Genomic DNA, 111,445 nt, shown 5'->3' with positions numbered 1-111,445 from the left:
GATGGACGCGCTGGACATCCCGCCGATCCCGGAGTTCGTCGAAATGATCGCCGACACCGGTGCGGGGCTCTACGCGTGCCAGGCGTCGGTGGACCTGTTCGGGATGGCGAAGTCCGATTTCATCGACCAGGTGAACGGCATCATCACCGTCGGCGAGTTCTACGACCTCGCGGCGGGCGGTCAGATCATCTTCACCTGAAGGTCACCACTGCGGGAAGGGACGACCCGTGCACCAGCTGCCTCGGGCGGCCGCCGCGGTCACGGTGGCGGTCGCGCTGTCCTTGGGCGTGTCGGCCGGTCCGGTGTTCGCCGGGGAAGGGCCCACGCCGAGTTCGCCGGCGCCTTCGGAGTCCGCCGTGGCGGCCACGTCGGTGCCCGCGTCCGCGCCGGACGAGCCCGACCTGCGGCTCACGGTGGTGCTCGATCGGACCTCCTACGGTGCCGGCGATCCGGTCGTCGCCAGGGCGACGGTGGCGAACGCGGGAAGCGCCACCGCGAACGGCGTGCGGCTGGCCGACACCGGCACCCTGTCGGCGCACTCCTGGGACGGCTTCCCCGGCCGGGAGTTTTCCCTCACGCCGGGACAGACGGCCGAGGGCACGGCTTTCGCCTGGATCGAGGACCTCGGTGCGGGCGTGGTGCGGTTGACCGTCGAAGTCACCTCCGCCGAACCCGACGCGAACCCCGCCGACAACTCCGTCACGGTGACGGCCCCGATCACGGTGGTGCGAGGAGGCTTCACGGGCACCGCCTACGGCGACGTCAACCGCAACCACCAGCCGGACCCGGGTGAGGCACTCGCCGGCCTGCGCGTCCACGCCTGGGGCTCGCCGCCGGGCTGGTCCGCCGACGCGGTGACCGACAGCGAGGGCCGCTTCGCCTTCCACGACCTGCTCGCCGGTTCCTGGTCGGTCTCCGCGTCCTCGTCCGACTGGACCTTCGACGTCGTTCCCGTCACGGTGGACGGCATCGGCGAACCCGACGTGGTGGTGCGGGGCGCGTACGACATCACCGGGTGGCTGACCGGCTCCGCGCGGTTTTCCGCGCCCACGTACGCCGCGGGCGACACCGCCCGGATGACCGTCACGGTGGTCAACCGCGGCCGGGGCCCGGTGCCGGGCCTGACCGCGAACTGCTGGGCGAGCAACGGCGCGCCGGTCGACCGGGGCGAGCTCGACCCGGCCGGCCCCGGAGCGACGATCCCGGCCGCGTCCTCGCGGGACTTCGAGGTTTCGGTCCCGGTCGACGCGGAAGCGCTGACCGCCGGGTACCTGGACGGCCACTGCTGGATCGGGCCGCCCGACTGGTACGCCATGGTGCAGGTGGTGGCGACGGCCAGGGTGCCCGGCGCTCGCGCGTCGAAGGTGGTCGGCGACCTCGTCTCGCCCGACTTCCAGTGCGGGTGCACCGTGCGGTTCAAGGCGGTCCCGGGAGTCAAGGTGTACCTGCGCGACCAGGTCAGCGCGGCGATCGTGGCACGCGCGGTGGCCGACGCGAACGGGCTCTTCGCGTTCTCCGACCTCCCCGCCGACCGCTACGACCTCGGCTTGGTGGGCCCGTGGCGGGGCTACTACGGCGATCCGCCGATCTTCCTGGTCCGCGGCGGGGACGACGGGACCGGCCGGCCGCAGCTCGTCGTGGTGCGGCCCGGACCCGACCAGCTCGACCCGGACCCGGCGCCCGTGGTGAACCGCCCTCCCGGCGACGCGGCTCAGCCGGTCTCGCCCGCGGGCACGGTGCGTCCCGCGACCGGCGACCTCGCCGCGACCGGTGTGGGTGTCGGCTGGCTCGCCCTGGGTGGGTCGGTGACCTTCACCGCCGGCCTGGCCATGGTGTTCGGCAGCCGCCGTCGCCGGACGTGAGGGTCGGTGGGAAACAGCTGAACGGAATCGACGTGACGAGCACCTGCGAGCGATCGGCGGCCAGGAAGCACTGGCCGCCGTGGTCGGCGACTTCCACGAACGCGTTCCCGCCGACAAGGGCAGGCAGGTCGGGTTCGTCGCCGCCACGCTCGGAGGCCCCGGCGCGCACCGCCGCCGGCGTGCCGGGAGAGACCGCGGAGAGCATCATCGGCGCCGTCGCCCCGTTGTCCGCGGACATCGTCTCCCCGGACTGATGGGAACGGGTGCCCGCCGGGCCGCACCACCGGCAGGCACCCGAGGCCGCCGGCCTCGCGCACGGCGCCTCGGGGCGCACTGCCGGACCGCGCTCGACGAACCGGGGCGCTCGAAGCCGTCAGCCGAGCGAGCGTCCGATGAGCTCGACCAGCTCGACCGTGCGGGTCGCGTAACCCCACTCGTTGTCGTACCAGCCGAAGACCTTCGCGAGGTGCGAGTCGGCCTTCGTCAGCTCGGCGTCGAACACGCACGACGCCGGGTCGCCGATGATGTCGCGGGAAACCACCGGGGCTTCGGTGTAGCGGAGGATTCCCTTGAGGTCGCCGTCGGCGGCCTCGGCGAACGCGTGGTTGACCTGTTCCGCGGTGACCGGGCGCTCGAGCTCGACCGTCAGGTCGGTCAGCGAACCGTCCTCGACCGGGACCCGCACGGCGACGCCGTCGAGCTTGCCGGCGAGGGCCGGCAGGACGAGGCCGATCGCCTTCGCGGCGCCGGTGCTGGTGGGCACCACGTTGACCGCCGCCGACCGGGCGCGGCGCGGGTCCTTGTGCGGGCGGTCCAGCAGGGCCTGGTCGCCGGTGTAGCTGTGGATGGTGGTGAGCAGGCCGCGGCGGATGCCGAACGCGGAGTGCAGCACCTTCACCATCGGCGCGACGCAGTTCGTCGTGCAGGAGGCGTTCGAGATGACGTGGTGCTTCGCGGGGTCGTAGTCGTTCTCGTTCACCCCGAGCACGATCGTCGCGTCGACGTCCTTCCCGGGCGCGGAGATCACGACCTTCTTGGCGCCCGCGGCCAGGTGCGCGCCGGCGGCCGCACGGGTGCGGAACTTGCCGGTCGACTCGACGACGACGTCGACGCCGTACTCGCCCCACGGCAGCTCGGCCGGCTCGGCTTTCGCGCCCACCTGGATCAGGTGGTCCCCGACGCGCAGCGCTTCGCCGTCCACGACCTCGACCGGGATGCGCAGCCGCCCGTAGGTGGAGTCGTACGCGAGCAGGTGCGCCAGCATCTCCGGCGACGTGACGTCGTTGACCGCGACCACTTCGATCGGGCTGTCCGGCGTTTCCAGCACGCACCGGAGGATGTCGCGTCCGATCCGCCCGAAGCCGTTGATCCCGAGCCGTACCGTCATCTGCTTCTCCCTGTCGTCGAGGCGTCTTCAGTGATGGTTCGACACCCGCGGTCCCCGCTCGTAGGGCACTTGGTCCTCGCAGGTCGGGCAGAACGGCAGCTTCGCCCGGCGAGCGGGAGGCGTTGGCTGGTGGGTGGAAAGGAGTGTCGCCATGACGGAAATACCTGTGAGCGGCCGGATAGTGGTCGGCGTCGACGGCTCGGACGCCGGGACGGCGGCGCTGGTCTGGGCGGTCGGGCAGGCCGAAACCAGCGGCGCGGACCTGGAGGTCGTGACGGTCTGGACCTACGACGCCATGCTCGATGACGCTTCGGTGAACCGCACGCTCGCCGAAGCCCGGCGCGCGCACGTGCACGAGCTCGAAAAGCTGGTCACCGCGGTGACGAAGGAGCACGCAGGCGTGCCCGCGCAGTGCTCGGCCCCCACCGGCGATCCCGCGGAAGTCCTGGTCGACCTGGCGAAGGACGCCACCATGCTGGTGGTCGGCAGCCACGGCAAGGGCAAGCTGCGCGAGGTGCTCGCCGGCTCGGTCAGCAGCGCCTGCCTGCGGCACGCGACCTGTCCCGTGGCCGTGATCCCGCCGCCCGCGCGTACGCCGGACAGCCCCCTCGGCAAGCAGCTGGCCGAGCTCGTCGCGGGAAAGCCCTGAACCCGCCGTGACCGCCATCGCCGAACAGCGCGTCGAGGTCCCGGCTCGACGTCCCGGACGCCGGGGAGTTCGCGTGGCAGGGGCGGCCGGTGCGCATCCGCACCCCCGCGTGACGCCGCCGCGCTCGGGTTCGAGACGTCTACCAGGACCTCGCGCTCTGCGACAACCTCGACATCGCGCAGAACATGTTCCTGGGCCGGGAAAAGCTGCGCCGCGTGACGCTCGACGAGGATGCCATGGAGCTGGCGGCGAAGGAAACCCTGCACAGCCTGGGCGTGACGACGGTGAAGTCGGTCCGCCAGCCGGTCGGGTCGCTGTCGGGCGGTCAGCGCCAGGCGGTGGCGATCGCGAAAGCCGTGCTGTGGCACTCGAAACTGGTGATCATGGACGAGCCGACCGCGGCGCTCGGCGTGCAGCAGACCGAGGTCGTGCTGGAGCTGGTCGGCCGCTTGGCGGAACGGGGCCGGCGAGCTGACGAAGGAAACGGTCGTCGACCTGATGACCGCGGGCCGCTCCGACCGCTGGGGCGCCCCGACCCGAACGAAGGGAGTCGCGTCATGACCGTCTGGCTCATCATCGCCGCGGTCGTCATCGTCCTGCTGGCCCTGTCGATCCGGATCGTGAAGCAGTACGAAAAGGGCGTGCTGTTCCGGCTCGGCCGCGTCGTCGGCGTCCGCGAGCCGGGGCTGCGGTTCATCATCCCGGTGATCGACGTGCTGCACCGCGTTTCCCTGCGGATCGTGACGATGCCGATCCAGTCGCAGGGCATCATCACGCGCGACAACGTGAGCGTCGACGTCTCGGCGGTCGCCTACTTCCGCGTGGTGGACGCGGTGAAGTCGGTGGTGGCGATCGAGAACGTCCACGCGGCGATCGACCAGATCGCCCAGACGACGCTGCGCAAGGTCGTCGGCCAGCACACCCTCGACGAGACGCTGGCGGAAACGGACAAGATCAACTCGGACATCCGGCAGATCCTCGACGTGACCACCTCCGAGTGGGGTGTCGACGTCACCTTGGTCGAGCTGAAGGACATCCAGCTGCCCGAGACGATGAAGCGGGCCATGGCCAAGCAGGCCGAGGCGGAGCGGGAGAAGCGCGCCAAGATCATCAACGCCGAGGGCGAGGCCCAGGCCGCGGCGGCGCTCGGCGCGGCGTCGGACACGATGATGGCGCACCCGCTGGCGCTGCAGCTGCGCAACCTGCAGACGCTGATGGAGATCGGCGTCGACCACAACAGCACGGTGGTGTTCCCGGCCCCGCTGATGAGCACGATCGGTGAGCTGGGCTCGTTCCTGTCCCGCGAGGCAGCCGCGGCCACCCCCGCGAAGGTCGTGCCCAACGGCGAGCCCACGGTCCTGGCACCCCGCTGACCGGCGGTTCGTGAAGGCCGCCTTGAGGAACTTCACGTTCCTCAAGGCGGCCTTCACGGCTTTCGGGTCACCGGGTCAGCCAGCGGGCCCAGTGGCGCGTGCCGAAGGCGACGGTGTCCCAGCCCCTTCCCGCGTGCACCGGCAGCCCGGCGCCGAACCGGCCCAGCACGTACGTCCGGAGGAACTTCCTGGCCGGCCGCCAAGCCACCGACGCGCCGGCGCGGTAGGCGCCGAGGGCCCCGGGGTCGACGGCCACGGGCCGCGCGGGGTCACCCGTAACGGAAAGCGGGACCTGCGTGAACGCCACCTTGCCCGCCATGTCCAGCAGGCACGTGGCCATCGGCTCGAACCCGGGCCCGGGCAGGTGCGCGCCGGCGTCCACCGCGATCTGACCGGCCACCGCCTGGGCCTGCAGCAGGGACAGGAACGCCTGCTTGACGGGGAAGTCCCCGGCGTCGCCGGGAGCGTAGACGTCCGGGTGCCCCAGCACCTCCCGGCGGCTCTCGTCGCAGACGAGGAACCCGCGGTCGTCGGTGGGCAGCCCGTCGAAGCGCTGAGCGGCGACGTGCGGCGGGAGCGCCACGAGGAGGTCGAACTCGTGGGTGGTGCCGTCGGTGTAGGCGACCTCGAGTTCGCGGATCTTGTCGGGCGCGGCTCCAGTGCGCCCGTCGATGCCCCGCGAGGTGAACTCGGCGGCCACGATGTCGTGCAGCTTGGGGCCGAACGCCGGCAGGTAGCTCTGCTCGGCGGTGGTGAAGGCGAGCTGGACGTTGTCGCGGACGTCGCGGTGGCGGAGCCAGCCGTCCAGGAGCAGCGCGATCTCGTACAGTTGTTCCGCGCCCTTGCTGCCGGGCGGTACGAGGAAGAGGACCTGCTGCTGCCGGCCGTGCCGCGCGTTCTGCGCGACCCACCGCAGCTGCTCGCCGAGCGCGTGCAGCTGCCCCGGCGTCCGAACCGAGTGCGCGTGTTCGGCCAGGCCGGGCACCTCCTCGGGGCGCATCGCGGCGCCGGTGGCGATGACCAGGTGGTCGTAGGGAACCGGGCCGCCGGTGGTGTGCACGACACCTCGTCCGGCATCGACGCCCTCGGCGGTCGCGACCCGGAAGTCGACTTCGCGGCGCCGCAACGGTTTCGCGAGCGGCAGGTGCAGCGGTGCCTCGGCCGCGCCGAAGGGCAGGTAGCTGCCGTCGGGCCGGAAGTAGAAATCGTCGCGGTCGGACACCAGGCTCAGCCGGACGTGTTCGGGACCCGCCAGCGCGCGCAGCGCGAACGTGGTTTCCAGCCCGGCGAACCCGCTGCCCAGCACGACGACGTGGGTGGGGGACATGACTTCCTCCGATGCTCCGGGGTTTCGGCAGAGGCCTCCACGATGCGGGCCGGTGGACTACCGAGGCAGGGCCCTCGGCCGTGGGCGCGGAGGACTTCCGGCCCTTTTTCGGGGAACCGGCGAGGACGGACAGTGAACTCGTGCCGAACACCCGAAAGCTCGCCGGACCGCATCGCCGGATACCCCCGCAGGACAGCCTGTGGCTGCACCTGGACCGGCCGGAAAACCGCATGGTCGTCACCTCGGTGCTGTGGACGCGCACGCCGGTGGATCCGGCGCGGCTGCGGTCGGTCGTCTCCGACCGGCTGCTCGCCCGTTACCCGGTGTACTTCCAGCGGCCCGTGGCCCACGGCCGGGGCCTCTCCTGGGAGACCGACCCGGAATTCGACCTCGGGGAGCACCTGGTCGTGCGAGACCTGCCGGAGCCGGCGGACCAAGCTGCCCTGGAAGCGTTCGTCGCCGGCCGGCGTGGTGCGCCACTCGACCCGAGGCGTCCACTGTGGACCATCGACCTGGTGCGGGGCTATCGCGGCGGCAGCGCGCTGGTGTGCCGGACGCACCACGCGATGGCGGACGGGATCCGTCTCACGCAGGTCCTTTTCAGCCTGCTGGACCCCCTCGACGGCGAGGCCGCGCCGCACGCCAAGGTGGGGGGCGCCGGGCCGCACCGCGAAGCCGTGGCCCAGCCGGTGGTCCGGCTCGGCGCCGCGGTGCTGCGCGTGCTCGGTGACACCGGCGCGAAGGCGCAGCGGCAGGCGGCGCGGGTGCATCCCGTGCTGGAGTCCGCGGTGGCGCTGCCGGTGCTGGGCGCGGCGGCGGTCGTGGGCGCGACCGGGGCCGTCGCCGGGTTCGTGTCCTCGGCGTTGAGCGGCGGGCCGCGGCGCGCGGTCGACACGGTCGCCGGCGCGGCGACGACGCTCTGGCACAGCGCCACCGGCGCGGGTGACCTGCTCGGGCCGTCGACGGCCACGGGCGTGTGGGACGGCGAACCCGGTGTCGAGAAGACCGCCGCCTGGGGCGACCCGATCCCGCTGCTGACGCTCGCCCGGATCGGCCACGAAACCGGGACGACCCTCAACGACGTCTGCACCGCACTCGTCGCCGGCGCGCTCGACCGGTACTTCGCCGCGCACGGCACCGCCCGCCCCGAGCCGTCGGACCTCGGCTGGCTGATCCCGGTGAGCTTGTCCTCCTTCGACGACGAGCTGCCGGCGGACTTGGGCAACCACTTTTCGCTGGTGCTGGCGCAGCTGCCGCTCGGCCGCCGGACGTTCGCCGAGCGCCTCGCCGAAGTCCACCGCCGGGTCGCCCGGATCCGCGACTCGTTCGAGCCCGCGCTGACGTTCGGCGTGCAGCACGCGATCGCGCAGAGCCCGGCGGCGCTGGGCCTGCCGGCGAGCCGCTTCTTCGCCGGCAAGGCGGTCGGGGTCCTGACGAACGTGCCCGGCCCGCGCACCCCGATGACCCTGGCCGGCGCGCGGGTCGAGGGGATCGTCGGCTGGGCTCCGTGCAGCAGCCACCAGGCGATCACGATCTGCATCTTCAGCTACGCCGGCGAAGTGCGCTTCGGGTTCGGTACCGATCGCAAGCTGATCCCGGACCCGGAAGCTCTGGTCGACGCGCTGGCGAAGGAGTTCGCCGAGGTCAGCCGTGACGGCGCGCCGCGGGCCTAGCGTCGCGGGCCCATTCGACTCGTCCGCAGGTGCATTTCGAGGCGGCCGGTCAAGATCCTTGCACCTGTATCGTTCTGCAGGGCGAACCGGCAGTAGCCGCCCTCTTGGCCAGGAGACCGTCGCCGTACTTCTGTCGGTCGAGCTCGGCCTCAGCGTGATCAAGGGTGATCCCCGGTATCAGTCCCAGCGGGGAATCGCGGCGAATCCCGCTGAACGCCGGCACAGTGCCGGCAGATCAGCGAGCCGCTCCGCGCAGCGCCTGGACCTCCCGCTCGATCGCTTTCACGAGCACCTCGGTGTCCGGCACCGCGTCGGCGTCGGCCGTGACTCCGAACGTCACCTGGCCCGCGTAGCTGAGCATCGCCACGCCCACCCGCACGCGCAGCGCGATCGGGACGTAAGGGTAGATCTCGACGATCGGCCGGCCGAGCGCCGACAGCGGTTCGGCCGGGCCGCGCACGTTCGTCGTCACCGTGACGATGTTGCGCTGCGGCAGGTGGGCGGCCGCCCGGATCGCCCACGCCACCGGGGCGAACGGCTCGTGCGCTGCCGTCGCGGTGAGCAGCGCGCCGGCGGCTGCCTCTTGGCCCGCTTTCAACGAGGCCAAGCGGTGGTGCACCCGGATCAGGCGCTGCGCCGGATCGGCCAGGTCGACCGGGAGCAGCGGCAGCAGGAGCGAAACCTCGTTGTCCAGCGCCGTCCCGGTCCGCACGGACACCGGGACGAGGGATCGCACGCTGTCGGCGGCGGGTGTTTCCCCGCGCTGCAGCAGCAACTCGCGGAACCCGCCCGTGACGGCGGCCAGCAGGACGTCGTTCACCGTGACGTCGAAGGCGCGGGCAACGGATTTGACCTCCGCCAGCGGCACCGAAGCCGTCGAGTAGCGCCGGTCGCGGCCGAGCGGTCCGGTCAGCCGGGACGGTGACGCGGGCAGCAGGGCCGAGGTCAGCGCGGCGAGGCCGCGGGCGGCGTCGCTGATCCGGCGGGCCAACCGGTTCGGGTGCAGCAGTTCACGGGCGACCAGGCGCGTCTGCTCCCACGGGGTGCGCAGCAGCGAGCCGGCGGCGTCCAGCAGCAGTGCGACGGTGCCCGGATCGGCAGCCTCGGCGCCGGGATCCGGGTCGGCCGGCGCGTCCCCGAACAGGACCGTCTGCAACCGGGTCGCCGCGAGCCCGTCGGCCAGGGCGTGGTGCAGCTTCGACAGGATGGCCCAGCGGCCGTCCGGCAGGCCTTCGATCACCCAGAACTCCCACAGCGGCCGGTCGCGTTCGAGCCGCTCGCCCATCAGCAGGGCGACCAGTTCGCTCAGCGCGGCCCGGTCGTGCGGTGCCGGGAGCGCGACCCGGCCGAAGTGCGCGGGCGGGTCGAAAGCGGGATCGTCGACCCAGGCCGGGGGCCCGAGGTCGAACGGCACCGTGCGCACCTTCTGGCGGTAGCGCCGGATTCCGGCCAGCCGCGCCAGCACGGCCCCCTCGAACTCGGTCTGGGCGGGCGCGGGGCCTTCGGCGATCGCCACCGAGGCGATCGCCAATGACGAGCTGGGGTCTTCGTCCTCGATCTGGAGGAAGGCCGCGTCCAGTGGGCTGAGCCGGTCCATGACGTCCTCTCAGTGGGCGATGTCGACGACCACCCGGCGGATCCGGTCCGGCCCCGCCTGGGTGAAGACGCGGAACGGCAGCTTCGCGCGCACACCGACGGCGAACGCGCACTGGCCTTCGAAAGAGCCGGCGAAGCGGACGGCACGCAGGGCCGGCCAGCTCGGCGTGCTCACCAGGGTGTCCCCGACCGCCGCCAGTGTTCGCCCGGGCTGGTGCCCGGCGTCGTCGGTGCCGAGCGCGGGCGCCCGGACGACGACTTCCAGGGCGGCGCCACCGGGCACCGGCAGCGGGTCGCCCTTCGGGTCGGAGGTCACCACGGGGACGTACCGCACCGCGTACCCAGCCTCAGCGGGCCCGTTGACGTCGAAGACGACGCGGTCGAAGCACGCGTGCCGCCCGGGGCGCACGAGGTGGAGCGCGTCCCGGCTCGAGGTTTCGGAACTGCGTGCGTCCGTGCGCCACCCGGTGGTTTCCGCACACGACGGCGTCGCCGGCGGCGGCGCGGTCGTGTGCGTTCCGGGCGCGGGGACCGTGGCGGTGGTCGCCGGCGTCGGAAGAACCGATGCCGGCAGCGATGTCGACGGGGACGCGCCCTGGTCGGTCCCGCACCCCGCGAGAGCCAGGGCGCTCGCCAGCGCCACGAACACCATCGGGGCGCGCACGGTCAGCTCGCCCGCGTCAAGGCGTCGCGGCGGCGTTCGTACTCCTCCTGGTCGATCTCGCCGCGGGCGAACCGTTCGTCGAGGATCCGCCGGGCGGTGTCGGCCGGGTCCGGGGACTGCGGGCCACGCCGGGTCAAGACGACAGCGACGACCACGACCGCGGCCAGGATCACCACCATCAGCAGGAGCATGCCGAGTCCACCGACCCAGCCCATGGCTGCGGGAGTGTGCCAGTACGGCATGACGGCTCCTTTCCTAGTGGGACTGGAAATGCTTCGGGGCGGCTTCGAGCGGCTGCAGGACGTCGGCGAGGTCGCGGCGCGGTGTCGCGGGCAGCGGGTCGGCGTTGGCGGGTGCCCAGCCGACGCGCAGCACCATCTGCGGGAACGACCCGCCGGTGACGTGCTCGGTCACGGACTCGCGGACGTCGTGCAGCTCCAACGGCTCGGTGAGCGGGCAGGACGAGAGGCCGAAGGCGTTGGCCGTGAGCAGCACGGCGCTCGTCGCTTCACCGGCGCGCAGGCGCGACATCCGGTCGTCGGACGCCGTGCTCAGCACCAGCAGCACGGTTTCGTCGTCCTCGGCCTTGGCGTCGGGCGGCTGGACGAGGAGGGGATCGGCGAACGGCCGGCTCCGCAGCGCGCCGGGTGTGCCGTCCGGGGCCGGGGTGTTCCGCGCGGGCACGCCGTCCGGCGAGATGTGGCGGCCGCTCCAGGCGGCCAGTTCGGTGCGGTAGGCCGGGTCGCCGGCGTGCCGCCGCGAGGCCTGCTCGATCGCCGTCGCCAGGTGGTAGCGCGCCGAGTTCTCGGCGACCTGCAGCACCGTGCCTTCCAGCGCGGCGGCCTTGGTCATGGCTTCGAGGTGCCCGCGTGGCACGGTCCACGAGCTGTGCCGGCGCCGGTCGGTGCGCCGCCGCGGGATCGCCGCCGCCATCGCGATCTCGTCCTGGTCCGGGTCGTGCCGGTGCAGCGTGACCGCGGCGAGGTGATCGGGTTCGTCCGGGTTCGGCAGCCGGTGGACTTCGGCGCCCCAGCCGAGGGCGGCGAAGCCCACCCGGAGGTGGTGCAGGGCCGCGCCGCAGCTGAGGATCAGGTCGCGTCCGTCCGGGTCGGTTTCGCGCAGCAGCCGGTCCTGGTCGGCGTAGAGGTGCAGGGAGCTCTGCCCGGTGCGCCAGTACCACGGCTGGGAGTTGTGCACCGACGGCGCGCGGACCGCCATCGCCACCGCGGTCTTGACGGTGAAGTCGTCCGGAAGTCCTCGCTCCATCATCGGCCTGCCTCGGGATCGGGGGTGTCTTCGGCTTCGACCCTCGCACCGCCGGGTGCGCCGCGGGGAGGGCCGGAATACCTTTGGACGGGGGACTTTCGGTGTTCCGGCACCAGCGACGCGAATGCCCGCGTGAGCGTTTCGGCCGGGCTGCCGGTCGTCGGCAGCGGATGCGCTTCGGGCCACGGGTCGGCGTCCGCGGCCATCCGGTGCGCGATCTCCGGGGTGGCGTCGGACAAGGCACCGGTCCGGGTCGTGAGCCGCCGTGCCGCGGTCTCTTCCGGGGTCTCGCAGCGCACGGCGAGCAGCGGGCTGTCCGTCCGGCCGGCCACTTCGGCGGCGAGTGCGCGGTGCCGGGCGGCGGTCCACGACGCGTCCAGCACCACGTTCTCGCCGAGTGCCAGCAGCTCGCCGGCGCGGCGCACGAGCTCGGTGTAGGTCGCGTCCGTGTGGCCGGTGTCGTAGAGACCCTGCCGGTAGCCCTCAGCGGCCCGCCGGACCGGTTCGAGCCCGGCCAGTTCCTTGCGCAGCCGGTCCGACTGCAGGAGCGTGGCGCCGAGCCGGTCGGCCAGGCCGCCGGCGATCGTCGACTTGCCGGTGCCGGGTTCCCCGCCGACGAGGATCAGGCGCACCCGGCCCAGCCGCAGGTGCCACACGGCGAGATCGGCGTAGTCGCGGGCCAGCGCGGCCGCTTCGGCGTCGCCCTGTGCGTGACGCAGGCACGCCACCTTGACCCGGACGAACGCGCGGTAGGCGAGGTAGTGGTGCACCAGCGCCGGGGGAGCGGGGTCGCCGGAGAACTCGCGGTAGTCGAGCAGGAGCTGTGCACCCAGTTCGGGAGCGCCGAGCCGCTCGAAGTCCATGGCGAGGAACGCGATGTCGTCGAGGACGTCGACGTGCCGGAGGTGGTCGTCGAACTCCAGGCAGTCCAGCACGCGGGGGCCGTCGTCGAGGCAGAAGACGTCGTCGGCGAGCAGGTCGCCGTGCCCGTCGACGACGTGTCCCCCGGCGATCCGGCGGTCGAACAGCGGCTCGCGGCCGGCCAGGAACTCCTCGGCGAGGGCTTCGATCTCGAGGGCGGTGGCCGCGTCGAGGACGTCGTCGTGGAACGGTCGGACCTGCTCGAAGCTGTCCCGCCACCGGCCGCGGACGGCGTCGCGGGTTTCGTCGGCGTCGATCTCCGGTCCACGGGCGGCTCGGGCGTGGAAGGCGGCGAGCTGCCGGGCCAGCCGCCGGGTCGTCACGTGCAGGGGCGCCCGCTCGTGGACGAGCGTGGAGAGCCGCCGGTCCTCGGGCATCCGGCGCATGACGACCAGGTGGTCGCGGACCTCGCCGTCCGGACCGGTGACGTCGGCGACGCCGAGGTAGACGTCCGGGGCCAGGCGCCGGTTCAGCTCGACCTCCCGGTGGCACACCCGTTCGCGTGTCTCGCGCGCGGAAAAGTCCAGGAAACCGAGGTCGACCGGCTTCTTCAGCTTGTAGGCGAGGTCTCCGACGAGGAAGACCGCGCCGATGTGGGTTTCGTGCACATCGGCCCAGGGAGCGTCCATGGCTCGAGCATCGGCCCCGGTCCCGGTCTCGCACCGGGGACGAAAGTCACCGGAGCCGGGGACCCCGGCCACCTGTCGCGGGCGGGGCGGGCGCTCACGATGGACCCGTCGAGAGCGGAGGAGCGACGTGGACGAAGCGGCGATCGAGGTGGCGCACCTGCGGGTGGTCCGCGGCGGGCAGGAAGTCCTGCGCGACATCGGGTTCACCGTGCGCCGCGGCACCGTGACCGGCCTGCTGGGGCCCAACGGCTGCGGCAAGAGCACGCTGATGCGGTCGATCGTCGGCGTGCAGGTCGTCGAGGCCGGTGAGGTGACCGTGCTCCGCCGTCCGGCCGGCAGCCCCGAACTGCGCAGGCGGATCGGGTACGCGACCCAGGAACCGGCGATCTACGCGGACCTGACGGTCCGCGAGGCGCTGCGCTACTTCGCCGCGGTCCTCGGCGCGGACCCGTCCGATGTGGAAAGGGTGATCGCGGAGACCGGTCTCGCCGCCTCGGCCAGGACACTGGTCGGCCGGTTGTCGGGCGGCCGGCGCGGGCGGGCCAACCTGGCCGTCGCGCTGCTCGGTACCCCCGAGCTGCTGGTGCTGGACGAGCCGACGGTCGGCTCCGACCCCGAGCTGCGCGACGAGCTGTGGAAGCTGTTCCACGGGCTGGCGGCGGCCGGGGTCACGCTGCTGATCTCCAGCCACGTCATGGACGAAGCCGCTCGTTGCGACGAGATCCTCCTGCTGCACCAGGGGAAACTGCTGGCGCACGCGACACCGGAGGCACTGCGCGCCCGCACCGGCGCACCCGATCTCGAGCAGGCATTCCTCCGCTTGATCAAGGGCCGGGAAGGAGCGACGCGATGAGCGTCCCGATCGCGTTCGCCACCACCCGGCGCATCCTGACCCAGCTGCGGCACGACCCGCGCACGGTCGCGCTGATCATCGGTGTACCGACCCTGCTGATGATCCTCCTGCGCTACTTCCTGAACTCGGAGCAGCGCTTCAGCGCGATCGCCCCGGCGCTGCTGGGCATCTTCCCGTTCACGATCATGTTCCTGCTGACGTCGATCACGACGCTGCGGGAGCGGACCACCGGCACGCTCGAACGCCTGATGACGATGCCGATGGGCAAGCTCGACCTGCTCTTCGGCTACGCGCTGGCGTTCGGCCTGCTCGCGACGCTCCAGGTCGTGGTGGCCGCCGGGGTCAGCCTGACCTGGCTCGGCCTCGGCATCGCCGGCTCGGTCTGGACGCTGCTGCTCATCGTCGTGCTCGACGCGCTGCTGGGCACCGCGCTCGGGCTGTTCGTCAGCGCGTTCGCCCGCACGGAGTTCCAGGCGATCCAGTTCCTGCCGGTGTTCGTGCTGCCGCAGTTCCTGCTGTGCGGCCTCTTCGTGCCGCGCGGCGACATGGGCTGGCTGCTCAACGCGCTCTCGGACGTGCTGCCGCTGTCGTACGCGGTCGACGCGCTCACGCAGGTCACGCGCTCGGCGGAGGTCGAGGGCACGCTGGTCCGCAACATCGCGATCATCGCCGGCTGCGCGATCCTCGCGCTGCTGCTGGGCGCGGCGACCCTGCGGCGCCGCACCCCGTGAACGGGAGCGCGGTGGCCGCGGTGCTGCGCATCCGGCCGTTCCGGCGGCTGTGGCTCGTCCTGGGGGTCTCCTCCGTCGGCGACTGGCTCGGCCTGCTCGCCACGTCCACGTTCGCGGCCGGCCGGTTCAGCGCCCCGGCCGCCCAAGGCGCGGCGTTCGGTGGCGTGGTCGCGGTGCGGCTGCTGCCCGCGCTGGTGCTCGGGCCGCTGGCCGGCGTGCCGGCCGACCGCTTCGACCGGCGCCGCACGATGATCGTCTGCGACCTCGCACGGTTCGCGCTCTTCGCCTCGATCCCCACTGTCGGGCTCGTGACGAGCGACGCGGGCGTCGCCGTCGGCTGGGCCGCGGCCGCGACCTTCCTGATCGAAGCCTTCGCCATGGTGTGGTCGCCCGCCCGGGACGCCGCCGTCCCCACCCTGGTCCCGCGCGCGGAGCTGGAGGCGGCCAACCGGCTGTCCCTGGCCACCACCTACGGCGCCACACCGGTGCTCGCGGCCCTGGCCATGGCGGGGCTGCACGGGCTGCCGCGGTCCTGGACCGACCCGGTCACCGCGGCGCTCTACCTGAACGCCGCGACCTTCCTGGTGAGCGCCGGGGTGCTGGCGACGGGCATCCGCGAGCTCGGCGGCCGGACCCGGGTGGCCGCGCGGCCCGGGATCCGGCGTGAGCTGGGTGAGGCGTGGCGCTACGTGCGCCGGACGGGCCCGGTGCGCGGGCTGGTCACCGGCATCTTGGTCGCCTTCGCCGGGGCAGGTGCCGTGATCGGCGCGATCCAGCGGTACGCGGGGGACCTCGGCGGCGGGTCCGTGGCGTTCCCGCTGCTCTTCGCCGCCCTGTTCGCCGGGATGGCGTTCGGGGTGGCCGGTGGCCCGGCCGTCGTGCACGCCCTCTCGCGCCGCCGCTGGTTCACGTTGTCCCTCGCGCTGGCCGGGCTGTCGCTCGCCGTCCTGGCGCTGGCCCCGGGACTCGCCGTCGCCGCGGCCGCTTGCGCGGGAACCGGGGCGGGCGCGGGGATGGCCTTCCTCGTCGGCTGGACCCTGCTGGGCGGCGAGGTCGGCGACGACCTGCGCGGCCGGGTGTTCGGTTTCGTGGAGGCCGGGGGCCGGGTCGCACTGCTGGTGTCGATCGCCGGGGCGAGCGTGCTCGTCGGCCTCGGCCGGCTGCCGCCCGGTGTCCCGGCGGCCCGAGTGGTGCTGCTCGGCGCGGGTCTGGGCGTGCTCACCGCGGGCCTGGCCGGCCTGCGGCGCATCGACGACCGGCCCGGCGTGCCGGTGCTCGCGGACCTACTGCGGGCACTGCGGCGCCCAAGTGACCAAAGTCCCTCCCGAGGGGGCCGAACGACGCCATCCGCACGCGAGGCCGGAAAAGTAACGTCGGCCCCCGGTGGGGACCGGTCCGATCCGGCCGGTGAACGTTGCGAGACGATGGAGGGTGATTCCCCTGCTGACCGGTATCGACCGTGACCACGGCCTGCGGAGCGGGCTGACCGGCTACCTGGCCGCGGTGAGCGCCGCGGTCGGCGTGGGAGTGGAGTCCTGCACGATGGACCTCGACGATCCCGCCTCGGCGTACGTCGCCCTCGACGTGGAGCTGCCGCACCACCCCGGCCGCGACACGGCCCTGCTGTGGGACGAGCGCCACGGCTGGGCGTTCGCGATGGAAACCCATTCCGCCGAGGACCTGCTGGTGCTCGCCTACCTCGGCGGCGAGCTCGTACCCGCTCCGGCCCGCGTCCGCGGCTTCGTCGCCGCGATCCGGTCCGCCGGTGGCACCGTCGGCGAGCCCGTCCCACCGGACCTGCGCGGCGACCGCGGCGAACTGTTCGCCCGGCTGCGCGGCACGGCGACGACGTCGATTCCGTTCCTCTCCAGGGCCGGGTGATCAGCGTGTCCACAGTGGATCGTCCCGATTGGACGCCGGCCGAGACCGAGGTGCTGGTCCGGTCGATGATGCGCGCGCCGTCGGTGCACAACACCCAGCCGTGGCTGCTGGACGTCGCACCGGGAGAACTGTCCGTGCGCGAGCGTGCCGAACCGGCTCTCCCGCACCACGACCCGGACGGACGCGACCGCGCCGCTTCCTGCGGTGCCGCCGTGGCCAACCTCGAGCTGGCCGTCCGCACGCTGGGCCGGACGGCCGAGGTCGCGTTCCTGCCGGACGACGGGCAGCCGGAGCTGGTGGCGCGCGTCACCGTCGGCGGTGCCGAGGCACCGAGCGTCGAAGAGCTGCGCCGCTACGGGGCGATCGCCCGCCGGGCCAGCCACCGTGCGCCGTTCGAAGGCCTGGTCGTGCCGGAGCCGGTGGTCCGCGGGATCGTCGCGGCCGGGGGAGCAGCGGGCGTCGAGGCGCGGCCCGTCCGGGAGGTCGCCGCCGTCGCCCGGCTGCTGCACTTCGCGGCGAGGAGCTTTCAGCAGGACGGCGGGTACCAGCGCGAGCTGTCCTTGTGGACGATCCGGGACGAGCGCGCCCACCTCCACGGTGTCGGGCTCCCGGCCAGCCGTGTCCCGGCCGGCTCGGTGCCCTGGGCGGGTCTGGTCCGCCGGGCGACCGAGATCCCGCTGCCGGCCGAGCTGGAGCGTCGTCTGGCGGCCGAGACGCTGCTGCTGTTCGTGACCGCGGACGACGCGCGCTCCGACCACGTCCGCGCCGGCTACGCGATGGAACGGGCCTGGCTCGCGGCGGTCGACGTCGGCTTGGCGGCGGCGGTGCTGACGCAGCCGTTGCACCTGGAGCCCGTCCGGTCCGTGCTGTGCGAAGACCTCGCTCTGACCGGCTTCCCGCAGGCTCTCCTGCGCATCGGCTACACCGCGGAGGCCGATCCACCCGCGCCACGACGGGCTGTCGAAGAGGTGCTGCGCCAGGGCTTTTCGCCGTCCGCGCACTGACCTTCGGCCGCGAGCGCCCGAAGTCACCGGCGCCACGACGACCGAAATGGTCGCACGGCCCAGGGTCCGGGGACTGTGGGCCCTAGGGCGGCGACCGTCCCTCCGGTGATGCTGGGTGCGCACGCCGAGACGAGAAGGGGCGGGACCGATGTACACGAGGATCCGGTTGACGCGGTTGTGGCACAGCCTCCGGCCCGGCCACGACTCGCCGGCCCGTCCTTCGGACCGGCTGCAGGCGAGGCTCCTGGCACTCGTCCTCCTGCTTTCCCTCGTGGCGGCGGCGGGAGCGGTGCTGCTGGGCATCGGCGTCTACTCGGGCGAACTGGCGAAGTCCCGTGAACAGCTGGCGACGCGGTACACGGTGACCGCGGTGCTGCTGACCGACGGCCCGCCACCGGCCCAAGCGGGCCGCGGCGGCACGTCGTACAGAACCGGCGCCACGCGGGCGACGTGGTGGACCCGGGAAGGCGAGCAGCGCGTCGGCGAGGTCGACGCCGCGGCGGGCACCGTCACCGGCCAGGAACTGGCGATCTGGGTGGACGCCACCGGCGCTCCGACCGTCCGCCCGCTGACCCCGGCGGCGGCGACCGTCGGCGCACCGCTCGCCGCCACGGTCGTGTGGACGGCTTTCGTGACTGCGCTCGCACTGCTCTACCGCGGCGTGGTCTTCGTGCTGGACCGGCTTCGCCTCGCCGCGTGGCAACGCGAGTGGACCACCATGCAGACCCGCCGCGACGACCAAAGCCCCGCCGGTTCGTGACCGACGGCCACAGCCTCCGGGGAGGGGGCAGGTGGGCGATCGTCGGTCCCACCGTCCACTGAGGAGTGAGCACGACGGCCGCTGCCGTAACGGGTTTCTCGCCCCCGCTCGAGCTGTGCGAGGTGCTGGTTCCCGAGCCCGGCCCGGGGCAGCGGCTGGTCCGGGCCGGAAACGTGCGGGATCTGCCACACCGACCTCCACGCCGCCCGCCCCTATTCGCCCGACGCTGGTCGCTGCAAGCACGCTCGAGCGAAGTAGCCCGGCCCGACCGGCAGCGCCTGATCCTGACGGCCTCCGTAGCCGTCAGGAAGGCGACTTCCCCGCCGGTGCGGTGGGGCCGGAACGGCGCCGCGAGCAGACACAGGCCGAGCGCCGCCGACGCGGGTGCCGGACCCGAGAACGCGGCGGCCGATTGCGTTGCGCCGGTCGCCGCGGCCGCTGTCGTCAGCACTCGGATTCCCACCCGGGAGCTCGGCGCAGGAGCCGCCAGACCGGGCTCGAGGTCGGCGACGTTCCGAGCAACTTGGATCACAGCGAAGCCAAGGAGCTCCACCAGCGGATGAGCAGCAGGAGCCGGATAGGAGGTGAACGGGCCGTCCGTGCCGTGGACGACGGCGACGACCGCGATGCCCAGTCCTGCCGGTCCGGCGAGCCGGCGCAGCAGACGTCGCCCGATGGGCATCCGGGGGAATCGCGTGCAGGTTCGCTCGATTGGCGCATCCAGGGCCGGGAGAGCCAGCTGGCCGTATAACGCTCTATGCGTCGACGCGTGACGGTGAACCGCACCACGTTGTTCCTGGTAGCGCTGACGCTGGTTGATCTTCACGGACGGTGGGAGGGCTCGCGGGGCACCGTTGCTCTGGAGCGGGCAGGATGTCGTGCGGGGAGTCGTGCTCGTCGGACGCGCGATCCCTTTCCGGCCCGAGGATTGGACGCGCAATGGGACGCTCGTCGGTGTTCACCTTCCAGTACATCGCCATCGACACGGAGGCTGGTGTCACGCCGGAAGAGTTCGAGACCTTCGTGCGCGGTGAAGGCGTTCACCTGCCCTTGTACCCGGGGTGGCGGTGGACTCTGCTGCGCGGGTTGCGCGGAGAGCGGACCGGGCAGTACCTGATGTTGTACGAGATCGAGAGCGCCGAGCAGCGCGACCGCTACGTCACGGCCCGGGGTGAGCAGACCGAGCTGGCCCGGCTGTTCTGGGCGCGGCACCCGGAGGCGGAGGCAGTGCTGGCGCGGTGGCGGCGGCTGGGCACGTTCGGTGAGCTGCCGACGTTGTTCACCGACTACCGGCTGCTGGCCGACAACCCGCGGAGCACCGTCACGCCCGGCCCCCGCTACCGCGACCGCCCGGGGGAGGAGCCCGTCGCCCGGGTCATCGGGATCCACAACCTGGCGTTGCGCGCCGGTGTGACCGAGGAGGTGTTCGACCGCTTCATCGCCGAGAACCACCACCGGATCGACGACTACCCGGACTGGCGGTTCCACGTGCTCAAGGGCGAGCGGGGCAACCGCCTCGACCAGTACGTGATGATGATGGAGATCGCGAGCCTGGACGCGCTGGACGTCTTCTACCCCGAGCCCGACATCGCCACCGGCGAGGCCGCGGAGTTCGCGTCCGCCCACCGCGACACCAAGCAGATGTACGAGGAGTGGAAGCAGCTGGCCTCGTTTTCCGGCTCACCGCAGATCTACACGGACTACCTCGCCGTCGCGGAGAACCCGGCGTAGTCCCGCACGACCGGGACGGGCCCGGGATCGAGTGGTGGTGAGTGCGGAGCCGTTCGAGCATGGCGGTCTGTGTGCGGTGGCCAGGTCGCGGATGCACCGCCCGTTGTTCCCGGCGCGCTCGTTCACCTGGCACCGCCTCCTACTTCAGGTAGGTGAAGCGACACCCGATGACCAGCTGAACTGCCGACGCTGGTGATCGAGCGCTGCCGGAGCAGCGGTGGACCGACCCCGGCGACCGGGAATCAGCCGACGCTGCCCGGTGAGCGGGAGCGCGGCCAGGCTGACCCACGCTCTCGGTGCCTCCCGATCTTTTCGGTATCGTGGGAGATGACCGCGTCGCTACCGACGCGGTCAGAACCTTGCTTGACTTCGCTTTCCGGCAGCGGAGCGTGGCGGGACTCCGACCTGTTCTCGCTGTCGCGTTGTGAATGGCTGAAGAGCTGGCGCATGGCCGCCGTCACCTCAGCGGCCGGTTGCGATTGCGGACGGCCGTTGACGCACTCTCTCGGCCCGTTGGGTCCTGTCATGCGGCCAGGTGCACAAGACAGCCAGTGGACGCGATGATGGTGCCGCCTTGGCCATGAAACACTTCAGACGACGGAGATTCCACGGAAACCGTGGGCGCCGGACGTCGAGATGAATCTCGCCGTGATCATGGGCGGCTTCGCGCTATGGAGTCCGCCGGCTGAGCAGGATCGCACCGGGGACAGATCCACGGCAGCGGCAGCGCGGGTCGGCGGTCCCCATCCAGCTGCCGGGGCGGTGTTCAGGCGGTGCGCGCCTGACACTCGGGGCCGGGGAGGCCCAGTCGCGCCACTGTCGGGAAATGAGACCGGTAAAAAAGGTTTTGATGCGTGCGGCATTCGTTGCGCTCATCACCGCAGGCCTCGATGTGACGGCGAGCGCATCTGCTGCCGAAATAGCCACTCGTTCCGTTGCAGCCGTCGCCGGTCGAGGCACTGCGTTTTCGATCACGGGAAAGCCGGGTCAACGACTGCGCTGCGCAAGTTGTACGCAGTCAATGTTCCGTACAGGGCAGTAGTCCTCGCCGTGTGCAGACCGGAGCTGCGGCAAAGACGACCTGCTACGGCTGCTTCGCCAACTAAGCCCCTCTGATTTGACCCGCATTGGGCTGCGGCGGCGAGTGAACACCGGCTGGGCATTACGGGCGCACCGAACTCGGTCGGCGTCCTCGGCGTGCTGCGGGAACTGCCGGCGCCCCCAGGTCGAGCATCAGGGCACGGCACCGAGCGTCGGCGATCGTGGTCGACCTCCTCGACGCGGAGGCGCGCGATGTCGCCGCACTGCTGGCGGAGACGAGCACCTGACAGTCCCCACGCTCGTCACCTGGAACAGATCGCGCACGACGGTGAGGCCTGCTGCTTGCGGGAACTGGTCGATGGCGGCTTCCTCACGGACGAGGACATCCCGCAGTTCACCAGCCGCCCGTTCTACGGGCGTCAGTTTCCTTGCCTTCCCCGCAGGAGTCCTACGCCTGCTTCGACGTCGCCATGCTGATGCCCTCTCCGCCCAGCGCCCTGCTGTGAGAACTGCACCTGCCGGCGAAGGCGGGCTTGCCGCTGCCCGCGGTTCTGGCGGCCGGTACTCGACATTCGGCCGGGAAGACCGGTCCGCTGGCCGACACCCTGGGGGACGATTACGGTCGGATCCGTCGCCGACGCGTTGTTGCTCGATGCCGACCCCTACGCGGACATCGCGCACCTGGTCGACCGTGCCCACCACGTCGGGACGGTGGAGGCCGCGGCCCGCGGCGGGAGCGGACAGCCGGGATCGCCATCATCAGCGGTTCGAGCGCGGCCGGGTCGTTCGTGCTCGCGGCGGAGACCGCGACGGTAAGCGGCAGCCCGGCACGGTCGGTCAGAGCGTGGATCTTCGACTCGGGTTTGCCGCCGTCGACTGGGCTGGGACCGGTCAGAGAGCCCCCTTTCGCTCGCACGCAGGCACCGTCGACGATCGCGCGGTTCCAGTCGATCAGGCCCTGGCTGCCGAGTTCGTCCGATAGCGCGTGATGCGGTGCGCGGTCTGGAACGGCACCCCGAACGACGGCGGCAGGTCCCACCACTCACAGCCGCTGGTCAGCACGTACACGATCGCGGTGCACACCGCACGAGCGTCCACCGGCGCAGTGCCACCACCCTGCGGACGCGGCTTGAACACCGGAATCGACGGCTCCGCCAGTGCCCACAACTCGTCCGGCACCAACCGCAGCGACAACCGATCAACGACAGCCGAGATCATCGCTCACTCGTCGTTCACTCGGCCTGCAACCTCAGCTCGGGACCTGGCTATTCTGCCACCTCGTGACACGACGTCTACCAAACCGGCTTGTCGGCCGGTGGCGGATCACGGCGATGAGCGGCTGGGACCGCGAAGACATCGACCTGGTCGAACCCGGATTCATCGAGTTCGCCGCGGACGGCAGCGGGCAGGTCGGGTTCGTCGCCGTCACCGGGTGGCTGGACTGCCACGCGAGCGAACGTGATGGTTCGCCCGGCGTCGAGTTCACCTGGGAAGGTGCCGACGAAGGCGATCAGATCAGCGGACGAGGCTGGGCGGTCCTGGTCGACGACGACACGATCGAGGGACATCTGTTCGTCCACCTGGGAGACGACTCGAGTTTCCGGGCGAAGCCCTTCGCTGGCGCCGAGCCGTGAGCGAATACCAGTACTACCGGGCGAGGATCAGAGCCACCAGCTTCGTGAACGAGTATGACTGGGGCGACTTCAAGGGTGACCCGCGCCACCTGATGGAGCGTTACTACGACGCGCACCTGTACTCGGCCAGCTGGGGTAGCCACCGCCTCATGTTCCGCCTGCCGTTGGACTCGCTCGATCCCGATGTCGTCGAGGACTGCTGCGTCGGAGCGGGGGTGAGCGCTTGGACGACGGGCGAGTACATCGTGCTCGACTTCGCGAGCGAGGACGACGTCGGTGAGTTCGACTTCGAGTACGACGCCGAGACCTTGCTGTCGGCGATCGTCGGAGTTCGCGCTGAACTGGCCTCCGGTGATTTCCGGCCGCTCTACCTCGCCTGGCTGGCGGCTTGCGGCGCGGGGGAGCGCGACGAGGACGGGTTCGGTCGCGAAGCCGATAAGGACCTCGAACCTCCCTCTCCGCCCGGGCTGGGCACGCTCAGCGCCGCGCAGCGGGCGCTCGCGGACTTCCTCCGCCTCGACGACGACCTCCTCGCCACCGCGGCCGAGGCGTCTCCGCCGCTGGAGCACACTGCTGACGATTCCGGTGATCTTGCCATCCGGGTGAGCCGCCTGCCTGCCGACGAAAGGACCGGTTCCTGGTCCGGGTCGCGCTGGGTGAAGCCGGGCGGGTGCGGAGGGAGCTGCTGCGCCGGTGTCGCGACATCGCCGCTCCGGCTGTCCCCCTGCCGCACCGTCGGACCGTGGCTGACCTGCTCGACGCCTCGGCGCGCCGGCGGGCTCGCGAGCGACGACTCGATCGGCTTGCCGCGGAGGGAGCCGCCGCGTGGTCGCGTGTTGACGCACTGATCGCGACCCGGAAACCAGCTGACTACGACGCTGCCGTAACTCTGCTCACCGATCTCCGGACGCTCGCCCAACGCGAGGATGGCGAAGATGCGTTCGTCACCCGGGTCGAAAGCCTGCGGCAAGCACATGCGCGCAAACCCAGTCTCATCGAACGCATCAACCGGGCCGGCATCTGATCACCCGGCCGAAGCTAAGTTGATCGACGTCGTCACCGAGGGGCTCTCCGTGGCTGCCGCAGAGGTCGGATGAGCGCCGCACCGCCGGCAGGTTCGACTCGTCCTGGGAGGGCCGGCCCGCGGCGGCGACCTTGATGGGGGCGGCGGCTCAACCATTCAGAACCCGCGCAGACGCAGACGCTGACGCTGGTTGCGATGGCCGTGAAGTCCAGCAGCCCGAAGGATCCGCGCGCAGGGCGTGGTCGCGATGGCTCACACGGCCATGCTCCACCGTGCGCCTGCTACGGCCTTGCCGCCGCTCTCCGAGTCGCCCACCCCGACAACAACACCGCCGAAACCGAGAGGTGTGCAGGAAATCAGAGAGCACAACACCCGACTGGCCACCGCGCGGCCCGGCCGTCGTCACGGCTGGGCAGTTGAGGTGATCACCTGGGTGACCGCTGTGATCGCCGGCGTGGCGGTGCCGGGGAGCCGGGCCACGAAGATCCGGCGGATCTCTGGTGGCGCACCCTGGACCCGCAGGAAGATCACGCCGGGCGGGGCGACCGGTGACAGGCTTTCCGGAATCGTGGTGACGCCGAAACCGCCGGCGACCAGGTGCATTTTCGTCAGCCAGTCCCGTGCATGGTGGACGACGTGCGCTCGCCCCGGCAGGCCCGGCCAGACACCGAGCAGTGGCTCCGCACTCGACGACGGGCTGGCGATCCACGGTGCGTCGACCAATTCGTCGATGTGCACGGAAGTGCGGCCCGCGAACGTGCCGGTGGCCGGGGCGGCTACGAGAAGCTCGACGTCCCGGACGGCCGTGATGTGCAGGCGGGGCAACTCGCCCTCCGGTGGCCGGTGCGGTGGGCGAGAGGTGAGCACGGCGAGGTCGATCGAACCGGTGCGCAGCGCCCGAGCCAAGCCGGGCGTGGTGCCTTCGCGGGTGGAGACCCGGACCTGTGGCGCTGTCGTGGCAAGGCGGGTGAGCGCGGCGGGCAGGATCACCGGTCCGGCGCTGAAGACCAGCCCGAGCCGCACCGGCTCGGTACGAGGAGCACCGCCGGTCAGGTCGCGCTCGGCCGCGTCGACCGACTCCAGGATCGCTCGGGCATGGCGCAGCAGCGTCGGTCCGCGCTGCGTGAGCCGCACCCCGTCGGTCCGCCGCTCGAACAGGGTGGCTCCGACGCTGCGCTCGAGGGCGATCGCCTGGCGCGAGACCGCGGACTGCGTGTAACCCAGCTGCGCGGCGGCTGCGGTGAAGCTGCCCGACTCGGCGATCCGGCACAGCACCCGGAGGCTCGCGCTCGAAATGTCCATGCTGACCACGCATACCAGAGATGCCAGACCTTCGCTTCCCGCATGCCACTGCCGCGCCTAGCGTGGCGGAGGACGAGACAGAAAGGCTTTCCATGCGTGCAGCGACACTGACGGCGTTCGGCTCTCCCCTCGTGGTGCACGACATACCCGACCCGGAAGCAGGCAGCGGTGAAGTCCTGGTCGAGGTCTTGGCGACTTGTGTCCCTCCGTACGCGGCAGAGGTGTTCAGCGGTGAACGGCGCTATCCGCTGGAACCCCCGGTCGTGCCGGGTGTCGGTGGCATCGGCCGGGTGGTGAGCGTGGGGCCGGACGCGACCAAGCTGGCGGTGGGGGACCTCGTGTGGTGCGACTCGACGGTCCGTGCCCGCGACGACGTCCTGACACCGGACATCACGCTGCAGGGCTGGAGCTCCCGCGGCGAGGGCGGCGCCAAGCTGGCCCGGTACCTGCACGACGGACCGTTCGCCGAGCTCATGCGGGTTCCCACCGAGAACGTGTACCGCCTGCCCGCCGGGGCGGCAGCCGATCCCGCACGCTGGTCCGCACTGGGGGTGCACACCATTCCCTACGGTGGGCTGCTGGCCGGCCGGCTCGCGGCCGGTGAGACGGTGCTGATCAGTGGGGCGACCGGCAACCTCGGCAGCAGCGCGGTGGCCGTCGCGCTCGCCATGGGTGCCGGGCACGTGGTGACCCCGGGCCGCAACCGGGCCGTCCTCGACCTGCTCGACGACCGGTTCGGCGCGCGGGTGAGCCCGGTCGAGCTCAGCGGGGACGAAGACGCCGACGGCGCGGCCATGGCGCTGGCCGCCGACGGCCCGATCGACCTGGTGCTCGATCTCCTGCCGCCCCAGGCCCCCAGTTCGGTGGCACGGACGGCGGCCATGACCGTGCGCGAGTACGGGCGGGTCGTGCTGATGGGCGGCGTCGGCATGCTCGGCGGCGCGGACCTCGCCTTGCCCTACCCCTGGATCATGCGCAACTCGGTGACCGTACGCGGCCAGTGGATGTACCCGCGCACGGCGAACGTCGGCATGATCCGGCTCATCGCGGCGGGTGCATTGGACCTGGCCCCCGAACACATCACCCGCTTCGACCTCGACCGGGTCAACGACGCTGTCACCTATGCAGCGGCACACGGTGGCGCCTTCGACCGCACCATCCTCACCCCCAATTCCTGAGAACTCGGCTCGGCGCGGGGGTTTCCGTTGTGGGCGAAGGCTTTGTGCCGCAGCTGCACGCTGCGAACCGGCCGCAACGGATCTACTTTGCTGCATCACCACCGGGCGGCGCGGGTGAGCGCGGCGGCATGGCTCACTCCGCGGGACTCGGGCCGGCACGCCTCTCAGAGCGCGTCGTCGCCGCGCGGGTGGGCGCGCCGGATATCAAGATCGCCTGGGGTCCGGACATGCGCGAAGGCACGCCGGATCGCGGAGGTGTCGTGCTACACGCGGGAACCGGTGATCAGGGCTCGGTGCTCCAGAGGTCCGCCGGGCACCCGTGTGGACGGCCCTCGTTTCGCCGTCGGCTTGGATGAACAGGCTTGCCCCGTGCGAGCCCACAACCCGCCAGTCACAAAACTGCCCCCTACCTGCGAGGTTGGGCTACACAGCGAGTGTATACACGATGTGTATACGCATGAGGTATAGTGATCTCTGCTCGGGAGATCCGGGCGATGAGGGGGGAGTAAATGTCGGTCTCGCACACCTTGCTCGCGTTGCTCGAATCGGGCCCGCGACACGGCTACGACCTGAAGCGGGCGTACGACGAGCAGTTCGGGCAGGACCGCCCGCTTGCTTACGGCCAGGTCTATTCGACGTTGTCCCGGCTGCTGCGCAACGGCATGGTCGAGGTGGCGGGCGTCGAAAGCGGCGATGGGCCGGAGCGGAAGCGCTACACGATCACCGACGCGGGGGTCACCGACGTCGAGACGTGGCTGCGGACTCCGGAGAACCCGCAGCCGTACCTGCAGAACACGCTCTACACGAAGGTGGTGCTCGCGTTGCTGTCCGGCCGCAGCGCGACCGACGTGCTCGACGTGCAGCGCAGCGAGCACCTGAACGTGATGCGTTCGCTGACCAAACGCAAGAACGAGGGCGACCTCGCCGATCAGCTGATCTGCGACCACGCGCTCTTCCACCTCGAGGCGGACCTGCGGTGGCTGGAGCTCACCGCCGCGCGCCTCGGCGAACTCGAGAAGGCGGTGCGCTGATGACCACGCCCGGAACGCCGTTGCTCGTCGGCAACGGACTGCACAAGTCGTTCGGCCGGACACAGGCGCTCGACGGGGCGGCACTGTCCGTCTCGGCCGGGGAAGTGCTCGCGATCATGGGCGCGTCCGGGTCCGGCAAGTCGACGTTGCTGCACTGTCTCGCCGGCATCCTCCGGCCGGACGCGGGAACCGTCGGCTACGGCGGCGCGGACCTCGTCGCGATGGACGACAAGGCACGAAGTGCGCTGCGGCGCACCGAGTTCGGCTTCGTGTTCCAGTTCGGCCAGCTCGTGCCGGAGCTGTCCTGTTTGGAGAACGTCGCTCTTCCGCTGCGGCTCACGGGCAGCAGGCGGAAGCAGGCCGAGGCGAAGGCGGCCGAATGGCTTGCGCGGCTGGAGGTCGACGGACTGGCGAAGCGCCGTCCCGGCGACGTGTCCGGCGGGCAGGCGCAGCGGGTCGCGGTGGCGCGGGCGCTGGTGACCGGGCCGAAGGTGGTCTTCGCGGACGAGCCGACCGGTGCGCTCGACTCGCTCAACGGCGAGAAGGTCATGCAGATGCTCACGAACGCGGCGCGGGAAACGCACGCCGCGGTGGTGCTGGTGACCCACGAGCCGCGGGTCGCGGCTTACTCGGACCGGGAGGTCACGGTGCGGGACGGGCAGACGGTCGACCGGGAGCTGGTCGCGTGATACGGGATCTGGCGCTGGGGCTCCGGCTGGCCGTCGGGGGCGGCCGGATGTCCGGCGCGGCGCTGCTGCGCCTCGCGATGACCGCGTTCGGGATCGCGCTCGCGGTCGCCGTGCTGCTGCCCGCGGCGGCGGTCCAGCACCTGACCGGTGCGCAGGCGGAACGCAAGGCGGCGATCGCGCAGGTCACCGAGCCCCGCGCCGGCGTCGCTCCGCTGCTGACCTACAACTGGTACCCGTCGGTCGGCGACGACTTCGTGAAGGTCACCGCGGTCGCGGCGACCGGACCCGGCTCGCCGGTGCCGCCGGGACTGACCCGGCTGCCCGCGCCGGGCGAGCTCGTCGTGTCGCCGGAGCTCGCGGCGAGGCTGGCCGCACCGGGCGGCGGTTCGCTGCAGGCGCAGCTGCCGGGGCGGGTGGTCGGCCAGATCTCGCGGGAAGGCGTTTCCGGCGCGGGTGATCTGGCCGCGTTCTCCGGAGTGCCGGCCGCGCAGATCGAGGCCGAAGGCGCGGGCGGCAACAAGGTCTACGCGTTCGGCCGGCCCTACACCGGGCTCGGGCTGTCGGCGGCCATGCTGGCCATCATCCTGCCGGTCGCGGCGGTGTTGCTGCTGCCCTTGCTGATCTTCGTGACCACGGCGTCGCGGATGGGCGCGGCGCAGCGGGAACGCAGGCTCGCCGCGCTGCGGCTGATCGGCCTCGACTCGGGGCAGGTCAAGCGGGTGGCGGCGGCGGAGTCGCTGGTGGGGGCGGTGATCGGGCTCGTGGCCGGCCTCGGGTTCTTCGCCGTGCTGCGCACGTTCGTCGCGGACATCCTGCCGTTCGGCCTGCGGATCTTCCCGGAGGACTTCGTCCCGGACTGGCCGCTGGTCGTGGTGATCGTGCTGCTGGTGCCCGCACTCGCGGTCGGCTCGGCGATGTTCGGGCTGCGCCGCACGATCGTGGAACCTCTCGGTGTGGTCCGTCAGGGCAAACCGATGCGGCGGAGGATGTGGTGGCGCTGGGCGCTGACCACGACGGGCGTGCTGTTCCTGGCCGCGAGCCTGGCTCTCGGTCGCGGGACCACCGCCGCGAGCGCCGGGGTGGCGCTCGCGGCGGGCAGCGTGTTCCTGCTGGTGGGCGTGGCGGCCCTGCTTCCGTGGCTGGTCGAGCGGCTGGTGGAGCGGCTGCACGGCGGTCCGCCGTCGTGGCAGCTCGCGATCCGGCGGTTGCAGCTGGACAGCGGCACCGCCAGCCGCGTGGTGTCCGGCCTGGTCGTCGTGCTGGCCGGCACGATCCTGGTCCAGGGCGTGCTCACGTCCCTGTTCGACGGTGCCGAGCAGCAGGTCTCGCCGGCCAGCGTGGCCGCGGCTCCGGTGCGGGTGCAGACCACCACCGCGCACGTGGCCGAGGTCGCCGAGCGGGTGGCGTCGGTGGCCGGGGTGGGCGCGGTGCACCCGGCCACGAACATCATGGTGCAGTCCGGGCAGGAGCCGACCTACGGCGTGGTCGGCGACTGCGTCGCGCTCAAGGCGGTGGCCGACATCGGCGGCTGCACCGACGGCGACGTGTTCTACGTGGTGCCGTCCCGTGGCGGCACCCCTCCGGCCGGAACGGTGCAGATCCGGAGCTTTCAGCGCGGAGGCGAGGTGAACGGTCCGGAGTGGAGGGTCCCGGGGAGCATCAAGGTCGTGCGGTCGGTGACCACGGCGTCGGCGGCGGAGGGGAACTTGTTCGTCACGCCGGGCGCACTCGGCGGGCTCGCGCTGCCGGCCTCGTCGGTCGCGCTGTACGTGTCGGGCGCCGGCGACCCGCAGGCGCTGACCGACAACGTCGCGAGGGCGGTCAACGCGCTCGCGTGGAACGCCACGGTCACCAAGAGCAGCTACCTCGACGATTTCCGCGCCCGTGACCAGCAGATGGCGGAGAGCTTCCGTTCGGTGGTGATCACGGCGTCGTTGTTCGTGCTCGCGGTGGCCGCGATGAGCCTGCTGATGCTGTCGGTCGAGCAGATCAGCGAACGGCGGCGGCCGCTCGCGGCGCTGTCCGCGGCCGGCGTGCCGATCGGGGTGCTGGCTCGCGGAGCGCTGTGGCAGACGGCGATCCCGGTCGTGGTCGGCGTGGTGCTGGCGGTCGCGGCGGGGCTGGGGCTGACCGCGCCGATCCTGTCACTGGCGGATCGGCCGATGATCATCGACGTGCCGGTGCTGCTGGCGCTGGCGGGCGCCACGGTGGCGGTGGTGCTGCTGGTCACCGGGCTGACGATGCCGTTGCTGCGGCAAGTGACCCGGTTGGACACTCTGCGCTCGGAATGAGCCGGTGCGCCGGCTCGGTGCCGGGCTTCGTGTCGAAGACGCCGATTTCGGCAGGGAGAGTCCGAAGCCGGCCACCGTGCTCGTCCACGGAGCCGAGGCCGGCTCTTCGAGCTGGAACCCCGTCATCGAACCTGTCCTCAGCTCTGGTGCGGGTCGGTGCCGTTGAGGGCCGCGACGACCTGGTCGTAGTCGCCGCGGGCCTCGCCGTAGCGGAGGAACTTGACCCGCTCGACCTGGATCTCCTTCGTCTCCGGCTGCGTCTCGAGGATGCCCATCACCTCGGCGACGAACTCGTCGAGCGGCATCGCCTGGTCGTTCTCCGCGTGGCCCGGCAGCAGGTCCGTCCGCACCGACGGCGGCACCAGCTCCAGGACGCTCACCGGGGTGTCGGCCAGCTGCAGCCGGAGCGACTCGCTGAGCATGTGGATCGCCGCCTTGGACGCGTTGTAGCTCGGGGTCACCTTGAGCGGGGTGAAGGCCAGTCCCGAGGAGACGGTCACGATGGTGGCGTCCGGCCGGGTCCGCAGGTGCTCGACGAAGGCGGCGATCAGGCGGATCGGGCCGAGCACGTTGGTCGTCACGACGCTTTCGGCCGACTCGAGGAACGTTTCGGGCCGGTGCCAGTCCTCGACGCGCATGACACCGGCCATGGTGACCAGCACGTTCAGCCCGGGGTGGCGGTCGAGTACCTCCTTCGCGGCGGCCTGAACGCTCGCGGCGTCGGCGGTGTCGACCCGGACCGTGTCGACACCGGGGTGCTCGGCGGCGATCCGCTCCAGCAGTTCGGTGCGGCGCCCGCCGACGATCACGGTGTTGCCCCGCTCCCGGAGGGCGAGCGCGAGGGCCAGGCCGATGCCGCTGGTGGCACCGGGGATGAAGATGGTGTTGCCGGAAATGTCCATGCCCCGAGTCTCGGCGTCCCGGCCGCGTGGCGGCAGAGATCGCTCATCGGGGGATCGGCGATCCCTGGTTCGCGCCCGGCGGGGCGGGATACTGGAGTGGTGGATCGAGCGGAACTGGCGGCCTTCCTGCGCCGGCGCAGGGAACAGTTGCAGCCCGAGGACGTCGGTCTCCTGCCGGGAGCCCGCCGCCGGACGACCGGGCTGCGCCGGGAGGAGGTCGCGTCGCTGGCCGCGATATCGACGGACTACTACACGCGCCTGGAGCAGAAACGCGGACCGCAGCCGAGCGAACAGCTGCTGGCGGCGCTCGCCCGCGCGCTGCGGCTGACGGACGACGAGCGGAACTACCTGTTCGCGGTGGCCGGCCGCAATGCCCCGTCACCCGCGGCGGCCGCCGCGCACGTCGCGCCCGCTCTGCTGCGGGTGCTGGACCGGTTGTCGGACACGCCCGCGTTGATCTTGTCGAACCTCGGCGAGGTCCTGGTGCAGAACCGCCTCGCCGAAGCGCTCTACGGCGGAAACGCCGACCACACCGGTCTCGCGCGCAGCGAGATCTACCGCTGGTTCACCGACCCCGGCCAACGCCTGATCTACCCGGCACACGACCACGACCGCCAGAGCCGCGCGATGGTGGCGAACCTGCGGGCCGCGCACGGGTCGATGGGTCCGCAGTCACGGGCCGGTGAGCTGGTGCGAGCGTTGAGCCGGGAGAGCGCGGAATTCTCGCGGTTGTGGGAACGGCACGAGGTCGCGAAGCGGTTCGAGGACCACAAGGTGCTCGTGCACCCGCAACTGGGGGAGATCGAGGTGGATTGCCAGGCGCTGTTCACCGAGGACCGATCGCAGGCGTTGCTGGTGCTGACCGCGCCGCCGCGCACGGAGGCGTTCGAGAAGCTGCAGTTGCTCGGGGTGGTGGGCCACGAGCGGTTCGAGGACGCGGGCCAGGACCGCTGAGTCCACAGTGGACGTCCCGCTGGGGTCTTGCTGTTCGTCGTCGCCCGCCTCGTGGTTCACGCTCGGCTGTGTGCTCGCTGCCGACCGGCACCGCATTTCGAGGGATCCGACGAAGGGGTCTTCGGTCCTGATGACGGCGAGACCGGGGGGCCGCGGCGGCGAGGTCGCGCCCGGAGTTCGGCCATCGCCGGTTGTGCTGCCGAGCGGTAGAAGGCGAGGATCGCCCGGCCCATCTCGGGGCCCTGGAATCCGGCCGGCCGCTCGGCTATCCCCCGGGAGACCATGCGTTCGGTGCGGTCCTGGAGCGTGCCGCCCAGCAGATCCGCTACCGACTTTCGCCGACCTCGGGCATCTGCCACTGGCGGGCGAGCTCGTGCCAGGTGCAGCCGGGGTCGAACACGCCGAGGGAGTCGCTGACCCAAGTCTTCAGCAGGTCGGGCCGGGTCATCGCGACGGAGACGACGGTGCTCCCGCCCACGTCGTGCCCGACCAGATCGGCGGGGCCTTCGACATCAGTCCTCGACCCGGACGACGTACTTGCCCCGGACGCCGCCCGCCTCGAGAGCGCGGTGCGCGGCCGCCGTTTCGGCCAACGAGAAGACCCGGTCGACTGCCGGGCGGAGGTTTCCTTCGGTCACGTGCCGGGCGAGGTCGTCGAACTCCGGGCGCTTCGGGTTGCCGCTGAACGCGCGTACCCGGCTGCGGCCGTGGATCGCGCTCACCGCCAGGTAGCCCAGCGAGGTGACCGCCCGGGTCAGGTCGAAGGCGATGGTGACCATGCGGCCGCCCGGGGCCAGCAGCCGGCGGAAGCTCGGCAGGTCGGTGCCCACGGTGTCCAGGACGACGTCGAAGCGGCCCAGTTCGGGGAGCCGGGCGGTCCGGTGGTCCAGGGCCGTGGCGGCGCCGAGACCGCGGACGAAGTCGAGGTTGGCCTCGCGCGCCAACGCCGTGACGTCGGCGCCGTACGCGTGTCCGAGCTGGACGGCGGTGTTGCCGACGCCGCCGGCCGCGCCGCGGACGAGGAGCCGTTCGCCGGGGCGCAGCGCGGCCTTTTCGTGCAGCGCGGTCACCGCCGTGGTCGCGACCGGGAGCGCCGCGGCGTGCACCAGGTCCAGGCCGTCGGGCACCGGGCCGAGCCGATCGGACGGCACCGTGACGTACTCGGCGGCGCTGCCGAAGCCGGCGGTGCGGCCCAGTACGCCCCAGACGCGGTCGCCGGCCGTGAACGCCCTCGTGCCGGCGCCGAGCGCCGCCACTTCACCGGTGAAGTCCAGCCCGACGCGCTTCGGGAACTTCCGGCCGGTGAGCAGGCGCAGCTTTCCGGAGCGGGCCGCGAGTTCGCCGCCGTTGACGCTGAACGCGCGTACCCGCACCAGCACCTCACCAGGTCCCGGCGCGGGCCGCGGCACCCGGCCGACGTAGAGCACGTCGGGGTCGCCGTAGCGGTCGTAGAGCACTGCTTGCATCGTGCGGTCGGTCATGACGGCGAGCGTAGGGTCGAAAACGGACGAGATCATCCGATGCGGTCGAGGTGGGAGACATTGCCCGTGGCACCTTCTCGGATCCCGGTGCGGGACGACCTGCGAGCGGATGCGCGGCGCAACCGGGAGCGCATCCTGGCCGCCGCTCGCGCGGTCTTCGCCGAAAGCGGGATCGACGCGCCGATGGCGACGGTGGCCCGGCGCGCCGGCGTCGGGGTCGCGACGCTGTACCGGCGGTTCCCGAACCGCGACGCACTGGTGCGGGCGGCGTTCGCGCGGCAGATGGACACCTGCACGCGGGCTTTCGCCGACGCGCTCGCCGATCGCGATCCCTGGCGCGGGTTCCGGCGGCTGGTCGAAGTGGTCTGCGAGCTGCAGCGGGAGGAACGGGGGTTCCCGGCCGCGTTCGTCGCGGCCTTCCCCGACGACGCCGTGGCCCACGCGCGGTTGCGGAGCCAGGCGGACCGGTCGCTCGCGATGCTGGTCCGCCGGGCGCAGGCGGCGGGCGCGTTGCGGGCCGACTTCCACCCCTCCGACCTCGCGGTCGTCTTCGCCGCGCACGGCGGCCTGGTGACCGCGTTGCCCGCCGACGCCGCGGCGTCCCGGCGCCTGGTCGCGTACCTGCTCGAAGCGTTCCGCGCGGACGCGGCGAACGGGCCGCTGCCCGCACCGTCCTCAACGGACTTCCGGCAGGTGGGTCCCGCTGATCGCGCCGCCCGGTAACTGGTCCGGGTGACCGGGCGAGGCGATCAGCGCGGGCGCCGCGACCGGGAGGAGTGACCGCGGCGCGCCCTCGCCGGGGAAGGCAGGGAGCGCGCCGCGGCCGTTCCGGATCGCGACCGGCCGCCCCGTCAGGGCTCAGATCTGGTTCTCACCGCCGTCGACGTACACGTTGGCGCCCAGCATGAAGCTGCTGTCGGGCGAGGCCAGGAAGGCCACCGCGGCCGCGACCTCCTCGACGCGCCCGAGCCGTCCGATGGCGATCCGGGCCGCTTCGGCCGCCTTGAACGCCGGGGCGTTCTCCTCGCCCGCGAGTTCGGTCATCCCGGAGGTGTCGGTCGGGCCCGGAGAGATGGCGTTCACCCGGATCCCGCGGTCCTTCAGCTCGTTCGCCCAGACGCGCGTGAACGTCCGCAGGGCCGCCTTGGATGCCGCGTAGGCGCCGAAGCCCGCGGTGCCGCGGTCGGCCGCGGTGGAACTGTTGATGATCACCGAGGCACCCTCGTTCAGCAGCGGGAGTGCCTTTTGGACGGTGAAGACGGTGCCCTTGACGTTGACGCCGAAGACCTGGTCGAAGTCCTCGGCGGTGATCGTCTCGACGGTGGCGAACGAGGCGGTGGCCGCGTTGGCGAACAGCACGTCCAAACCCTGGCCGCGGGCGGCGACCTGCGCGTAGAGGCGGTCCAGGTCGGCCGGGTCCGTGATGTCGCCCGGCACCGCGGTCACGTTCCCGCCGAGCACCTCCACCGCCTCGTCCAGTTCGGTCTTGCGCCGTCCGGTGATGAACACGTGCGCGCCCTCGGCGACCAGCCGGGCGGCGGTGGCCCGGCCGATCCCTCGGGTGCCGCCTCCGGTGACGACCGCGGTCTTGCCTGCCAGCCTCTGCATCTTCGACCTCCGGGTAATTGTGCACCGATCGGTGCCGAAGTCGACCGTAGCAGCTTCTGCACCGATCGGTGCAGAAGCGGTAGGGTGCGGTGGTGGACAGGGTGCAGGTGGGGCGGCCGCGGGCGTTCGACGCCGAGGCGGCCGTGCAGAAGGCCATGGTGGTCTTCTGGGAGCAGGGTTACGACGGGGCCAGCCTGACCGAGCTGACCGAGGCCATGGGGATCTCCCGCAAGAGCATGTACGCGGCCTTCGGCAACAAAGAGGACCTCTTTCGCCTGGCGCTGCAGCGCTACACGGAAGGCCCCGGCGCCTACATCGTCGAAGCACTGGAGGCCCCCACCGCTCGGGAGGTGGCGACGTTGTTCCTGCTCGGCTCGGTCCGGGCCACCACGCGGCCTGGGTTCCCGGCCGGTTGCCTGGGGGTGCAGGGCGCTTTGGCCGTCGGCGCGACCGGGCAGGTCGCGCACGACACGCTGGCCGCGTGGCGCGCGCTGGGTCAGGAGTACCTGCGCGAGCGTTTCAAGCGGGCGGTCGAGGAGGGTGATCTGCCCGCCGACGCGGAGCCGGAGCTGATCGCCCGCTTCGTCATGACGATCGCGAACGGCATGGCCGTGCAGGCGGCGGGCGGCGCGACCCGGGAAGATCTGCGGCGGGTGGCGGAGCTCGCGCTGCGGAACTGGCCGCCGGCCTGAACGTTGTGCTGCGTGCCCGAACCGGCGCCACGGGCGAGGACTTATCGGCGCCGAATGCCCACGAGCCCCCGGAACGGGTGGCGGTGCCGCGGGGATCAGACGGTCAGGACGAGCTTGCCCCGGAGGTGGCCGCCCTCGAGCAGCCGGTGCGCGTCGGCGACGCGCTCGAACGGGAACGTCTCCTGCACGTGGACCCGCAGCTTTCCCTGTTCGACGAGGTCGACGAGACGGCGCAGAACCACCGGATCCGGTTCGACCGCGATACCGCTGAAGCGCCGGCCGGCCGCCTCGAACCGGCCTTTGAGCTCCGTGTCCTCCTCGGCGACCGCCGTCACCAGGTGCCCGCCCGGGCGAAGCACGCCGAGCGACCGCGCGACGGTGTCGCCGCCGACCGTGTCGAGCACGATGTCGACGTCGCGGACGGCCTCGGTGAAGTCGACCGCCGTGTAGTCGATCACCTCGTCGGCGCCGAACCCCTCGACGAACTCCCGCTTGCTCCCGCTCGTGGTCGTGATCACGTGCGCGCCGAGCGCCTTCGCGATCTGGATCGCGACGTGGCCGACCCCGCCGCCACCGCCGTGGACCAGGACGCGGTCTCCCTCGGCAACGCCGCCGACGTCGACCAGGCCCTGCCACGCCGTCAGTCCGACGACCGGCAGCGCCGCCGCCTCGACGTGCGACAGCGACGCGGGCTTGCGCGCCAGGTGCAACGCCGGCGCCGACACGACCTCGGCGTACGCGTTGGCCGCCCGGGGGAACAGCGGCATGCCGAACACCTCGTCGCCGGGCCGGAACCGCCACGTCTGCGTCTGTTCGACCACGCCGCTGATGTCCCAGCCGAGGACGAACGGCGGCCGGCCGAGCAGGGGGAACTCGCCGGCCCGCAGGCGCGCTTCGAGCGGGTTCAGCCCGATCGCCTCGACGCGGACGAGAACCTCGGTCGGGATCGCCCGGGGTTCGGGCGCGTCCACGATGGCGAGCACCTCGGGACCGCCGAGCGTGTGCTGGGTGATGACTCGCATGACTCTCCTGGCTTGAGGGGGGTGTGAGAACGACGCTAGGTGCCGACCAGGCGGGCGCGCTGCCAGTTTTGCGCCAGGAAATTGTGGAAACCCGCCAACACCGGCGGAGGTCACTATCCTGGCGTGACCGGCACGAGAGCCGATCAGCTGACGACGCTCGTGAAACGACCTCGACCCCGGGCGGCCGTGACTTGCGAATGCGGGCTGGAGGAAGCCGATGACCGAACTGGGGCCCGAGCCGGCGTTCCTGGCGGTCGACGATGCTCCGGCCTGTGCGCCCATGGCCCACGGCGAGGCCATCCCCGCGCACTTCCACGACTACGGTCAGCTCAGGTACGCCGCCTCCGGAGCACTGGTCACGACGACCTCGGCGGGCACGTGGGCGGCGCCGGCGAACCGGATCATGTGGATGCCGCCCTTCTGCGTGCACAGCAGCCGGTCGTACGGCGAGACCGACGTCCGGATCCTCCAGGTCCCGGCGGCGCTCGCCGAGCAGCTGCCACGCCAGCCGTCGGTGTTCGCGGCCAGTGCGCTGATGCGCGAGGCCTATCTCGCGATGATCAACGACCGCGAACCGAGCGACAGCCCGCGCGCCCGCCTGCTGCTCGAGGTCGTCATCACCGAGCTCGTCCGCGCCCCGCAGGAGTCACTGCGCCTCCCGGAACCGGACGACGCTCGCCTCAAGGCCGTCACCGACCTGCTGCACGCCGACCCGGCCAGCCCGGCGACGCTGGCCGAGCTGGGGCACCGGACCGGCTCGAGCGAGCGGACCCTCAGCCGCCTGTTCGGCAGCGAGCTGTCGATGAGTTTTCAGCAATGGCGGACGCTGCTGCGCATCCAGCGGGCCCTGCTCGAACTCTGCGAAGGCACCTCGGTCACCGACACCGCCATGCGACTCGGCTGGGCGAACCCGGGCAGTTTCATCGGCGCCTTCACCGAACTCGTCGGCCAGACACCCGGCCGCTACCGCTCGGCAGAGCGTGCGGCCCGGCTGGAAGCGGATCGCTGAGGGCACCAGCTGAGTCGTTCCGAGGTTGCTGCCGGCTGCTCAGGCGGTTGCGATGGCGATCAAGCCGCCGAGGCCCGCCACGTAGAGCAGCACGACGACGAGGGAGTCGACGCCGACGCCCGCGATGCGGCGGCGGGGGCGGAACAACAGCCCGGCGGCGTAGACAAGGGTGAGAAGGCCGGCCAGCGCGGTGAGGTAGATGTCGGTGGCGGCGGCGTGCGGCAGAATGGCCTGGCCGGAGACGAGGGTGCCGACCAGGAACAGGACCGGCAGGAAGGCGTTGCCGCCGAAGATGTCGCTCACCGCGAGCTGGTAGTCGCCGTTGCGGACCGAGGTGAGCCCGGTGGAGACCTCCGGCAGCGACGTGGCGGCGGCGAGGACGGTCGCCCCGAACAGCACCCCGGACAGTCCGATGTGGTCGGCGATGGCGTCGCCGCTGCGTTCGAGGAACACCCCGGCGACCAGCGTGATGACCGCGGCCGCGCCGAACACCGCGGCGGACTTGGCCGTGCTGGTGCCCTTCCGGGTCGCTTCTTGTTCGACGTGGTGACGGCGGTGGCCGCGGGGACGGTCCTGCCCGTCGGGTGCGTCGCCGTCCTCGTGCCACGGCAGTGACCGGCCGGCCCGCCGCAACAGCAGCAACCCGGTCACCCACAGCACGGTGATCAGGACCGGCGCGGGTGTCAGCCGCCACACGATGAGGGTGGCGGGCAGCTGGGTGCCGGCGATGACGACGGCGAGCACGGCGACGACCAGCGCGGCTTCGAGCACCAGCACGAGCGACGCGGCCCGGTAGGTCAGCGGGCGGTCGCCGCGGACGCCGAAGCCGTCCAGCACCACCAGTACGACGGTCTGGATGGCGATGCCGCCGAGGATGTTTCCCACGGCGACTCCGACGTTGCCCGCCGCGGAGGCGGAGACGACGATCGCGATCTCCGGCAGGTTCGTCGCCACGGCGAGCAGGACGAGACCGCCGAGCGCGGAGCCGAGGTGCAGCCGGGTGGCCAGCACGTCGGTCTGGTTGGACAGCCGGATGCCGGCGACCCAGATCGCCGCGGCCGCCGCCGCGAAGATGAGCACCAGCACCGCCAGCGGCAAGGACGACACCCACTGACCTCCGCTTCGTCACCGAGCCCGGCCCACCTGCCGGCTCACCGCCGCGAACCCCCTCGCGTGCGGTCGTCGAATACCCGCCGAGCGACCGGCCAATCGAAAGACCATCCGGAATTGGTGCGGTACCACCGATCCGGGCGGTGAGGGGGAACGAATTCCGGGCGAAACACGCCGAGCGGGACAGGACGGGCAGGTGAGCACTGGCGCCGCAGCGGTCGGCCGCGTGCTCGACGAGCTGACCGCGGCCGACGGTGTAACTCCGCGGAGGAGAACGCTCGCGGCGCTGACCCGGACACGAGGATGGCCCGTCCACCGGAGCCTGGTGGACGGGCCATCGCGTGCACGCGGTCGATGCGTCCGGTTCGCCTCTCGGCAAGCGGCGCGACGCGGCTCCAGCCGAACGGAAATCCGCGAGGGCAAAAGGGTGAGCCCGGGGGACACGCGACGCATCGACCTCCACGTTCAACCGGTCAGGACCGGCAGCTATTCCCGTCAAGCCAGGGCTGGTCGGGCGTTCGAGCAGTGCACTGGAGTCGGGCGGATCGATGATCACCGGGACGGTGACAGGCCGCCGAACACCGCGGCGCCCCAGGCCGCAGGCTGCGGTGCGGGATCGTCGTTGACCGGAACCGCTGGTGAGCGGGGCGGCGGTGGTTCTGCCAAAGAGCGGAGCCAAGAGGACTCGAACCCCTGACCCCTCACTGCCAGAGCCGGCCCACTCTCATGAGCGGCGTTGCTTGAGGGGACCCCTGCCGCGAGAGCAGCTCACCGGGACGCACGCTACTCGCACACGTCGCCTGACCAGCGATGTTCGTCATGGGGTGACCTAACCTGAACGCTTTGGGTGGGCGTTGGCAAAGACGGGGTGTCAGGGCGAAGCGAAACCCGAGGAGCTTCATGTCGTCAGACGCGGAACTGATCGGCCGGTCGCTGCGCGGGGACACCGATGCCTTCGTGGAAGTGATCAGCCGGCACGAGACCGCGCTCGGGAACTACCTGGCGCGCAGAGTGGGGCGGCAGGCAGCCGAGGACGTTCTCGCTGAAGTGTGGGTGGCGGCTTACGAGTCCCGTGCGAACTACGACCTTTCGTATCCCGAAGCCAGGCCCTGGTTGTACGGCGTCGCGCTGAACAGGCTGCGCCGGCACTGGCGGTCCGCGCCGGCCGAGGAGCCGGCGTCGGACCTGACCGGCGTGGCGAGTGACTGGGATCCCTGGCCGGCGGTGGATGCCCGCGTGGACACGCAGGCGCTGCTGAGCAGGGCACTGGCTCGGCTCAAACCGGAAGAGCGGGAAGTGCTCGGCCTGGTCGCCTGGGAAGACCTGACCGTCGCCGAGGCCGGGCGGGTGCTCGACATCCCGGCCGGCACGGCCCGCCGCCTGTTGCACCAGGCGCGCAAGGCGTTGCGTGAAGCCCCCGAAGTGGTCGCGCTGCTTCAAGTCCCGACAACGTGAAAGACAACTCATGGACGAAATGGATCTCATGAAGAAGCTGCGTGACGTGCCGTCCCCCGGTCCCGAGGCCTACGACCGTGCCCGTACGGCGCTGCGGACGGCGATGGCGGAACCGGCGGCCACGGTCGTGCGACCGAAGCGCTGGTTCTCCTGGCCCAAGGTCGGCGTCGCCGCCGTGGGCGCGGCAGCCGTCGCGGCGGCCGTGGTGATGGGGACGTCGGGCGGCAGCGTCCCGGCCGGCCCGTCCGGCGCCGCCCCGCAGGCGGCCGAGGCCCCGCGGGCGGTCGAGGCGCCGCTGGTGAAGCTGGCCTCCGCGGTCCAGGCGGCCGGCACGCAGCCAGGAGACGCGTCGCTGATCATCAACACGAAGTTCGGACTGGACAACAAACCGGACCTCTACTACACCCTCTACACCGACAAGGGCCAGCAGTTCACGGGCGACTCGGCGAAGACCCTGGCGGACGCCGTCGCCAAGGGGCACGCCGAGCCTGCGACGCCGTACGACGGGAAGGTGATGGCGGCGGCCCGTCTCGCCGCGAACGGCGACGTCGACCAGGCCAGGATCGCGATGATCACCGCGTCCAACAATGCGCTGGGTGTCGGCCTGAGCCCCGCCGAGGCCGACAAGGCCTGGGCGGCCGCCCAAGCGGAGACCGCGGACATGTTCCGCAAGATGGGCAAGCCGGTTCCCGCCCCCCGGCCGCGTCCGACGGGCAAGGACCTGGAAAACCTCATCGACAACCACCTGTGGAGCAACGCCGAACACGCGCTGTTCGCCAACGCCGCCGACGCGGAGGTCCGCGCGGGCGTGCTGAAGCTGTACGCGACCATCCCGGACATGATCGTCGGCAAGACCAGCGTCGACGGCCAGGCCGCGCTGACCCTCACCGCGCCCCCCGCCATCCTGGCCGGTAGCACGGACGTCCTCATCATCAACGCCGACAACGGCTTGCCGATCCGGGAGGAGATCACCTCGGCGGAATCGTCCAAGCGCTACGTGGTGAACTACAACTCCTCCCGCGTGACCCTCGCCGACGTGGCCGCGGGCAAGATCTGATCCTCGTACCGGACACGTTGCTGTGGGTGGCTCGGTGCCGGCGGAGATCGTGGCGGATCCCACCTCCGCGGGCCCACCACGACCGGTGGCGAAGAGCGGCGATCAGGACCGCTTCGGGGGCGAGGCGGCGGGTCGGTGGGCGGCTTCCCGCGCGCCGCGCCGGTGCTGGGCTGCTTCGCTCAGCAGGAGGTACGCGCCGGCGGTCCAGGTGTAGGCGTGGTCGCGCAGGCCCGCTCCGGTCAGTGCGTCGAAGTTCTCGGCGAACCCGTGTTCCTCGCAGGTCCTCCGGAACCGGCTGCTCACCTCGTCGGCGAGGTCCGTGGCGCCGCCGCGGCGGAGGCCGTCTTCGACGAGGACCGTGACCGGCGCCCAGACCGGGCCGCGCCAATACCCGTCGGGCTCGTAGTGCGGCGAGGACGGCAGCTCCGTGGCGAGCCCGACCGGGGTGAGGTGCTCGGCCACGCGGACGCACAACCGCTCGAAGACGTCGCGGGGCAGGTGCTCGCCGAGCACGATCGGCATGAGGTCGAGCAGGCTCGAACCGCGCTGGGACGTCCCGGTGCGCACGGTGCGGCTGCCGAAGGACGAGCCGTCCCAGAGCTCGGCGAGCAGCGCCGCCAGCAGGGTGTCGGCGCGTCGCGCCCAGTCCGTGGTGGTGTCCCCGACGACGGGGGCCAGCGCGGCGAGTTCCTTCAGCTGCAGGACGAGGAAGGCCGCGAGGTCGGCGGTGACGACGAGGCGTTCGCCGGCGAACACCGTGGCGTTGTCCCAGCCGCTGTCGTTGCCGTGTTCGTAGTACGGCAGCCGCTGCCCGGGGGCGCGGCGGTGGTCGAGCCAGAACGACGTCCACGCCGCGAGCTGCCGGTAAGCCAGCTCGGGATCGGGAAGCCCGCCCGGGAGCCGGCCGCGCAGGTGAGCCAGCGCCCAGCCGTGGATCGGCGGCTTGACGAAGTTCCGGAGCACCTCCGCGTGGGTGACCGAGTCCGGCAGGGCGCCCAGGCCGTCCTGGTGGTCGAAGGGCAGCTGGTACTGGTTCCACGCCAGCTCCGGCGCGCCGGGGGCCAGTGCCAGCGCGGTGAAGCAGTGGTCCCAGCTCCACACCTTGTTCATCCAGTGCTTGGACATCAGCACGGCCGGGCGGGCGAGGAACCCGGCGGGCGCGACCGTGGCGGACCACAGCACGTAGCAGGCGAGTTCGGCCGCGGGGGTCGAGTGGTCCCGCCACGGGGCGACGGCGTCGGCGAAGCCGGTGAAGTCGCCGCGCGCCGAGGCGGCGGCGCGCGGGAAGTCCTCTGTGGACGCATACGGCGTCGCGCCGGTGCTGATCTCCTCCAGCGCGACCTCCCACGGGCCGCCGTCGGCGTCCACCGTGACGCCGCGCCGGGCCGTGCCGAGCTCCTGTTCGCCGACGTGCGTCCAGTGGCCGGAAAGGAGCGTCAGCCGGAGGCGGTTCCCCGTCTCGTAGAAGGTGAACACGGCGGCCCCGGACGGATCGGCGAAGAAGTACGGGCCGGTGAAGGGCGTGAGGGCCGGTTCCGCGGCGATGATGCTCATGCCCAGGCCGGTGCCGGTGATCCGGAGCGTTCCGGCGTCCGCGAACGCCGCGGTGATCCGGCCGCCGGACGAGCGCCACGTGAGCACGGCGGGATCGGCCGAGACGTCGGTGGCGGCGCGGTGGCCGTCCCGCTCGGGCACGAGGGCCAGCACGGGGTGCAGGCCGTGCCGGTGGGACACCACGTGCACGTCGTCGGCGCGCCGCGTCGCGCTGAGCACCGGGGACAGGCCGAACCAGGCGCCGGCACGGCTGAACGGGATCTCCCCGACGGAGAACTCGGCGGTCACAGGGTGAGTCCCTTCAGTCCTTGACGGCGCCGGCGGTGACACCGGCCGCGACGTAGCGCTGGGCGAGCACGAGCAGCACGGTGGCGGGAACCGACGCGACCACGGCGGTCGCCATGATCGCGTTCCACTCCTGGTTGTTGTTGCCGATGTAGTGGTAGATGCCCAGGGTGAGCGGGCGCAGCCGGCCCCCGGCGTCGAGGGTGGCGGCGAACACGAAGTCCGACCAGGCCCACAGGAACGAGAACAGGGCCGCGGTGACGACGCCGTTGCGGCTGGCCGGGAGCACGATCGACACGAACGTCCGCCACGCCCCGGCGCCGTCGATGCGCGCCGCCTGCAGCAGTTCGTCGGGCACCGAGGCCATGAAGGAGGTGAGGATCAGCACGGCGAACGGCACCGCGACGGTGGAGTCGGCGACGATCAGGCCGCCCACCGTGTTGGTGAGGCCGATCTTGACGTAAACGCCGTAGAAGCCCAGGGCCATGATGATGCCCGGGATCATCTGCGCCACCAGCAGCACGAATCCGAGCACGCGCCGGCCCGGCGGGCGGAGTTTCGCCAGCGCGTACGCCGCGGGGGCCGCGATGACCAGGGTGAGCGCGACGGTGCCCAGCGCGACGAGCAGGCTGGTCCCGAAGTAGGGCAGCTGTTCCCGCAGGACGCGCTCGTAGCCCGCGAAGGTGGGCGAGGCCGGGAACAGGTCCGGGGGTGACTTCCGCAGCTCGCCGGCCGGGGTGAGCGAGACGGCGATCATCCAGTAGACCGGGAAGAGCATCACCGCGGTGAGCAGGACGCCGATCGCGGTCAGCCACGCCGGGCGCTTCACCCGTTTTCCTGGTGGCGTTGCAGGCGGATGTAGACCAGCCCGGCCGCGAAAGCGAGCAGGATGAGCACGTTGCCGACCGCCGCGCCGGGCCCGAACTTCGGCAGCATGGAGCCGAACCCCAGTTCGTAGGACCAGGTGGCGAGGGTGCTGGACGAGCCGCTGGGGCCACCCCTGGTCATGATCCAGATGATGTCGAACACCTTCAGCGTGTAGACCAGGCCGAGCAGCAGCGTGATCGCCGATACCGGCCGCAGGACGGGAAACGTGATGTGGCGGAACGTCTGCCAGCCGGTCGCACCGTCCAAAGCGGACGCTTCGTAGACCTCCGCGGGGATGTTGCGCAGTCCACTGTGGAGCACCACGAGGTTGAACGGGATGCCGATCCAGATGTTGGCCAGGATGACCGACACCAGTGACCACGACGGCGAGGTCAGCCAGTCGACCCGGGCGATCCCGAGCCCCTGGAGCACCGCGTTGACCAGCCCCGACTCGCTGTTGAGCAGCCAGGCCCACGTCGACCCCGACACGATCAGCGGCAGCAGCCACGGCACCAGGAACAGCGCCCGCAGCGTCGCCGACAACCGGAAGCGGCGGGTGAAGAACACCGCCGTCGCCAGGCCGATCGCGTACTGGAAGACCAGGGACGCGGCCGTGAAGACGAGCGTGTTCACCAGCGCGGTCGTGAACCGCGGGTCGGCGAACACGGTCGTGTAGTTGGCGAGCCCGGTGAAGGGCGCTCCACCGCGGACGAAGGTCCGGACGGTGTAGTCGCGCAGGCTCAGGTCGACGGTGGTGTAGAGCGGGTAGCCGTAGCAGGCGAGCAGGTAGGCCACCAGCGGAACGAGGAACGCCCAGCCGGCGAGCCGCTTCTTGTCGAGTCGCACCGGGCGGCTACTTCGCCGCCGTCTGGGCGTCCTTGAGCGCGGCGTCCGGCGTCTTCGAGCCGGTGAGGGCGGCCTGGACCGCGTTCCACAGCGGCTGCGAGATGCGGGGGTACCGCGTGCCGAGGTTGTCGCCGGTCCGGCCCTTGGCGTTCTTCACCGCGTCGACCCACACCGCGAGTTCGGGCTTCTGCGCGACCTGCTGCTGCTGGACCGATGGCACCGCCGAGACGTAGGTCAGCGCCGTGTCCGAGGTCAGCACCTTGTCCGGGGCGGTGAGGCAGGCCGCGATCTTGCCTGCCGTGCGCTCGGTGTCCGGGTTGTCCTGGGCGGGGACGGTGACGAACTCGCCGCCGGTCGGTGCGGGCGCGGTGCCGCCGGTGCGGCCCGGGATCGGGATCACGCCGTACGGGAAACCGGCCTTCTTCGCGTTCTCCAGCTGCCAGGTGCCGTTCTCGGCGAAGGCGTACTGCCCGGTGGCGAACTCCTGCCAGCTGGTCGTCTGGGTGTTGCCGATGACGGAGTTGGGGGCGTAGCCGCGGTCGAGCCAGGACTTCCACTGGGTCAGCGCCGCGACGGCCGGGGGAGCGGACAGGTCGGTCAGTGCCGCACCCGAGCCCCAGAACCACGGCAGGAACTGGAAGCTGCCCTCCTCGGTGCCGATCGCGGCGAACGTGATGCCCTTCTTCCCGGCCGCCTTCACCTTGCCCAGCGCCGTTTCGAGCGACGCCCAGTCCTTGACGGAGGCGGGGTCGACGCCCGCGGCGGCCAGGACGTCCTTGTTGTAGTACAGCGCGAGGGTGTTGGCACCCAGCGGCACGCCGTACGTCCGGCCCTGCACGGTGCCGGCGGCCACCAGGTTCGGCGAGGCCGGCGAAGCGTCCAGCCCGACCTCGTCGTTCGCCTTGAGCACGCCCGCTTCGACCATGGTGGAAACGACCGGGTTGTCGAGCACGAGCACGCTGGGCGCGGTGTGCTGCTGGGCGGCGAGCAGCACCTTGCCGGTGAGGTCGGTCGTGTCGTAGGCCTGGCGCTGGATCTTCACCCCGGCTCCGGCGGCGCACTCGTCGATCACCTTCGCCCACGCGGAGCCGGCCGTGAACTGCGGATACGGGTCCCAGATCGAGAGCGTGCCGGTGCTGCCGGTGTCCGGGGACGACGAGCAGGCCGCCAGCGTCGCGGCGAGGGCGACCGCCGTCAGCGCGGCCGGGATCGGACGGGTGCGCGGGGGGTACGGCATGGGGTCCTCCTGGCGGCGACGGCGACGACAGTCATCGAACCGGTTCGATGATGGGAGCCGGGTCAACGTAGACCGAGGCGCCGCCCGTGCGCAAGGGTGCGCGTTTCCAGGTGGCAAGATGGTCGAACCGGTTGCCGCCGACGGATCCGGGGACGGGAAGCGCACATGAACATCGGCGAGATCGCCAAGCGGGCCGGGGTCTCCCGCAGCACGGTGTCCTACGCGCTGAGCGGCAAGCGGCCGGTGTCGGCGCGGACGGTGCGGCGGATCAACGACGTCATCGCCGAGCTGGGCTACCGGCCCAACGCCAGCGCGCGAGCACTGGCCGAAGGGAAGACCCGGACCATCGGGCTGGTGATCCCCCCGGCGAGCGCGCGCCTCACCGACGCGCAGCTGGGGTTCGTGGCCAGCGTCGTGGAGGCCGCGGCGGCGCACGACCACGACGTGCTGCTCTCGCCCAGCGGCGGCGACCACGACCGCTCGTTCGAGCGCATCGTGACCGGGCGCCGGGTCGACGGCGTGATCCTCATGGAAATCCTGCTCGAGGACGCCCGGGTCGACCGGCTGACCGGCGCCGGGCTGCCGTTCGTGGCGATCGGGCACGTCGAGCACCCCGGCGCGTCGTGGTGGGTCGACGTCGACTACGCGACGCTGATCGGGCGGTGCGTGCGCCACCTCGCGGACCTCGGCCACGACCACGTCGTGCTGATCAACCGCTCCGAACACCTGGTCGCCGCGGGCTACGGCCCGGCGGTGCGCGCCACGGCCGGGTTCGTCGGCGCGACCGCCGAGTGCGGGATCACGGGGCACACCGTGTGCTGCGCCGACGAACCGGCCGCGGGGCTGGAGTGCTTCGAAGGGATCCGGGCCCGGTGGCCCGAGGTCACCGCCGCGGTGACGATCAACGAAGCCGCCCTGCCCGGGGTGCAGCGGGCCCTCGACCGGGCCGGCCTGGACGTCCCGCGGGACTTCTCGCTCACCGGGGTGCTCGCCGACCGGCTGGCCGAGGACTTCCACCCGCCGCTGACCGCGGCGGACGTGCCCGCGGGGGAGATGGCTCGCCTGGCCGTGGACCTGCTGCTGGAGCAGATCGGCGACCGGTCGGCCGAGCCGCGGCACGCCCTGTTGCGGCCGGCGGTGGCCCTGCGGTCCAGCACCGGCGCCCGCCGCCGATCGTCGTAAGCCTCGGCGGAATCGGTTCGACGCCATTTGGCCGCTTGTTGGCGAATCTCTGGCGGCGTAGCTTCACTCCTTGGTCGAACCGGTTCGATGTTGCCGCATCCCTCGCTGTCCGTGCCCAAAGGAGTCGCACGTGATCTTTTCGCGCGAGCGCGCCCGCCGTGGCTTCGCCGCCTTCCTCCTCACCGCCGCCCTCACCGGCGCGTCCGCCGTGGCTCTCGCCGAGCCGGCCCGGGCCGCCGACGAGTCGATCGCCGTCGACTTCTCCGCCGGGGGTGGTACGCCGGCCTACCGGGCGTCCGGCTGGATCTACGGCATGACCGAGAACGCCTCGGCCCCGGCCGACCACTTCTACCGGGACGTGAAGTTCCAGGCCATGCGCGCCGGCGGCGCGCAACTGGACAGTCCGGGCGGCTGGGTCTCGGGCCGGTACGACCGCCGCTGGAACGCCACCCGGGCCCAGCTGCTGCGCACCCGCGCGCTCGGCGGCCGGTTCGTCCTGCTGGTGCACGACCTGTGGGGTGCGGACGGCTACCCGATCTCCCGCTTCCCGGGCGACAACGGCGACTGGACCGACTACGACAACTTCCTCACCCGCCTGATCGGCGACGTGCGGGCCACCGGCGCCCCCGTGGAGTGGGACCTCTGGAACGAGCCCAACATCTCGCTCTTCTGGAACCGCCCGCAGAGCCAGTACTTCGCGCTGTGGCAGCGCGCGTACCAGCGGATCCGCGCGGCGTTCCCGGCGCAGCCCATCATCGGCCCGAGCCTCGCCGGCGTCCCGTCGACCTCGGCCGGCTGGTGGACGCAGTACCTGGACTTCGTCCGTTCCGCGAACGTCGTCCCGGACATCGTGAGCTGGCACTCCCTGCCGGGCGATCCGGTGGCGAACGTCGCCGCCGCCAACGCTTCCCTCGACTCCCGCGGCATCCCGCACCCGCGGCCGTACCAGATCAACGAGTACGGCGCGTCGAACGAGCAGAACCCCGGCGACGGCTCGTGGTACATCACCCGGCTCGAACGGGCCGGCGCCGACGGGCTCCGCGCCAACTGGGCCAGCGGGGGAAACCTCCACAACGACCTCGGCAACCTGCTCGTCCACGATTCCGCCGGGCAGCACCAGCCCAAGGGGGAGTGGTGGGTTTACCGGTTCTACGGCTCGCAGACCGGCCGGATCGCCGCCACCACGCCCAGCGGTTCGTACGACGCGTTCGCCACGGCGACGAGCGGGACGGCGAAGGTGCTCCTCGGCGGCGGTGGCACGACCGGCAACGTCGCGGTCGCCCTGCGGCGCCTGGACGCCACCACGGGAATCGTCCAGGACAACCAGGTCCGGGTGCTCGTCCAGCGGATCCCCTACAACGGCGGCGGCGCGGTCGCCGGTCCGGTCACCGTCCAGAACTCGGTGCTGACCCTGTCCGGCAACGCCGTGACGGTCAACGTCCCGCACACCAACGCCGACGACACGTTCACCCTCACGCTGCTTCCGCCGTCGGACGGCGGGTTCCCGTCCGTCGCCGTCGCCCAGCATTCCCAGCAGTGCTTGGACAACACCGGCCTGAGCACCGCCGACGGCAACCGGCAGCAGCAGTTCCCGTGCGAGGGCGGCGACCAGCAGCTGTGGAACTTCCGCCCGGTCTCCGGCGCGTTCACCGTCGTCAACCAGCAGTCGGGCAAGTGCCTCGAGGTGGCCGGCGCTTCGACCGCCGACGGTGCGGCGGTCCAGCAGGGAACCTGCAGTCCCGGCGCGGCGAACCAGCAGTTCACCTTGCGGAAGGTGACCTACGGCGGCAACGACTCCCACGACTACCAGCTGGCCGCCCGGCACAGCGGCAAGTGCCTCGACGTCAACCAGGCATCCGCGGCCGCGCGCGCCCAGCTCATCCAGTGGACGTGCCGGGCGGTCACCCAGGGCAGTCCGCTGAACCAGACGTGGCGCCTGTGGGGGAGCGGACCCGGGTGATCCGGCGGCGCCGCCCGGTCCAGTGGCCGAGCAGGTTCGAGGTCGAATGGCTTCGCACGGAAACGATGACGCTCACCGCGGTCGTCCCGCCCGTCGCGATCGCGCCGCCGGACCGGTGCAGCGGCTCGGCTTGTCCGGTTCACGCTCGACACCACGAGCGCCTCGCGCCTTCTTCGTCCGACGGTTGCACGGCGGTGGACGGGGATCCACAAGTGGTCGCCGTCCACCGCCGACTCACTCCGAACGCAGCGTGTCCAACCGGGTCATCATCGATCGGTCCGCCAGTCGCAGGATGGAGACGGTCAGCCCGAGCCCTGCCGCGACCGCCAGTACGACGCCGACCACCACGGGAATCGCGTTCTGCCACAGCGATCCGCGAGCCAGTACCCCGATCGGCACGCCGGCCGCGGACAGCGCCGCGAGCGGCCGCCGCCGTTCGCTGATCTGCTCGACCGACAGCATCAGCAGGCTCATCGCGGCCACCGCGAGCACGAACAGCGACGCCGTGATCACCACCGAACGGAAGCTCTCCACCATCCGCTGGTCGCGTGCGGCGAAGTCGTCGAGGTAGTCGCTCTTGCTCACCGCGGCGTTCCACGCGAGTGAGTTGACTGCCCTCGCGACGTTGTCGTCAGTGTCCGCGGGTCGCCGGTGCCCGACACGTCCTCGGCCGGGATGATCATGTCGGCGTGGTCGCACGCGGCCCCGCGCGTCGGGTGCGGGGAGACGTGACGGCCGTCATCGAGGCCGTCGACGACCAGGACCCAGACGCTCGCGGCGGCGCGGTCGCGCATCATCCGGCAGCGCAGGTCCAGGGCGCCGCCGGGGGTGTAGCCGAGCCGTTCGGCCACGGCGAGGCTGTCGGCAGCCCGAGCTGGATCAGCCGCCCGGCGATCTCGGTCTCGGACGCCGCCGCGGTGACCAGCTCGGCCAGCGGCCGACGGTCTTTCCAGCCCAGCGTCAGGATCTCCTCCCGTGCGGGATGCCGGCGCCGGGAGGTGGTGCGGTCGAGGTTGGCTTCGACGTCGAAGTCCGGGTCGGCAGCGAGCAGGCCCCGCAGCACCACGTCGGCGTCGGCGCGCAGCACGGTGGTCTGCAGGTGCGGCGTCAGCGCCTTGCAGCGGGCCTGCAAGGCGCTGACCCGACGTTGCAGGGACACGGCCAGGTCGACGAGGGGGATCCCGGTGCGGAGCCCATCGAGCAGGATCTCGCTGTCGCGGGCCGACCAGTGCGAGCCGGCGCGCTGCGGCGCGGGCTCGGAGCCGGGATCGGCGGCGTCGTGGCTTTCGGTGCTCACCCGGTCACGCCAGCCGGGTGCCGGGGAGCAGACATCGTTTCCCCCGGATGAGCGTCGCCCTGCTGAGCGCAACGTGTTGCAGTGGCGGGAAGCCGCGCCCAAAGTGATCTTGGTGGGAGGAACAAGTCACGACAGGGAACTCAGAAGGTCACAGACCTGCAGGCCGGCGCGTGGCCGTGACGGCCGCCCGTCCGGCCCGCCCAGCGCAGTGACTACGACCTGGAACGCCAGGCCCGGGCGGGGGACGTCGAGGCGTTCGGGGAGCTGGTGCAGCGGTACTGCCCCGCGGTGACCCACATGATCAATTCTCGCGTCGTCGACCCGTTCGAGGTGGAGCGCCGGGTGATCGAGGTCTTCTGCGCGGCGTGGCGCGACCTGCGGCATCCGCTGTGTCCCCACCGCGGGTTCCTCGGGATACTCAGCCACGCCCTCGCGGGCCGTCGAGGACGCGTCGGATCGCCGCCACTTCCGTTACCGGAGTCGTTTTTCGACGCCGTTGGACAGAAACGACGGAGTTCGCGGCCGTAAATTTCTGACGCGCTCCGCGGTGTAACAGTGGAATCGGCGTTCTCGACGTCCGAAGCGCGTGATGCGTTTCGCTCACCCTCCGGTTGAAAAAGCAGAGCGGAGGAGGACTTTGGTGTCCCCCGGGGGGTTGCTGTGGTGTCTGACGGGTCCGTCTTCGACCTCGGGTGGCTGAGCAGGTCGACCACCGTTCGCGTTGAGCTGGACGTTGTGGCGAACGTTCGGCTGATGACGAAAGCCAATATCGACGCTTACACCAAGAGAATCGCCTATCGCATGATCGGCGGGGTCGCGACCCGGCGGCCCTTCGACGTCAGGGTTCCCGTCGATGGGCATTGGTATGTCGTCGTGGACACGGAAGGTCTGCAGGCGAGCCGATTCCGAGTCGAAGTCACGATCCTCTCGTGAACGCCTGTCCCGTTAAGCACCAGCGTGCTGCCTCGCACCACCGGATTCCGCCGTCTCGGCGAGAACGGCTATTGGTCCGATGATCCGGACGTAGCCCGCCGGCGGCCTCGCCCGGTGGGCGCTCGTATCGCGCGTCGCGACCCCGAGCTGAGTCAGAGCAGCCCGGCGGTGGCGGCGTGCGCGGCGGCCGCCGCTCGCGACGGCACACCGAGCTTGCCGCGGATGTTCGACACGTGGCGGTGCGCGGTGTGGGCGCTGATCCCGAGCCGGCGCGCGATCTCCTGGTCGCTCAACCCTTGCGCGACCAGTCGCAGCACGTCGAGTTCGCGTTCGGAGAGCTCGCGGCGCGGCGAGCCGGCCCGGCGGGCGGGCCGGCCGGCGCCGAGGAACTCCCGCACGGCGCGGACGAGCCCTTCCACGTCCCCGCGCCAAGGCAGGTGATCGGTGCCGTCGAGCGGGACGAAGGTGGCGCCCGGGATGAGGGCGGCGACGTCCCGGCCCAGGGCGAACGGGATCGCGCGGTCGTCCCGGCGGTGCAGGACGAGCGTCGGCACCTCGATCGTGCCCAGCTGGTCTCGGACGTCGAACTCGTATACCGCCGCGAGTGAGCGCGCCGCTGTCTCCGCGGTGAGGCTTGCGCGCTGGAACCGGACGAACTCGTCGCGTTCCGCCGGGGTCGCGGTCGGCAGGAACAGGTCGGCGAGCACCCGGGACCCCACGCCCCAGTGCCGTCCGACGACCGCCAGCAGGGAATCGCGGGCTTCCGCCGTGGCGATCTCGGTGCCGCGGGCGTAGCTGCCGTAGAGGACGAGCCGCTCCACGCGGTCGGGGTGGGCCGCCGCGTACGCCATCGCGGCGCAGCCGCCGGACGAACCGCCGAACAGGGTCACCTTCTCCCCGGCGGCGTCGACGACGGCGCGCAACGCGGCCACTTCTTCGGCGAGCGAAGTGACCAGCGGCCCGGCGTCGTCGGACATGCCGACGCCGGGCCGGTCGTAGCGGACGAGGGTGAACCGGTCACCGAGCAGGTCGGCGAACCGGCGGAACAACGGGTTCTGCCAGTCCAGTTCGAGGTGCCCGCACCACCAGCCGCCGACGACCAGCGGCGGTCCCGCGCCGAAGGCCGCCCAGGCGAGGGGGCGGTCGTCCGGGCCACTGGTGAACCGCACGACCTGGTCTTGTTCCGGCATTCGTCGAGCGTAGGCCGTTGCCTGGCCGGGCGTGGCCCGTTTCGGCCAGTCCCCGGAATGGCACGAGCGGGTGATGCGGTGGGTGGCCGGCGGCTGGTGTGCTGCAGCGCATCGGCGGTGTGGAGGAGGAACGATGGCCGGAGGGGACAGCGTGGGGGCACGGGACGGGCTCCGGGAACGGTTCGGGGCGGCACTGTACGAACCGTTCCTGCGCCGGGGGGAGCGGCTCGGGTTGGCGGGCCGGCGTGGGGAACTGCTGCGGCGCGTGCAGGGCCGGGTGGTCGAGATCGGGGCGGGGACCGGGCTCAACGTCGGGCACTACCCCGCGACGGCGGAGGTCGTGCTGACCGAGCCCGTCCCGGCGATGTACCGGCGACTCGAAAAGCGCGTGGCGGGCCGCGTCGGCATGCGGCCGGTGCCGGCCCCGGCGGACGCGCTGCCGATGGCGGACGCCAGCGTCGACGCGGTCGTGTCGACGCTGGTCCTCTGCACGGTGCCCGACGTCGATCGGGTACTGGTCGAGCTCGCGCGGGTGCTGCGGCCCGGTGGGCGGCTGCTGTTCTGCGAGCACGTGCGAGCCGAGGACCCGAAGCTGGCGCGCAGGCAGACGCGCCTGGCGGGGCCGTGGGCGGCGTTCGCGCAGGGCTGCCGGTGCGATCGTGACACCGTCGCGCTGCTCAAGCAGCGGTTCGACATCGAGGACATGAGCACAGCGCGGTGGCGGGGGATGCCTTCGGTGGTGCACCCGCTGATCATCGGGACGGCGACACCGGCCCGGTGACCACCGTCGCCGGTGGCCGATCGGCCGGCGGCTGTCACCCGAACCGGTGTGGGCTCACGATGCCGTTCGGGGCGCTCACGCAGAATGGTCGCTCGTCCGCGATGACCGGCCCCGGGCGAGTCCTGCCCGGTGGCTCAGCCGACGGCCCGGCCGTGGGTGTCGGCGTGTCCGGGTAGGACGGTGATCGTCCAGTGTTCCAGTCCGCTGGGGTTGGGGTCGTCGTGCGGCGGGGCGAACGAGGACGGCGACACCAGCAGGCGGCGGGTTACGACGACGTCGCGCTGTCCGGACAGCGGCACGGCGAACCGGGTTCCGGGTTGCGTTTCGTCGGGGTTCTCGAACCGCATCCCTTCGCCCGTGAAGGCGAAAGTGCCGCTGTGGGTCCGGACGTGCGGCGCGTCCATCGAGGCAGGCGCGTCGAACGGGTGCGCGACGACTTCCACGTCGGCGGTGACGAGGTGGGACTGGAACGCGCTGACGAACGCGATGCCGTCGAGCCCGAAGCCGCAGATCTCGCCACGGTCGAGGATTGACGTAGGCGAGGAAGAACAGGCCGGGGTGGACCGCGACGGTGCGGTGGACCCGGTGGATCACGGTCATGGGCGCACGGTAGCAGGGGCCGGTGCGCGAACTCGCCGCTCACGCACCAGCTCCGATCCGGTGAAATCGTTGCAGTGCCTCGGGTTGTCGGTGGAGCGGAACGGGTATCCGACGCGGATGGCGACGGCTTTGTCGTAGGCGCAGCCGGGTCAGCGGGCGCCCGGCCTCGACAGAGCCGGGAACGAGGGTGATCGGCTTGGCCGGCTGCTTGATCCGCTGCGGGCGGACCGCGGCTCGGCAGCAGGGCGGAGGACCGTGCTGGCGTCACCCTCCGGCCGGCCCACTCCGGCGAACAGGAGCGGCTTCATCCACCCGGCCGGTCCGGGGAGGGCGGCCAGGAAGCCGGCAATGGCGCGCAGTCCCGGCACGCTCAAGGTGATCAGGCGGTGCTGCACGAGGATGGCGGCGAACTCCCGGGTGGTGGCGCGGGGCCAGTGGCAGAGGGCGGTGGGTGCGCCGACGACCTGGTGGAGGTTGCCGGTGACGACGACACACCGGTACCCGCGCCTGCGCTCCTGCCTGAATTCGCGGCTGAAGGCGAGGTTCTGCCCGGTGGTCGTCGATCGGCCGAAGGCTTGCTGCCGGGTACCTCGTTCGAGGATCCGCCGGGTGATCGTGGCACCCGGTGACCGAGTTCCTCCACTCCCGAGCTGGTCGACGGAAAGTGATCGGGACGGTCACTGGTTCGTGGGCCGGTCGTCCCCGGATGGCGCTAGCCGCGCATTTCTCCGCGCGCCGAGAATCAGCCGGTGCCGGAAACCCGAAAAACCACGGCGGCCGGATCGGCCGCCTTCGAAAAGCTGAAGTTCCACGGCGACCCGCTCCCCGACGCTGTGATCGCGGATTTGGTGGCCAGCGGCCAGACCGGAGTGGTCAACGAGGTCCTGGCACAATTCCGGGACAACGACCAGCCCATTCCGGCGAACCTGCCCGAGTCGGTGCGCCGCTACCTCGTCGCCACGGACGTCCCGCCGGAGTGGGCCGACCTCGATCGAGTCGCGGGCGCGTACGAGTTCTTCGTCGACGATGGCGTGCACGTTGCTTCGGTGCTGTCGTTCGGGGCGATGGTGAACTGCTACGCCCAGCCGCGGCCGTCCCGGGTGCTGTCGCTGACCCACCGGCTGAACCAGCCGCACCGGCGGTTGTCGGAAACCTCGCAGTTCGTGCTGAACATGATGGGTCCCGCGCCGTTCGGCTCCGGTGGCGGGTTCGTGCCGGCGATCCAGAAGACGCGGCTCATCCACGCCGCCGTCCGGTACTTCATCACCCGCTCCGGCGAGTGGGACGCGGCGGCGGAGGGAGTGCCGTTGTGCCAGCAGGACATGCTGGGTGCGCTGCTCATCTTTTCGGTCCAGGTCATCGACGGCATGCGCCGGATCGGGATTTCCGTGACCGAACGCGAGGCGGAGTACTACTACCACGTCTGGCGCGTGACGGGTGCGATGCTCGGCATCCCGGCCGAGGCAATGCCGGAGACGCTGGCTGAGGCCCGGGAGCTGAACGCGGAACTGGTCGAGGCGACCTACGGGCCCTCGGCCGAGGGCATCGAGCTGACCCGGAACCTCCTGCGGCTGTACGAGGACATGATCCCGGGCAAGGCGTTCGACGGGGTGGCCGCCGCGGTCGTCCGCCAGGTCGTCACCCCGGAGGTCGCCGACTGGCTCGAGGTGCCGCGCTCGCGGGGCTGGAGCCGGGTGGTCGGTGCCGGGACGCGCTTGATGCGGCTGCTCGAACGGTCGGAAGACCGCAGCCGGACCGCCACCGCGGTGCTCGACAAGGCGGGAACCCTGCTGCTCGGCGGAAGCGTGCGCACACTCACCAACGGTCAGCCGACCACGCTGGACATCCCGGCGGGCTTGCGGGAGAAGTGGCTCGCCGCCGGTGTTTGCCCCGTCCGGCGAGCGCCGTCTTCAGGCGTCGAGCAGGAAGGCCGGTAAGCAGGGAGAACGAACCGTGCGGGCTCGGGGGAAGCCGACGTGGAGCACCCGGCGGGCTCGGCCCGCTCGGACGCCGTCGCGAACGCGTAGTGGCCGCCCCACGGTTGAGCGGCTGCTCGGGTTGACGACTCTGGCCGCTTCGCACGTCCGCCGTCGTTCGGTCAGGTGGCGATGGCGAACAGGCCGGCCAGCCCGAGCACGTACAACATGGCCAGTGCGGTGAGGTAGATGTCGGTGTTCTGTGCTTGCGGCAGGACGGCTTTGCCGGACAGCAGGGTGGCGGCCAGGAACAACACGGGCAGGAATGCGTTGCCACCGAAGATGTCGCTGATCGCGAGCTGGTAGTCACCGTGCTTGACCGACGCCAGGCCGGTGGAGATTTCGGGCAGTGACGTCGCGGCGGCCAGCACCGTGGCACCGAACAGCACTCCCGACAGCCCGGTGTGGTCGGCGATCGCGTCCCCGCTGCGTTCCAGGAAGACGCCGGCCACCAGGGTGACCAGGGCTGCGGCGGCGAAGATCAGGGCCGACTTGGTGGTGCTCGTGCCTTTTGCGCTGGCCTGCTGCTCGGTGTGGTGGCGTTTGTGCCCGCGCGGGCGGGATTGCCCGTCGGGTGCTTGCCCCGATTCGTGCCACGGCAGCGACCGCCCGGCGCGGCGCAGCAGGAACAGCCCGGCGACCCACAGCACGGCGATGAGCACCGGGCCCGGGGTCAGCCGGAAGGCGATGAGGTTGGCGGGCAGCCGGGTGCCGGCGATGACGACGGCGAGCACGGCGACGACCAGCAGCGCCTCGAGGACCAGGACCAGTGACGCGGCGCGGTAGGTCAGCGGGCGGTCACCCCGTACGCCTGCGATGTCGAGCACGACCAGGACGACGGGTCTGGATGGCGATGCCGTCGAGAACGTTGCCGACCGCGACCCCGATGTTGCCCGACAGCGACGCCGTCGCCACGATCGCGATCTCCGGCAGGTTCGTGGCCACCGCCAGCAGGATCAGCCCGCCGAGCGCGGACCCGAGGTGCAGCCGGGTGGAGAGCACGTCGGTCTGGTTCGACAACGAGGTCCCGGCGACCCAGATCGCTGCCCCCGCTCCGGCGAAGATCAGCAAAGGCAACGGCAGCGACAGACTCGACACACAACCTCCTCCGGGACAGCGCCGCGTGGGCAGCGGGCTCGGTTCGGGTTACCCCCGGGGAAGCGTCCTTGCACGTCCCGGCGCGCGCCGGGGTCAGCGCGCGGATGCCCACGGCGCGCCACTGCTCGTGGTGCGGGTGATCCCGAAGCGCTCCGGCTCGGACTCGGTGGTCACGGCCACGAATCCCCAGGCGGCTCGCCGGACCGCGCGGTACGGGCTTGCTCCCGTGGCCGGTTTCGATCCGGTCCGGTGTGGCGCGGGGCCGTCCCCCGGGCGTCGATCGGCGCGGGCTGCCCGGATGGCCCCGCAGCGTTCCGGGCTCCGGCCGGGTCGAGCTCCGTCCGCGCTTGTCGGTACGCGGGACCGTGGCGGCCCGTCACCCGGCCACAACCCGGCTGCAACCGGGGTGCGGTACGCATGCCGGGTGGCGCGCTGCTCCGCGGGCCCGGACGCAAGGGGACTTCGATGAGATCAGCGGTGCTCGTGGTCGGCCTGCTCATGCTCGGACTGGGTACCGCCGCGCCTGCGGGAGCTGTGGTCGCCGGTTGCGGGCCCGCGTCGGTGGCGGTCGCCGACCGGACGCTCTACGAGGGCACGCCGGCTGTGGGGGAGCCCGGCCCGGCCTCCACCACTTTCACGTTCACCGTGTCCGTCACGGCGGCCGCGGGCTGCGCGCCCACCGGCTCGGTCTCCTACCGGACCGCGGACGGCTCACCGGGTGCGAGCAGCCCGGCCGACTACGAGCCCGCCGCGGGAAAGCTGAGCTGGACCGGCGACTCCGGCCCGCGCACCGTCGCCGTCCAGGTCGTCAAGGACGCCGCCGGGGAGCCGAACGAGCCGTTCCTGCTGCGCCTGTCCGATCCGGTCGGCCTGGTCCTGGCCGACGACCTGGCCGCGGGCGGGATCCTGGACGACGACGGCGCCGTCGGGCCCCCGGTCGTGGTCTCCACCGACGGCGGCAAGATCTGCTGGAAGGTCTGCGCGGTGGGGGTGCGCCTCGGCGGCCCCGCCGAGGCGCCGGTGACCGTGCACTACCGGACCCTGCCCGTCGGCACCGGCGAACCGGCGTACGTGCCGGTCAAGGACGCGACGGTGACGATCCCGGCCGGCGCTTCCGCCGGCAGCGCCGTGGTCGAGTTGCTGACCCCCAAGCCCGGCCAGGGCGAGTCCCGGTTCGTGCTGGAGCTGTTCAGCCCGTCGGCCGGCAAGCTCGGCACAGCGCGGTCGGAGGTGACGATCAAGCCCGGCGGTTAGCCACCTCGCGGGCCTCGGCCGTCGCGTTGGCCTGGGTGTACAACGCGGCGGCCGCGGCCCAGTGCTGGGCCGCGTCGGCGGGCCGGCCGAGTCGCGCCGCCAGGTCACCGAGGTCGCGGTGCAGGTGCGCCTGCTCGTAACCGTCGGGCACCGTGGCCCGCACGGCCAGCGCGCGTTCCAGGTGCTCGCGGGCGGCGGCCAGGTCGCCCGTCCCGAGCCGCGCCCGCCCGAGGTGCTCCAACGCGGCCGCCTCGCCGTGCCGGTCGCCGACGTGGCGGCTGAGGTCCAGGGCCTGCCCGAAGTGGTCCGACGCGGCGGTGAAGTCGCTTCGGCTCAGGTGGACCCGGCCGGTGTCGAGCAGCGACTCCCACTCCAGCCAGCGGTCGCCGAGCACGCGGCTCACCGCGAGGGCCTCACCGAGGTGCGCCAAGGCTGTGCGGTGGTCCCCGCGCTGCAGGTGCGCCTCGCCGAGCGTGTCGAGCGTGGCGGCTTCCAGCCGTGCGTTGCCCAGGGTGCGGAACGTCGACAACGCCGCGGTCAGCGGTTCCAAGCTCTCCGCGGCCCGGCCCATCCGGACGTAGGTGTGGCCGAGGTTCCGCTGGGACAGCGCGTGCCCGAGGTCGTTGCCGGCCGCGGCGTTGCGGGCCACCGCCAGCCGGTGGGCGGCGACGGCCTCGTCGAAGCGGCGCAGTTCGGCGTAGGCGTTGGCGGTGTTGTTGTGGATGTGCCCTTCGCCCTGCACGTCCCCGGCGGCTTGCGCCGTCCGCAGCGCGGCCGCGTTGGTCTCCAGCGCCTCCGGCAGCCGCCGGGTCATGAAGTACGCGACGCCCAGCGCCCGCAGCATCTCCGCCTCGGCCAGCGGGTCGCCGAGCCCGGCCGCGGCGGCGGCACCCTCGCGGCAGAGCTCGACGCGGGTGTGCCAGTGCCCGGCCGTGTCGTAGAAGCTGGTCAGCAGGTACGTCAGCTGCCACGCGGCCTCGGCGCGGCCGTGCTCGCGGGCGAACCGCACGACGGGCAGCAGGTTGTCGCGCTCGGCGGTGAGGAAGGTCAGCGCGGCGTGCCGGTCGGCGCCGACCGGGACCTCGGGCGCGGCGAACCGCGGGACCGGCGTGACCAGGTCGCGGTTCGGGTCGATGGCCCGGTTCGCCGCCGCCGCGGCCACCAGGTACCAGTCGACGAGCCGGTCGGCGACCTCCGCACGGGCGGCCGGGGGCTCGTCGGCCCGCGCGCACTGCCGCGCGAACTCCCGGATCAGGTCGTGGAACCGGAACCGGCCCGCGCCGGCGGCCGCGACGAGGTGCGCGGCGGCGAGCCCGGCCGCGGCGTGGTCGCCGTCGGTGCCCGCCACCGCGCAGAGCGCGGCGCCGAGTGCGGCGCTGAACGTGGCCCCCGGGCCGAGGGCGGCCCGGCGGAAGAACCTGGCCTGCGCGACGGCCAAGGGACGGTAGGCGGTCGCGAGCACCGCCCGGACCGTGCGGGAATCCCCCTCCACCGCGAGGGTTTCCAGCCGACCGGTCCCGGCCAGCTCAGCGGCGAGCTCGGCGATCGGCCGTTCCGGCGCACCCACCAGCCGGGCGGCCGCGATGCGCAGCGCCAGCGGCATCCCGCCGCACAGCCGCGCCACCCGTGCGGCCGGTCCCCGCTCGCGCCGCACCCGCTCGCCGCCCAGCACCCGGTCCAGCAACGCGACGGACTCGGCGTGCCCGAAGGCGTCCAGGGCGATCGGGCGCACGGCGTGGCGGGTGCCCAGCGCGGCTAGGTGCTGCCGGCTGGTGACGACCAGCAGGGCCGAACCGGTACCCGGGATCAGCGGCAGAACGTCCTCGATGCCGGCCACGTTGTCCACCACGACCAGGCACCGGCGTCCGTGCAGCAGCGATCGGTACAGCGCGGAGCGCCCGGCCTGATCGCCCGGGATGTTCTCTTCGGGCACGTCGAGGCCGCGCAGCAGGTGCGTCAGCGCCAGGGCGCCGGGTAGCGGCTCGTCCGGATCCTCGCCGCGCAGGTCGAGGAACAGCCGGCCGTCCGGGAAGCGGGCCGCGACCCGGTGCGCCCAGTGCAGCGCCAGCGCGGTCTTGCCCATACCCGCCGCGCCGGAGAGCACCACCACCGGCCGTTCGGGCTCGTCGAGCACGGCGTCGAGAGCCGCGAGCTCGGCTTCGCGTCCAGTGAAGTGCCCGACGCCCGCGGGTAGCTGCGAGGGCCCGGTCGAGACCGGGCGCAGATCGAGGCCGGGGTCCCGCCGCAGGATCGCCGTGTGGCGGGCCAGCAGTTCGGGGCCGGGGTCGACGCCGAGCTCGTCGGCGAGCCGCCGCCGCAGCCGCTGGAAGGCGTCGAGCGCGTCGGTGTGCCGCCCGCAGCGGTACAGCGCGAGCATGTGCAGCCCGGTCAGCCGTTCCCGGGTCGGCGCGGCGGCGAGCACCCGGGGCAGCTCGTGGACGGCCTGTTCGTGGTGCCCCAGCCGCAGTTCGGCGTCCCAGAGGTCTTCCACCGCGCCCAGCCGCAGTTCGTGCAGCCGGTCCACCTCGCGCCGGCCCCAGCCGGACGGCTCCGCGTCGGCGAAGGCGTCCCCGCGCCAGAGGGTGACCGCGGCGCGCAGGGTGGTGGCCGCCCGCTCGACGGCGCCGGCCGCGAGGTCCGCCGCGCCCGCGCGGAGCTGCTGCTCGAAGCGGTGCGCGTCGACCGCCACCGGCGGGACGGTCAGCAGGTAACCCGGCTCCCGGGTGACCAGGACGGCCGGGAACCCGCAGCTTTCCAGCGCCTGGCGCAGCCGGGCGACATGGCTGTGCAGGGTCTTGACCGCGGTGCGCGGCGGGTCTTCGCCCCACAGGACGTCGATCAGCCGCGGAATCGGCAGCACCGTGCCGGCGTGCAGCGCCAGCACTCCGAGCACGACTCGCTGCCGCGTCCCGTGCAGGGTCGCGGGCCCGGCCGGCCCCACCGCTTCGACCGGCCCCAGCACGCGCAGCTCCCCGGGTTGGGACACCCCCCGCTCCTTCCCGCGCGGCACCACCGCTCAGCGAGCGTAACCAGCGCGAAGGAGGTGCGAAAACAGCCAACCAGCTGATCCGCGGGGCATCGACAACCGCTTCACAACCGGCTGCGGTGACGCTCGGTTCCCGTCCCTGTTCCGACTCGAGTGAGGGAAGACCGGATGAGCACCAGATCGCGGCCCCGGCGCCGCAGACCGTTCACCGCCGCGCTCGCGTTCGCCGCCGCGGCCGCGTTCCTGCCCGTGGTCCCCGCGGCAGCGGCCCCAGCCGTCGCACCGCCGCCCACGTCGCCGTGCGGGCCGCTCGACGTCGCGTTCGTCATCGACGACACCGGCAGCATGGGCCCGGCGCTGACCACCATCAAGAACGAGCTGGGCAGCATCGCCGCGGCCGTGCAGGCCAACTCCGGTAACGACTACCAGCTCGGCCTCGTCACGTTCAAGGACGACGTGACGGTCCGGACCGACCTCGCGCCGCTCAACCTGGCCACGGTCACCCCGCAGATCAACGCGCTGACCGCGTCGGGCGGCGGCGGTGAGCCCGAAGCGTCCGACGAGGCGGTCAACACCGCTGTCAACAACCTGCCCGCCACCGGGCGCCCGCAGACCGGCAACTTCTCCGGGACCTGGCGCAGCAACGCCACGAAGATGGTCATCCTGGTGACCGACGCCCACCCGGGCGGCTTCGACGACACCTTCACCGCGGCCGACCAGGCCAACGCCCACTCGCGGGCGGTGCAGGCGGCGACGAAGGGCATCAAGGTCTCGGCGGTCTACGTCCAGACGAACACGCTGCCCGGCATCTCGACGATCATGCAGGACTACGCCACCACCACCGGCGGCACGTACGCGGCGACGCCGGCCAGCGGCACGGGTGCGGGCACGGCGATCCTCGACGCGCTCAAGAACTGCCGCAAGACCGACGTGTTCATCAAGGACGCGCCGGCCGACACCGGGGTCGCGCCGCACGGCCTGAACCCGATCTGGACGAGCCCGGACATCAAGGTGTGCACGTCGCTGCCGCCGTGCTCGGGCACCAGCCCGGTCGTCGGCGGGACGAACTACGTGGTCGTCACGCTGAACGCCCCGGGCCCGGGCGGGTCCGGCCCGTCGACCGGCCACGTCGAGGTGTCCTACACCGCGCAGGGCGGCGCGGCGCTGTGGCCGGTGGACTGGACCTCGATCGGCTCCTCGGCGACGGTGACCGTGCCGGCCGGCTCCACCCAGGTGGCGATCCCGTGGACCGCGGTGCCCGGGCCGGGCCACTTCTGCCTGCTCGCCCGGTGGATCTCGGCGACCGACCCGATGACCTACCCCGAGCTGACCGGCTCCAACACGCTGGTCAACACGCGGAACAACAACAACATCGCGTGGCGCAACGTGGACACGATCAAGCTGAAGCCCGGCACGCCGGTGACGCACCCGTTCACCCTCGGCAACCCGGTCGCGGACCGGGCCACCACCACCGACCTGCTCTTCACCCAGCCCGGCAAGCCGTTCGCGGGCGGCCCCGGCACGGTGGTCGTCGACCTGGGCAAGGTGCTGGCCGAGCGCTGGCGCCAAGGCGGCCAGAAGGGCGTCGGCGTGCGTCCGGTGGGGGAGACGCAGGTCGCGATCACGGGCGGGCCGCAGGCGGTCCTGCAGGGCCTGGTGATCCAGCCGAAGGAACGGCTGGAGACCGCGGTGACGTTCACCGCGACGGACGCGGCGGCGGGGACCGACTTCGTCTTCCGCGTTTCCCAGTCCAGCGGCGAAGATGACCTCGGCGGCGTCGAGTTCCAGCTGTCGACCGAGCGGTAGCCCCTGTCGGGCGGCCACCTCGATCCGGTCGAGGTGGCCGCCCATCGGTCGTGGCGCGGGTACCGGAGGCCGACGGGCCGCCGTGGTGCGCGAACCCGCTTGTGAGCTCTGGGTCTCGCTGAGCCTCGCCAGGTTTCCGGTGGAATCTCGTCCGGCCGCGTGCCGAACGTGCCCGAGGAGAACGGTCAGCCGGCGTCGGCCGAGCGGGAGGTCGACTCCCAGTCGGCCCAGACCTTTCGGCGTCCGGCGTAGATGTTCTGGGCGAGGTCGTAGGCGGTGCTGGACAGCAGCAGGCGCAGGGGCGGCTGCTTGGCGTCGACGGCCGCCAGTACCGCCGCGACGGTGGCCTCGGGGCCGGGGGACCGGGCTGCGCCGCGGCGGGCGGCCATGGCGGTACGGATTGGCTGGTACGCGGGGTGGGGGTCGGAGCGGACCGCCGAAGCGGTGCCCCAGTCGGTGGCGTAACCACCCGGCTCGATGATCGTGACCTTGATGCCGAACGGGGCGACTTCCTGTGACAGCGCCTCGGAAAAGCCTTCGAGGGCCCACTTGGAGGCGTGGTAGATGCCGAGGCTGGGGAACGCGCCGACGCCGCCGATGCTGGAGACCTGGACGATGTGCCCGGCTCCCTGCTCGCGCAGGAGCGGGATGGCGGCCTGGGTGACCCACAGGGCACCGAAGACGTTGGTCTCGATCTGCGCGCGGGCTTCCTGTTCGGTGATCTCCTCGACGAAGCCGAAGTGGCCGTAGCCGGCGTTGTTGACCACGACGTCGATGCGGCCGAAGTGGTCGTGGGCCTGCTTGACGCCGGCGAACGCGGCATCCCGGTCGGTCACGTCGAGCGCGAGCGGCAGCAGGGCGTCGCCGAAGGCTTCGACGAGGTCGTTGAGCGTGTCGGTGGCACGCGCGGTCGCGGCGACCTTGTCACCGCGCTCGAGGGCGGCTTTGGCCCAACTGCGCCCGAAGCCGCGGGAAGTGCCCGTGATGAACCAGGTCTTGGGCATGGGTGTGTGCCTCCATGGCTGGACGAACTCTTGTTGTCACCGTACGCCCAAGTTGGCACTCGGTGTCAAGAACGGCGTGTGATGCTAGCCTGGCCGGGTGGAACCACCGTCCCTGCGGGAGCGCACGCGTCTGGCTGTGCGCCAGCAGCTGCTCGATGCCGCGCTCGCGTTGTTCGTGAAGCACGGGTACGAGGAGACGACGGTGGACGAGATCGCCGCGGCGGCGGGCATGTCCAAGCGCAGCTTCTTCCGCTACTTCGGCAGCAAGGAAGACGTCATCCTGGGCAAGCACGAGCGTCTCGGCGACCAGTTCGTCGAAGCTCTCGAGGCGCGGCCGCCGGACGAGCCGTTGTGGACGTCGCTGCGGCGGATGTTCGACGACGTCGTCGACTACATGACCGACCCGGTGCAGGCGGCCGCTGCGGGGGAGCTGCAGCGGGTCATCAACGGTTCCGCGTCCCTGCGCGCGGCTTACCTGGACCGGATGCTCGGCAACCAGTCCCGGATCGCGGACGCCGCCCGGGCCCGGTCTCGCAAGGCCGGCAAGCCGTGGGAGGACGCCGACCCGGCTCCGCTGGCGCTGGTCGGGTCGGCGTTCGCCTGCCTGACCGCGGCGCACGCTTCGGTCGCAGCGAGTGGTGGGCCATTGCACGAAGCGCTCGATCAGGCGATGGCCGCGGTCGGCTCACTCGCCTGAAGCGAACATCAAAGCGGCTGAGGCTGGTGAATGAGCGACGCCGGCAGCATGGCGTTGATGCCGCAGGGCCGGCTCGGTGCTGCGAGAGCTGACGCCGGAGCGGAGCCGCAGGCTGCTGTCGCGCTCGTGTGTTGTCGCGGACGAGGTCAGTGACGACGTACTTCTGGCGGCTTCGGGACGGGCGCCGCGGTTCACCAGGCCGAAGCGCCGGCTGACGGCTCGATCTCAGCGAAAGGCCTCGACATCGAGCCCATCGAGCGGGGAGCGGGCCCGGAAATCGTGCCGGACGAAACCGGTCGGGCAAAGCGTCGTGGGTGCGGCGCCAGCGATCCTGGCCGCCGCGTGTGCAGGGTTGTCGTGACTGGACCGGAAGCCATGCAGGCGTGGCGGCTCCCGCTCAGGGCCGGAGCCAGCGGTCGAACCAGGCGCGGGTGCGGTGCAGGACGTCGAGCTGGTGGTTGCGTTCCCGGATCGAGTGGCCCTCTCGGGGGTAGATCACGAATTCGTGCTCGGCGCCGAAGTGGCGCAGTGCCCGGTGGAAGTACACGGCCTGGCCGAGCGGGACGTTGGTGTCCTCGGCACCGTGCAGGATCAGCACCGGAGTGCGGATGCGGCCGGCGAAGGAGACCGGGCTGACCGCGTCGTGCGGGTGCGGGCCGATCCCGTCCCACCCGATGCTGCCGCTGAGTGCGCCGTCGAGCTGGCCGTATTCCCCGGTCGCGGCGAGCATTCCCCAGTCGGTGATACCCGCGTCGACCAGCGCGGCGCGAAACCGGTCGGTTTGCCCGACCGCCCAGGCGGCCATGAATCCGCCGTGGCTCCCGCCGGCGATACCCAGCCGGTCGGGGTCGGCGATGCCCTCGGCGATGAGCAGGTCGATGCCGGTCAGGATGTCGGTCCACTCCTCCCGGCCGACCCGGCCCACGACGCCGGCCGCGAACTCGTGACCGTGGCCCTGGCCGCCGCGCGGGTTGGGCAGGAACACCGCGTACCCGGCGGTGGCCAGCCACTGTGCCCGCGCACTGGGGAACGAGAACAGCTGGAGGCGATCGGCGTACCGGTCGTAGGGGCCTCCGTGCACGCTCGTGACGAGCGGGAACGGGCCGTCCGAGGCGGATTTCCCGGCCGGCAGCACGAGCAGACCGTCCAGCTCGAGGCCGTCGGCGGCTCGGTAGGCCAGCGGTCGCTGGGTGCCGAAGGTGATGGTGTCCAGTTCGGGGCGGGTGTCCGTGATCTTGCGCAGCGGCCCGGTCGGTGGCCCGACGTGAACATCCGTGGGTTGGTGACGGCTGCCGGTCAAGGCCGTGACCGTCTTGCCCGCGGGGGTGGTGGTGAGGGCGTCGAGGTGGCCGGTGTGCCGCGACAGTGGTGTGGGGCCGCCTGGGTCGAGCCGGGCCAGGGTCGTGTTCAGGCCGTCGGCGAACACCACCAGCGGGGCGGCGTCGGTCTGGCACAGCTCGGTGGGGCACATCGGCAGGCCGGCGGTGCGGTTGCGGCGGACCCGGCTGCTCACGGCCAGGTCGAACACGGCGGTGCCGGCGTGGAGGTCGGGTGGGGTGAGGGCGAGGTAGCCGAGGTGCCAACCGTCTTCGGCCGGCCACCAGGCCAGGGATTGCGCCTCGACCTCGACCGGTCCGAGGTCTTCCGCGGTCCCCGTTGCGGGGTCGAACAGGTGCAGCCGGCCGGTGCGGGGACCGTAGTCCTTGTCGGCGCTGTCCTGGGTGAGCACGGCGAGCGGGCCACCGTCGGGTCGTTGCCGCAGTTCCACGACGTGCCGGTCGCCGAACACGCTCGGGGTGGTGACCTGGCCGGTGCGCAGGTCGAGCAGGCGCAGCCGGGCAAGGGGTTCGCGTTCGCCGAACACGATGGCGTCGTCACGGTCCCGGGCGCGGCGTGCGTCCTGCTCGGTGGGCTCGTCGTAGGCGAGCAGCGCGACCAGCTCGAGATCGGCGAGCGGCAGGTGGTCGACGATGCCGGCGCGCCAGCCGGTCAAGTCGATCACCACGCCGTCGGCGGGGGTGAGCCGGTGCAGCTGCGGAGTACCACGCTCGGCGAGGTCGGACAGGAAGTACAGCGAGCGCGAGTCCGCGGACCAACGGGGCCGGGACTCCGTCGCGGTGTCGGCGGTCACCCGGCTCCACACACCGTCGCCGTCGATGTCGGCCAGCCAGAGTGCGGTGTCGAGGTGGTCACCGACCCTGCTGATGGGGGCGAGGACGTAGCAGAGCAGATGGCCGTTCGGAGCGAGCGCCGGGGTCTGCGGGACGCGACCCTCGACCACCACTTCAGCAGTCAAACCCGTCATGTGATCAGTGTGCCGAAGTCACCAGCGCCCCACCGGGGCGAGAGACCGGTCTCGAGGGCCGGCGAGCCGCGCGGGCGGAGCGGTGCCGGCAAGGTTCTTCCGACCGTCGCCGCGCACGACTTCGGCCGAGTCCGGTGCTGGTCGGCTGCTGGTCCGGACCACCGCGGCAGTGACCGGGCACCGCTGTCCCAGATGCGACATGTCGCAACCGCGACACCCGCCAGGTAGTGACGCGGACCCCAGCTCCCCCGAACCTGGTGCGATGACGTGGAGATCACGAGTTTTCGCACTCGCCTGCACGGGGGCACTGGTCGCGGCACTCGGCCAGGCGGTCCCCGCGGCGGCCGACCCCGCCGTCGGCGCGCCGCCGCGGAATCCCGGTGAACGGCACAGTGTCACGCTGCTGACCGGCGATGTCGTGCAAGTCGAATCCGTACCCGGCGGCCGGCGGATCGCGACCGTCCGGCCGGGCAAGGACCGGGAGTCGATCCGGTTCAGCCAGTCCGAGGTGGACGGCAAGCTGGTGGTCGTCCCGTCCGACGCGATGCGGTTCGTCGCCGCCAAGCGGCTCGACAAGGACCTGTTCGACGTCACCGGCCTGATCGCGCAGGGCTACGCCGACGAGGCCGCCGCGCAGCTTCCGCTGATCGTGCACTACGCCGAGGGCATGTCGATCGCCGCGGCGCCGACGTTGGCCGGCACCGAGCGGGGCGCCGAGCTGCCCAGTGTGCACGGCCGCGCGGTCCGCGAGGACAAGAAGCGCGCCGGCGAGTTCTGGCGGTCCTTCACCGGTCCGCAGGCCGCTTCCGGCGCGGTGGAACGGATCTCGCTGGATCGGAAGGTGCACGCGTCGCTCGACCGCAGTGTCCCGCAGATCGGCGCTCCGGAGGCGTGGGCGGCCGGGTACGACGGCTCCGGTGTCAAGGTCGCAGTCCTGGACACCGGGTTCGACGCCACCCACCCCGATCTCGCGGGCCGGGTCGAGAAGACCGCCAACTTCTCGTCCAGCGCGGACATGGTCGACCGGTTCGGTCACGGCACGCACGTCGCGTCGACGATCGCCGGTAGCGGCGCGGCCGACGCGGGCAAGCGCAAGGGTGCGGCACCGGGTGCGAAGCTGTACATCGGCAAGGTGCTCGGCGACGACGGCTCAGCCACGTCGTCCGAGGTCCTGCAGGGCATGGAGTGGGCCGCGGCCACCGGCGCCAAGGTGATCAACATGAGCCTCGGTGGCGGCGCCACCGACGGCACGGACGATCTCAGCGTCGCGCTCAACGAGCTCTCCGCCCGCACCGGCGCGCTGTTCGTGGTCGCCGCGGGCAACGACGGCCGGCTCGGGCCCGAAACGATCGGCACGCCCGGCACCGCGGACGCGGCGCTGACCGTCGGCGCGGTGGATCGCCAGGACCAGCTCGCGCCGTTCTCCAGCACGGGCCCGCGGCTCGGCGACCAGGCGGTGAAGCCGGACATCACCGCGCCCGGCGTGGACATCGTCGCCGCCCGCGCGGCCGGCACGTCGATGGGCGCCGTGGTGGACCAGTACTACACCGCGGCTTCCGGCACGTCGATGGCGACGCCGCACGTCGCGGGCGCCGCGGCGATCCTGGCGCAGCGCTATCCACAGTGGACCGGGCAGCAGCTCAAGGACGGCCTGGCCAGTACGGCGAAGCCGACCAGCGGACTCACCGTCTTCCAGCAGGGCGGTGGACGCGTCGACCTCACCGCCGCCGCGGTCAAGCCCGGCGTCTTCGCGACCGGCACGCTGAACATCGGCCCGGTCACCGGCGAAAGCGGCACGGTGCGCAAGGAAGTGAGCTACACCAACACGACTTCCGCGCCGGTCACCCTCACCCCGCGGCTCGACCTGCACCGCCCGGGCGGCTCCCCGCCGGGCGCCGCGATCAAGCTCGACAAGTCCACTGTGGACGTTCCGGCCGGGGGCACCGCCACGGTCGGGATCATCGTCGACCCGGCCGCGCTCGCTCCGGGCAACTACACCGGCAGCCTCCTGGCCGGGGCCGTGCACACCACGATCGGGCTGGTGAAGGAAGCACCGAAGCACAAGCTGACGGTCAGCGGTCTCGACCGGGCCGGCAAGACCGGCGACTGGATGGAGATCGACCTCTTCGGCCCCGACTCCCGCTACGACATCTTCGGCGACATCAGGGAAGCCACCACCTTCGAACTCCCCGAAGGCGACTACTACGCGCGAGCCGTCTTCCACACCGGGCTGGCCCCGGACGAGGAGCTGGCGATCGTCGTCAAGCCCGAAGTCCCGCTGACCCAGGACGCGAAGCTGGTGATGGACGCACGGGCCGCGGTGCCGGTCGAGATCAAGACGCCACGGCCGGCGACGCTGGAAAACATCATCAGCAGCTACACGCACCGCGAGTTCGGCGACCGCAACGTCACGAACTACATCATGGAGTTCCCCGGCACCCGGCACATCTATGTGACGCCGACGCGGAAGGTGACGAAAGGTACGTTCGAGTTCGGCACCCGCTGGCAGCTCACCGCGCCGATGGTCACGGCGACCGTGCTGCCGTGGACCGGCCTCGAACCGGAGCTGTTCACGCTCGGCCCGTCGCCGGCGATCTCCGGGACCAGCTGGCTGGCCGTCGCTCCCGTGGACGGCAACAAGCCGGACCAGTGGGGCACTGCACGCGGCAAGATCGCCCTGGTCACGCCGCCGGACGACGGCGGCATCCCGGAAGAGATCGCCGCGGCCGCGGCCAAGGCGGGCGCGGCGATGGTCATCATGATCATCAGGCCCGGCGACCACACCTACGCGCACTGGTCGCCGCGCGGCGACCGGCTGCCGATCCCGGCCATGATGGTCACCAACGAGCAGGGTGTGAAACTGGTTCAGCGGGCCAAGCTGGGGTTCACCAGCATGGTGCTGCGGGGGACCCCGGTCAGTCCCTACCTGTACGACGTGCTGCAGGTGTCGCGCGACCAGATCCCGCAGCGGGTCGTCCACGAGGTCTCCGACCGCAACAGCGCGACCGTGAAGGTGGACTACCCGAAGACCGGCGACCAGGAGTGGCTGTCCGAGCAGCGGTTCGGCTGGCGGCCGTGGGAGAAGTACGCGACGAACCAGTACCAGCGGTTCGCGAAGACCGCGTCGACGCGCGAGGAAATCGTCTCCGCGGACGACACGATCTGGCAGCACCGGGTGTACAACAAGCTCGCCTGGAACACCTTCGACCCGCTGGCCAACGGGCAGATCGGCCCGCCGCGCACGTTCCGTCCGGGCGAGCGGGCGAGCGAACGGTGGTACACCCCGGTGGTGCGGCCGGCCATTCCGCGCGGCGCCGGGCTGACGTCGTCGCGCACCGGCGACACGTTCGCGATCCGGATCCCGGAATACGTCGACGCGGAAGCCGGGCACTATGCCTTCGCCGACACCGAGATGGACGAACCGGAAGACCAGCTGAGCGCGAAGCTGTACCGCGACGGGCAGCTGGTCGAGGACGGCCGCGTCGCGTGGGGCAGCTTCCCGGCGGACGCCGGCCCGGCGACCTACCGGCTCGACGTGGCGGTGGCGAAGGCCGCTCCGGAGTGGCAGTTCGGCACGCGCACCGAAACGTCCTGGACGTTCGCCTCGCAGCGGCCGGCCGGCACCCGGACCGACCTGCTTCCGTTGCTGCAGGTGGATTTCGGCGTGCAGACCGACCTGACGCAGCGGACCAGGGCGGGCCGGCCCGACCGGCTCGAGTTCACCGTGCGCAACCAGGACGGGATGGCCGCGCCGAAGAATCCGAAGCTGACCGTCGAAGTGTCCTTCGACGACGGTCGCACCTGGACCGCGGTCAACCGGGTCGACAGCGTCGGAGACGGGAAGTTCCGCGCCAAGCTCGACGTGCCGAAGCGGGCCAACACCAACGGGTTCGTCGCGCTGCGGGTGAACGCCTCCGACGGCGCGAACGCGGTGCGGCAGACCGTGATCCGGGCGTACGGGCTGTCCTGAGCACAGCGGCGGCCGGGGTGGTTACCCGGCCGCCGCCGGCTCGTCGAGCCAGCCGCGCCGGCTGACTTCCCAGGCGAGCTGCATCCGGGTCTGCACGTTCATCCGGGCCATGAGGTCGTAGATCCGCCGCTGGACGGTCCGCTGGCTCACCGCGAGCCGGGTCGCGATCGCCTTGTCGGTGACCCCGGCGACCAGCAACGACAGCAGGTGGCGCTCGTCCCGGTCGGGACGGGCGCCACCGCGCGCCGGTTCGGTCGCGTCCTGCGGTGTCCCGTCCGCGCGCAACGGCCAGGCGCGTTCCCAGTAGCTTTCGAACAACGCGATCAACGCGGCCAGCAGGCTGCTGTCGCGGATCAGCGCCGCGGTGGGTTCGCCGGCGCCGTCGAGGGTCTGCACCAGCGGGCACAGTGCGATGGACCCGTCCGCGATCGCCATCCGCACCGGCACCGCCGTGGACGACCGGGCCGCCTCGCCGTGCCGGATGCCGAGCGCGACGTTCTCGATCATCCCGGGCTCTTCCAGCAGGGCTCGTTCGTAAACCACCCGGAACCGCACACCGCGGGCGAGCGCGTCGAACTCGTCGTGGTTCTCCGCCGACGAAATCGCGATGTGCCCGGCCTTGCAGAACCACAGCATCTCGTGGCGGGCCCCGGCCTGCAGGTTCGCCACCTGCTGCCGGATCGCCGCGCTGCCGCTGATCACCTCGACCAGCTGCGTCGCGTCGCGCCGCCGGGCACCGCCGCGGTAGTCCTCGGCCAGCCGGTTCACGGCGGCCCGGGCCCATTCGAGCGACTCTTGCCCGCGCATCAGCAACGGACCGAAGGCGACGTCCGGCGGTGTCGGCGCGTACCGCACCTCGTCCCCGGCGACCAGGCTGACCAGCCCCTTGGCGTGCAGCGAACGCAGCGCGGCCGACACCTGGGACGGCGTGAGCCGCAGTTGCTGGGCCAGCTGCACCGGCCCGGCGTCGAACATCCCGACCAGGAGCCGGTAGACCCGCTCCTCGTCTCCGGTCACCCCGATTGCGTCCAGCATCCGGCGAGCGTAAGCCACCCGCCCGCCGGGGCCGCTCGGGTCCATGCCGAAGAAGTCGTGGAGTCCGTGCCCGGACGGCTCCAGCGTGGAGCACTGGCCGGGCCCGCCCGGGGGCGAGCGGGGATCGCGCGCTCGCCGGGGCGCGGCGCGGCTGATCGAGAGCTGGGCGCCGGTGCCCGCGGCCGCGACGGGTACCGGCGCCGCGAAGTGGGCGGCCATCGCGGCCGCCTGCCCCGTCCGGGAGACCCGCGCCGGGTGGTCTCCCCGTCGCCAGGCGAGGTGCGCCGGAGCCTTGCCCGGCCGCGCCCGCCGGTGCCCAGCCCCGGGGGCGAAGTCGTGGCCCGGGACTCGGTCCGGGGTGGGAGCCGGCTCAGCGCGCGCCCGGGCGCGCGGACCGAGATCATGGGCTGATGACCCGTCCGGGACTCGGTGTCGTCGGCCGCCGCCTGGTGCAGTTCCTGCTCGACGAGCTGCTCGTGTTCGTGCCCACGCTGCTGCTCGCGATCGCCGTCATCTGGCTGTTCCACCCGCACGGCCCGGGCCTGCTGACGTTTTTGGAGGTCGTCGTCTACACGATGCTGGCGCTGGACTTCGTCGGTCTTGTGTTCGTCACCGTGTGGTGGCCCTACCGGCACGGCGGGCAGACCCCGGCCATGCGCTGGCTGCGCCTGCGGATCCAGACCCTCGAAGGCGCGCACCCGTCGCTGGGCGCGTTCGTCGTGCGCGACCTGCTGATGCTGGTCGACGGCTTCGCGTGGGGACTGGCCGGGACCGTGGTGATGCTCGTGACGCGTCGGCGGCAGCGCTTCGGCGACGTCGTGGCGCGCACGGTCGTCGTGCACGTCCCCAGATCAGCGGATCAAGCCGCTGTCCCAGGCCCAGATGGCGATTTCGGTGCGGTTGCGGGCGCTGAGCTTGCGCTTGACCGCGCCGATGTGGGTCTTGACCGTCGGCAGTGACACCACCAGCGAGCGGCAGATCTCGTCGTTGGTTTCGCCGCGGGCCACGGCTTTCACGACATCCAGCTCGCGTGGGGTGAGCGGGCTCGCGGGCTGGACCGCGGGCAGGGAGACGCTGTGCGTGAAGTGCGCCAGCAGCCGCGTGGTGATCGCGGGGGAGACGAGGGCTTCGCCGTGGGCGGCCGCGTGCACGGCTTCGATGAGCAGGTTCGGCCCGGCGTCCTTCAGCAGGAACCCGCAGGCGCCGGCGCGCAGGGCCGCGTGCACGTTCTCGTCCAGCCCGAACGTCGTGACCATCACGACGTGCACCGGATCCGCGACTCCGGGGCCCGCCAGCAGTTCCGTGGCCCGCAGGCCGTCGATGCCGGGCATCCGGATGTCCATCAGCGTGACGTCCGGGCGCAGTTCGCGCGCCAGCCGGACGGCCTGGTCGCCGTCGGCGGCCTCGCCGACGACCTCGATGTCCGGTTCGCCTTCGAGGATCAGCCGGAACCCCGCGCGGACCATCGCCTGGTCGTCGGCGATCAGCACTCGCGTCGGCAACCCCGGTCTCCCTCGCCTCAGCCGGGTTCGAGCGGCAGCCGCGCGACGACGCGCCAGCGCCGGCCCTCCGCCGGTCCCGCCTGCACCGTACCGCCCACCGCCGCGACCCGCTCCGCCATCCCGAGCAGGCCGTAGCCACCCCGGCGGGCGGGCCGGGCGGCGCCGTCGTTGACCACCTCGACCCGCAGCTCGCCACGCGGCTCGTGGCGGACGAGCACCTGCACCTCGGCGGCGTCGGGCGCGTGCCGCCGGACGTTGGTCAGCGACTCGGTGAGCAGCCGGTGCGTGGTGGTCACCACCTCCGGTGCGACGGCCAGCGTGGCGAGGTCGGGGCTCACTTCGAGGTGGATGCGGTCGTCATCGGGCACCGCGCGGTCCACGGCGGTGGCGAGGTCGGCGGGCGGCACGAAGAGGTCTTCGTCGCCGGTCCGCAGCGCGCCGACCAGCCGGCGCATCGCCGACAGTGCGGTCGTGCCCGCGGTTTCCAGCTCGGCGAACGTCGCGGTGTCGCCGCCGGTGCGCTTGGCGACCCGGTGCGCGGCCTGGACGCGCACGACGATGCCGGTGATCTGGTGCGCCACGAGGTCGTGCAGTTCACGGGCCAGCCGCAACCGCTCGGCGGACCGGAGTTCGAGGACGTCCACGCGGTGGCGGACGTCGGCGTCGCGCAGGACCAGGCCACCGGCCAGCGCACCGCCCCAGACCACCGCGGCCCCCGCGGCGTACAGCGCGGCCGGGGAGCCGGTGCCGTAGCGGATGATCGGGGCGAGGGTCACCGCGCAGCCGCCGAGCACGGCTTGGACGGTGGCCGCCCGCGGTGCGAGCCGGTGGCAGGACGCGCCGACCAGGAGCGCGATCGCCAGGGTTTCGGCCGCCCCGGGCTGCGGCGGGAGCCGCGCGCCGGCGACCCCCAGCACCGCCGCGACCGCCGTGCCCAGCAGCGAAAGTCCGGAGACGGCGCCGGCCAGCCCGGCGATGTGGTCGGGGAATCGGCGGCGCAGCACGGCCAGTAGCGCCACGACCGGGCCGACGCCCGGAGCGAACTCGATCGCGACCGTGACGAGCTCGTCCTGCCCCGGCCCCGCCCGGGCGGCGAGGACCGCGTCGAGCAGCACCAGCAGGCCGAGGACGACCGCCTCGGCCACCAGCGGTCCGCGGCGGCCGGTCCACGGGATCCCGGGGTGGCCGGCGAAGGTCATCTGCCGATCGTGCCGCACCCGGCGCCGACGTGCCGCGCGCCGGCCGGGAGTTCGTACCTGGGTACGAGACGGCGGCGGAATCTCGTACCGCCGGTTGATCGCTCCAGGGGGCGTCCCCGCAAAGCTGGCACCATGAACCGATACCTGATGCGAGAGGCCGAGGTGGCGCCCCGGACCGGGTCCGGGAAGATCGAAGGCCTGCCGGGCTGGTACTTCGTGCTCGTCGGGCTGCTGGTCGCGAGCAACGACCTCAGCCTGCAGTTCAGCGACCGGTACTCCTGGGTGGTGTACTTGCCGCTGGCGCTCGTGGCGGTGCACCTCACGCTGTGGTTCACCCTGCTGAACCGGCGCCGCAAGTACCTGCGCGCGGTGTGGCGCAGCAAGCAGGCGCTCGCGCTCGTCGCCGTGCTCTTCGCGCTGAGGCTGGGCCTGCAGTTCGGGCTGGCGAAGCTGACCGACGACGCCGCACCGCTGCACAGCTACACCCACCTGGTCCTCGGCCTCGCGATGCTCGTCGTGACCACGGCGGGAGCCTGGTTCGACCAATGGCTCATCCTGCGGGTGGTCAACCGCGACGCCTGAGCCCTCCGCGGGGCCGAACCGGACGCCCGGCTGCGGCCGGACCGACTTCCCGGCGGGCGGGCGGCAGCGAGGAGCACCACGACCGCGGTGCGGATCCGCGGGAGCTGCACGCACCCGGCGTCACGGGTGTTCGGTCCGCACCCGGCCGAGCGAAGGGACGGCGCGGATCGCTTCGGTGACCCGTTGCCACGCCGGGTCGCCGTCGTAGTCGGTTTCGAGTTCGGGGTACCGCGGTGCGCATGGTTTCGGTCATGCCCTGGGCGCTGCCGGTCTAGGCCGGACCGCGCGCTGATGGTGCTGCCTCGCGCCGGGTGCCCGGCGGCGGCGCACGCCGGGTCGAGCCGTCCGGCGACGATCGGTGCCTGGGCTTCGACGGCGGCCAGCTGGTCGAGGATCAGCACGAAGCCGTCGCTCCGCGAGCACCAGTACAGCGGGTGGCCGGGATCGGCGGCGGCGCCTTACTCGGTGACCTGGGTGCGGTCCGCGCCGCGCTGGACGTGAACTTCTCGGGCACGCTGTCGACGGCCCGCGCTTTCGCGCCGGTCCTCGCCGCGAACGGTGGCGGCGCGATCGTGAACATCGCCTCCTCGGCGTCCTGGTTCGTCTTCCCCGGTAGCAGCGCCTACGCCGTGTCCAAGGCCGCCGTCTGGAGCATGGGCAACGCGCTGCGCCAGGAACTGGCCGGCCGAGGCCGCCCGCCGCACGCCCGACGGTGTGGAAGCCGGTGAAACCGAGGTCGTGGTCGACGAGTTCACGCAGCTGGTCAAGGCGTCGCCGAGCAAGAACCCGCGGGAGTTCGACCGGCAGCTCGCGCAGCTCCTGAACGATCAGTGAGCGTCGGCGCCGGCGAGGGTGGGCGGCGTTCTGCGGAACCGTCCTGGCGAGACGCCGTACTCGCGGCGGAAAGCGGCCGAGAACGCGAATTCGGTCGAGTACCCGACCCGCGGGGCGATGCTCGCCAGCGCGGCGTCGGTTTCCCGGAGCAGCCGGGCGGCCTGGCCCAGCCGCCAGCCGGTCAGGTAGCTCATCGGCGGCCGGCCCACCGCGGTGGTGAACAGCCGGGAAAAAGCAGTGCGGGGCATCCCCGCGACCTCGCTCAGCCGGCCCACCGTCCACGGCCGGTGCGGGCTTTCGTGGATCTCGCGCAGCGCGGCCGCGATCCCCGGGTGGGCGACCTCCGGCCACCCGGCGGCGGTGTCCCGCTCGTGCCACTGGCGGAGGACCTGGACGAGGATCAGGTCCAGCAGCGCCCGCCGCGTCGCGCCGGAGCCCGGCCCGGCTGCCGAGACGTCGGCGAGGAGGAGGTCGATCAGGGAGCGCAGCTCCGGGTGCCGGTCGTAGTCCGGCGACAGCGAGATGAGGTCGGGCAGCGCGCGCAGGTACTGGGGCGCCTGGCCGTGGTCGAGCCGGTAGGCCCCGCACAGGAATTCGAAGGCCGCGGGCTCCGGGACCGGCGGGGGCGCCCCCAGCTCGAAGAGCGGGATGTCCGCCAGGGCGCGGGGTTCCTGGCTGAGCCCGTGCTCGGCGCCGGACGAGGTGAGCACGATGTCGCCCGGCCGCAGGGAGACCGGCTCGCCGTGGCCGATCAGCCAGCAGGAGCCGCGCGTGATGATGTGGAACCCGCTGCCGTGGAACGCGGCGAACCTGAGGCCCGCTGACGGCTGCTTGATCACGCGGGCGCCGGCGCTCCCGACCCGCACGGTGCGGATCACCTCGCTGATCAGGTCCACACCGGCGATGCTACCGGCGCACAGCCGCGTATGAACCGGTGCCGCGGGCGCATGGCACGCCGCGCGCGCCCGGTGCTTGGGTCGACGGGGTGATCGAATACGCGAACGCCCGAACCACGGACCTCCTGCGCACCCACGCCGGGAAAGTCGAACAGAACGAGCGGCCGGCGGTCGAAGGCCTGGCCGCCCTGCACGGGGACGGCGTCTTCGCCTGGCGGACACCCCGGGAGCACGGCGGGGAATGGGCGGACACGGAGACCATCGCGCGCCGGCTGACCGGCCTCGGCCGGGCCTGCCCGTCCACCGCCTGGATCGCCGGGACCTGCGTCACGGCCAAGAACCTCGCCGCCCGTTTCTTCCCCGGTTCCGCGACGCCGGAGTTCTTCGCCGATCCGGACGCGCTCTTCTGCGGTTCGGGGGTGCCCGGCGCGCAGGGTGAGCGGGTGCCGGACGGGGTGCGCGTCACCGGCCGCTGGCCGAACGTCTCGGGCTGCGAAGACGCCGTGTGGGCCACGCTCGCGGTGCTGGTCGACGGCGAGTTTTCTTTCGCGGTGGTGCCGACGGCCGACCTCGTCGTCGAGCGGACCTGGGCCGTGGCGGGCATGCGTGGCACCGGTAGCCACACCTTGGTCGCCGACGGCGTCCACGTGCCGGCCGGCCGGATCACGGCGGCGGCGCCCTTCCCCCTGGGCGACTTGATGCTGTACGCCACCACGGTGCTCGGTCCGGTCGTGGGTGCCGCCCGAGGGGCGCTCGACGCCGTCATCGCGATGTTCGGCTCGGACCGCAAACCGTTCATGTCCGCGTATTCGCGCATGGGCGAGTCGGCGGGGGCCCGTCAGTGGCTGGCGGAGGCCGCTCACCTCGTGGGCCGTGCTGAGAAGACGATGCTCGAGGTGGCCCGCGAAGCGAGCTCGGCCGAGTTGTCCGCTGTGGACGGTCCCCGGCTGCGCATGGCGCTCGCGGACGCGGGCCGGGACTGCCGGGCCGCCGTCGAGCGGATGCTCGACCTGCACGGTCCGAGCGGTTTCGCGACGTCGAACGAGCTGCAGCGCTTCTGGCGGGACGTCGCCGTCGGCAGCAGGCACCCGCACCTCAACCCGTACCTCGCGGTCGAAACCCTGGGCACCGCCCTGGTGCCCGCCGAGCGGTGACCGACCGGGCGCCCGCGATCGTCGACACAGTGTCGAATTTTATCAACAAGGCGTAGAGTCCAGGGCATGACGAAGCGAACCTTCCTGATCACCGGGGCCGGCAGCGGTCTCGGCCGCGCTTTCGCCCAGGGCGCGCTGGCGGCCGGGCACACCGTCGTCGGCACCGTGCGCAAGCCCGAAGACGCCGGGCGGTTCGAGGCGCTCGCGCCCGGTCGCGCCCACGCCCGGCAGCTCGACGTGACCGACGACGAGGCCGTGTTCGCCGCGGTCGGCGAGGTCGAACGCAGCGTCGGCCCCATCGACGTGCTGATCGCGAACGCCGGCTACGGGCACGAGGGTGTGTTCGAGGAGTCCCCGATGGCCGAACTGCGCGCGCAGTTCGACGTCAACGTCTTCGGCGTGGCGGCCACCGTCCACGCCGTCCTGCCGGGCATGCGGAAACGGCGGGCGGGGCACATCTTCGCGGTCAGCTCGATGGGCGGGCTGATGACCGTCCCCGGGCTGGCGTACTACTGCGGCAGCAAGTACGCGGTGGAGGGCATGCTGGAGACGCTGGCCAAGGAGGTCGCGGGGTTCGGTGTACGGGTGACCGTCATCGAGCCCGGTTCGTTCCGGACGGACTGGGCGGGCCGCTCGATGGTCCGCAGCGAGCGCTCGATCGCGGACTACGACGAGCTCTTCGAGCCGATCCGCGCGGCCCGGCAGGCCGCCAGCGGCAACCAGCTGGGGGACCCGGCCAAGGCCGCCGAAGCCGTGCTCGCCGTCCTCGAGGCGGAGAAGCCGCCCGTGCACCTCGTCCTCGGTTCGGACGCGTTGCGGCTCGTCGCGAGCGGCCGGGCCGCGGTGGCCGCGGACATCGAAAGCTGGGCCGGGCTGTCGCGATCGACGGACTTCCCGGACGGGCACCAGATCGCGGCGAACTGACCGCCGTGCGATCGTGAGCTGTACCCGCGGGAAGGGAGGGGCACGCGATGCCTGACAAGGCCGTCCGGCGGCGGTCCGGTGGACCGTCCAAAGGGGACTTGCGCGAGCTGAAGATCCTCGAGGTACTCGAGGAACTGTTGGCGGAGAAGAGCTTCGACGCGCTGACGACCACCGACATCGCCGAACGCGCCGGGCTCTCCCGCGCGTCGCTGTACTTCTACTTCAGTTCCAAGCAGGAGGCGCTCGTCGCCCTGTTCGCCAGGACCGTCGAGGCGCTCCACGAGAAGTCGCGCGCGGCGGCCGGCGACCCGGCCGCACCCACGGACGCGATCGCGACGGCCCTGCGCCGCACCCGCGACCGCTGGCGCGAGCACGGCCTGGTGATGCGCGTCGCGATCGACCAGTCCTCGGCGATACCCGAGCTGGGTGCGCTGTGGACGGAAACCGCGGAGATCTTCATCGACGCGATCACGGTGATCCTGCTCCGCGCCGGCGTCCCGGACGGCGACGGCCCGGCGGGCGCACGGGCCGTCGCGGGGGCGGTGTGCTGGATGATCGAGCGGACGTTCTACCACGCGTCGGCGGTTTCTCCCGAAGCGCTCGACCAGGCCGCCGAGACCTGCCGGGTGGTGTGGCTGCGGGTCGCGGGGATCGAGCCCTGACCGGCCGCGAACCGGTGCCGAGCGCCCGGCGGTGCGGGAGACCGGTTGCGCGCGCACCGGCACGGTGGCCTCGAGCTGCCGCGGCAGGTCCGTGGTCAGCCGATCGAGCCGGGACCGGATCCGCCCGAGGCCGGGGCGGGTGGCGGGAGGTTCGCCGGGGTGTGCCGTCCGGTGGGCGAACAGGCCTTTTGGACCGCTCGGCTCACTTGGCTGGCGCCTGGGGAGGTGCGCGGCACCCGCGATACCGACCGTTCTATCTGTTACACTCGAGCGGATGGTGCGCAACACTCGAGGCCAGGTGTCCGAAGCGCGGTCGAGGCTGCTCGCGACGGCCACCCGGATCTTCTACGCGGACGGGTTGCACTCCGTGGGGATCGACCGGATCGTCGCGGAGGCGCAGGTCACCCGCGCCACGCTGTACCGGCACTTCCCCGGCAAAGAAGACCTCGTAGTCGCGTATTTGCAGGGTGTGCACGAGATGGAGCGCGAAGGGTTCGGGAAGGTGCTGGTCGGCGGCCTTTCGGCTGCGGACAAGCTGCGAGCCATCGCCGGATCGATCGCCGACGGCATCCGCTCCGCCCAGTTCCGCGGCTGCGCGTTCCTCAACGCGGTCGCGGAGTACCCGGATCCCGCGCACCCCGTGCACCAAGCCGTCCTCGCGCATCGCGAGTGGTTCCTGAACATCGTCACGGACCTGCTCGCGCAGGTCGGCGACACGCCGCCGGAACTCGCGGGACGGCACTTCGTCATGCTGCGCGACGGCGCGATGGTCTCGGGTTGCTTGGCCGACCCCGCCGGCGTCCGCGACACGTTCCTGCAAGGCGTCGACGGGATCCTGCAGCACCGCATCGACGCCGCCTCGAAGTAGCGGGCCGGCGTGTCGGAGCTCGGTGAAGCGCGACGGTTCGATGACAACCTCTGCCCTGACGGCCGCGCGTTCGCGCGCCGGGCCCGTCGGCGACTCCCTCGCGGTCGACCGCTACCGCAGCTGTAACTGAGCCGACACCTCGGCCGCCGTGGGCGATCGAGGCGGTCCTCTCTCGTGCGTAATGAATCGGAAAGAACGTTCTGTCTTGACGGTGCGCGGCGCGCCCACCATGCTGAATTGAGATAGAACGTTCGGTCTTGTTGGGGAGGTTCCCCGCAGTGCTGAGAGGATCATGGTGACTACTGTCGACTCGCCCGCCGTAGGTGGGTTCGCCCCGGCTCTGCGCCGGTTGTACTTCGTGCGCTTCGCGTTCGCCATCGTGTGGGCGGTCCTGGTTTTCCTGACGACCAAGTCGGGCTTGGGGGCGGTCGGCATCGTCTTGGCCGTCCTGTACCCGCTGTTCGACGTGGGTTCGGCCGTGGTGGACGCTCGCTCGTCGAAGGGCGGCGGGTCGGTGACCGCGCTGTACGTGAACATGGCGATCAGCCTGCTCGCGGCCATCGGGATCGGTGTCGCGTCCGCGTCCGGCGTGGCGGGCGTGCTGCGGGTGTGGGGGGCCTGGGCGATCGTGGCCGGGGTGGTCCAGCTGATCGTCGGTGTCCGCCGCCGCAAGATGGGTGGCCAGTGGCCGATGATGCTCAGCGGTGGCATCTCCGTGCTGGCCGGCGCCAACTTCGTCATCGGCGCCTCCGCGGCCGACCCGTCGCTGGCCAACGTGGCCGGGTACGCGGTGCTCGGCGGTATCTTCTTCCTCGTCTCGGCGATCCGGCTCGGCCGCGCCGCCAAGGGGAACTGACGTGGGCACCTACGACGTCATCGTCATCGGCGCGGGCCCGGTCGGGGAAAACGCCGCCGACCGGATCGTCCAGGGCGGTCTGACCGCCGCGATCGTCGAGCGCGACCTGGTCGGTGGCGAGTGCTCCTACTGGGCGTGCATGCCGACCAAGGCGTTGCTGCGCAGCGGGGCGGCGCTCCGCGCCGCCCGGCAGGTGCCCGGCGCTCGCGAAGCCGTGACGGGTGAGCTTGACGTGGCGGCCGTGCTCCGCCGGCGCGACTCCTTCGCCTCGGATTGGAACGACGAGGGCCAGGTGTCCTGGCTCGAGTCGGCCGGCATCCCGCTGTACCGCGGCCACGGCCGGCTCGCCGGAGCCCGGGTCGTCGAGGTGACCGCCGCCGACGGCACCACCACGACGCTGACCGCGCGGCACGCGGTGATCGTCGCGACCGGCAGCAGCGCGCTCGTCCCGGACATCGACGGCCTCCGCGCGGCCGGGCCGTGGACCAGCCGGGAAACCGTCGCGGCGAAGGAGGTTCCCGCCCGGCTCGCCGTCATCGGCGGCGGGGTGGTGGCTTCGGAAATGGCGACCGCGTACCGCGAGCTGGGGTCGTCGGTGACGATGCTGGCCCGCGACGGCGTGCTGCACCTCAACGAGCCGTTCGTCGGTGAGCGCGTCGCGGAGTCGCTCGAGGAGAAGGGGGTTTCGGTCCGCATCGGTGCCGAGGCCGGCTCCGTCAAGCGCAACGAAGACGGCACGGTGTCGATCACGCTCACCGACGGCGAGCAGCTCGACGCCGACGAACTGCTCGTCGCGATCGGCCGCACGCCGAACACCCAGGACATCGGCCTGGACACCGTCGGCCTGGAACCGGGTGCCTGGCTCACGGTCGACAGCACGATGCGGGTGCGCGGAGCGGACGGCTGGCTCTACGCCGCCGGGGACGTGAACCGGCGTGTTCTCCTCACGCACCAAGGAAAGTACCAGGCCCGAGCGGTGGGCGACGTGATCGTGGCGCGCGCGAAGGACGAACCGGTCGACGACGGCGAGTGGGGCCGCCACGCGGCGACCGCCGACGAGCGCGCCGTGCCGCAGGTCGTCTTCACCGACCCGGAAATCGCAGCCGTGGGACTGACCGCGGCCAAGGCCGAGGCCGCCGGGCTGCGGATCCGCGTCGTCGACTACGACCTGGCCGCCACCGCCGGCTCCGCCGTGCACGCCGAGGGCTACCGGGGACACGCCCGGATGGTCGTCGACGAGGACCGCAAGGTGATCGTCGGTTTCACACTCGTCGGGCCGGACGTCGCGGAAATGCTGCACGCGGCGACGATCGCCGTGGTCGGTGCGGTGCCGCTGGACCGGCTGTGGCACGCGGTCCCGGCGTTTCCCACCGTCAGCGAGGTGTGGCTGCGGCTGCTCGAAGCCTACGGCCGTTGATCAGCCCGTTGCCCCCGCCCCGCCGCGATCCGGCGGGGCGCCTTCTTTGCCCGGAAGGGGTTCCCCGTCATGCGTCCCCGCCCTTCCCGCGTTGCCGTCGCCACCGGCTGTCTGTCCACCACGGACCGCCCCGCCGCGGCCGACTACGCCGAGGCGACCGGCGGGGACGGACCGCGATGACGCCCGACGAGGAGACGCTCGCGGACCTCGAACGCGAGTTCGCCGTCTTCGTCCGCCAGGACCGCGTCGCGTCGGGACGGCTCGGCCGGGAAGTGCACCCGGGCCTCAACGTTGCCGCGTACCGCTTGCTGGCCCACTTGGCCGACCGCGGCCCGCGCCGGCCGACCGGGCTCGCGTGCCACGTCGGAGTGACGGCGCCGACCATCTCCCGCCAGCTCCAGCAGCTGGAGGAGCTGGGACTCGTCGAGCGCGTCCCGGCACCGGACGACGGCCGGGCGTACCTGGTGCGGCTGACCGAAGCGGGCGACCGCCGCGTCGCCGACGTCCGGGCCGCCCGCGGCGGCCGGCTGGGGGAGCGCCTGGCGTCGTGGCCGGAGCACGACATCCGCACGTTCGCCGAACTGCCGGCGAGGTTCAACGGCAGCGCCGCACGGCCGTCCCGCCGGTGCGGCGGACGAGGGTGAGAGGAGTCCACTGTGGACGCCGACGGGCGGCTTCGTGGGATCCCGCTGCCGTTCCCTGCGCGCAAGCACGCGCGCGGCGACGAGGCCCGGGGGAAGACGCGGCAGTGGGCGCACCGCCTCGGCTGATCCGGAGCGAGGGCACGCTGCGGGAGTTTTCTCCGCGTTCGGCGACATCCAGGACGACGCGCTGCCGGCCGGGAAACGCGTCGAGTACGAACGGCTCCGGCGCCAGGTCCTCGAAACGGCCGACCAGCGGGGCGACGGCCGGGCCGGGCGCTTCGCCCTCAACCTCGAAATCTGGCTCACCGGCCACGCCAGGGAACACGCTTTCCGGTCGGCGGGCGTGACGCCGGGGTTCGCCGAGTACGCCCGGCTGCGACGCGACGCCTCGACCGTGCTGCCCCACTGCGACCTGATCGAACGGGCCGCCGGGGCCGAGCTGCCCGGCGCGCTCTACTTGCCAGGGCAAGTGCCAGGAAATCGTGGCCGCCACCGCGGACGTCATGTGCTGGACCAACGACGTCCACTCGCTGGCCGCCGAGCTGGCGGCGGGCGATCCGATCAACTTCGTCCTCGCCCGGGAACACCGGCTCGGCTGGGCGGACGCGGTGCGGCGCGTCGGCGACCTGAACGCGGACCGGGTCGCCGACCGGGGCGAGGCGAAGCTCCGGCCGGCCGCCGAGCTGGCCGAACTGGGGCCGCGGTCCGGATCCGGCCGTCGACGACCCGATCCGGCTGGTGCGCTGGGGTTCGGGCGCAAGGGAGCCGTCCGCCCCGGCTCACTCCTGCGGGGCCGGGGCGAGCTGCGTCCGGATGATCTGCTCGACGATGCCGTCGAGCGTCGCCGGGATGGCGCGGCCGGCGCCGGTGTAGCGGCGGACGGCGGCGTAGGGCAGGTCGAGGACGACGAGCAGGATTTCCGCCGTCGCGCTTCCGGTCACCGCCTTCAGGTCGGTCACCAGGCGGCGGACGTGCTGGTCCCAGCGTGCTTGGTCGGCCTCTCGCAGGCTGCGGTTTTCCGGAGACCAGGCGGCGGGTTCGAAGGAGCCGAGGCCGGCCAGCAGCACCCGGGCGTCCGCCGGGTGGGCGCGGCACCACGACACGGTCCGGCGCCCGAGGGCGGCGGCCGCGGCCACCGGTTCCTCGTCGAAGAGCGGGTACAGCTCGGCGTGGAAGCGCTGCACCGTCCGGTTCCAGACGGCGGCCAGCAGGGCCGCGCGGTTGGGGAACCGGTGGTAGACGGAGCCGCTGGACACCGCGGCTTCCCGGATGACACCGGCGATGGTGATGGCGTCGGCGCTCCCGGTCTCGAGCAGCCGGACGGCCGCGTCGAGGATCGCCGAAGTGTCGTGGACGGTTCTTGGCACGGGTTGACGATACCGAACGCCCTCTCTAGAGTTCTCTCTCTAGAGAGACCTATCTAGGGAGACTCGTGCAAAGCCTCGTTCTCTCCGGACCTCGGAGCCTGGAATGGCAAGACCGGCCGGCGCCCCGCCTGTCCGCCGCCGGTGACGCGCTGGTGCGGCCCATCGCCTCCGCGGCCTGCGACCTCGACCGGAGGCTCGTGGTGTCGCCTTCGCCGTTCGAGACGCCGTTCGCGCTCGGCCACGAGGCCGTCGGCGAAGTCGTCGACCTCGCCGACGACGATCCGGTGCTCCGGATCGGCCAACGGGTGGTCATCCCGTGGCACATCAGCTGTGGCACCTGCGAAAACTGCCGGCGCGGCCTGCCGGGCGCCTGCGCTTCGGTGCCTCCGCTCGCGTCCTTCGGCACCACGGCCGGCGGCTCGTGGGGCGGGTTGTTCGACGAGCTGGTGCGCGTGCCCTGGGCCCGGCACGCCCTCACCCCGCTGCCGCCGTCCGTCGAACCGTTCCTGGCCGCTTCGGCCAGTGACAACATCACCGACGCCTTCCAGGCGGTCCGGCCGACGTTGGTCGCCCAGCCCGAGGCCGAGGTGCTCGTGGTCGGGGGAACGGCCACCCTCGGGTTGCTGGTGGTGCTGGGCGCCGTCGCGCTGGGCGCCGCGAAGGTCACCTACCTCGACGTGGACGAAGGGCGGCGCGCCAAGGCTGCCGCCGCGGGTGCGACCGTCGCCGCCGCCGACGCGTACCCCGACCGGCTCGACGGCCGCTTCGACCTGGTGGTGGACGCCTCGGCCGCGGCCGAGGGACTCCGTTGTGCCCTGCTGTCGACCCGCCCCGGCGGCACGTGCGTCATCCGGTCCGTCTACTTCGGAGAGCCGCGGCTGCCGTACTTCGCCTTGTACGGCACGGGGATCGCCATCGTGGTGGGACCACCCCACGTGAGCCCGCACGTGCCCGACGTGCTGGAACTCCTCGGCGACGGCACCCTGGACCCGGCACCGATCCTGGCCGGCCCGTTCGGTTATGCCGACGCCGTCGAGGTGCTCTCGGATCCGCCACCGGGCAAGCCGGTCTTCCTCGGCCGGTGAGAAGTTCTTGACCTGAAGGTCCATAACTGGCTAGGGTCGTTTCATGGGACGGCCGCGCACCTTCGACGACGAGGAAGTCGTCGATCGTGCGATGCAGGCGTTCTGGAGTCACGGTTACGCCGAGACGTCGCCGGCGATGCTCGCGGAAGTGACGGGTGTCGCGAAGGGAAGCCTGTACAACGCGTTCGGGAGCAAGCGCGAGTTGTTCGTCCGGGCGTTCGCTCGCTACGACCGCCTGGGCGCCGAGGTCGTGGAGGAGCGGCTGTCCGGTCCCGGCACCACCCGCGAGGTCCTCCGCTCCTACCTGCGTGGCCTGGTCGACGCCGACCTGGCCGCCGATCGCCGGGGCTGCCTGGTCGTCAACACCGCCATCGAACTCGCCCGGCACGATCCGGAGATCGCCCGCGCGGTGCGGCGGTCCCTGGAGCGGACGCTCGAGGTGATCGCCGCCCGGATCGACCGGGGCCGCCTCGACGGCGACCTCGACCCCGCGCTCGACGTGCGGGCGGCGACCGACCTGCTGCAGGTGACGATCGCCGGACTGCGGGTGCTCGCCCGGATCCACGACGCCCCTCGGCTGTACCGCGTCATCGACACCGCGTTGGCCAACCTCTGACGCGATCTTTTTTTTGCCGCTATTTTTGACCTCCAGTTCCAGAAGGAGACCGGCTGTGTCCACCCCCCTGAAGAACAAGATCGCGCTCGTGACCGGCGGGAGCAACGGCATCGGGCGGGCGATCGCCGAACGCCTCGGTCGTGACGGCGCAACCGTCGCCATCACCTACGCCCGTGACGAGGCAGCCGCGAAAGAAACGGTCGACGGCATCGAGAAAAACGGCGGAAGCGCTTTCGCACTGCGGCTGGAACTGGGACAGCCCGACGACGCGACCCGTCTCTGGGCCGCGTTCGACGCCGCCGGCGCGCACCACGTACCCGACGGGAAGCTCGACATCCTCATCCACAATGCCGCCGGCGGAAGTTTCGCACCGCTGTCCGACCTGACCCAGGAGGACTACGACCGGGTGTTCGCGGTCAACGTGCGAGCCCCGTTCTTCATCACCCAGGCCGCACTGCCACGGCTGCGCGACGGCGGGCGGGTCATCGCCATCTCCAGCCTCGCGGCTACGCTCGCGACGCCGGAAATGATCGCTTACAGCGCCAGCAAAGGCGCGTTGGACGCGTTCACGCTGGCACTGGCCAAGGGGCTCGGCCCCCGCGGGATCACGGTCAACTCGGTGGCCCCCGGCGTCATCCTCACCAGGAACAACGCTCGCCTGATGGACGACCCCGAAGCCGCCGCGCAGGAGGCCGAGCGAGTCGCGCTCGGGCGACTCGGCCGCCCCGACGACGTGGCCGACCTCGTGGCGTTCCTCGCCTCGGACGACTCGCGCTGGATCACCGGCCAGGTCATCGATGCCACCGGTGGTACCGCGATCTGAGGGAGCGCGCGCCGCACTGGAGCCGAGCTGAGCCAGGCGTCCAGGGCGAGGACTTGGCGGGCGCCGTCCGGCAACCGCCACCAGGACACGGACGCCGTCCTGACGGGCAGCTGACGCGACCCGGGCCGCGTCAGCTGCCGGTGATCCGGCCCGGGTGGTGGGTCAGCGACGCGAGGATGATCTCCCGCGTCGCGCGCTCGGTGGCCGTGAAGGCGGCCGGGTCGCGGCCGATGCGTTCGGCGCCCGAGCGCATGACCCCGGACAGCAGCTCCACGGTGAGCCGGACGTCGCCGACGTCGCGGAACTCTCCGCGCTCGATGCCGGCCCGGACGACGTTCTCCACCTCGACGACGATCGCGTGGAACGGGTTGTCCGAGCTCTTCGGCGGCTCCACGAAGGGCAGGCCGGAGCCCGGCCGGAACATCAGCTGCAGGACCTGGTCGGTGAACGCGTCCAGGACGGCCACGATGATCTCGCGCAGCCGGTCCGCGGCCGGGTCGGCGGAACGCGCGGCGATAGCGGCCACCCGCTCGACCGCCGGCCGGGCCAGCCGCTGCGTCAGCGCCAGGACCAGCGCGCTCTTGTCGCCGGCGTAGTTGTACAGCGTGTTGCGCGCGACCCCGGCCCGCGCCGCGATGTGGCCCATGGTGATCGAGTCGTAGTCGCGTTCGAGCAGCAGCTGCCGCGTCGCCGCGGCGAGGTCGGCCCACACCACCTCGTGGTGCTCCTCGATGCTGGCTCCCCGGATCCGTGGCATCCGGTCATCTTCCCATCAACGGGTGCCCGCCGCGGCCAGTGCGACGCTCGACAGGTGCGGGTTGTCCTGGTGCGCCGAGGTGAGCTTCACGCGGTCGAGGCGCCAGCCGTCCGGCGTGCGGACCGCCTCGTTGTCGTAGAAGCCGACCACCAGCCAGTGGTTCGGCCCCCCGGCGGCGAGCTCGTCGGAGACCCAGTGATCGGCGCGGACGTGCGCGTGGATCGTCGCCCGGTCGCCGTCGACGTCGACGACGTGGCCGGTGATGGCGTGGTGCGTGGCCGTGTAGAAGCTGAAGGCGCCACGGAGGTTCTCGACGTATTCGGCGAGCGGCACGGTCATCGGCGGGATGTCGGCGACCGACCCGAAGTCGAGCGTCACGGGATCGGTGAAGACGCGGGCGGGCAGCTCGGTGAACTCCTTCAGGTCCGCGATGTCGGCGTAGCGGCCGAGCAGCTCGACGAGTTCGGCGCGATCACTGAGCGCGTTCATGGGGATACCCCTCCGGTCGGTAGGGCGACGCGTCGATGCGACAACCTGTCGTAAAGATTACGACGGGTTGTCGCCAAAAGCAAGTCACCGATCCAAGCCACCCCCGACCGCGGGTCATCGACGGGGCGGGCGCCCGAGTGCGTGGAAGCTCCAACCGGCCGCGTTCCACCGCTGGGCGTCCAGCGTGTTGCGGCCGTCGATGACCTGGCGGTTGGCGACCACGGCACCGACCACCTCCGGATCGAGCTCCTGGAACTCCCGCCACTCGGTGAGGTGCAACAGCACGTCGGCGCCGGTCGCCGCTTCGACCGCGGAGCTCGCGTAGTTCAGCTCCGGGAAGTCCTTGCGTGCGTTGTCCGAGGCTTTCGGGTCGTACACGGTCACCTCTCCGCCCTCGAGCTGGATGGACGCGGCGACACTGAGTGCGGGTGAATCACGGACGTCGTCGGAGCCGGGCTTGAACGCCGCGCCCCAGACGGTCACCCGTTTGCCGCGGAGCGCACCACCGCACTGCTCGCGCGTGAGGTCGACCATCCGGCGCCGCCGACGGAGGTTGATGGCATCCACCTCGCGGAGGAATTCCAGCGTGTGCCCGAGGCCGAGCTCGTCGGCCCTGAACTGGAAAGCCCGGAGGTCCTTGGGCAGGCAACCGCCGCCGAAACCCAGGCCGGGCAGCAGGTACTGCCCGCCGATGCGCGGGTCGTGGGCGAGTGCACGGGCGAGGTGGGTGACATCGGCGCCGGTGGTCTCGCAGACCTCGGCGATGGCGTTGATGAACGAGATCTTGGTGGCCAGGAACGCGTTGGCGGACACCTTGACCAGCTCCGCTGTGGGCAGATCGGTGACCACCAGCGGTACGCCGCGGGCGAGGGGGATCCGGTAGGCCTCGCGCAGGAGGGATTCGGCCTGCGGTGAACCCACCCCGAACACCAGCCGAGCCGGTCTGAGTGTGTCGCCGATGGCGAAGCCCTCCCGCAGGAATTCCGGGTTCCAGGCCAGTTCGACGCGCGCGCCGGCGGGTGCGCGCCGGCTCAGGCGGCGGGCCAGCTGCTCCGCCGTCCCGACCGGGACCGTCGATTTGCCGACTACCAGGCTCGGCCCGTTCAGGGTGGGTGCCAGCCGGTCGATCGCTTCTCGGAGAAAACGCAGATCGGCTGCCCGGTCGGTCTTCCTCTCCGGCGTCCCGACGCAGAGAAAGTGTATGGCCGGTGCGCCGCCGGTGAACTCGTTGATATCACCGTACGAGGACGTAAAACGCAGCCTGCCGGATTTCAGGTGCCTTCGGACGAGGCTTTCGAGGCCCGGCTCGTAGAAGGGGGGATTTCCGGCGGAGAGCGCGGAAATCTTCTCCGGATCGGTGTCCATGCCGAGTACTTCGAACCCCATTTCGGCCATGCAGGCCGCGTGTGTGGCACCCAAGTAGCCGGTCCCGAGAACGGTGATTCGCATAACTGGGATCCCCTCGGCTGCACGGGCGGCAGGTCCGATACTGCGTCGTCCCGCTCGTCGAGGTCAAGTGGAAAACCGCTGGCAATCCGCTACTTCTCGGAGGTCCACAGATTGTCCATATGTGCTCCACAAATGTTCCACAGAAGAGCTGCCGGGCGCGGACTCCGTCGCGGGAAAGCCTTAAGATCCGGTGTTGTGCCCGACGATCAAGTGGTGAATTTCAACTTCCCGGACGGCTTGTTGCCCGCCGACGGGCGATTCGGTTGCGGCCCGGCCAAGGTGCGGCCCGAGCAACTGGACGCGCTCGCCTCGCGCGGCGCGGACTTCCTCGGGACCTCGTACCGCCGCGGTGCGGTGCGCGCGCTGCTGGGCCGGGTTCGCGCGGGGCTGCGGGAGCTGTTCGAACTGCCCGCGGAATACCAGGTGGTGCTCGGCAACGGAGGCGGCACCGCGTTCTGGAACATCGCCACCCACGGCCTCATCCGGAACCGGGCCCAGCACCTGTCCTTCGGCGAGTTTTCCGGCCGTTTCACCGCGGTCGACCGGGCAACGCCCTGGCTGGCCGAGCCGGCGGTGATCGAGAGCGCACCCGGAACCCACCCGGATCCGCGGGCCGATCCGGACGTCGACGCGTACGCGCTGACGCAGAACGAAACCTCGACCGGCGTGGCCATGCCGATCCAGCGGGTGCCGGGGGCCGGCGCCGAGGCCCTGGTGCTGGTCGACGGCACCAGCGCGGCGGGGGGCATGCTCGTGCGGCCCGAGGAGTTCGACGTCTACTACTTCGCACCGCAGAAGTGCTTCGGTGCCGACGGCGGACTCTGGATCGCTCTGATGTCGCCGGCCGCGGTGGCCCGCGCCGAAGAAATCGCGGCGGGTGGTCGGTACATCCCGGAGTTCTTCAGCCTGCCCGCCGCCATCGACCACTCGGCTCGTGACCTCACCTTCAACACCCCGTCGGTGGCGTCGCTGTTCTTGTTCGCCGAGCAGATCGACTGGCTGCTCGGCCTCGGCGGGCTGCCTGGTGCCGCGGCCAAGGCGGCGAGCACGGCCGAGCTGGTCTACGGCTGGGCCGAGGATTCGCCCTACGCGGCACCGTTCGTCACCGAACCGGAGCAGCGGTCGCCGGTGGTCGCGACCATCGAGTTTGCCGAGCACATCGACGCGGCGGGCCTGGTCGCCGGACTGCGGGCGCACGGCGTTCTCGACTTGGAGCCCCACCGCAGTTTCGGCCGGAACCAGCTGCGCATGGGCATGTTCCCGGCGATCGACATCGCCGACGCCGAGGCGCTGTTGGCCTGCATCGACCAAGCCGTCGCACAGCTCGGCCGGCCGGCCGAGCGGGGAAGGAGGTCCAATGCCTGACGCACCCACCGCAGTGGTCGTCGGTGCCGGGATCGTCGGCGCGTCCATCGCGCACAGCCTGGTCCAGAGGGGGTGGTCGGTCACCGTCGTCGAACAGTACCTGCCGGGACACGTGCGGGGCTCCAGCCACGACACCTCCCGGGTGCTCCGGCTGTCCTACGGCGGCGGCCGCGACATCGACGTCTGGTACACCCGCCGGGCCTGGCGGGCCCGGGAACTGTGGCAGGAGATCGGGGCGGAAGAGGGCATCGAGCTCTTCCACAACGTCGGGGTCGTCTGGTTCGCCAGGGGGGAGGCCGAATTCGAGGAGCAGAGCGCACGCAGTCTCGAGAAGCTGGGCCTCCCGGTCGAGCGGCTGGCCCCGGAGGCGGCTCGCGACTTCTTTCCCGACGTGCGCTGCGACGACCTCGAATTCGTGCTGCACGAACCGAGCAGCGGGGTGTTGCGGGCCCGGCTGGGCGTGCTGACCCTGATGCGCCGCACCCTGCGGGCGGGAGCCAGGCTGCGCATCGCCGAGGCCCGGCCGGACGCGGAAGGCCGGGCCGTCGTGGACGGCGAGGTGCAGGCCGCCGACCGGACGATCTGGGCCTGCGGCCCGTGGCTGGGACGTTGGTTCCCGCAGCTGGTGGACATCGAATCGGTCCGGCAGAACGTCTTCTACTACGGGGTGGAGCCGCACTGGCGCACCCCCGGCGTCCCGGTGTGGGTCGACGGCGGCGCCTACGGGGCCGGGGACATCGACGACAGCGGCTTCAAGGTCGGTGGCGCGCTCGGCGCCGCTCCGGTCATCGATCCGGATCTCGCCGACCGCCGTCCCGATCCGGAAGCCGAGAAAGCCGCTCGGGGAGCGCTCGCCCACCGGTTCCCCGCGCTGGCCGGCGCGCCGCTGGTGTCCCGGCACGTCTGCCAGTACGAGCTGACCGCCGACCAGCACTTTCTGCTCGCGCCGGTGCCGGGATCGGGCGGCGGCTGGCTGGCCGGCGGGGGCGGGCACGCGTTCAAGTTCGGTCCTGCCTTCGGTGAGTACACCGCCGACCTGATCGAGGGTGGCGAACAGCCACTGCCCGAGTTCGGGCTGGGACCGCGGGAGAAGTTCCAGAGCAGGAAGAGCACGACCCCGGGACAACTGGCACGTCAGCACCGCTGATCTTCCCGGATCGGTAGCCACACGACGAAGGAGAGAACATGTTGTACGAAGCCGAACGGCAGCTGCTCGTGGAAAGCATCACCGACATGGCCCGTTGGGGGCTGATCGAGACCACCGGCGGCGGTCTGAGCGTCCGGGCCGACAACGGCGACATCATCGTCACCGCCACCGGCTCGGCCTTCGCCCGCTGGAAGGTCACCCCGCGCGACATGACGGTGATCTCGGCGACCGGCGAACTGCGGGAGCGCACCGGGGGAGTGGCCCCGGTGGGCGCGCTGATCCACATGGCCGCCTACGAGATGTTCCCCGACTGCCGCGCGATCGTGCACGCGCACAACGCCTACGTGCTCGCGTTCGCCTCACTGGGCATGGGCATCCCTTCCTGCGTCAACCAGCTGGACACCCTGGGCGAGGTGCCCTGCTTGATCGCCGACGACACCGCGGTCAAGGGCGGGGTGCTCAGCGGTGAGTCGGACCGCCCCGAGATCAAGCTGCCCGACGGCATCGCCCAGCGGCCGGAAATCGCGGCAGTCGACACCTACCAGCTCATCCCGCAGCTGAAGGAGAAACTGGGCCCGCGGGCGGGCGAACTCAAGCGCCACGGCCTGGCGTGCGTGCTCTACCGCCATGGTGCCTTCACGTTCGCCCGTGGACTGACCGAGGCGGTGGAGAACCTGGCCAGGGTGGAGATGAGCGCGCGGACGGCGGTCTTCCAGGCGATCCTGCGCGGCGGGCTGGCCGGGGTCGAGCCCAACCTCCTGTTCCCGAAGGCCGGGCTGGGTGCCGAACAGCAGCTCGCGGATGTCTGACGGTCTCGCCGAAAGCGCGTACTACGCGCAACTGGCCCGGACCAGGGGCGCCGCCGGGGCGGTGCAGCTCGACGGCACCGGCCGGGTGCTCCTGGTCCGGCCCGCGTACAAGCCGGTCTGGGACCTGCCCGGCGGCGTGATCGAGGCCGGCGAGTCCCCGCTGGCCGCGTGTACCCGTGAGGTGCGGGAGGAACTCGGCATCACCCCGGTCATCGAGCGGCTGGTCGGAGTGGTGTGGTTCCCGCCCCGGCCACGCCGCGCGCCGTCGAACCTGTTCGTGTTCGCCGGCCGGCTGCCCGAGCCCGTCCAGGCGGTCATCGAGCCGGATCCCGGCGAGATCGCCGAATTCGGCTTCTTTCCGGTGTCGGCGCTCCCGGACGTGGAACCGCACACCGAACGCCGGGTCCGCTCGTGCGTCGAGGGATATCTCGGCGGAGGGACGGTCTACTACGAGGAGCCGACGAAACCGGCCTGGTACGGCGGTTCCGGGGAGAGGCCGGGATGAGCCCCCGTGAACCGATCGAAACCGTGCTGCTGGACGCCGGGGGAGTGCTGATCATGCCTGCCGCTGAAGCGGTGATCACGATCCTGCGGGCCGCGGGGGTGCGGGCCGACGTGGGTGTGATCGACCGTGCCCACTACGCGGCCACCGCGGCGAACGACGCGTCTCCTCCCCGTGATCGCCTGCTGTACCTGAGGGCGTTTGCCCGGGCGTGCGGGGTGCAGGACGAGCGTGTCGAGCGGGTGGCCGCTGAACTCTCCACCGCGATCGACGGTCCGGCGTGGACCCGAGAGCTGCGTGGGGCCGCGAAGTCGTTGCGAGCGCTGAGTTCCTTGCCGGTCGTGCTCGGCGTGGTGTCCAACTCGGTCGGGGTGGTGGCCGCACAGCTGCGGCAGGCCGGTATCTGCCAGGTCGGGCCGGGAGCCGGGACCCCGGTGGCCCTGGTGATCGACTCCGCGCTGGTCGGGATCGCCAAACCGGATCCCGGGATCTTCCACCTCGCGCTGCGGGAGCTGGACGCCCGGCCGGGGCGGACCGTCTACGTCGGCGACACCGCCCGGATCGATGTGGACGGCGCGCTCGCCGCCGGGATCCGGCCCCTGCACCTCGATCCGCACCTCGACTGCCCCGATCCGCCGGGTCGGCACGAACACCTGCGCAGCCTCGGCGACCTGGCCGCGTGGGTGCATGCTCATGGACGGTAGCGCCGGCCGCACCCCGAACCGCTGGATCCTGCTCACCGTGAGCCTGATCGCCTGGGCGGTCGGTGCCACCGCGGTTTTCCAGCTCTCCCTGGTGCTGCCGGCCTTGCGAGCGGAGACCGGGATGTCGCTGGCGCTGGCCGGAGCTCTGGTCGGGGTCGCCAACGGCGGACTGACCGTGTCCATGCTGGGCTGGGGCCTGGTGGCCGACCGCTTCGGCGAACGACGTGCCATGTCCTGCGGCCTGACTCTCTGCGCCTTCTTCCTGTGCGTGGCCGCCGCCACCGGTGGTGTCGCGGCCCTGTTCGGTGTTTTCGCCCTCGTCGGGATGACCGCGAGCTCGGTCTACGCACCGAGCGGGCAGGCGGTGGTGCGGCGGTTTCCGGCCCGGCAGCGCGCTTTGGCTCTCGGCTTGACCCAGACCGCGACACCGCTCAGTTCGGCGCTGGCCGCGGCGGTCGTTCCGGGCGTCGCGGCTGCCTGCGGCTTGCCCGTCCTCTGGCTCGGTATGGCCGGGCTCTGCCTGCTGACAGCGGCGGTGGTGTTCCTGTTCGGCGGCCGGTCCCGGCCGGGCGATCCCCCGGCCGGTCCGGCGTCCGGCGATGCCGCGCCGGTGCCGTGGCGGCGGATGTACGGGGCCTGCGCACTGCTCATCCTGCCGCAGTCGGCGCTGCTCACCTTCAGCGTCAGCTACCTCGTGGACGATCGGGGCTGGAGCCCGGTGCGGGCGGGCTGGCTGCTCAGCGGGGCGTTGCTGCTCACCGTGCTCACCCGGCCGCTGGTCGGCTATGTCGCGGACCGTCTCGGCGCCCCGCTGGGACTGATGCGGATCTTCGCCTTCGGCAACGCCGTCGTGCTGCTGCTCGTCGTGCTCGGTGCGCTGACCGGGACCTGGCTGGGCACGGTCATGGTGTTCGTCGCCTGCGTCTCGACGGTCACCGGGTACGGGCTGGCCTCCACGGTGGTCGCCTCGTTCGCCGCGCGGGCCCGGCTGGGTCGTGCGCTGGGAGTCCAGCACACGCTGCAGAGCCTGGTGACCACCGCCGGCCCGGTGGTGCTGAGTGCCGTCATCGGCGGAGCCGGCTACGCGGGGGCGTTCGTCGTCATCGCGGTCGCCCCACTCGCCGGTGGGGCGCTCCTGCCGGTGACGGCCGAACGGCTCGGTCAGTCCCGGCAGCAATGCTCGAGCACTTCGCTGGAGGGCGCACCGGCGAGGATCGCCTGGTGGACGCGTCGGAGATAGGCGGAGGGCTCCACACCCGTCTGCGAAACCAGGTTCCGACGCGCGTCCAGGTAGGCGTCCAGGGCCTCTCCCTTGCGGCCGGACCGGTACAACGCGAACATGTACTGCGACCAGGTGAGTTCGGAGATCGGGGAAGCCGTGACCAGCTCGCGGAGCTCACCCACCACTTCCTTGTGCAACCCGAGTCGTAGCCGGGCCTGGACGAGGTCGTTCAACACGTCGATCCGGCGCCCCTCCAGCGCCGTGACAGGCGCCATCAGCGCGGGGGTGACGCGGACGTCTTCGAGCGGTTTTCCGCGCCACAGAGCCAATGCGCCGCTCAGGCACTCGGCGGCCAGCTCGTGGTCGGACCGGCGCAGTGCGGCCCGGCCCTGCGTCGCGAGCCGGTCGAAGACCGACAGATCGAGTTCGTCGGCGCGCACGCGCAACAGGTACCCGGGCATCCTGGTGATCAGGCGGTCGCGCCCGGCGTCGCCGGCGGTGTCGAGCAGTCGGCGGACACCGGCGACATAGCTGTAGACGTTCGCGATCGCCGAGCGCGGAGCCGGGCCGTCCCACAGCATCGCGGTGAGCCGGTCCACCGACACGATGTGGTTGGCATTGAGCAGCAATATGCTCAGTAGTGCTCGTTGCTTCGGCGTCCCGAGGCCGCTCACCCGGCTCGCCGGGCCGACCTCGACCGGACCCAGCACGCGGAAATCCATTGTCATGCCCCCCACTGCTCCCGAGGATCGACTGACGACAGCGCATTCACGAGGTGCCACGCTGAAATGAATCGTTCCGTCTCGCACGCCCGTGGTGACACCCGGCTGTAAGGGATTCTCAGATGAGACGCGCCCGACCTCCCCTCCCTGTGGCACACCATTCCTTTCCGCCGCATCGTGATCGGCCAACGTTCGGGAAGGCGGAACGGTTTGGCCGAGCAGTCGGATGCCACCCGATCGGACCAAACTCGGCCGCGCCGCGATTGTGGAATTTTTGTGGCGTTCCCGTGGGTTCGGTTGGCAGAGTTGACCCAATGGTCAGTCGATGGGTACCGCGGTCACCAGCGAGCAGAACGGCCTTGCGGCGCGTGGTGCTGACGTGGCTGACAACGGCGTCCGGCGGCGCGGAGCGGTCGACACTCGAACTCGCGCAAGGTCTTCGCGAACTGCTCGGGGTGGACGTCGCCGTCGTGTGGTGGGACAACGGCGGCGCTCTCCGGCCGGGCCCGCAGGACGTCCGCATGAGGCAGGTCGCGGATCTCGACGCCTACGAACGGGCGCTGGTCACCGAACTCGGGGTGGACCCGGCCGGGACGGTGCTCATCGGAGCGCACCGGACGGCGATGGTCGACATCGCGCTGGCGGAGTCCTTCGCCGTGCCGGTGATATCGGTGCTGCGGGGAATCCTCGTCGCGGACCAGGGCCTGCGGACCGTCGATCCCCGGGAGCGGCGGCTGGTTCCGCGCCTGCCCGGCGATCTCGACTGGGACATCCTCTCCCGGGCCGGCTGCTGGGTCGGCGTCAGCGAGGCCGCGACGAGAAGCATCCGGGAATCGTCTCCGCGCCCGGTCAACGCGGTCACCATACACAACGCCGTCCGCCTCGACCTGTACCGGAAAGCGCGGAAGCCACCGCTGCCACGCAGGTTTTCGGTGGTCGCCCGCACCGAGCCGTGGAAGCTGATCGACCAGGTGATCCGTGCTTTCGCGCGCTTGCCCGAGGAACTCGCCGCGCGCGCACAGCTCAACATCTACGGGACCGGGACGGCGTTACCGGAGCTCCGGCGGCTGGCGGAAGAACTCTGCCGCGGCCAGGACGTCCGGTTCCGGGGCCACGTACCGGATCACCGGTGGCTGGCCGGTACCGATGTCCTCGTCACGGCCTGTGACATCGAGGGCTTCGGCCGTTCGGTGCTCGAAGCAGGCGGAGCCGGGATCCCCCAGATCGTGCCGGATCGCGGGGGCAGCACCGAACTGGTGGTGCCCGGGATCACCGGTCTGGTTTACCCCGCGGGCGATCCCGCCGGTCTCACCGCCGCTCTGGCCGAGGCCGCCGGGTGGCCCGCGAGCCGTCTCGACGCGCTGGGCAGCCGAGCCCGGCTCAACGCCCGATCGTTCTCCCAGACCCGTTGTTTCCTCGCCTACGCCCGGCTCGCGCAGGAAGTTCCCGAGTGGAGCAGGCACCCCTCACCGCTGTCCGCAGCCGACCGGACGGCATAGATCGAAAGGATCACCAGAATGGGTCACGAAGCCGAACGCCACCACATCATCCGGTCCGTCAGCGACATGACGCGCTGGGGTACCCTGGATCCGGCCGGTGGTTCGGTCAGCGTCCGCGCCGGCACCGGCAACATCGTCAGCACCACCGCGAGCTCCGCTTTCGTGCGGTGGGACATCACCGCCCGCAACCTGATGGTGTACAGCCCCGAGGGCTCGATCGTGGAGCGCGCCACGGACCTGGCGCCACCGGACGCGCCGTTGCACATGGCGATCTACCGGGAGTTCCCGAACTGCAACGCCATCGTGCACTCCCACGCGCCCTACAGCCTGGCGTTCGCCTCGCTCGGTCTCGGCGTGCCATCCTGCACGAACAAGCTCGACACGATGGGTGAAGTGCCCTGCTTCACCTCGGACGATCCCGCCGTCAAGGAGGATGTGCTCACCGGGCGGGTCGACATCGAGGTCGCCGAATGCATGGGATCACGCCCGGACGTCATCGCGGGCTACCTTCTCACCGTGAACCCCCAGATGTTGGAACACTTCGGCCCCCGCGCCGGCGAACTGGACCGGCACGGCCTCGGTTTCGTGGTCTACCGGCACGGTGTGTTCGTCTTCGCCCGCCACCTCGACGAGGCCGTCGAGAACCTGACGAGGATCGAGGTCAGCGCCCGGACAGCGCTGTTCCAGGCCACCCTGCACGGCGGGATCAGCGGGATCAAACCCGACGCGCTGCACAACCCCGGCGGCACCTGGTCGGACAGCGTGTACTCGGGGAACAGCCGCTGAACGCGCGACCGGGCACCAGGGGCGCGTCCGCGGGCATGCTGTTCGACGACCACGGACGCGTTCTCGTCGTCAAGCCCACGTACAAACCGGGCTGGGGCTTGCCGGGCGGGGTGATCGAGGAGGGCGAGTCGCCGCACGCGGCGTGCGTGCGCGAACTTCGCGAGGAGCTCGGCATCACCCCGGTGCTCGGTCCGCTGGCCGGAGTGGACTGGGTACCTCCGCGGCCGGGCCGCGACGAGGCAAACGTGTTCGTCTTCGCCGGCCGGATCCGCGACGAGCTGCTTCCCGCGATCCGGCTTCCGGCTGATGAGCTGTCGGCGTGGCAGTTCGTCGACATGCGCCGGTTCCGGGAGCTGATGGCGCCGCGGATCGCCCGGCGGATCGAGGTGTGCCGCCGCGCGCACGACGTCGGCCGGGTGGCCTACATGGAATTCGGCTACGAGGTCTTGCCCGTGCCGTCCGGCCCGCAGTGATCGGCTGTCCGGCGGAACGCGAGCCACCCGAAGCAGCCGAACCAGAACTCGCTTTCCAGCACGAAACCCGCTGCCCGCGCCTCGGCGACCACCTGCGCGCGGGTACGCGGGCGCGCGACCGGATTTCTTTGTGCATAACGGAGATCGACCAGTTCCTGATCGTAGCTGCCAGTGCGGAAGTACGCCATCGCCAGGCACACCACACCGCCGGCTCGCACCAGCCGCATCATGCTCCGCCACATCGGCGCCGAATCCCGGAGGTAGTGATAAGCGCCGACCAGCATCGCACCGTCGAAGCACTGCGCACCGGGAAGGGTGAGTGGCTGTTCCAGATTTCCCCGGACAACGCAAGTGCGGGGGTCATCGGCGGTGCGTTCGGCCGAGACCCGGACGAAGTCCGCGCTGACCTCCACGCCAACGAACCGGCCCGCACCGCCGCCGTTCGCGTGCCGCGCGAGTTCGAGCAGGCCCAATCCGGTCCCGGAAGCCAGGTCGAGTAGGTTCACGCCCGTGGAAACCAGTGTGCGCACCGCACTCATTCGAGCGTACCGGTAATACGGCAACTGCATTCCCTGATCCCAGAGATCGGCGTTCGAGGCGTCGAAGCCCGACAATGCCTGCTTTTCCTCTCGGGTCAGCGATGCCACCACCCGGCCGAAACTTCCGCTGTACCCGAGCTCCCGGTAGCTCGATTTACCGGTGGCCAACCGGATCAGCTCGTCGTCGATGGACCGCGGCGGCGCGTAATCGGCCACCGCACCGAAGCGCGTGGGCTGATCACCGACCCGGCGAACCGCTCCGCACCTGTTCAGTGCTCCGAGCAGCAACTCGGCCACCGCGACCTTGCCCGGCACAACTCCGTGCCTGGCCACGAACTGCGCCACGGTCAGTGGCGTCTCGAGCTCGGCGAGCACTCCATTGTCCAAGGCCGCGCGGTAGACGAACTCGTAGCCGGACCGGCGGTATTCCAGGTAGGCGGCAGCCATCCGCTCCGGCTGGATTCGCAAGAGTTCTTCGTCGGTCAAGTCCATGACTCATCCTTCACGGGGAAGAGTTGATGAGTGATCCCCCGTGGGGATTCTACGCGGTATCCGGGGTGTCGGAAGTGCATTCCGAGCCCAATTCCGCGATTCTCGATCGGAAGGTGGCGGCCGTATCGGAACAGCGGCACGCTCTCTCGCGGTCAAGGTCTGTCCGGGTGAAACCGGCTGTTGGCCGAGCCGAGCGCGAGCCCGCACTGCCCGGTCGCGGCGCGATCCGGCCCGGCCGGCGCCGGACGACCTGGCGGGGGACCTGGACAGCCCGCTCGTCGACGTCCACGGCGCGGGTCGAGAGCCGGCGGCGGTGTCGCCGAGAACCCGGACGTGGTTGCCGGGCTCGACAGCGGCCCGCCGGTTCGCGGCCGGGTGCTTCTCGTGCTCGTCTGTGGCGGCCGATCTCGGACTGGGTCGGCATCGGACCATTGCGGTGAAGAAACTCTTGTGCGACCGGTTCCGCGCGTCGAGCTGCTCACCCAGCTCCGGCCCGGGGTCGCTGACCGGGCGTGGCCGGTCAGCGGATCCGTGGTCCGACGCCGGTGGTGAAGCGGAACTCGAGGACCACCGGGAGGTCGTCGAGGTCGAGTGCCTGCCGCAGCCTGGGCAGGCCGTCGAGGTCGAGTCGTTCGCGGATCGTTGTGGGGTCGCCGTCCTCGGTTACGGAAACCACCAGGGCCAGGGTTGGTTCTTCTCGGGTGCCGGCCAAGGTGGCGCGGGCGGTGTGGACGCCCGGGTACGTGCGTAGTTCGGCTGCGAACGGCGCCACCGCGACGTCGGCCGCGAGTTCGGTGCGGCCGTGGATGGGTTCGGTGTCGAACCGCCATGCCCGTGTCCGTGGCCGGGGCGACAGCTGCGCGAGCATCCAGCGCAGCATGAGGAGACCGAGCACGACGGCTGTCCCGGCGGTGACGTAGAGCGCCCACGTCGGCGGGGCGGCGGTCCCGGTCACGAGCGTGGCCGAGGGGTCGACGACGCGCAGGCGGCCGAAGTGGGTCGCGAGCGCGAAGCCGCCCGCGGCCAGCGAGATCAGCCCGAGCAGGAACAAGGCGACCCGGTTGAGCCGCGCCGGGCGGTTGAGGCTGGTCATGAGTTCCTCCTCGGGGCTCGGACGCGCACGGTCACGGTGGGCCGGCCGGCCGGGCCGATCTGCTCGAGCCGCTGGGTGACCGCCGCGTGGACGGCGTCGGCCAGGCCCTCCGGCCGGCTCCGGGCGGTGTCGACCCGGATCTTCGCCCGTCGCTTGCCGAGCTTGACCCGGGCGCGGGCGACACCGTCGACCCCGGCCGCCGCGGCGCGCAAGGTCGACCGGTAGCCGCCGCGCGCGGCGCCGGCGTCGAAGAGGCCGTTCAGCGGCAGCACGGTGGCCGCGCCGGGAACGACCGCGGCCAGCACCAGCACGAGACCGAGCAGCGCGAGGACCCCGCCGGCCACGGCCGGGAGCACGTCGGTCCAGCGCAAGTCGTGCAGCGTGCCGGCCACCGCGTCGTAGCTGAGCCACGGCCGTTCGCCCAGGAGCATCTGGACCGCGACGACGGTGATCACCACGCAGGCGCCCAGCAGCACCAGCGCGCTGAGGAGAGCCGGAACACTCCGGCGGGGCCGCCGCTTCATTCGATCCTCCTGCCCGTGGTGACGTCGGTGTGCAGGGCGGTGACGGTGAGGTCGACGCGCGTGACGCTGAGGCCGGTCAGCTCCTCCACCCGCTGGACGAGGTGCGCACGCGCCCGTTCCGTGGTGCGGGTGACCGAGGCGGGGTAGGCGATCGAGAGCCGCACGTCGAGGGCGACCGTCGTGTCGGCGACCGAGGCCGTGACCTTGGCCGAGCGCTCCGGATCCTCGCCGCCGAGGCTGACGCCGAGAAGCCGGCCGGCCGCTCCGCCGACGTCGTCCACTTCGCGGACCGCGTGGGCGGCGAGCCGCTGCACCACCTGGTCGGCGATGGTGAGCGTGCCGCGTTCGGGTTCGGTGCTCACCCGCGATCGCGCCCGGTGAGCCGGGACAGGTCGAGTTTGCCGTCGAGGAAACGGCCGGCCAGCAGGCCGATCACGCCCAGCAGGGCGACGGCGGCGAACGCCCCGAACCCGCCGAACGCGACGGCCAAGCCCAGGGCGAGGCCGGTCAGCAGGCCGAGCTGGGTTGAGTTCACGAGACCTTCTCCTTCGGTTCTTCCTCGGTAGCGGGTGGATCGGTGAGGTCCGCGAGCACGACGTGCACGGGCCGCCCGGTGACTCCGGCGGCGGCCCGCACGGCCGTGGCGATGGCGCCGGCCACGACCGGGTACTGCGCGATCACGGCGACGGTCACCTCGTCCTCGCGGACCCGGACGCCGACGACCCGCCGCGGTGGGTCCAGGGTGGCGATTTCGCCGAACCGCCCGCCGTGCAGGCCGGTCACCCCGGGCACGGTCCGCACGGCGGCGGCGATCCGGGCGGCGTCCGGTTCGGTGGTCACTGCACCCGGCCGGCGTCGGTGCTTTCGCCCTCGTCGTCGGAGGGGAGGTGCAGGTCACCGACGTGGATGTTGACCTCGACGACTTCGAGGCCGGTCATCCGCTCGACCGCGGTGATCACGTTGCGGCGCACCGACCGGGACAGGTCGGCGATGGAGACGCCGTACTCGACGACGATCTGCAGGTCGACCGCGGCCTGCTTTTCGCCGACCTCGACCGAGACTCCCTGTCCGGCCGAGGCGGTCGCGCCGGGGATGCGTTCGCGGATCGCGGAGAACGCGCGGGCGGCGCCGCCGCCGAGCGCGTGCACGCCGGAGACTTCCCGGGTGGCCAGGCCGGCGATCTTCTGGACCACGACGTCGGAGATCGACGTCGAACCCTGGGTGGTCACGAGGGCGCTGTCGGCGGCGTCCTTCCGGCCGGTGTCGGGCGAGCTCTGCTGAGCGGGGACCTTGGTGGCGGCGTTCGTCATGCTGACTCCTTCGCGCGGATCACTTGTGTTCGCAGGGGAAGCACCTCGATCCTTCCTCCACGAACGACAGACCCCACGCCGAGAAGATCGTCACGACCCGATCGTGTGAAGCGGGCCACGGTCGTGGAGTGGGGGAGCTACCTGGCCGGGTGAGCACTTCGGGCCGTCGCCCGAGCCGCGAGTGCGACCACTGCCGCGCCTTCGCCGGGATGGATCAGCCGTACGGCGATGATGGGGACATCGGTAGCCGGGAGCTGTTCATGGTCCGGACAGGCGTTGCTTCAGCTCGCCAGCACCTGCGGGGAGAGGATCTCGAGCGTGGCGTTCGTCCACTCGAGCTGCCGCAGCGTCCGCGGGGGAGAGCGGGCGGCAAGTGCCAGCAGTGCCCAGCCGAGGGAGACCCGCGGCAGCTGTTCGCGACGGTGGCCCGCCACGACCACCTCACCACGGACACCGAACGCGCCGCCGACTTCTGCCTCGACCTGATCACGCGGTGCCGGGACGAGCCGGAAGCCGGAGTCCGGGAACCCGCCGACGACTGGTGCTCCCGCTCTCGCCCCGCCTGTGTCGCGGACCTGCGCGCCTTCGCCCGGCACCGCGCCGGCCGCCGCGCGGCCGAGTTGTCCGGCCTCGCCGACACCTTGCTCGCCGAAACCGCCCGCCGCTGCATCGACCATGGCGGCGGCTGGCAACGCAGCCCGACCCCGGCCGGTACCGACGCGGCGCTGCTGCTGCCCCCGGTCCGCGGCGCCCTGCCGGCCGAGGATCCCCGCACGATCGCAACACTGCACGCCGTGCGATCGGAACTGTGCGAGGACGGCTCCGTGTACCGCTTCGCGCCCGATGACCGTCCACTTGGCGACGCTGAAGGTGCGTTCCTCCTGTGCGGGTTCGGGATGGCGCTGGTTCGAGCGCAACCGCGCGGCTGCGGTCCGCCGGGGGCTGCTGGCCGAGGAGTACGACGCACGGCAGCGGCAGCTACGGGGCAACTTGCCTCAGGCCTTCGTGCACGCTCTCCTGCTCGAAACGGCGCACCGGCTTGGGGGAGAGCCATGACGCCTGCTTCGTGGCCCGTGGGTGAGGATGTCGGACCGTCCGACGGCCGGAACAGAGGCCGGTGTTAAAGCGGGCCTGCCCCGGACGATTGATCGAACGTGACGAGGTGGGGAAACGAGGTGGCCAGGCAGCCCGCCGTCGGCGTGCTGGTGCTGGGTGGGGTGGCGTTGCTCGCGGGTGGGGTCGGGCTGGCCGGATGGGTCGACTGGTCGGCCGTGGGCCGCTGGGCGCGTCCACACGCACCGTCGTTCGCTCTGTTCGCCGTCGGTGCGGGCCTTTCGCTCGTCGGCGGCAAAATGCTGCGTCGTGACCGAAAGCCCGGCGATCGCGGCCCGGGCATCCGCACCTTCGGCATGAGCTGGTGGGTGGTCACCGGTGCCGCGGTAGTGGTGGTCGTCGTGGCGTGGGCCGCTACCGGCTGGCTCCTCGACGAGGCTGCTGCGGCGAAGGACCCAGGCGCCGCGCGGGTCGAGGCGATCAAGACCGGCCTCGGCATCGGTGCCGGTACCACGGGGATCTTCGCTCTCCTGCTGGCGGTGCGACGGCAATGGCACAACGAGTACGACGCGGTCGAGAAGAACCTCACCGAGCTCTACACCAAGGCCGCCGACCAGCTCGGCTCCGCCGAGGCCTCCGTGCGCTTGGCCGGCCTGTACGCGTTGGAACGGCTGGCCCAGAACAACGTCCGCCAGCGGCAGAGCATCGTCAACGTGGTGTGCGCGTACCTGCGCATGCCCGACGACTCCCCGGAAGACGATCGGGGGGCTGAAATCCGGCTGGCTGCTCAGCGCATCCTGGCCGAACACCTCCTTCCCGACAGCGGAGTCTTCTGGGACGGCATGGACCTCGACCTCACGAACGCGCACCTGGTCGATTTCAACCTGGGTAACTGCCGAGTGCGCAACGGTCGCTTCGCCGGCGCGACCTTCGTCGGCGACGCCGCATTCGGTGGTGCGACCTTCACCGGGAACGCTCGTTTCGGCATGACGACCTTCGCAAGCACGGCCACGTTCGGCGCGGCTAAATTCGCCGGGAATGCCCAGTTCGGTAATGTGCTGTTCGCTGAGAACGCGCAGTTCGTCGGTGTCGTCTTCTCGGGCGATGCCTACTTCAAGAATGTGGCATTCACGGGGAACGCCGGTTTCGCTGTCGTCACGTTCACTCGCCGGTCCGTGTTCCGAACGACCAGGTTCGGTGGCGAGGCGAGGTTCCACAACAGCACCTTCGGGAAGGATGTCGCGTTCACCGGTACGGATTTCGTCGGCGACGCTCGGTTCGGAAAGGTGACGTTCAACGGATGCGCTACCTTCGAGGAAGTTTCGATCGGACCGGTTTCACGGCCCATGCGAGTTTTGGTGGCGCGACGTTCGCCGGTGAAGCCCGGTTCGGCAGTGCGGCGTTCGGTCGTGGCGCCGGCTTCGGCAGCACGACGTTCGCCGGCGGCGTCGGGTTCGAACGGGCGAGCTTCGCGGGCCGACCGGAGGTCGGCGACGCGACCTTCGTGGGTGACGTCCGGTTCGGTGGTGCGGTGTTCACCGACGGCGTCTTGCTGGACGGTGCGACTTTCGACGGCGAGACCGGTTTCGAGGGTGCGACGCTCGGTGGGGTTCTGGCGTTCGAACCGTGGAGCAGGCGGCGGCCGAGGCGGAGTGGTGGTGGCGACAGGTCATGAGCGCGCTCACCGGCGAGCCGGCCGCACCCACGGCGGACTCCGCGGTGTGGATCTGCTCGACCCGGGCTCTTGTCGACCTGCCGGCGACGTTCACCCGAGATGTTCTTCGGCACCGGGGTCCCCGACGACGGCCCGGCCGCCGCCGCCCCGCGGCGGCGCCGGCTCGTGGCCGAGTGCGGGCCGGCACGACAACGCGGTCGCGTGCAGGAGGTCCTCGGCACCGAGGTCACCGTCGGCGGCCGCCGCGTCGAGCAGCGCCGTGAGCGTGGGACCCAGCCGCTCCACGAAGGAGCCGGGCGGCCCTTCGAACGCCGGATCGCCCGAGTGGGGCCCGCCGGGTTCAGCTCACCGCGAGGCCGGCGATCGACGGTGTCGTCGGCTGCAGCGATCCGGTGGCGGGTTCGATGGTCACCGCCACACCGTCGGTGCCGGCCGGGAGGGCTGCCTCGACGGAGCCGTCGGGGTCCACCAGGCCCGCCGACCTCGGGGCGCCCGGCCCGGTCAGCCACACCTCGTAGGCGTGGCCGGCGTCCAGGCTCGGCAGCGCTCGCGCGGCGACGAGGACCTTGCCCAGCTGCCGGGAGGCGGTGGCCGAGACGGAGCCGCCGCCGACCGCGGTCGTGCGCACAGTGGTCGCGTCGGGCGCGGACGTCACCGCGCCGCCGTCGGCCACCGGTGCCGGACGGTCCGAGACCGACTGGTCCAGCCCGATGCCGATCCCGCCGGCGAGCACCGCCGCGGCCGCGGCGACGGAGGCCAGCCCGATCACGGCCCGCCTGCGCCACGGGGTGCGCCGCGCCGGCACCGCCGGCTCGGCGACGCGGGGCGGAAGCTGCCGCGTCTGGGAGACCTCGGCGAGCACGTTCCGGCGGAAGCTCTCATCCGGGCCGGCGGCGGCCGCGGTGCCCAGCAGGGCGGCGGTCTCCCGGAAACCGGCGACCTCCTCGGCGCAGACCGGGCATTCGCCGAGGTGCCGGGTGAACGCGGCACGTTCGAGGTCGTCGACAGCGTCGAGGGCGTAGGCGCCGGCGAGGATGTGGGCGTCGGCGGTGGTCATCGGTGCACTCCCAGAGCGTCGCGCAAGCGGACGAGTCCGTCCCGCATACGGGTTTTCACGGTGCCGACCGCGACACCGAGTCTTTCGGAAACCTCCCGGCAGGTGTAACCCTGGAAGTAGGCGAGCAGGATCGACTCCCGCTGGAGCTCGGTCAGCGCCGCCAACGCGGCACGGACCTGCACCCGGTCGAACCGATCCAGCGTCGACTCGGTGACGTCGTCGTAGGGGCGGCGCAGGTCCAGCCGCTCGGCCCGGTCTTCCCGGTCGGCCGCGGACTGCTCGGACCGGACCCGGTCGATCGCGCGCCGGTGCGCGATGGTCAGCGCCCAGGTCCGCACCCGCCCGCGGGCGGCGTCGAACGACGTCGCCTTGCGCCAGATCTCGAGCAGGACCTCCTGGGTCACTTCCTCCGCGTGCGCCCGTGAGCGCAGCACCTGGAGCACGACGCCGAAGACCGGTCCGGCCAGCTGGTCGTAGAGGGCGGCGAAGGCCTGCTCGTCCCCGAGCGCCGTGCGGGCGAGCAGCAGCTCCGGCGTGCTCTGCGGTTCCGCCACCGTGGTGGGTCCGCTGCGGAGCGCGACTGCGCGGGCGGTCATGGCACCTGTCCTTCCCGGCGGGCGCCGAGTCGCGCGCCGCGGTCGGCGGCGCCTCAGGAGGAGTTCGTCCCGGCCGCCCGCGCGGATGGGTGCGGGTGCGGGGAAACCCGCACCGCCACCCACCCGGAGGAGTGGTCGGCGGCTGTCCACAGTGGATCGGGCAAGCCGTGCTGCCGGGCGGTCCGAACGAGAGGTGGACTCGATGAGGGGAAAGCGATGGCAGGCTCGACTGTGGTCTCGTGCGGGCACTACCAGCCGGGCCGGGTGGTGACGAACGACGAACTGGCGGACCGGCTCGGAACGTCGGATGCGTGGATCCGCGAGCGGGTGGGGGTGCGCAGCCGCCGGGTCGCGGCCCCCGGCGAGTCGGTCGCCGACATGGCGACGGCCGCGGCGGACGCCGCCCTGCGGCGGTCCGGTCACCGCGCCGCCGACGTCGACCTCGTGCTCGTCGCCACGTGCACCGCGTTCGAGCGGATGCCCGCCATCGCCTGCCGGGTCGCCGAGCGGCTGGGGATCAGCGCACCGGGTGCGTTCGACCTGAACGCGGCGTGCTCGGGGTTCTCCTACGCGCTGGCCGCGGCCGACCACGCCATCCGGGCCGGCGCCGCGACCCGGGCGATCGTGGTCGGGGCCGACAAGATGAGCGACTTCCTCGACTGGACCGACCGCTCGACGTGCGTGATCTTCGGTGACGCCGCGGCCGCCGCCGTCGTCGAGCGGGCTCCGGCCGGGATCGGACCGGTGGTGTGGGGATCGGACCCGGCGAAGGGCCGCTTCATCACGCTCGAGTCCGGCGGGCCCGGCGCCTTACCGGCGGTGTTCCGGCAGGAGGGCCAGGCGGTGTTCCGCTGGGCCACCACCGCGCTCGCCCCGATCGCCCGAGAGGCTTGTCACCGCGCCGGCGTCGACCCGGGCGCGCTGGGCGGTGTCGTGACCCACCAGGCCAACGTCCGCATCATCGAAGCGCTGGCCCGCAAGATCGGCGCGACCGGCGCGGTGATCGCCGCGGACGTGGCGGAGTCCGGCAACACCTCGGCCGCGAGCATTCCGCTGGCGTTGTCGAAGCTCGTCGCGCGGCGGGAGATCGCGGCGGGGTCGCCGGTGCTGCTGTTCGGGTTCGGCGCCGGGTTGACCTACGCCGGTCAGGTCATCAGCTGCCCGGGAAATTCCGGCTTGTCACCCGAGCAGGTGTGACGGAACCGGCGAGACCAATACTTCGACCGGGCTGCGTCGAAACACTGACATGACCGCCACCGAGCTCGACATCCCAGAAGCGCCGGAAGCACCGCCGCGTGCCCGGCTGCGATTCTTCGCGGCCGCTTTCACGGGCGTCCTGGCACTGGCCGCCGCGTTGGCGGCCGGGCACCTGGTGGCGGGGTTCATCAGCGTCAACGCTTCCCCCTACCTCGCGGTGGGCAACGGCGCGATCGACCTGACACCGGTCGAGCTGAAGGACTTCGCGGTCCGCACGTTCGGGACCTACGACAAGCTGGTGCTGCTGGGCAGCATGGCGCTGGTCATGCTGGGCGTCGCCGCGCTCGCGGGTGTCCTTTCGCGACGGTCACCCGTTCCCGGCACCGTGCTGATCGCCCTGTTCGGGCTGGTCGGCGGGTTCGCCGTGTTCGAGCGCCCGGACCTGACCGCGGTCGCGCTGCTGGCACCGGCCGCGAGCCTGGTCGTGGGCATCGTCGTGTTCCTCCTGCTGCACCGGATCGCCCCGCGTGTCTGGCGGGAACCGGACTCGGACGAGAAGACCGGGACTTCGCGGCGGTCCTTCCTGCTCGGCGGTGCCGGCGTGGCCGTCGGCGCGGGGGCATTGGGCCTCGGCGGCCAGCTGATCAGCTCGTCGCGCGACGCCACCGCGTCGCGGGAGGCGGTCGGCAAGCTCGTGCCGGCCCGGACCGCGCCGATGATCCCGGCGGACGCGGACTTCGCCAAGCTCGGCACGCCGCCGTTCCTGACGCCGAACGACAAGTTCTACCGCGTGGACACCGCGTTGTCGGTGCCGCAGCTGCGCACCGAAGACTGGAGCCTGCGCCTGCACGGCATGGTCGACCGCGAAATCCGCTACAGCTACAACGACATCCGCAGCCGGCCACTGGTCGAGCGCACGGTCACGATGACGTGCGTGTCCAACGAGGTCGGCGGCGACTACGTGTCGACGTCGAACTTCATCGGCGTCGACCTGGCCGACCTGCTCGCCGAAGCCGGCGTGAAATCCGGTGCCGAGCAGCTGTTCTGCACCAGTGTCGACGGCTGGACGTCCGGGACGCCGGTCGCCGCCGCGACCGACCGCGGCCGGGGCGCGATGCTGGCGATCGGGATGAACGGCGAGCCGCTGCCGCTGGAGCACGGGTTCCCGGCGCGGCTGGTCACCCCGGGGTTGTACGGGTACGTGTCGGCGACGAAGTGGGTCGTGGACATCGAGGTCACCACGTGGGCCGCGCGGCAAGCCTATTGGCTCAAGCGCAGCTGGGCCCGCGAGGCGCCGATCAAGACCGAGTCGCGCATCGACTCCCACCGCGGCTTCGCCAACGTCCCAAAGGGAAAGGTCCGGGTCGCCGGGGTCGCGTGGGCGCAGCACACCGGGATCGAGAAGGTCGAAGTCCGCATCGACCAGGGCCCGTGGCAGGCGACCACGCTGTCGCAGGAGGTCAACCCGAACACCTGGCGGATGTGGTGGACCGAGGTCGACATCCCGTCCGGGGTGCACCAGGTCTTCTGCCGCGCCACCGACAAGGCCGGCTACACCCAGACCGACCAGCGCGCGGGCACCGTGCCCGACGGCGCGACAGGGTGGCACAACGTCACCTTCACCGCCGCCTGAGATTTTTTCCCGATCGACCAATCCGATTCCCGCCGGGTCCCGAATACCCAGCAACAAAGGCGGTTGCCGAAATCATCGCCTCAGCCGCGTAACCAATTGGAGTGAATTCTCGTGCGTAACCTTCGCATCGCCGGTATCGGCCTGACCGCGGCCGCCGCGCTGACCCTCACCGCCTGCGGCAGCAGCGACACCGCTTCGTCGGGCAGCTCCAGCGCGCCGGCCCCGTCCTCCTCGGTGGCCGCCCCGTCGTCCAGCGCCGCCGCGGGTGGCGAT

106 protein-coding genes and 6 pseudogenes (1 of these 112 cut by a window edge) are annotated in these 111,445 nt (G+C 71.8%); 63 read left to right on the top strand and 49 right to left on the bottom strand.

The window, feature by feature from the left end; translation table 11 throughout:
* Together AB0B33_RS31880 and AB0B33_RS31875 are read left to right on the top strand one after the other, a co-directional pair.
* On the top strand, positions 1-199 hold the final stretch of the coding sequence (locus AB0B33_RS31880; RefSeq protein ID WP_360778392.1) for a DsrE/DsrF/DrsH-like family protein. It extends 269 nt beyond the left edge of the window; the window shows 199 of its 468 coding nt (coding positions 270-468); its start codon lies off the left edge, out of view; the stop codon is at positions 197-199.
* A gap of 28 nt (positions 200-227) precedes the next feature.
* On the top strand, positions 228-1,862 hold the full coding sequence (locus tag AB0B33_RS31875) for a hypothetical protein (protein WP_360778389.1): 1,635 nt from the start codon (positions 228-230) through the stop codon (positions 1,860-1,862).
* Here AB0B33_RS31875 and AB0B33_RS31870 read toward each other — a convergent pair.
* Entirely contained in the window at positions 1,813-2,100 is a 288-nt protein-coding gene (locus tag AB0B33_RS31870; RefSeq protein ID WP_360778386.1) for a hypothetical protein, read from the bottom strand. The two genes, AB0B33_RS31875 and AB0B33_RS31870, sit on opposite strands and share 50 nt — an antisense overlap.
* A gap of 135 nt (positions 2,101-2,235) precedes the next feature.
* On the bottom strand, positions 2,236-3,249 hold the full coding sequence (gap, locus tag AB0B33_RS31865) for a type I glyceraldehyde-3-phosphate dehydrogenase (protein ID WP_360778383.1): 1,014 nt from the start codon (positions 3,247-3,249) through the stop codon (positions 2,236-2,238).
* 151 nt (positions 3,250-3,400) lie between these two features.
* Between gap and AB0B33_RS31860 the strand changes: the two genes are divergently transcribed.
* From AB0B33_RS31860 to AB0B33_RS31850, 3 genes and pseudogenes are all read left to right on the top strand, one after another.
* A complete protein-coding gene (locus tag AB0B33_RS31860; protein WP_360778380.1) occupies positions 3,401-3,898 on the top strand; it encodes a universal stress protein in 498 nt (165 codons plus the stop codon).
* A 137-nt stretch (positions 3,899-4,035) separates the two neighbouring features.
* A pseudogene (locus AB0B33_RS31855) lies at positions 4,036-4,362 on the top strand (ATP-binding cassette domain-containing protein); the annotation flags it as partial.
* A 93-nt stretch (positions 4,363-4,455) separates the two neighbouring features.
* The gene (locus AB0B33_RS31850) at positions 4,456-5,271 is read left to right on the top strand and encodes an SPFH domain-containing protein (protein ID WP_360778729.1); all 816 of its coding nucleotides are present in this window, start codon (positions 4,456-4,458) and stop codon (positions 5,269-5,271) included.
* 67 nt (positions 5,272-5,338) lie between these two features.
* Here the strand turns inward: AB0B33_RS31850 and AB0B33_RS31845 are convergent, their stop codons facing one another.
* The gene (locus AB0B33_RS31845) at positions 5,339-6,598 is read right to left on the bottom strand and encodes an FAD-dependent oxidoreductase (protein ID WP_360778378.1); all 1,260 of its coding nucleotides are present in this window, start codon (positions 6,596-6,598) and stop codon (positions 5,339-5,341) included.
* A gap of 140 nt (positions 6,599-6,738) precedes the next feature.
* On the opposite strand from AB0B33_RS31845, the gene AB0B33_RS31840 reads away from it, so the two are divergent.
* Complete coding sequence (locus AB0B33_RS31840) at positions 6,739-8,271, top strand: WS/DGAT domain-containing protein (RefSeq protein ID WP_360778375.1); 1,533 nt, start codon at positions 6,739-6,741, stop codon at positions 8,269-8,271.
* Positions 8,272-8,506: 235 nt separating this feature from the next.
* Here AB0B33_RS31840 and AB0B33_RS31835 read toward each other — a convergent pair whose 3' ends face one another.
* The 5 genes from AB0B33_RS31835 to AB0B33_RS31815 are packed head-to-tail and all read right to left on the bottom strand — an operon-like array spanning position 8,507 to position 13,347.
* Positions 8,507-9,868, bottom strand: a complete 1,362-nt coding sequence (locus tag AB0B33_RS31835) for a wax ester/triacylglycerol synthase family O-acyltransferase (protein WP_360778373.1) — start codon at positions 9,866-9,868, stop codon at positions 8,507-8,509.
* 9 nt (positions 9,869-9,877) lie between these two features.
* The gene (locus AB0B33_RS31830) at positions 9,878-10,531 is read right to left on the bottom strand and encodes a hypothetical protein (RefSeq protein WP_360778370.1); all 654 of its coding nucleotides are present in this window, start codon (positions 10,529-10,531) and stop codon (positions 9,878-9,880) included.
* Between the two features lie 2 nt (positions 10,532-10,533).
* On the bottom strand, positions 10,534-10,773 hold the full coding sequence (locus AB0B33_RS31825; RefSeq protein ID WP_360778368.1) for an SHOCT domain-containing protein: 240 nt from the start codon (positions 10,771-10,773) through the stop codon (positions 10,534-10,536).
* 13 nt (positions 10,774-10,786) lie between these two features.
* Complete coding sequence (locus AB0B33_RS31820; protein WP_360778366.1) at positions 10,787-11,797, bottom strand: NAD(P)H nitroreductase; 1,011 nt, start codon at positions 11,795-11,797, stop codon at positions 10,787-10,789.
* Positions 11,797-13,347 carry an AAA family ATPase gene (locus AB0B33_RS31815; protein WP_360778363.1) on the bottom strand — a complete coding sequence of 517 codons (1,551 nt, stop codon included), beginning with the start codon at positions 13,345-13,347 and terminating at the stop codon, positions 11,797-11,799. The genes AB0B33_RS31820 and AB0B33_RS31815 overlap by 1 nt, the downstream gene beginning before the upstream one ends.
* Positions 13,348-13,474: 127 nt before the next feature.
* Here AB0B33_RS31815 and AB0B33_RS31810 point away from each other — a divergent pair, with 127 nt between their 5' ends.
* The 7 genes from AB0B33_RS31810 (at position 13,475) to AB0B33_RS31780 (ending at position 20,307) form a co-directional block, all read left to right on the top strand.
* Positions 13,475-14,200 carry an ABC transporter ATP-binding protein gene (locus AB0B33_RS31810; RefSeq protein ID WP_360778360.1) on the top strand — a complete coding sequence of 242 codons (726 nt, stop codon included), beginning with the start codon at positions 13,475-13,477 and terminating at the stop codon, positions 14,198-14,200.
* Positions 14,197-14,931: an ABC transporter permease gene (locus tag AB0B33_RS31805; RefSeq protein ID WP_360778357.1), complete on the top strand. Its 735-nt coding sequence runs from the start codon at positions 14,197-14,199 to the stop codon at positions 14,929-14,931. The genes AB0B33_RS31810 and AB0B33_RS31805 overlap by 4 nt, the downstream gene beginning before the upstream one ends.
* 11 nt (positions 14,932-14,942) lie before the next feature.
* On the top strand, positions 14,943-16,394 hold the full coding sequence (locus tag AB0B33_RS31800; protein ID WP_360778354.1) for an MFS transporter: 1,452 nt from the start codon (positions 14,943-14,945) through the stop codon (positions 16,392-16,394).
* The gene (locus AB0B33_RS31795) at positions 16,363-16,812 is read left to right on the top strand and encodes a DUF6292 family protein (protein ID WP_360778351.1); all 450 of its coding nucleotides are present in this window, start codon (positions 16,363-16,365) and stop codon (positions 16,810-16,812) included. Before AB0B33_RS31800 ends, AB0B33_RS31795 begins: the two co-directional genes overlap by 32 nt.
* 14 nt (positions 16,813-16,826) lie before the next feature.
* Complete coding sequence (locus tag AB0B33_RS31790) at positions 16,827-17,816, top strand: nitroreductase (RefSeq protein WP_360778348.1); 990 nt, start codon at positions 16,827-16,829, stop codon at positions 17,814-17,816.
* Positions 17,817-17,964: 148 nt separating this feature from the next.
* The gene (locus AB0B33_RS31785) at positions 17,965-18,576 is read left to right on the top strand and encodes a hypothetical protein (RefSeq protein ID WP_360778345.1); all 612 of its coding nucleotides are present in this window, start codon (positions 17,965-17,967) and stop codon (positions 18,574-18,576) included.
* Positions 18,577-19,515: 939 nt separating this feature from the next.
* On the top strand, positions 19,516-20,307 hold the full coding sequence (locus AB0B33_RS31780) for a hypothetical protein (protein WP_360778343.1): 792 nt from the start codon (positions 19,516-19,518) through the stop codon (positions 20,305-20,307).
* Positions 20,308-22,066: 1,759 nt separating this feature from the next.
* Here AB0B33_RS31780 and AB0B33_RS31775 read toward each other — a convergent pair.
* Positions 22,067-22,566: pseudogene (locus AB0B33_RS31775) on the bottom strand (transposase); the annotation flags it as partial.
* Between the two features lie 113 nt (positions 22,567-22,679).
* Between AB0B33_RS31775 and AB0B33_RS31770 the strand changes: the two are divergent.
* A complete protein-coding gene (locus AB0B33_RS31770; protein WP_360778340.1) occupies positions 22,680-22,982 on the top strand; it encodes a hypothetical protein in 303 nt (100 codons plus the stop codon).
* A complete protein-coding gene (locus tag AB0B33_RS31765; protein ID WP_360778337.1) occupies positions 22,979-23,830 on the top strand; it encodes a hypothetical protein in 852 nt (283 codons plus the stop codon). Before AB0B33_RS31770 ends, AB0B33_RS31765 begins: the two co-directional genes overlap by 4 nt.
* A 578-nt stretch (positions 23,831-24,408) precedes the next feature.
* Here AB0B33_RS31765 and AB0B33_RS31760 read toward each other — a convergent pair.
* Positions 24,409-25,308, bottom strand: a complete 900-nt coding sequence (locus tag AB0B33_RS31760; protein WP_360778334.1) for a LysR family transcriptional regulator — start codon at positions 25,306-25,308, stop codon at positions 24,409-24,411.
* 92 nt (positions 25,309-25,400) lie between these two features.
* On the opposite strand from AB0B33_RS31760, the gene AB0B33_RS31755 reads away from it, so the two are divergent.
* The 4 genes from AB0B33_RS31755 (at position 25,401) to AB0B33_RS31740 (ending at position 30,497) form a co-directional block, all read left to right on the top strand.
* Positions 25,401-26,486 carry an alcohol dehydrogenase catalytic domain-containing protein gene (locus tag AB0B33_RS31755; protein ID WP_360778330.1) on the top strand — a complete coding sequence of 362 codons (1,086 nt, stop codon included), beginning with the start codon at positions 25,401-25,403 and terminating at the stop codon, positions 26,484-26,486.
* Between the two features lie 509 nt (positions 26,487-26,995).
* Positions 26,996-27,517 (top strand): PadR family transcriptional regulator, encoded by a 522-nt coding sequence (locus tag AB0B33_RS31750; protein WP_360778328.1) that lies wholly within the window; start codon positions 26,996-26,998, stop codon positions 27,515-27,517.
* Positions 27,517-28,206: an ABC transporter ATP-binding protein gene (locus AB0B33_RS31745; protein WP_360778325.1), complete on the top strand. Its 690-nt coding sequence runs from the start codon at positions 27,517-27,519 to the stop codon at positions 28,204-28,206. The genes AB0B33_RS31750 and AB0B33_RS31745 overlap by 1 nt, the downstream gene beginning before the upstream one ends.
* Entirely contained in the window at positions 28,203-30,497 is a 2,295-nt protein-coding gene (locus AB0B33_RS31740; RefSeq protein ID WP_360778322.1) for an FtsX-like permease family protein, read from the top strand. The genes AB0B33_RS31745 and AB0B33_RS31740 overlap by 4 nt, the downstream gene beginning before the upstream one ends.
* A 137-nt stretch (positions 30,498-30,634) precedes the next feature.
* On the opposite strand, the gene AB0B33_RS31735 is transcribed toward AB0B33_RS31740, so the two are convergent.
* Complete coding sequence (locus AB0B33_RS31735) at positions 30,635-31,399, bottom strand: SDR family NAD(P)-dependent oxidoreductase (protein WP_360778319.1); 765 nt, start codon at positions 31,397-31,399, stop codon at positions 30,635-30,637.
* 99 nt (positions 31,400-31,498) lie between these two features.
* Between AB0B33_RS31735 and AB0B33_RS31730 the strand changes: the two genes are divergently transcribed.
* Positions 31,499-32,353 carry a helix-turn-helix transcriptional regulator gene (locus AB0B33_RS31730; protein WP_360778316.1) on the top strand — a complete coding sequence of 285 codons (855 nt, stop codon included), beginning with the start codon at positions 31,499-31,501 and terminating at the stop codon, positions 32,351-32,353.
* A 325-nt stretch (positions 32,354-32,678) separates the two neighbouring features.
* Here AB0B33_RS31730 and AB0B33_RS31725 read toward each other — a convergent pair whose 3' ends face one another.
* Both AB0B33_RS31725 and AB0B33_RS31720 read right to left on the bottom strand, forming a co-directional pair.
* Positions 32,679-32,831 carry a hypothetical protein gene (locus tag AB0B33_RS31725; protein ID WP_360778313.1) on the bottom strand — a complete coding sequence of 51 codons (153 nt, stop codon included), beginning with the start codon at positions 32,829-32,831 and terminating at the stop codon, positions 32,679-32,681.
* Between the two features lie 34 nt (positions 32,832-32,865).
* Entirely contained in the window at positions 32,866-33,834 is a 969-nt protein-coding gene (locus AB0B33_RS31720; RefSeq protein WP_360778310.1) for an NAD(P)-dependent alcohol dehydrogenase, read from the bottom strand.
* Positions 33,835-33,900: 66 nt separating this feature from the next.
* Here AB0B33_RS31720 and AB0B33_RS31715 point away from each other — a divergent pair, with 66 nt between their 5' ends.
* Complete coding sequence (locus AB0B33_RS31715; protein ID WP_360778307.1) at positions 33,901-34,557, top strand: helix-turn-helix domain-containing protein; 657 nt, start codon at positions 33,901-33,903, stop codon at positions 34,555-34,557.
* A gap of 135 nt (positions 34,558-34,692) precedes the next feature.
* Here the strand turns inward: AB0B33_RS31715 and AB0B33_RS31710 are convergent, their stop codons facing one another.
* Complete coding sequence (locus tag AB0B33_RS31710) at positions 34,693-35,442, bottom strand: SDR family oxidoreductase (RefSeq protein ID WP_360778304.1); 750 nt, start codon at positions 35,440-35,442, stop codon at positions 34,693-34,695.
* Positions 35,443-35,534: 92 nt separating this feature from the next.
* Between AB0B33_RS31710 and AB0B33_RS31705 the strand changes: the two genes are divergently transcribed.
* Positions 35,535-36,134: a TetR/AcrR family transcriptional regulator gene (locus AB0B33_RS31705; RefSeq protein ID WP_360778301.1), complete on the top strand. Its 600-nt coding sequence runs from the start codon at positions 35,535-35,537 to the stop codon at positions 36,132-36,134.
* 95 nt (positions 36,135-36,229) lie between these two features.
* On the opposite strand, the gene AB0B33_RS31700 is transcribed toward AB0B33_RS31705, so the two are convergent.
* Positions 36,230-37,156, bottom strand: coding sequence for an NADP-dependent oxidoreductase (locus AB0B33_RS31700; protein ID WP_360778298.1), 927 nt, complete (start codon positions 37,154-37,156; stop codon positions 36,230-36,232).
* Positions 37,157-37,373: 217 nt separating this feature from the next.
* On the opposite strand from AB0B33_RS31700, the gene AB0B33_RS31695 reads away from it, so the two are divergent.
* A complete protein-coding gene (locus tag AB0B33_RS31695; RefSeq protein WP_360778296.1) occupies positions 37,374-38,165 on the top strand; it encodes a helix-turn-helix transcriptional regulator in 792 nt (263 codons plus the stop codon).
* Between the two features lie 39 nt (positions 38,166-38,204).
* Here AB0B33_RS31695 and AB0B33_RS31690 read toward each other — a convergent pair whose 3' ends face one another.
* Complete coding sequence (locus tag AB0B33_RS31690; protein ID WP_360778293.1) at positions 38,205-39,272, bottom strand: hypothetical protein; 1,068 nt, start codon at positions 39,270-39,272, stop codon at positions 38,205-38,207.
* 903 nt (positions 39,273-40,175) lie between these two features.
* Here AB0B33_RS31690 and AB0B33_RS31685 point away from each other — a divergent pair.
* A complete protein-coding gene (locus AB0B33_RS31685) occupies positions 40,176-40,730 on the top strand; it encodes a sigma-70 family RNA polymerase sigma factor (protein ID WP_360778290.1) in 555 nt (184 codons plus the stop codon).
* Between the two features lie 10 nt (positions 40,731-40,740).
* Entirely contained in the window at positions 40,741-41,787 is a 1,047-nt protein-coding gene (locus AB0B33_RS31680; protein WP_360778287.1) for a hypothetical protein, read from the top strand.
* Between the two features lie 102 nt (positions 41,788-41,889).
* On the opposite strand, the gene AB0B33_RS31675 is transcribed toward AB0B33_RS31680, so the two are convergent.
* The 4 genes from AB0B33_RS31675 to AB0B33_RS31660 are packed head-to-tail and all read right to left on the bottom strand — an operon-like array spanning position 41,890 to position 46,576.
* On the bottom strand, positions 41,890-43,629 hold the full coding sequence (locus tag AB0B33_RS31675; protein WP_360778284.1) for a trehalase family glycosidase: 1,740 nt from the start codon (positions 43,627-43,629) through the stop codon (positions 41,890-41,892).
* A 13-nt stretch (positions 43,630-43,642) separates the two neighbouring features.
* Positions 43,643-44,404, bottom strand: a complete 762-nt coding sequence (locus AB0B33_RS31670) for a carbohydrate ABC transporter permease (RefSeq protein ID WP_247025088.1) — start codon at positions 44,402-44,404, stop codon at positions 43,643-43,645.
* Between the two features lie 47 nt (positions 44,405-44,451).
* Positions 44,452-45,339 (bottom strand): sugar ABC transporter permease, encoded by an 888-nt coding sequence (locus tag AB0B33_RS31665; RefSeq protein ID WP_360778282.1) that lies wholly within the window; start codon positions 45,337-45,339, stop codon positions 44,452-44,454.
* A 7-nt stretch (positions 45,340-45,346) separates the two neighbouring features.
* Positions 45,347-46,576, bottom strand: a complete 1,230-nt coding sequence (locus AB0B33_RS31660; RefSeq protein WP_360778279.1) for an extracellular solute-binding protein — start codon at positions 46,574-46,576, stop codon at positions 45,347-45,349.
* A 96-nt stretch (positions 46,577-46,672) separates the two neighbouring features.
* Between AB0B33_RS31660 and AB0B33_RS31655 the strand changes: the two genes are divergently transcribed.
* Together AB0B33_RS31655 and AB0B33_RS31650 are read left to right on the top strand one after the other, a co-directional pair.
* A complete protein-coding gene (locus AB0B33_RS31655) occupies positions 46,673-47,758 on the top strand; it encodes a LacI family DNA-binding transcriptional regulator (RefSeq protein ID WP_360778276.1) in 1,086 nt (361 codons plus the stop codon).
* A gap of 130 nt (positions 47,759-47,888) precedes the next feature.
* Positions 47,889-49,718, top strand: coding sequence for an RICIN domain-containing protein (locus tag AB0B33_RS31650; protein ID WP_360778273.1), 1,830 nt, complete (start codon positions 47,889-47,891; stop codon positions 49,716-49,718).
* A gap of 273 nt (positions 49,719-49,991) precedes the next feature.
* Here AB0B33_RS31650 and AB0B33_RS31645 read toward each other — a convergent pair.
* Together AB0B33_RS31645 and AB0B33_RS31640 are read right to left on the bottom strand one after the other, a co-directional pair.
* Positions 49,992-50,380 (bottom strand): annotated as a pseudogene (locus tag AB0B33_RS31645) (FtsX-like permease family protein); the annotation flags it as partial.
* 131 nt (positions 50,381-50,511) lie between these two features.
* Positions 50,512-51,015: a hypothetical protein gene (locus tag AB0B33_RS31640; RefSeq protein ID WP_360778270.1), complete on the bottom strand. Its 504-nt coding sequence runs from the start codon at positions 51,013-51,015 to the stop codon at positions 50,512-50,514.
* Positions 51,016-51,675: 660 nt separating this feature from the next.
* Between AB0B33_RS31640 and AB0B33_RS31635 the strand changes: the two genes are divergently transcribed.
* Entirely contained in the window at positions 51,676-51,948 is a 273-nt protein-coding gene (locus AB0B33_RS31635; RefSeq protein WP_360778269.1) for a DUF1883 domain-containing protein, read from the top strand.
* Positions 51,949-52,100: 152 nt separating this feature from the next.
* Here AB0B33_RS31635 and AB0B33_RS31630 read toward each other — a convergent pair whose 3' ends face one another.
* Positions 52,101-53,138 (bottom strand): alpha/beta fold hydrolase, encoded by a 1,038-nt coding sequence (locus AB0B33_RS31630; RefSeq protein WP_360778266.1) that lies wholly within the window; start codon positions 53,136-53,138, stop codon positions 52,101-52,103.
* 133 nt (positions 53,139-53,271) lie between these two features.
* Here AB0B33_RS31630 and AB0B33_RS31625 point away from each other — a divergent pair, with 133 nt between their 5' ends.
* Complete coding sequence (locus AB0B33_RS31625; protein WP_360778263.1) at positions 53,272-53,919, top strand: class I SAM-dependent methyltransferase; 648 nt, start codon at positions 53,272-53,274, stop codon at positions 53,917-53,919.
* 134 nt (positions 53,920-54,053) lie between these two features.
* Here AB0B33_RS31625 and AB0B33_RS31620 read toward each other — a convergent pair whose 3' ends face one another.
* Entirely contained in the window at positions 54,054-54,323 is a 270-nt protein-coding gene (locus tag AB0B33_RS31620) for a hypothetical protein (RefSeq protein ID WP_360778260.1), read from the bottom strand.
* Positions 54,324-54,905: 582 nt separating this feature from the next.
* Here AB0B33_RS31620 and AB0B33_RS31615 point away from each other — a divergent pair.
* Entirely contained in the window at positions 54,906-55,148 is a 243-nt protein-coding gene (locus tag AB0B33_RS31615) for a hypothetical protein (protein ID WP_360778258.1), read from the top strand.
* Between the two features lie 120 nt (positions 55,149-55,268).
* Complete coding sequence (locus AB0B33_RS31610; RefSeq protein ID WP_360778255.1) at positions 55,269-56,456, top strand: oxygenase MpaB family protein; 1,188 nt, start codon at positions 55,269-55,271, stop codon at positions 56,454-56,456.
* A gap of 161 nt (positions 56,457-56,617) precedes the next feature.
* On the opposite strand, the gene AB0B33_RS31605 is transcribed toward AB0B33_RS31610, so the two are convergent.
* Both AB0B33_RS31605 and AB0B33_RS31600 read right to left on the bottom strand, forming a co-directional pair.
* Positions 56,618-57,322, bottom strand: coding sequence for a sodium/calcium exchanger protein (locus AB0B33_RS31605; RefSeq protein ID WP_360778253.1), 705 nt, complete (start codon positions 57,320-57,322; stop codon positions 56,618-56,620).
* On the bottom strand, positions 57,294-57,593 hold the full coding sequence (locus AB0B33_RS31600) for a hypothetical protein (RefSeq protein ID WP_360778251.1): 300 nt from the start codon (positions 57,591-57,593) through the stop codon (positions 57,294-57,296). Before AB0B33_RS31600 ends, AB0B33_RS31605 begins: the two co-directional genes overlap by 29 nt.
* A gap of 465 nt (positions 57,594-58,058) precedes the next feature.
* Between AB0B33_RS31600 and AB0B33_RS31595 the strand changes: the two genes are divergently transcribed.
* The gene (locus AB0B33_RS31595) at positions 58,059-58,847 is read left to right on the top strand and encodes a Calx-beta domain-containing protein (protein ID WP_360778249.1); all 789 of its coding nucleotides are present in this window, start codon (positions 58,059-58,061) and stop codon (positions 58,845-58,847) included.
* On the opposite strand, the gene AB0B33_RS31590 is transcribed toward AB0B33_RS31595, so the two are convergent.
* On the bottom strand, positions 58,831-61,809 hold the full coding sequence (locus tag AB0B33_RS31590) for a BTAD domain-containing putative transcriptional regulator (protein WP_360778727.1): 2,979 nt from the start codon (positions 61,807-61,809) through the stop codon (positions 58,831-58,833). The two genes, AB0B33_RS31595 and AB0B33_RS31590, sit on opposite strands and share 17 nt — an antisense overlap.
* Before the next feature lie 192 nt (positions 61,810-62,001).
* Between AB0B33_RS31590 and AB0B33_RS31585 the strand changes: the two genes are divergently transcribed.
* Positions 62,002-63,639, top strand: coding sequence for a vWA domain-containing protein (locus AB0B33_RS31585; RefSeq protein WP_360778246.1), 1,638 nt, complete (start codon positions 62,002-62,004; stop codon positions 63,637-63,639).
* A 185-nt stretch (positions 63,640-63,824) separates the two neighbouring features.
* Here AB0B33_RS31585 and AB0B33_RS31580 read toward each other — a convergent pair whose 3' ends face one another.
* Positions 63,825-64,643, bottom strand: coding sequence for an SDR family NAD(P)-dependent oxidoreductase (locus AB0B33_RS31580; protein WP_360778244.1), 819 nt, complete (start codon positions 64,641-64,643; stop codon positions 63,825-63,827).
* A gap of 97 nt (positions 64,644-64,740) precedes the next feature.
* Here AB0B33_RS31580 and AB0B33_RS31575 point away from each other — a divergent pair, with 97 nt between their 5' ends.
* A complete protein-coding gene (locus tag AB0B33_RS31575) occupies positions 64,741-65,340 on the top strand; it encodes a TetR/AcrR family transcriptional regulator (RefSeq protein WP_360778241.1) in 600 nt (199 codons plus the stop codon).
* A gap of 397 nt (positions 65,341-65,737) precedes the next feature.
* On the opposite strand, the gene AB0B33_RS31570 is transcribed toward AB0B33_RS31575, so the two are convergent.
* Positions 65,738-67,645 (bottom strand): S9 family peptidase, encoded by a 1,908-nt coding sequence (locus AB0B33_RS31570; RefSeq protein ID WP_360778238.1) that lies wholly within the window; start codon positions 67,643-67,645, stop codon positions 65,738-65,740.
* A 262-nt stretch (positions 67,646-67,907) separates the two neighbouring features.
* Between AB0B33_RS31570 and AB0B33_RS31565 the strand changes: the two genes are divergently transcribed.
* Entirely contained in the window at positions 67,908-71,615 is a 3,708-nt protein-coding gene (locus AB0B33_RS31565; protein ID WP_360778235.1) for a S8 family serine peptidase, read from the top strand.
* Between the two features lie 21 nt (positions 71,616-71,636).
* On the opposite strand, the gene AB0B33_RS31560 is transcribed toward AB0B33_RS31565, so the two are convergent.
* Complete coding sequence (locus AB0B33_RS31560) at positions 71,637-72,869, bottom strand: LuxR C-terminal-related transcriptional regulator (RefSeq protein ID WP_360778233.1); 1,233 nt, start codon at positions 72,867-72,869, stop codon at positions 71,637-71,639.
* A 191-nt stretch (positions 72,870-73,060) separates the two neighbouring features.
* On the opposite strand from AB0B33_RS31560, the gene AB0B33_RS31555 reads away from it, so the two are divergent.
* Positions 73,061-73,609, top strand: a complete 549-nt coding sequence (locus tag AB0B33_RS31555; RefSeq protein ID WP_360778231.1) for an RDD family protein — start codon at positions 73,061-73,063, stop codon at positions 73,607-73,609.
* Here the strand turns inward: AB0B33_RS31555 and AB0B33_RS31550 are convergent.
* Positions 73,502-74,152, bottom strand: coding sequence for a response regulator transcription factor (locus AB0B33_RS31550; protein WP_360778228.1), 651 nt, complete (start codon positions 74,150-74,152; stop codon positions 73,502-73,504). The genes AB0B33_RS31555 and AB0B33_RS31550 overlap by 108 nt on opposite strands.
* Positions 74,153-74,169: 17 nt before the next feature.
* On the bottom strand, positions 74,170-75,351 hold the full coding sequence (locus tag AB0B33_RS31545) for a histidine kinase (protein ID WP_360778225.1): 1,182 nt from the start codon (positions 75,349-75,351) through the stop codon (positions 74,170-74,172).
* Positions 75,352-75,483: 132 nt separating this feature from the next.
* On the opposite strand from AB0B33_RS31545, the gene AB0B33_RS31540 reads away from it, so the two are divergent.
* Positions 75,484-75,933, top strand: coding sequence for a hypothetical protein (locus tag AB0B33_RS31540; RefSeq protein ID WP_360778222.1), 450 nt, complete (start codon positions 75,484-75,486; stop codon positions 75,931-75,933).
* A gap of 311 nt (positions 75,934-76,244) precedes the next feature.
* On the top strand, positions 76,245-76,661 hold the full coding sequence (locus tag AB0B33_RS31535; RefSeq protein ID WP_360778219.1) for an SDR family NAD(P)-dependent oxidoreductase: 417 nt from the start codon (positions 76,245-76,247) through the stop codon (positions 76,659-76,661).
* Positions 76,662-76,760: 99 nt separating this feature from the next.
* Here the strand turns inward: AB0B33_RS31535 and AB0B33_RS31530 are convergent, their stop codons facing one another.
* Entirely contained in the window at positions 76,761-77,663 is a 903-nt protein-coding gene (locus tag AB0B33_RS31530; protein ID WP_360778216.1) for an AraC family transcriptional regulator, read from the bottom strand.
* 89 nt (positions 77,664-77,752) lie between these two features.
* Between AB0B33_RS31530 and AB0B33_RS31525 the strand changes: the two genes are divergently transcribed.
* From AB0B33_RS31525 to AB0B33_RS31485, 9 genes and pseudogenes are all read left to right on the top strand, one after another.
* The gene (locus AB0B33_RS31525) at positions 77,753-78,817 is read left to right on the top strand and encodes an acyl-CoA dehydrogenase family protein (protein ID WP_360778214.1); all 1,065 of its coding nucleotides are present in this window, start codon (positions 77,753-77,755) and stop codon (positions 78,815-78,817) included.
* A 66-nt stretch (positions 78,818-78,883) separates the two neighbouring features.
* On the top strand, positions 78,884-79,741 hold the full coding sequence (locus AB0B33_RS31520) for an oxidoreductase (protein WP_360778211.1): 858 nt from the start codon (positions 78,884-78,886) through the stop codon (positions 79,739-79,741).
* A 47-nt stretch (positions 79,742-79,788) separates the two neighbouring features.
* On the top strand, positions 79,789-80,403 hold the full coding sequence (locus AB0B33_RS31515; RefSeq protein ID WP_360778208.1) for a TetR/AcrR family transcriptional regulator: 615 nt from the start codon (positions 79,789-79,791) through the stop codon (positions 80,401-80,403).
* 274 nt (positions 80,404-80,677) lie between these two features.
* Entirely contained in the window at positions 80,678-81,271 is a 594-nt protein-coding gene (locus AB0B33_RS31510; protein WP_360778206.1) for a TetR/AcrR family transcriptional regulator, read from the top strand.
* A 292-nt stretch (positions 81,272-81,563) separates the two neighbouring features.
* A complete protein-coding gene (locus AB0B33_RS31505) occupies positions 81,564-82,127 on the top strand; it encodes a hypothetical protein (RefSeq protein WP_360778204.1) in 564 nt (187 codons plus the stop codon).
* 1 nt (position 82,128) lies between these two features.
* Complete coding sequence (locus AB0B33_RS31500; protein WP_360778202.1) at positions 82,129-83,544, top strand: NAD(P)/FAD-dependent oxidoreductase; 1,416 nt, start codon at positions 82,129-82,131, stop codon at positions 83,542-83,544.
* Positions 83,545-83,720: 176 nt separating this feature from the next.
* Positions 83,721-84,188, top strand: coding sequence for a MarR family transcriptional regulator (locus AB0B33_RS31495; RefSeq protein ID WP_360778200.1), 468 nt, complete (start codon positions 83,721-83,723; stop codon positions 84,186-84,188).
* Between the two features lie 166 nt (positions 84,189-84,354).
* Positions 84,355-84,630, top strand: a pseudogene (locus AB0B33_RS31490) (terpene synthase family protein); the annotation flags it as partial.
* Positions 84,631-84,655: 25 nt separating this feature from the next.
* Positions 84,656-84,823, top strand: a pseudogene (locus AB0B33_RS31485) (terpene synthase family protein); the annotation flags it as partial.
* A 144-nt stretch (positions 84,824-84,967) separates the two neighbouring features.
* On the opposite strand, the gene AB0B33_RS31480 reads toward AB0B33_RS31485, so the two are convergent.
* Complete coding sequence (locus AB0B33_RS31480; RefSeq protein ID WP_360778198.1) at positions 84,968-85,555, bottom strand: TetR/AcrR family transcriptional regulator; 588 nt, start codon at positions 85,553-85,555, stop codon at positions 84,968-84,970.
* 65 nt (positions 85,556-85,620) lie between these two features.
* On the opposite strand from AB0B33_RS31480, the gene AB0B33_RS31475 reads away from it, so the two are divergent.
* Genes AB0B33_RS31475 through AB0B33_RS31465 form a run of 3 tightly spaced genes read left to right on the top strand, consistent with a single transcriptional unit; the run spans position 85,621 to position 88,079 of the window.
* Positions 85,621-86,640, top strand: coding sequence for an alcohol dehydrogenase catalytic domain-containing protein (locus AB0B33_RS31475; RefSeq protein ID WP_360778196.1), 1,020 nt, complete (start codon positions 85,621-85,623; stop codon positions 86,638-86,640).
* Between the two features lie 43 nt (positions 86,641-86,683).
* Positions 86,684-87,256, top strand: coding sequence for a TetR/AcrR family transcriptional regulator (locus tag AB0B33_RS31470; protein WP_360778194.1), 573 nt, complete (start codon positions 86,684-86,686; stop codon positions 87,254-87,256).
* A gap of 55 nt (positions 87,257-87,311) precedes the next feature.
* On the top strand, positions 87,312-88,079 hold the full coding sequence (locus AB0B33_RS31465) for an SDR family oxidoreductase (RefSeq protein ID WP_360778193.1): 768 nt from the start codon (positions 87,312-87,314) through the stop codon (positions 88,077-88,079).
* 130 nt (positions 88,080-88,209) lie between these two features.
* Here AB0B33_RS31465 and AB0B33_RS31460 read toward each other — a convergent pair whose 3' ends face one another.
* From AB0B33_RS31460 to AB0B33_RS31450, 3 genes are all read right to left on the bottom strand, one after another.
* On the bottom strand, positions 88,210-88,836 hold the full coding sequence (locus AB0B33_RS31460; RefSeq protein ID WP_360778191.1) for a TetR/AcrR family transcriptional regulator: 627 nt from the start codon (positions 88,834-88,836) through the stop codon (positions 88,210-88,212).
* 15 nt (positions 88,837-88,851) lie between these two features.
* Positions 88,852-89,325, bottom strand: coding sequence for a nuclear transport factor 2 family protein (locus AB0B33_RS31455; RefSeq protein WP_360778189.1), 474 nt, complete (start codon positions 89,323-89,325; stop codon positions 88,852-88,854).
* Between the two features lie 114 nt (positions 89,326-89,439).
* Positions 89,440-90,774 carry a UDP-glucose/GDP-mannose dehydrogenase family protein gene (locus tag AB0B33_RS31450; RefSeq protein WP_360778187.1) on the bottom strand — a complete coding sequence of 445 codons (1,335 nt, stop codon included), beginning with the start codon at positions 90,772-90,774 and terminating at the stop codon, positions 89,440-89,442.
* A gap of 132 nt (positions 90,775-90,906) precedes the next feature.
* Here AB0B33_RS31450 and serC point away from each other — a divergent pair, with 132 nt between their 5' ends.
* The 6 genes from serC to AB0B33_RS31420 are packed head-to-tail and all read left to right on the top strand — an operon-like array spanning position 90,907 to position 96,541.
* A complete protein-coding gene (serC, locus tag AB0B33_RS31445; RefSeq protein ID WP_360778185.1) occupies positions 90,907-92,139 on the top strand; it encodes a phosphoserine transaminase in 1,233 nt (410 codons plus the stop codon).
* Positions 92,132-93,286: an FAD-dependent oxidoreductase gene (locus tag AB0B33_RS31440; RefSeq protein WP_360778183.1), complete on the top strand. Its 1,155-nt coding sequence runs from the start codon at positions 92,132-92,134 to the stop codon at positions 93,284-93,286. Before serC ends, AB0B33_RS31440 begins: the two co-directional genes overlap by 8 nt.
* A 38-nt stretch (positions 93,287-93,324) precedes the next feature.
* A complete protein-coding gene (locus tag AB0B33_RS31435; protein ID WP_360778181.1) occupies positions 93,325-94,095 on the top strand; it encodes a class II aldolase/adducin family protein in 771 nt (256 codons plus the stop codon).
* A complete protein-coding gene (locus AB0B33_RS31430) occupies positions 94,088-94,600 on the top strand; it encodes an NUDIX hydrolase (protein ID WP_360778179.1) in 513 nt (170 codons plus the stop codon). Before AB0B33_RS31435 ends, AB0B33_RS31430 begins: the two co-directional genes overlap by 8 nt.
* Positions 94,597-95,301 carry an HAD family hydrolase gene (locus AB0B33_RS31425; RefSeq protein WP_360778177.1) on the top strand — a complete coding sequence of 235 codons (705 nt, stop codon included), beginning with the start codon at positions 94,597-94,599 and terminating at the stop codon, positions 95,299-95,301. Before AB0B33_RS31430 ends, AB0B33_RS31425 begins: the two co-directional genes overlap by 4 nt.
* The gene (locus AB0B33_RS31420; protein WP_360778175.1) at positions 95,291-96,541 is read left to right on the top strand and encodes an MFS transporter; all 1,251 of its coding nucleotides are present in this window, start codon (positions 95,291-95,293) and stop codon (positions 96,539-96,541) included. Before AB0B33_RS31425 ends, AB0B33_RS31420 begins: the two co-directional genes overlap by 11 nt.
* Here the strand turns inward: AB0B33_RS31420 and AB0B33_RS31415 are convergent.
* Complete coding sequence (locus tag AB0B33_RS31415; RefSeq protein ID WP_360778173.1) at positions 96,463-97,245, bottom strand: AfsR/SARP family transcriptional regulator; 783 nt, start codon at positions 97,243-97,245, stop codon at positions 96,463-96,465. The two genes, AB0B33_RS31420 and AB0B33_RS31415, sit on opposite strands and share 79 nt — an antisense overlap.
* A gap of 368 nt (positions 97,246-97,613) precedes the next feature.
* Here AB0B33_RS31415 and AB0B33_RS31410 point away from each other — a divergent pair, with 368 nt between their 5' ends.
* From AB0B33_RS31410 to AB0B33_RS31400, 3 genes are read left to right on the top strand one after another with little or no spacing between them, the layout of a single operon-like run.
* Complete coding sequence (locus AB0B33_RS31410) at positions 97,614-98,744, top strand: glycosyltransferase family 4 protein (RefSeq protein WP_360778724.1); 1,131 nt, start codon at positions 97,614-97,616, stop codon at positions 98,742-98,744.
* 18 nt (positions 98,745-98,762) lie between these two features.
* Positions 98,763-99,530, top strand: a complete 768-nt coding sequence (locus AB0B33_RS31405) for a class II aldolase/adducin family protein (RefSeq protein WP_360778171.1) — start codon at positions 98,763-98,765, stop codon at positions 99,528-99,530.
* 35 nt (positions 99,531-99,565) lie between these two features.
* Positions 99,566-100,003: an NUDIX hydrolase gene (locus AB0B33_RS31400; RefSeq protein ID WP_360778169.1), complete on the top strand. Its 438-nt coding sequence runs from the start codon at positions 99,566-99,568 to the stop codon at positions 100,001-100,003.
* Here the strand turns inward: AB0B33_RS31400 and AB0B33_RS31395 are convergent.
* From AB0B33_RS31395 to AB0B33_RS31360, 8 genes are all read right to left on the bottom strand, one after another.
* On the bottom strand, positions 99,967-101,034 hold the full coding sequence (locus tag AB0B33_RS31395) for a class I SAM-dependent methyltransferase (protein WP_360778167.1): 1,068 nt from the start codon (positions 101,032-101,034) through the stop codon (positions 99,967-99,969). The two genes, AB0B33_RS31400 and AB0B33_RS31395, sit on opposite strands and share 37 nt — an antisense overlap.
* A 520-nt stretch (positions 101,035-101,554) precedes the next feature.
* Complete coding sequence (locus tag AB0B33_RS31390; RefSeq protein WP_360778165.1) at positions 101,555-102,127, bottom strand: alkaline shock response membrane anchor protein AmaP; 573 nt, start codon at positions 102,125-102,127, stop codon at positions 101,555-101,557.
* Positions 102,124-102,651 (bottom strand): DUF6286 domain-containing protein, encoded by a 528-nt coding sequence (locus AB0B33_RS31385; protein ID WP_360778163.1) that lies wholly within the window; start codon positions 102,649-102,651, stop codon positions 102,124-102,126. The genes AB0B33_RS31390 and AB0B33_RS31385 overlap by 4 nt, the downstream gene beginning before the upstream one ends.
* Positions 102,648-103,013, bottom strand: a complete 366-nt coding sequence (locus AB0B33_RS31380) for an Asp23/Gls24 family envelope stress response protein (protein WP_360778161.1) — start codon at positions 103,011-103,013, stop codon at positions 102,648-102,650. The genes AB0B33_RS31385 and AB0B33_RS31380 overlap by 4 nt, the downstream gene beginning before the upstream one ends.
* Positions 103,010-103,186 carry a hypothetical protein gene (locus tag AB0B33_RS31375; protein ID WP_360778159.1) on the bottom strand — a complete coding sequence of 59 codons (177 nt, stop codon included), beginning with the start codon at positions 103,184-103,186 and terminating at the stop codon, positions 103,010-103,012. Before AB0B33_RS31375 ends, AB0B33_RS31380 begins: the two co-directional genes overlap by 4 nt.
* A complete protein-coding gene (locus AB0B33_RS31370; RefSeq protein WP_360778157.1) occupies positions 103,183-103,491 on the bottom strand; it encodes a hypothetical protein in 309 nt (102 codons plus the stop codon). Before AB0B33_RS31370 ends, AB0B33_RS31375 begins: the two co-directional genes overlap by 4 nt.
* Complete coding sequence (locus AB0B33_RS31365) at positions 103,488-103,961, bottom strand: Asp23/Gls24 family envelope stress response protein (protein WP_360778155.1); 474 nt, start codon at positions 103,959-103,961, stop codon at positions 103,488-103,490. The genes AB0B33_RS31370 and AB0B33_RS31365 overlap by 4 nt, the downstream gene beginning before the upstream one ends.
* A 281-nt stretch (positions 103,962-104,242) precedes the next feature.
* On the bottom strand, positions 104,243-104,878 hold the full coding sequence (locus tag AB0B33_RS31360; RefSeq protein ID WP_360778153.1) for a hypothetical protein: 636 nt from the start codon (positions 104,876-104,878) through the stop codon (positions 104,243-104,245).
* Here AB0B33_RS31360 and AB0B33_RS31355 point away from each other — a divergent pair.
* Both AB0B33_RS31355 and AB0B33_RS31350 read left to right on the top strand, forming a co-directional pair.
* Complete coding sequence (locus AB0B33_RS31355; protein WP_360778151.1) at positions 104,805-105,017, top strand: glycoside hydrolase family 15 protein; 213 nt, start codon at positions 104,805-104,807, stop codon at positions 105,015-105,017. The genes AB0B33_RS31360 and AB0B33_RS31355 overlap by 74 nt on opposite strands.
* A gap of 296 nt (positions 105,018-105,313) precedes the next feature.
* Positions 105,314-106,276: pseudogene (locus tag AB0B33_RS31350) on the top strand (pentapeptide repeat-containing protein); the annotation flags it as partial.
* Between the two features lie 503 nt (positions 106,277-106,779).
* Here the strand turns inward: AB0B33_RS31350 and AB0B33_RS31345 are convergent.
* Genes AB0B33_RS31345 through sigK form a run of 3 tightly spaced genes read right to left on the bottom strand, consistent with a single transcriptional unit; the run spans position 106,780 to position 108,342 of the window.
* Positions 106,780-106,974, bottom strand: coding sequence for a hypothetical protein (locus AB0B33_RS31345; protein ID WP_360778149.1), 195 nt, complete (start codon positions 106,972-106,974; stop codon positions 106,780-106,782).
* A gap of 55 nt (positions 106,975-107,029) precedes the next feature.
* The gene (locus AB0B33_RS31340; RefSeq protein WP_360778147.1) at positions 107,030-107,746 is read right to left on the bottom strand and encodes an anti-sigma factor; all 717 of its coding nucleotides are present in this window, start codon (positions 107,744-107,746) and stop codon (positions 107,030-107,032) included.
* The gene (gene sigK / locus AB0B33_RS31335) at positions 107,743-108,342 is read right to left on the bottom strand and encodes an ECF RNA polymerase sigma factor SigK (RefSeq protein ID WP_360778145.1); all 600 of its coding nucleotides are present in this window, start codon (positions 108,340-108,342) and stop codon (positions 107,743-107,745) included. Before sigK ends, AB0B33_RS31340 begins: the two co-directional genes overlap by 4 nt.
* A 216-nt stretch (positions 108,343-108,558) precedes the next feature.
* On the opposite strand from sigK, the gene AB0B33_RS31330 reads away from it, so the two are divergent.
* Positions 108,559-109,539 carry a beta-ketoacyl-ACP synthase III gene (locus AB0B33_RS31330; protein ID WP_360778143.1) on the top strand — a complete coding sequence of 327 codons (981 nt, stop codon included), beginning with the start codon at positions 108,559-108,561 and terminating at the stop codon, positions 109,537-109,539.
* 49 nt (positions 109,540-109,588) lie between these two features.
* Positions 109,589-111,172 carry a molybdopterin-dependent oxidoreductase gene (locus tag AB0B33_RS31325; protein WP_360778141.1) on the top strand — a complete coding sequence of 528 codons (1,584 nt, stop codon included), beginning with the start codon at positions 109,589-109,591 and terminating at the stop codon, positions 111,170-111,172.
* Positions 111,173-111,445: the final 273 nt, after the last annotated feature.

The sequence above is a fragment of the Amycolatopsis sp. NPDC049159 genome (genome assembly GCF_040648295.1).
GTDB lineage: Bacteria > Actinomycetota > Actinomycetes > Mycobacteriales > Pseudonocardiaceae > Amycolatopsis > Amycolatopsis pretoriensis_A.
This window is presented reverse-complemented; position numbering and strand designations above follow the sequence as displayed.

Excerpts from the sequence above, each read along its gene's own strand:
- AB0B33_RS31870 (WP_360778386.1), bottom strand. The coding sequence starts at position 2,100 with ATGTCCGCGGACAACGGGGCGACGGCGCCGATGATGCTCTCCGCGGTC.
- gap (WP_360778383.1), bottom strand. The coding sequence starts at position 3,249 with ATGACGGTACGGCTCGGGATCAACGGCTTCGGGCGGATCGGACGCGAC.
- AB0B33_RS31860 (WP_360778380.1), top strand. The coding sequence starts at position 3,401 with ATGACGGAAATACCTGTGAGCGGCCGGATAGTGGTCGGCGTCGACGGC.
- AB0B33_RS31850 (WP_360778729.1), top strand. The coding sequence starts at position 4,456 with ATGACCGTCTGGCTCATCATCGCCGCGGTCGTCATCGTCCTGCTGGCC.
- AB0B33_RS31845 (WP_360778378.1), bottom strand. The coding sequence starts at position 6,598 with ATGTCCCCCACCCACGTCGTCGTGCTGGGCAGCGGGTTCGCCGGGCTG.
- AB0B33_RS31835 (WP_360778373.1), bottom strand. The coding sequence starts at position 9,868 with ATGGACCGGCTCAGCCCACTGGACGCGGCCTTCCTCCAGATCGAGGAC.
- AB0B33_RS31825 (WP_360778368.1), bottom strand. The coding sequence starts at position 10,773 with ATGCCGTACTGGCACACTCCCGCAGCCATGGGCTGGGTCGGTGGACTC.
- AB0B33_RS31820 (WP_360778366.1), bottom strand. The coding sequence starts at position 11,797 with ATGGAGCGAGGACTTCCGGACGACTTCACCGTCAAGACCGCGGTGGCG.
- AB0B33_RS31815 (WP_360778363.1), bottom strand. The coding sequence starts at position 13,347 with ATGGACGCTCCCTGGGCCGATGTGCACGAAACCCACATCGGCGCGGTC.
- AB0B33_RS31805 (WP_360778357.1), top strand. The coding sequence starts at position 14,197 with ATGAGCGTCCCGATCGCGTTCGCCACCACCCGGCGCATCCTGACCCAG.
- AB0B33_RS31785 (WP_360778345.1), top strand. The coding sequence starts at position 17,965 with ATGTACACGAGGATCCGGTTGACGCGGTTGTGGCACAGCCTCCGGCCC.
- AB0B33_RS31780 (WP_360778343.1), top strand. The coding sequence starts at position 19,516 with ATGGGACGCTCGTCGGTGTTCACCTTCCAGTACATCGCCATCGACACG.
- AB0B33_RS31770 (WP_360778340.1), top strand. The coding sequence starts at position 22,680 with ATGAGCGGCTGGGACCGCGAAGACATCGACCTGGTCGAACCCGGATTC.
- AB0B33_RS31760 (WP_360778334.1), bottom strand. The coding sequence starts at position 25,308 with ATGGACATTTCGAGCGCGAGCCTCCGGGTGCTGTGCCGGATCGCCGAG.
- AB0B33_RS31755 (WP_360778330.1), top strand. The coding sequence starts at position 25,401 with ATGCGTGCAGCGACACTGACGGCGTTCGGCTCTCCCCTCGTGGTGCAC.
- AB0B33_RS31750 (WP_360778328.1), top strand. The coding sequence starts at position 26,996 with ATGTCGGTCTCGCACACCTTGCTCGCGTTGCTCGAATCGGGCCCGCGA.
- AB0B33_RS31745 (WP_360778325.1), top strand. The coding sequence starts at position 27,517 with ATGACCACGCCCGGAACGCCGTTGCTCGTCGGCAACGGACTGCACAAG.
- AB0B33_RS31735 (WP_360778319.1), bottom strand. The coding sequence starts at position 31,399 with ATGGACATTTCCGGCAACACCATCTTCATCCCCGGTGCCACCAGCGGC.
- AB0B33_RS31720 (WP_360778310.1), bottom strand. The coding sequence starts at position 33,834 with ATGACCGACCGCACGATGCAAGCAGTGCTCTACGACCGCTACGGCGAC.
- AB0B33_RS31710 (WP_360778304.1), bottom strand. The coding sequence starts at position 35,442 with ATGCAGAGGCTGGCAGGCAAGACCGCGGTCGTCACCGGAGGCGGCACC.
- AB0B33_RS31700 (WP_360778298.1), bottom strand. The coding sequence starts at position 37,156 with ATGCGAGTCATCACCCAGCACACGCTCGGCGGTCCCGAGGTGCTCGCC.
- AB0B33_RS31695 (WP_360778296.1), top strand. The coding sequence starts at position 37,374 with ATGACCGAACTGGGGCCCGAGCCGGCGTTCCTGGCGGTCGACGATGCT.
- AB0B33_RS31685 (WP_360778290.1), top strand. The coding sequence starts at position 40,176 with ATGTCGTCAGACGCGGAACTGATCGGCCGGTCGCTGCGCGGGGACACC.
- AB0B33_RS31680 (WP_360778287.1), top strand. The coding sequence starts at position 40,741 with ATGGACGAAATGGATCTCATGAAGAAGCTGCGTGACGTGCCGTCCCCC.
- AB0B33_RS31670 (WP_247025088.1), bottom strand. The coding sequence starts at position 44,404 with ATGCTCTTCCCGGTCTACTGGATGATCGCCGTCTCGCTCACCCCGGCC.
- AB0B33_RS31660 (WP_360778279.1), bottom strand. The coding sequence starts at position 46,576 with ATGCCGTACCCCCCGCGCACCCGTCCGATCCCGGCCGCGCTGACGGCG.
- AB0B33_RS31630 (WP_360778266.1), bottom strand. The coding sequence starts at position 53,138 with ATGCCGGAACAAGACCAGGTCGTGCGGTTCACCAGTGGCCCGGACGAC.
- AB0B33_RS31625 (WP_360778263.1), top strand. The coding sequence starts at position 53,272 with ATGGCCGGAGGGGACAGCGTGGGGGCACGGGACGGGCTCCGGGAACGG.
- AB0B33_RS31620 (WP_360778260.1), bottom strand. The coding sequence starts at position 54,323 with ATGGACGCGCCGCACGTCCGGACCCACAGCGGCACTTTCGCCTTCACG.
- AB0B33_RS31595 (WP_360778249.1), top strand. The coding sequence starts at position 58,059 with ATGAGATCAGCGGTGCTCGTGGTCGGCCTGCTCATGCTCGGACTGGGT.
- AB0B33_RS31585 (WP_360778246.1), top strand. The coding sequence starts at position 62,002 with ATGAGCACCAGATCGCGGCCCCGGCGCCGCAGACCGTTCACCGCCGCG.
- AB0B33_RS31580 (WP_360778244.1), bottom strand. The coding sequence starts at position 64,643 with ATGCCCAAGACCTGGTTCATCACGGGCACTTCCCGCGGCTTCGGGCGC.
- AB0B33_RS31570 (WP_360778238.1), bottom strand. The coding sequence starts at position 67,645 with ATGACGGGTTTGACTGCTGAAGTGGTGGTCGAGGGTCGCGTCCCGCAG.
- AB0B33_RS31565 (WP_360778235.1), top strand. The coding sequence starts at position 67,908 with ATGACGTGGAGATCACGAGTTTTCGCACTCGCCTGCACGGGGGCACTG.
- AB0B33_RS31560 (WP_360778233.1), bottom strand. The coding sequence starts at position 72,869 with ATGGCCGCCCACTTCGCGGCGCCGGTACCCGTCGCGGCCGCGGGCACC.
- AB0B33_RS31555 (WP_360778231.1), top strand. The coding sequence starts at position 73,061 with ATGACCCGTCCGGGACTCGGTGTCGTCGGCCGCCGCCTGGTGCAGTTC.
- AB0B33_RS31545 (WP_360778225.1), bottom strand. The coding sequence starts at position 75,351 with ATGACCTTCGCCGGCCACCCCGGGATCCCGTGGACCGGCCGCCGCGGA.
- AB0B33_RS31540 (WP_360778222.1), top strand. The coding sequence starts at position 75,484 with ATGAACCGATACCTGATGCGAGAGGCCGAGGTGGCGCCCCGGACCGGG.
- AB0B33_RS31520 (WP_360778211.1), top strand. The coding sequence starts at position 78,884 with ATGACGAAGCGAACCTTCCTGATCACCGGGGCCGGCAGCGGTCTCGGC.
- AB0B33_RS31515 (WP_360778208.1), top strand. The coding sequence starts at position 79,789 with ATGCCTGACAAGGCCGTCCGGCGGCGGTCCGGTGGACCGTCCAAAGGG.
- AB0B33_RS31510 (WP_360778206.1), top strand. The coding sequence starts at position 80,678 with ATGGTGCGCAACACTCGAGGCCAGGTGTCCGAAGCGCGGTCGAGGCTG.
- AB0B33_RS31505 (WP_360778204.1), top strand. The coding sequence starts at position 81,564 with ATGGTGACTACTGTCGACTCGCCCGCCGTAGGTGGGTTCGCCCCGGCT.
- AB0B33_RS31495 (WP_360778200.1), top strand. The coding sequence starts at position 83,721 with ATGACGCCCGACGAGGAGACGCTCGCGGACCTCGAACGCGAGTTCGCC.
- AB0B33_RS31470 (WP_360778194.1), top strand. The coding sequence starts at position 86,684 with ATGGGACGGCCGCGCACCTTCGACGACGAGGAAGTCGTCGATCGTGCG.
- AB0B33_RS31460 (WP_360778191.1), bottom strand. The coding sequence starts at position 88,836 with ATGCCACGGATCCGGGGAGCCAGCATCGAGGAGCACCACGAGGTGGTG.
- AB0B33_RS31455 (WP_360778189.1), bottom strand. The coding sequence starts at position 89,325 with ATGAACGCGCTCAGTGATCGCGCCGAACTCGTCGAGCTGCTCGGCCGC.
- AB0B33_RS31450 (WP_360778187.1), bottom strand. The coding sequence starts at position 90,774 with ATGCGAATCACCGTTCTCGGGACCGGCTACTTGGGTGCCACACACGCG.
- serC (WP_360778185.1), top strand. The coding sequence starts at position 90,907 with ATGTTCCACAGAAGAGCTGCCGGGCGCGGACTCCGTCGCGGGAAAGCC.
- AB0B33_RS31440 (WP_360778183.1), top strand. The coding sequence starts at position 92,132 with ATGCCTGACGCACCCACCGCAGTGGTCGTCGGTGCCGGGATCGTCGGC.
- AB0B33_RS31435 (WP_360778181.1), top strand. The coding sequence starts at position 93,325 with ATGTTGTACGAAGCCGAACGGCAGCTGCTCGTGGAAAGCATCACCGAC.
- AB0B33_RS31430 (WP_360778179.1), top strand. The coding sequence starts at position 94,088 with ATGTCTGACGGTCTCGCCGAAAGCGCGTACTACGCGCAACTGGCCCGG.
- AB0B33_RS31425 (WP_360778177.1), top strand. The coding sequence starts at position 94,597 with ATGAGCCCCCGTGAACCGATCGAAACCGTGCTGCTGGACGCCGGGGGA.
- AB0B33_RS31420 (WP_360778175.1), top strand. The coding sequence starts at position 95,291 with ATGGACGGTAGCGCCGGCCGCACCCCGAACCGCTGGATCCTGCTCACC.
- AB0B33_RS31415 (WP_360778173.1), bottom strand. The coding sequence starts at position 97,245 with ATGGATTTCCGCGTGCTGGGTCCGGTCGAGGTCGGCCCGGCGAGCCGG.
- AB0B33_RS31405 (WP_360778171.1), top strand. The coding sequence starts at position 98,763 with ATGGGTCACGAAGCCGAACGCCACCACATCATCCGGTCCGTCAGCGAC.
- AB0B33_RS31400 (WP_360778169.1), top strand. The coding sequence starts at position 99,566 with ATGCTGTTCGACGACCACGGACGCGTTCTCGTCGTCAAGCCCACGTAC.
- AB0B33_RS31395 (WP_360778167.1), bottom strand. The coding sequence starts at position 101,034 with ATGGACTTGACCGACGAAGAACTCTTGCGAATCCAGCCGGAGCGGATG.
- AB0B33_RS31390 (WP_360778165.1), bottom strand. The coding sequence starts at position 102,127 with ATGACCAGCCTCAACCGCCCGGCGCGGCTCAACCGGGTCGCCTTGTTC.
- AB0B33_RS31385 (WP_360778163.1), bottom strand. The coding sequence starts at position 102,651 with ATGAAGCGGCGGCCCCGCCGGAGTGTTCCGGCTCTCCTCAGCGCGCTG.
- AB0B33_RS31365 (WP_360778155.1), bottom strand. The coding sequence starts at position 103,961 with ATGACGAACGCCGCCACCAAGGTCCCCGCTCAGCAGAGCTCGCCCGAC.
- AB0B33_RS31355 (WP_360778151.1), top strand. The coding sequence starts at position 104,805 with ATGACCGTCCACTTGGCGACGCTGAAGGTGCGTTCCTCCTGTGCGGGT.
- AB0B33_RS31340 (WP_360778147.1), bottom strand. The coding sequence starts at position 107,746 with ATGACCACCGCCGACGCCCACATCCTCGCCGGCGCCTACGCCCTCGAC.
- sigK (WP_360778145.1), bottom strand. The coding sequence starts at position 108,342 with ATGACCGCCCGCGCAGTCGCGCTCCGCAGCGGACCCACCACGGTGGCG.
- AB0B33_RS31330 (WP_360778143.1), top strand. The coding sequence starts at position 108,559 with ATGGCAGGCTCGACTGTGGTCTCGTGCGGGCACTACCAGCCGGGCCGG.
- AB0B33_RS31325 (WP_360778141.1), top strand. The coding sequence starts at position 109,589 with ATGACCGCCACCGAGCTCGACATCCCAGAAGCGCCGGAAGCACCGCCG.